The following is a 93,934-nucleotide window of genomic DNA, read 5'->3' as shown; positions in this document are numbered from 1 at the left end:
CGGTGCCGAAAGGGAGAAGCGACCAGCGAGGCACGAGCGCCGGAGCGCCGACCGTCGGCACCGGGTCCCAGCGCCCCGGAGGCGAGCGGGCGAGTCACCGTCACTCGGCGAAGTGGTCCCAGCCGCCGACCCGGTCCCAGGGCGCGCCGTCCACCGTCACCCGGCCGCTGCGCGAGCCCCGCGGACGACCGGTCACCTCGCCCACCACCCGCCAGCGGGCCGGGAGTTGGACCCCGCGCGGGAAAGTGGCCACGATCGCATGGTCCTCACCGCCGGACAGCACCCAGACCAGCGGGTCCACCCCGACCGCCTGGCCGATGTCGGCCATCTGCGCCGGGACGTCGAAGTCGGCGGCCTTGAGGTCGATGTCCACGTCGCTGGCCCGGGCCACGTGGCCGAGGTCGGCGACCAGTCCGTCGCTCACGTCGATCATCGAGGTGGCACCCAACTCGGCGGCGGCCGGGCCCGCGTGGTACGGCGGCTCGGGCCGGCGGTGCGCCTCGACGAAGGCGCGCGGGGAGCGGAAGCCGCGTTGCAGCACCGTCAGCCCGGCCGCCGACCAGCCGAGCCAGCCGGTCACCGCGACCACGTCGCCGACCTGGGCGCCGGAGCGCGTCACCGCCGCGCGCCCCTGGAGGTCACCGAGCGCCGTGATGGCCAGCGTGACCGTGTCACCGCGCACCACGTCGCCGCCGACCACCGCCGCCCCGGCCACCTGGCACTCGTCGCGCAGCCCGTCCATCAGCTCGGTGGCCCAGGTCGTCGGCAGGTCGGCGGGTGCGACCAGCCCGAGCAGTATCGCGGTCGGCACCGCACCCATCGCGGCCACGTCGGCGAGGTTCTGGGCGGCGGCCTTGCGGCCCACGTCGTAGGCGGTGGACCAGTCCCGGCGGAAGTGCCGGTTCTCGATCAGGACGTCCGTGGTGGCCACCACCCGGCCGTCCGGGGCCTTCACCACCGCGGCGTCGTCCCCGGGACCGAGGTCGACCGCGTCGGTGAGCGGTACCCGGGCCGTCAGCTCCTTGATGAGGCCGAACTCGCCCAGCTCGCCCACGGTCCCCTGCATCTGCCGTCCTCTCGCGTTTCCATCCGAATCCAGTCCCCGTCGCGCTCCCCCGCGCGCAGCGTACGCCCTTCGGGGGTGCAGAAGTCTCCCCTCCCCGGCCCACTGCGCGGTAGCGTGGTGATCAGTCTGCCGGTGAGCCCGCTCCCACCCCTGTGCCCGACCGGGCGAGCACGGCGGCGATCCCCGTTACCGACCGCCGGGAGGCCCACGTGGTACAGGCATACATCCTGATCCAGACCGAGGTCGGCAAGGCCAGCTCCGTGGCCGATACGATCGGCAAGATCCCCGGAGTGCTCACCGCCGAGGACGTGACCGGCCCGTACGACGTGATCGTCAAGGCCGAGGCCGAGACCGTGGACGATCTGGGCCGCATGGTGGTCGCCAACGTCCAGAAGGTCGAGGGCATCACCCGCACCCTGACCTGTCCGGTGGTCCACCTGTAAGCCCCGGCTACCATCGGCGGGTGGGCAGAGAACTCCGCATCCCCAAGGCGCTGACCGCGCTTCCGGCGCCGGTCCGCTGGCTCGCCGTGCCGGTCGCGCTGACCTGCACGGTCGTGGTGCTGATCGGCAGCTGGAGTTCGGCCGACCCGGACGTCGAGGTCCCACAGCCGAGCGGTAGGGCCGCGGAGTACTGCCGCGCGCTGGCCGACGCGCTGCCGCGCGAACTGCTCGGGCACGCCCGCAAGGACCCGTCGCCCGCGTCCCCGTACACGGCGGCCTGGGGCGGCTCGCCGCGGACGGTGCTGCGCTGTGGCATCGACCGGCCGGAGGAGTTGGACGGCGAGCACGCCAAGGACTGGTCCCCGACCGTGGACGACGTCACTTGGTGGTCGCAGCAGCTCGGCGACGGCGGCTACCGCTTCGTGACGACCATGCGCGCCGCCTACGTCGAGGTGACCGTCCCGGCGGGGGCCGCGCAGAACCCCTTCGACCCGGCGGCCGCCCTGAGCGACCTGGTGAAGGCCAAGATCCCGGGTTGAGCCGTCGGCGAGCGGGCTGAGCCCGACGGGACGTACCGAGCGGGACGACGTACCGAGCGGGACGCACCGAGGGCGGGCCGGGAGCTTCCCGGCCCGCCCTCTCACCGTCGGTACGACTACCGCAGCCCGGTCGAGCGGCGCAGCGCCGACTGCAGCAGCCGGTCGATCAGCTCCGCGTACGCGACCCCGCTGGCCTCCCACATCTTCGGGTAGGCGGAGATCGGGGTGAAGCCCGGCATGGTGTTGATCTCGTTGATCATCCAGCTGCCGTCCTCCAGGAGGAAGAAGTCCACCCGGGCCAGGCCCTCGCAGCCGAAGGCCTCGAACGCGGCCACCGCCTGGCGCTGGATCTCCGCGGTCTCCTCGGCGGTCAGCCGCGCCGGGATCTGCACCTCGGAGGAGTCGATGTACTTGGCCTCGAAGTCGTAGAAGTCGAAGCCCTCACCGACCAGCACCTCGGCCGGGACGCTGGCCCGCGGGCCGTCCTCGAACTCCAGCACGCCGCACTCGATCTCGCGGCCGGAGACCCCGGCCTCGATGATCAGCTTGGGGTCGTGCCGACGGGCCTCCTCGATCGCCGCGTCCAGGTCGGCCAGATCCTTGACCTTGGTGATGCCGATGCTGGAGCCGGCCCGGCAGGGCTTCACGAACAGCGGCAGGCCGAGCGCGGCGGCGCGCTCGCGCACGTCCGCGCGGCCCTGCTCGGTCTCCCAGTCGCGCGGCCGCACGATGGTGTAGTCGCCGACGCCCAGACCGTGCGAGGCCAGGATCCGCTTGGCGAACTCCTTGTCCATGCCGGCCGCGCTGGCCAGCACGCCGTTGCCGACGTACGGGACACCGGAGAGCTCCAGCAGGCCCTGCAGGGTGCCGTCCTCGCCCCACGGGCCGTGCAGCAGGGGGAACACCACGTCGACGTCGCCGAGGACCTTGGGGGCGCTTCCCGGCTCGCTGAAGACCACTTCCCGGTTGCCCGGGGAGGCGGGCAACGCGACCTGCCCGTCGACGGACTCGGCGATGTGCGCCACGTCCGGCAGCCTGCCGTCGGTGATGGCCATCCGGGCCGGCTCGTCACTGGTCAGCGCCCAGCGGCCCTCGTGCGTGATGCCGATCGGCAGCACGTCGTACTTGTCGCGGTCGATCGCCCTGAGCACACTGCCCGCGGTGGAGACCGAGATCGCGTGCTCGGAGCTGCGTCCGCCGAAGACCAGCGCGACGTGCGCCTTCCGGGCGGACGGGTTCGGGGAGGACTGTTCGATGCTCATATCAAGTTTGAGACTACCGTGCGACGCGTTTCCGGGAAGTCAACGCCCACCCGAGGCCCCGGAAGGCCAGCCCGGAGAGTCACCCGGCCCCGCCCCTCCCGGCCCCGTCGCACAGCCTCAGCGCCGTTCGGCCTTGGCCGAGCGCGACATCAGCGTCTGCAGCGCCTCCTGGGTCGGCCGCCCGTTGTGCACCACGTCCACCACGGCCTCGACGATCGGCATGTCGACCCCGCTGCGGCGGGCCAGGTCCAGCACCGACTCGCAGGACTTGACGCCCTCCGCGGTCTGCCGGGTGGCCGCGATGGTCTCGGCCAGCGACATGCCCCGGCCCAGGTTCATGCCGAAGGTGTTGTTGCGCGACAGCGGCGAGGAGCAGGTGGCGACCAGGTCCCCCATCCCGGCGAGCCCCGCGAAGGTGTGCGGGTCGGCTCCCAGCACCTCGCCGAGCCGGGTGGTCTCGGCCAGCCCGCGGGTGATCAGGGTCGCCTTGGTGTTGTCACCGAGCCCCATTCCCGCCGCCATGCCGACCGCCAGGCCGATCACGTTCTTGACCGCGCCGCCGAGTTCGCAGCCGACCACGTCGGTGTTGGTGTACGGCCGGAAGTACGGCGTGTGGCAGGCCGCCTGGAGCCGCTTGGCGACCGCCTCGTCGGTGCACGCGACCACACTCGCGGCGGGCTGCCGGTTGGCGATCTCCTTGGCCAGGTTGGGCCCGCTGACCACCGCGACGCGCTCCGGGCCGACCTTGGTGACCTCGTCGATCACCTCGCTCATCCGCTTGGCGGTGCCGAGTTCGATGCCCTTCATCAGGCTCACCAGCACGGTCTGCGGCTCGATCAGCGGCGCCCAGGCGGCCAGGTTGTCGCGCAGCGTCTGCGAGGGCACCACGAGCACCGCGAAGTCGGCGCCGGCCAACGCCTCGGCGGCGTCGGTGGTGGCCCGGACGGAGTCGGGCAGCCGGACGCCCGGCAGGTAATCCGGGTTCTCGTGGGTGCCGTTGACGGCGTCCACCAGCTCCTGGCGGCGGGCCCACAGCACCACCTCGCAGCCCGCGTCGGCCAGCACCATCGCGAAGGCGGTGCCCCAGGACCCCGTCCCCATCACTGCGCAGCGGGTCACCGGCCCGTCCCCTCACCGTCGTTGTCGTTCTCGGGGCCCTTGGCCCGGCGGCGCTCGGCCAGCGCGGCGGCGGCCCGCTCGCGGGCGGCCTTGCGCATGTCGTAGCGCTCGGCCGGCGGCTCCTCGCCGCGGATGTCGGCCAGCACGGCGGTGATCGCCGTCATGATGTCCTCGGTCGCGTCGGCGAGCACCTGGCCGGTGAGCTCCTGGCCCTGGTACTTGCTGAGGTCCACCGCGGGCCCGGCCGCGACGGTGACCCTGTGGCGCGGGAAGAGGTTGAACTTGCCCTTGCCGTAACCGGGCCGGCCGTACGGCGGGATGATCTCGTGGGCGCCCCAGTGCGCGACCGGGATGACCGGCGCACCGGTCATCAGCGCGACCCGGGCGACGCCGTTCTTGCCGGTCATCGGCCACAGGTCCGGGTCCCGGGTGAGCGTTCCCTCCGGGTAGAACTGCACGCACTGGCCGCTGTTGACGGCGTCGATCGCGGCCCGAAAGGCCTGCGCGGCGTCGGTGGACTCACGGAACACCGGAATCTGACCGGTCTTGCGGAGCATGAATCCGATGAAGGGAATCGAGAACAGCGAGGACTTACCGAGAATCCGCGGCGGCCGGCCGCTGTTGTACTGCCAGTGCGCGTAGACGACCGGGTCGATGATCGAATTGTGGTTCACCGCGGCGATGAAGCCGCCTTCCTTCGGAATGTGCTCCCAGCCCCGCCAGTCGGGCTTCACCAGGGCGGTCGTCACCGGCTTCACCAGCACGGCCGCGAAGCGGTACCAGATGCCGTAGTCGGCGTTGCCGAACTTGGCGTACGAGCGGCGGGCCACCCCAGCTCCTTCTCATCACGTGCGGCACCAGGGGTGCCGCGGTCGGTGCGTCCCGGTGGCGCGCACCGGCCTGCCCGGTGCCCGGTTCGCGGGCGCGGGCGCGGAACAGTGTCGCCCGGCCGCTCATCGGCTGTCGAGCGACCGCGCCAACCCGCCCTGCGGTCGTGATCAAACGCACGTCCGCACAGCTCGGACGGCCTGGCGGGGGCTCCGGCACCGGCGTCACAATGACGCCGATGACCCAGGACACCGTACGCCCCGGCAAGCCTGCCGCGCCCGCCGCACCCACCACCGACTGGTCGCTGGTGCTGCCGCTCAAGCCGCTCGCCCTGGCGAAGAGCAGACTGGCCCCGTACGCCGGGCCGCACCGGGCGGACCTGGCCCTCTCCTTCGCGCTCGACACCGTCACCGCCGCGCTGGCCACCCCCGGTGTGGCCCGGGTCCTGGTGGTCACCCGGGACATCGCCGCCGGCGCCCGGTTGGCGGCGCTGGGTGCCCTGGTCGTCGCCGACGAGCCTGGTGGCGGCCTCAACCGGGCGCTGGCGCACGGCGCCTCGGCCGCCCTGACGCTCGCCCCGCGGGCCCCGCTGGCCGCCCTCTCGGCGGACCTGCCGGCCCTGCGCCCGGCCGAACTCGCCCGGGTGCTGGGCGCGGTGCCGTCGGACGGCCGGGCCTTCCTGCCCGACTCCCCCGGCCTCGGCACCACCCTGCTCGCCAGCGCCCCCGGCCGCCCGCTCTCGCCCGCTTTCGGGGACGGCTCACGGGCCCGGCACGCGGCCGGCGGGGCACTCGAACTGCGTCTGGCGGACGTGGAGTCGGTGCGCCGGGACGTCGACACCGGCACCGACCTCGGCGAGGCGGCGACGCTCGGCCTCGGCCCGTACACCAGCGCCCTGTTCGCCCGCCTGAGCGGCTCCTGACCGGAGGCCTGACCGAGGGTCCTGGCCCGGAGGCCTGTCCGACCCGCTCGCTATGCTGCTGACATGCAGGCCACCGCGTTCACCTTCGACCCCGACACCAGAGCCGGCTCCGTGCTGCTCGACGACGGGACCCCGGTGCCGTTCGACGCGGCCGCCTTCGACGCCGGCGGCCTGCGGCTGCTGCGGCCCGGCCAGCGGGTGCGGATCCGCACCGAGGGCACCGGTGAGGCCCGTCGGGTGGTCTTCGTGACCCTGCAGACCTTCCCCGACCCCGCCGATCAGGGCTGACCGACCGGGGCTTTCCGCCACTGCGCCCGCGCTGTTCCTACGGTTTTCCCCGCCTTGGGCGCCGGTCGCCGTCGAATCCTGACTAAGCGCCCGGAAAACGAAGGAGCCGCGGCCACCCGGTCTCCGCGATCGGCGGAAGGGGTGCCGCGGCTCTGAGCCGGAGGCCGTCCGAGGACAGTCGCGCGGACTTACTTGGCAGTGGTCTTGCGCGCGGTGGTCTTGCGGGTGGCGGTCTTCTTCGCCGGAGCCGTCTTCTTGGCCGTGGCGGTCGCCTTCTTCGCGGCGGTGGCCGTGGTCTTCTTGGCGGCAGCCGTGGTGGTCGCCTTCTTGGCGGCGGCCGTCTTCTTGGTCGCGGCCGCCGTGGTCTTCTTGGCGGCGGCGGCGGTGGTGGTCTTCTTGGCGGCGGGCGCCTTCTTCGCGGCGGTGGCCGTGGTCTTCTTGGCGGCAGCCGTGGTGACCGTCTTCTTGGCGGCGGCCTTCTTGGCCGCGGCCGGAGCGGCGGCAGCGGCGGCGGTGGCGCGCTTGGTGGCGGCACGCTTGGCGGCCGGGGTGGCGGCGACGCCGGCCTTGCCCGGGGTGAGGGAGCCCTTGGGGGCCTTCTTCACCGAGGGGCCTTCCTTCGGCAGCTTCTTGCTGCCGCTGACCAGGTCCTTGAAGCCCTGGCCGGGACGGAAGCGGGGGACCGAGGTCTTCTTGACCTTGACCCGCTCGCCGGTCTGCGGGTTGCGGGCGAAGCGCGCGGAGCGCTCCACCTTCTCGAAGGTGCCGAAACCGGTGACCGAAACCCGGTCACCGGCCACAACGGCACGGACCATGGTGTCGAGCACTGCGTCGACGGCCTCTGCGGCAGCCTTGCGACCGCCCAGCTGCTCGGCCACCGCTTCGACAAGCTGAGCCTTGTTCACGTCTTCCCCTTCGGAAACGGGCGCCGGATGATTCCATCCGTTCTTTTCGCACGTTAGGTATGTATCTGCGGACTTTCAATTACCAAACGCGCGAATCACCCTAGTGTCGCAATGGATTTGCGCGTCCGCGACCTCAGCCGAGGGGCGGGCGCCCCTCGTCGAGGTCATGTACAAAGCGACTCAACCGCCTTGCCGCCTCCGGAAGATCGCGCTTGGCGGTCTCCGTGACGATGAGCAGTTGACGGGTGAGAGCGGTCTTTGCATCGGCAGACACGTTCAGCGCATGCACGCGGGCGTGAGCTTGCTTCAACCGCTCGGCCACAAGCGCGTAGAGCGCTGCGACTTCCTGGTCGTCCGGCGCCTCAGCTGGTGCGGAGGTGACGTCCGGCCGATCGTCAATTCGGCGTTCGGATCCCCGGCCCATGGACTCCTCGGACGCGGGTTCGCCGCCCGCGTACGGAGGTTCATGGTGCCGGTGCATGTACTGATTGTGCCATCTACCCGCAGTTGTACTTGCGCGGGGCCCTCTTCCGCAAAGCCAAATGGGCAATCCGGGGCGGGCCTCGGCGCTAACTCGCGCTCCGGAACGACGGATGGCCCGGCCCCCCCGAGGGGAGCGCGGGCCATCCGGTCGATCGCCAGAATGCTTGTTCTGAGGGGAACTCAGGAGACCGGCAGCGTACGGGGCTTGAACGCCGGGCGGGTCGCCTCGTAGGTCGCGATGTCGGCCTCGTTCTGCAGCGTGATGCTGATGTCGTCCAGCCCGTTGAGCAGCCTCCACCGCACGTTGTCGTCCAGTTCGAAGCCCGCGGTGACGCCTTCGGCGCGCACTTCGCGCTTCTCCAGGTCAACGGTGATCTCGGCCGAAGGGTCACTCTCGGTGAGCATCCAGAGGCGCTCCACGGTCTCCTGCGGCAGCACGACGGTCAGCAGGCCGTTCTTCAGCGAGTTGCCACGGAAGATGTCGGCGAAGCGCGAGGAGATGACCGCGTGGAAGCCGTAGTTCTGCAGTGCCCAGACCGCGTGCTCACGGGAGGAGCCGGTACCGAACTCGGGGCCGGCCACCAGGACCGTGGCGCCCCGGCGCTCGGGCCGGTTGAGGATGAACGACTCGTCCTTGCGCCAGGCCTCGAACAGTCCGTCCTCGAAACCGGATCGGGTGACCTTCTTGAGCCAATGGGCCGGGATGATCTGGTCGGTGTCCACGTTGCTGCGGCGCAGCGGGACGGCCCGGCCGGTGTGGGTGGTGAACTTCTCCATGGCTCAGGCCTCCACGGCGACGTTGGTGTCCGCCAGGTCGGCGGGGTTCAGATCGGAAGGAGACGCCAGGCGGCCCAGGACGGCGGTCGCGGCGGCGACCTGCGGGGAGACCAGGTGGGTGCGGCCGCCCTTGCCCTGCCGGCCCTCGAAGTTGCGGTTCGAGGTGGAGGCGCAGCGCTCCCCGGGGGCGAGCTGGTCGGGGTTCATGCCCAGGCACATCGAGCAGCCGGCGTGCCGCCATTCGGCCCCGGCGGCGGTGAACACCTTGTCCAGGCCCTCCTCGACGGCCTGCAGGGCGACCCGGACCGAGCCCGGGACGACCAGCATCCGTACGCCGTCGGCGACCTTGCGGCCCTCCAGCACCGCGGCGGCGGCGCGCAGGTCCTCGATCCGGCCGTTGGTGCAGGAGCCGACGAAGACGGCGTCCACGGCGACCTCGCGCAGCGGGGTACCGGCCTCAAGGCCCATGTACGCCAGGGCGTTCTCGGCCGCCATGCGCTCCTGCGGGTCGGCGAAGTCCTCGGGGTGCGGGACGTCGGAGCCCAGCGGGGCGCCCTGGCCGGGATTGGTGCCCCAGGTGACGAACGGGGTCAGCTCGCTCGCGTCGATGAGGATCTCGTGGTCGAAGACCGCGTCCTCGTCGGTGACCAGGGTCCTCCAGTACGCGACGGCGGCGTCCCAGTCCTCGCCCTGCGGGGCGTGCGGGCGGCCTTCGAGGTAGGCGAAGGTGGTCTCGTCCGGGGCGATCATGCCGGCCCGGGCACCGGCCTCGATCGACATGTTGCAGACGGTCATCCGGGCCTCCATGGACAGGCTCCGGATCGCCGGACCGCGGTACTCCAGGACGTAGCCCTGGCCACCGCCGGTGCCGATCTTCGCGATGACGGCCAGGATCAGGTCCTTGGCCGTGACGCCCTCGGGCAGTTCGCCCTCGACGGTGATCGCCATGGTCTTGAACGGCGCCAGCGGCAGGGTCTGGGTGGCCAGCACGTGCTCGACCTGGCTGGTGCCGATGCCGAACGCCAGCGCGCCGAAGGCGCCGTGGGTGGAGGTGTGGGAGTCCCCGCAGACCACGGTGGTGCCGGGCTGGGTCAGGCCGAGCTGCGGGCCGACCACGTGCACCACGCCCTGCTCGACGTCGCCGAGCGAGTGGATCCGGACGCCGAACTCGGCCGCGTTCCGGCGCAGGGTCTCCAGCTGGACCCGGGAGACCGGGTCGGCGATCGGCTTGTCGATGTCCAGGGTCGGGGTGTTGTGGTCCTCGGTGGCGATCGTCAGATCGGTGCGGCGGACCTTGCGGCCGGCCAGGCGCAGCCCGTCGAAGGCCTGCGGGCTGGTCACCTCGTGGAGCAGGTGCAGGTCGATGAACAGGAGGTCGGGCTCGCCCTCCGCGCGCCGCACGACGTGGTCGTCCCAGACCTTCTCTGCGAGTGTCCGTCCCATCGGATTCCCTCCAGCCGGCCGCGTTGCCGGCCTTCTCGTGTCGTCGGGTAAACGCTTGCGCGGCCCCGTGCGGGGCGCGTTCCCGCGACCCGCACGCCGGAGCGCTGTCCACGATGCGGACACTCTGGCGAGGTCCCATCCTGGATGTCTCCCGGGCTGCTGCATCCAGAGTGGCGCTTTTCCCGGAAGATTGAACTTGCGTCTCGCGGAATGAGACTGCAGTCTTAGGGCATGGACAACACTAGCGGCGTCGGCGTTCTCGACAAGGCCGCTCTGGTGCTGAGCGCACTGGAGTCGGGCCCCGCCACGTTGGCGGGGCTGGTCGCCGCCACCGGTCTGGCGCGCCCCACGGCCCACAGACTCGCCGTCGCACTCGAACACCACCGTCTGGTCACCAGAGACATGCAGGGGCGCTTCATCCTCGGCCCCCGACTGTCCGAACTCTCCGCCGCGGCGGGCGAGGACCGGCTGCTCGCCACCGCGGGCCCGGTCCTCACCCACCTGCGCGACGTCACCGGCGAGAGCGCACAGCTCTACCGCCGCCAGGGCGAGATGCGGATCTGCGTAGCCGCCGCCGAGCGGCTCTCCGGCCTGCGGGACACCGTCCCGGTCGGCAGCACCCTGCCGATGAAGGCCGGCTCGGCCGCCCAGGTCCTGCTGGCCTGGGAGGAGCCCGAGCGGCTCCACCGCGGCCTCCAGGGCGCGCGCTTCACCGCCACCGCGCTGAGCGGCGTCCGGCGGCGCGGCTGGGCCCAGTCGATCGGCGAGCGGGAGCCGGGCGTCGCGTCCGTCTCCGCTCCCGTCCGCGGCCCCTCCAACCGCGTGGTGGCCGCCGTCTCCGTCTCCGGCCCGATCGAGCGGCTGACCCGCCACCCGGGCCGCCTGCACGCCCAGGCCATCATCGAGGCCGCGAACCGGCTCACCGAGGCGCTGCGCCGCAGCTGACCCGGCCGACTCCCCCACCCACCCCTTTCCCCATCCCCCACCCCTCCCCCACGAAAGACGAAAAGGCCCCGCTCGGAGTCGAGCGGGGCCCTTCACATCATTTCCCGGCGCAAAGCAAAAAGACCCCGACAACCGGGGTCTTCCAATTTCTGGCTGGGGTACCAGGACTCGAACCTAGACTAAATGAACCAGAATCACTCGTGCTGCCAATTACACCATACCCCAACACAAAGCAAGGGCCGATGGGCGAGCCCATCGGCTTCCTGCTTTGAAGTACCCCCGACCGGATTCGAACCGGCGCTACTGCCGTGAGAGGGCAGCGTGCTAGGCCGCTACACAACGGGGGCTCCTGGCGATCCCTTGCGGGATCAGTACCCCCGACCGGATTCGAACCGGCGCTACTGCCGTGAGAGGGCAGCGTGCTAGGCCGCTACACAACGGGGGCTTTCCAGGTGATCCCTTGCGGGATCAGTACCCCCGACCGGATTCGAACCGGCGCTACTGCCGTGAGAGGGCAGCGTGCTAGGCCGCTACACAACGGGGGCTTGATCTTCATTTGTACTGCGGTGCCGACCACGTGGATCGTACTGCGCTGGGGTACCAGGACTCGAACCTAGACTAACTGAACCAGAATCAGTCGTGCTGCCAATTACACCATACCCCACCAGAGTTGAACCCCTGCGGGCCCTTCTCAGGCGTTGCGCCTCTCAGTCGGTCCCTTCCGAGGGGCTTTCGCTCCCTCGTCCGTTCCCTCCCGGGCGGCGCAGAAAGAACATTACCCGACGTCTGCCCTGGCTCCAAAATCGATAACCGCAGGCAGCGGCGGGGAGGCCGTCCGGTGACCTCCGGATGCGCCGCGGGCCCGGCGTGAAGCCGGGCCCGCAGCCTGCTCAGCGGCCCGTTCAGGCGGCGGGCAGGGCGTCCAGGGCGGAGCGCAGCCGGCGCAGCGTCTCGGGGCGGCCGAGCAGCTCCATGGACTCGAACAGCGGCGGGGAGACCCGGCGGCCGGTGACGGCCACCCGCAGCGGCGTGAAGGCGAACTTGGGCTTGATGCCCAGGCCGTCCACCAACGCCTCGCGCAGCGCGGCCTGGATCGGCTCCGGGGTGAAGTCCGCGAGCTCCTCCAGCGCCTTGATGCTGGCCTCCAGCACCGGGCGGGCGTCGGCGGTCAGCGCCTTGGCGGCGTCGTCCGGGTCGACCGCGAAGTCGGCCGGGTCGACGAACAGGAAGCCGGCCATGTTGACGATCTCGCTCAGCACGACCATCCGCTCCTGGGTGAGCGGCGCGACCTTGGCGAGCAGGTCCAGCTGCTCGGCGGTCGGCTCGGCCGGCAGCAGGCCGGGGGCCTGCAGGTACGGCACCAGGCGCTGGACGAAGTCCTCCGGGGCCAGCTTGCGGACGTGCTCGGCGTTGATCGCCTCGCACTTCTTCAGGTCGAAGCGGGCCGGGTTGGAGTTCACCTTGGCGATGTCGAAGGCCGCGACCAACTCGTCCGTGCTGAAGATGTCGCGGTCCTCGGCCAACGACCAGCCCAGCAGGGACAGGTAGTTGAGCAGGCCCTCGCGGATGAAGCCGCGCTCGCGGTACAGGTTGAGCGAGGCCTGGGGGTCGCGCTTGGAGAGCTTCTTGTTGCCCTCGCCCATCACGTACGGCAGGTGGCCGAAGCGCGGGGTGGTGCCGTTGCCGACGCCGATCTCGGCGAGCGCGGCGTACAGCGCGATCTGCCGCGGGGTGGAGGAGAGCAGGTCCTCGCCGCGCAGCACGTGGGTGATGCCCATCAGGGCGTCGTCCACCGGGTTGACCAGGGTGTACAGCGGGGCGCCGTTGGCCCGGACGATGCCGTAGTCCGGCACGTTCTCCGGCTCGAAGGTGAGCGTGCCGCGGACCAGGTCGTCGAAGGAGAGGGTCTTGTCGGGCATCCGGAAGCGCAGGATCGGCTCGCGCTTCTCCAGCTTGTAGACGGCGACCTGCTCGTCCGTCAGGTCGCGGCAGTGGCCGTCGTAGCCTGAGGGCTTGCCGGCCGCGCGGGCGGCCTCGCGGCGGGCGTCCAGCTCCTCGGTGCTGCAGTAGCAGGAGTAGGCGTGGCCGGCCTCGTGCAGGCGACGGGCGACGTCGGCGTAGATGTCCATCCGCTGCGACTGGCGGTACGGCTCGTGCGGACCGCCGACCTCCGGGCCCTCGTCCCAGTCGAAGCCGAGCCAGCGCATGGCGTCGAGCAGCTGGTTGTACGACTCCTCGGAGTCGCGGGCGGAGTCGGTGTCCTCGATCCGGAAGACCAGCGTGCCGCCGTTGTGGCGGGCGAAGGCCCAGTTGAAGAGGGCGGTGCGGACCAGGCCCACGTGGGGGTTGCCGGTCGGGGACGGACAGAAGCGAACCCGGACGGCCGGGTCAGTGTTAGCCACGCTTGATCACCTTGTTGGCGAGAGTGCCGATGCCTTCGATGGAGACGGCGACCTCGTCGCCGACGCTGAGGGGGCCCACCCCTGCGGGTGTGCCGGTGAGGATGACGTCGCCGGGCAGCAGCGTCATGGCCTCGGAGATGTGGACGATCAGCTCGGCGACCGAGCGGATCATCAGGGAGGTGCGGCCGGTCTGGCGGAGCTCGCCGTTGACCGTGCAGGTGATGGCGAGGTCGCCCGGGTCCAGGTCGGTCTCGATCCACGGGCCCAGCGGGCAGGCGGTGTCGAAGCCCTTGGCCCGGGCCCACTGGCCCTCGCGCTGCTGGACGTCCCGGGCGGTGACGTCGTTGGCGCAGGTGTAACCGAGGATCACCTCGGGCACCCGGTCCAGCGGCACCTCGCGGCACATCCGGCCGATCACCACGGCGAGTTCGGCCTCGTGGTGGACGTCCGAGGAGAACGGCGGGTACGCGATGCTCTCGGTCGGGCCGATCACCGAGGTGGAGGGCTTGAAGAAGGTGAGCGGGGTCTCCGGGACCTCGTTGCCGAGCTCGGCCGCGTGCGCCGCGTAGTTGCGGCCGACCGCCACGATCTTGTTGGGGAGCATCGGGCTGAGCAGCCGGACGTCCTGGAAGCGGTAGCTCTCGCCGGTGGGCTGGGGCTGGCCGAAAGGGTGGCCGGCCAGGGCGTGGACGACCAGCGAGTCGGGCTGGGAGGGGTCCCCCTCCACCACGCCGAAGGAGACGCTGCCGGCGGCAGGGCTCCCTTCCCGGACGGAAAACCTGGCAATGCGCACGGCTGGGCTACCCCTCGCTTCGTCGGCCGCCCGGGGCGCCCCCGGGCGCTGCTGGGCGCCTCGCCCTCCGTGGGCGCGGCCCCGTCAATCGTCGTCCAGGCTATCGCGTGGGGCCTCGCGTGACCGCTTTGTCCCTGTTCAGCGTTGTTGGGGCGGAAACGCCCCGAGCCGAAGGGCGCGCCGACCGTCGGCGTCGGGCCAGGAGCGCCCGGAGCCGAGCGGGCGGGCAAAGCGCGAGGGCGCCGGTGCCGCGGCCGCGGCGCCGGCGCCCTCGGTGGAGCGCTGGTCGAGTCAGTCCCGGAGGGCGACGACCGGGGCGACCATCAGCTGGACGCGGCGCGGGTTGGCCGTGCTGGCCGGCAGCTCGGTGCCGTACGTGACGACGTCCTCGGGCTGGCGGGCGCCCGGGATCTTGCTGAAGTCCTCGACCGAGGCCAGCGTGGTCCGGCGCGGGTTCGCCGTGGAGCGGCAGGACAGCGTGGACTTGGTGGCCTTCTTCGCCAGGGACATCGAGAGCACCTCGTGGTCGTGGCCGGGCGGATCCGCGCGGGATCGGCACCGGCCTGAGTGATTCCGATTGATTCGGAGGGGTTCTGGGCAGGCTGATCGGGGCCGCGCCCAGGAGACAGCCAGGTTACGAGATCTCATTCCACAGAGACCGTGACCAAAGCTACACATTGGCCTGTGATTTTGCTCACAAATTAATGAGCAAATCGCAGATATCCGACATATCGCCGCATCGGAATTACCCGACATTCCACCCGTAACGGGCATTCCAGCAGGTCTGCGACTCTTTTCGATCTAGGGCCTGGTTGGCATGTATCCGGCGAGTGTCCGAAAAAGGCGGTATTCCGGTCCAGTTACCGCACAGTCAGTGAAACGGCGCATGCGGTCGGTAGTACCGGGCGGCTGGTTCCAGCGGCCCTTGTTGGGATTCCCCGGCTGTGCTGGAATGCCACGGACCGTGGGTAGGGAGCAGTCCACCCCGGTGACCCGCTCTCCCGGACCGGCCGGGGTGCGGATGGAAACTCGACACCGTCCAGGCCGTGGCGACGCGGCGGGACGCCCGGTCCAGAGGTTGCGACGCCAGTGCAGGGACGTTTCAAAAGGGGTAGCGGCGCCGCGGGTAACCCGGAGTCGCGCGAGCCTGTGGCAGCCCCTCAACAGGCGGCGGCCCCCGGTGGCCCGACCGACCCAGTGACGACCGAGGTCCCCGGCCGCCCGGAGGATGACGGCCAGGACCGGAAGTCCACCAGGGACAAACTCCGAACCACGCTGACCAGGCGGCGCGCCACCGGTCTGAGCCGGTTCGCGATGCGCAACTGGCGCATCCGCACCCGTCTGATCGCGCTGCTCACGCTTCCCGTCCTGGTCTCGCTGGTCCTCGGTGGCCTGCGCATCCAGACCTCGATGGAGAACTCGCAGCAACTCGCCCAGATGGCCAACCTGTCCGACCTGGCCAAGAAGGCGACCAACCTCGCGGACGCCCTGCAGACCGAGCGCGACATCAGCGCCGGCTACATCACCAACCGTCCGAACGACCCGCTGGACGACGAGATCGTCACCGCCCGCAAGTCGACGGACGACCTCAGCCGCACCTTCACCGCCTCCTCCGACAAGTTCGAGAACCTCGAACTCTCCGGCGGTAAGGCCCTGCTGTTCCAGATCCGCAAGGACCTGAACTCGATCGCGGACGCCCGCAACACGCCGTACCAGAACAACCAGAACATCCAGGCGACGATCACCGCGTACGACGTGATCATCCGCGACCTGCTGTCCATCACCCAGGACATCGCGCTCGCCTCGAACAACACGGACCTGCTCGTCGCCACCCGCGCGCTGCAGCAGTTCTCGCTGGCCAAGGACGCCACCTCGCAGCAGCGCGCGCTGATCAGCGCCGGTCTCGCCAACCCCAAGGGCCCCGACCTCAGCCCGAGCGACGAGTCCTTCGGTATCCGCCTGCGCACCTCGTACGACAACTCGCTGCAGAGTTTCAACAACATCTACACCACGCACGACCTGGACAACCTGCGCGGACAGCTGAGCTACAACAACGTGGTCGCCGAGGCCGACCGCTACTCGCGCTCGATCCTCCAGCCCAGCGGCATCCACCAGACCGAGCCGGTCACGTACAAGGACTGGTACGAGAAGGCCAGCGCCAAGATCAGCGCCGAGCGCCGGATCGAGTCCAAGCTGATCGAGGACCTCGACGGAAAGGCCCAGGACCTGCAGTCCCAGGCCGACACCGAGGCCCTGATCATCGGTGCCGCCGTCGCCCTGGTGCTGCTCGTCGCCCTCGGTGGCGCCGGTCTGATCGCCCGCTCGATGGTGCGCTCGCTGACCCGCCTGCAGGCCGCGGCCGAGGACGTCGCCGAGCGCCGTCTGCCCGAGCTGGTCAAGACCCTCTCGGAGAGCGACCCGCACGACGTCGACACCACGGTCGAGCCGGTCGCCGTCGACTCGACCGACGAGATCGGCCACGTGGCGCACGCCTTCGACATGGTGCACAGCGAGGCCGTCCGCCTCGCCGCCGAGCAGGCCCTCCTGCGCGGCAACATCAACGCGATGTTCACCAACCTCTCGCGCCGCAGCCAGGGCCTCATCCAGCGCCAGCTGTCGCTGATCTCCGAGCTGGAGAGCCGCGAGGCCGACCCGGACCAGCTGGCCAACCTGTTCAAGCTGGACCACCTCGCGACCCGTATGCGCCGCAACGGTGAAAACCTCCTCGTCCTCGCCGGTGAGGACCCGGGCCGCCGTTGGACCAGGCCCGTTCCGCTCGTCGACGTGCTCCGCGCCGCCGCCTCCGAGGTGGAGCAGTACGAGCGCATCGAGCTCGCCGCCGTGCCGTCGGCCGAGGTCGCCGGCCGCGTCGTCAACGACCTCGTCCACCTGCTCGCCGAGCTGCTGGAGAACGCCACCTCGTTCTCCAGCCCGCAGACCCGCGTCCGGGTCACCGGCCACGCGCTGCCGGACGGCCGGGTGCTGGTCGAGATCCACGACACCGGCATCGGCCTGAGCCCGGACGACCTCGCCGACATCAACGAGCGCCTCGCCAACCCGCCGACGGTGGACGTCTCCGTCTCCCGCCGCATGGGCCTCTTCGTGGTCGGCCGCCTGTCCCTGCGACACGGCATCCGGATCCAGCTGCGTCCGAGCGACTCCGGCGGCACCACCGCGCTGGTCATGCTCCCGGTCGACGTCACCAACTCCGCCGACCGCCGCGGCTCCGGCCGCCCCGGCCCCGGCCAGGGCAAGCAGCAGCGCGGGGTCGCCCCGACGCCGCGCCAGCAGCGCCAGGTCCCGCCCGGTCGCCAGGGAAGCCCGGCCGCGCTCGGCCAGGGCCCGGCCGGCGGCGCCCCGCAGGGCGGCCGTCCGCAGCTCGGCCAGGGCACTCCGGCGGCTCCGGCCACGCCGACCGGCCCGGGTGCGCCCGATGGCCGCCCCGGTGGGCTGCCGACCCGTCAGGTCGGGCAGTCGCTGCGCGAGAACCCGGTCCCCCAGGGGCAGCAGGGCAAGCAGGGCCGGCAGGGCCAGGCACAGCAGGCTCCGGCCCAGCAGTCGCAGAACCAGCAGCCCCAGAACCAGCAGCCCCAGGGCCAGCCGCAGCAGTCGCCCCAGGGTGGTCTGCCGCAGCGCGCCCCCGGCCGTCAGGGCCCGCCGCAGGGCGGCCCTAAGGGCCTGAACGGCCTGCCGCGCCGCGGCCAGGGTCGACCCGCCCAGGAACGTCCGCGCACCGACGGCGCCCCGGCGCCGCGGACCGGCGAGCAGCCGCAGCACGGCCGCCCGGGCGGTCCCGGCGCGCCGCAGCAGGGTGCCCGTCCGGGCAACCGTCCGCAGGACGGCCTGCCGCAGCGTGGCCCCGGCCGTCCCGGCCCCGGCGCCCCGGGCCAGCAGGGCCCCCAGGGTCCGCAGGGCCAGCAGGGCCAGCAGGGCCAGCAGGGCCAGCAGGGCCAGCGCCGTCCGCAGCGCCCCGGCCCGGACGCGCCGCGCCGCGACCGCCAGCCGCAGCTGCCGGCGCAGCAGCAGGCCCAGCCGCTGCCGTCGGCCGAGCCGGCGCCGGTGGAGAGCACCCAGCAGTTCGCCCGGCCGCGCTTCGAGGCCAGCCAGATCGACCCGCGCGACCCGCTGGGCCTCGGCCTGGTGGAGCCGGTGCTGCCGAACGTGCCGAACCCGGCCCAGCCGCAGCCCCAGCCGCGCCAGGAGCAGGCCCCGGCCCCGCAGCAGCGGCCGGAGCCGATGGCGCTGCCGACCGGCCCGTCCGAGGCGGCCGGCGAGCAGCCCTGGTACCCGCAGCAGGGCGAGGCCCGGCCGCAGGGTCCGCAGCAGGCCCGCCAGCGGCCGTACCAGCCGCGTCGGCCCGGCACCTCCGCGCCGGGGCTCCAGCAGCAGGCCCCGCAGCAGGCCCAGGCTCCGCAGCCGCAGCAGGCACAGCAGGCCCAGCCCCAGCAGGGTCAGCCCCAGCAGCAGCCGCAGCCCCCGCAGCCGGGCGTCGGCGACGCACCCTGGCGCCCGTCCGCGAACGACGAGCGCTGGCGCCGGGCCGAGCAGGTCCGCGAGCCCTCGACCAGCGGTGTCACGATGTCCGGCCTCCCCCGGCGGACCCCGCAGGCCAACCTGGTCTCCGGCACCGCCGAGGCCTCGCCGCTGACCGGTCCGCAGGTCTCCCGGGCCCCCGAGGAGGTCCGCGGCCGACTGACCAACCTGCGCCGCGGCATCCAGCAGGGCCGCCGGGCCGGGGCCGAACAGGCCGCCAACCAGCCGGGCTTCCAGCATGGTGCCCAGCAGCCCGGATTCGATAGTTTCGGTGGCCGGAGCGACGGCAACGGCGCAGATCACCAGGAGCGTTGAGTTGAACCAGATGAGCCAGGCCGCACAGAACCTGAACTGGCTGATCACCAATTTCGTGGACAACACCCCCGGGGTGTCCCACACCGTGGTGGTCTCCGCGGACGGCCTCCTGCTGTGCATGTCCGAGGGCTTCCCGCGCGACCGTGCCGACCAGCTCGCCGCCGTCGCCTCCGGCCTCACCTCCCTCACCTCCGGCGCCAGCCGGATCTTCGAAGGCGGCGAGGTCAACCAGACCGTCGTCGAGATGGAGCGCGGCTTCCTGTTCCTCATGGCCATCAGCGACGGCTCCGCCCTCTCCGTCCTGGCCTCCCCCGACTCCGACATCGGCCTCGTCGGCTACGAAATGGCCCTGCTCGTCGACCGAGCCGGCGCCGTCCTCACCCCCGCACTTCGCGCGGAACTCCAGGGCAGTCTCCTGCACTGACCCGGCCCCCGCGCGGATCCACCCACCGTTCCGCCCTGTGCCGGGTCCGACCCGACCGGACCCGGCGCCTCACCCTCAGCTACCCTCAGGCAGCTGATCCCGCCTCAGCTGGCATCGCCCCAGCTGGAACCGGCTGCCCAAGGCTGCAGCACTAGGAGGACCCATGACCCCGCCCTCGACACCCGCCGGCCCGTACGGCAGCGGGTACGGCAGCGGCTACGGCGGGCAGCAGTCCGACGGCTACGAGCAGCAGCCGCTGGTCCGCCCGTACGCGATGACCGGCGGCCGGACCCGCCCGCGGTACCAGCTCGCCATCGAGGCCCTGATCTCGACCACGGGCTCGGCCGAGCGGACCGGTGGGCTGCTGCCCGAGCACGCCCGGATCGTCAACCTCTGCCGTGAGGTCAAATCCATCGCGGAGATCTCCGCACTGGCCGGTGTGCCGCTCGGTGTGGCCCGCATCCTCGTGGCCGACCTGGCCGAGGCCGGTCTCGTCGCCATCCACCAGCCCGCCGCCGCGGGCGAGTCGGGCGGAACGCCCGATGTCACGCTGCTCGAAAGGGTCCTCAGTGGACTTCGCAAGCTCTAACGGACCCGCCCGCGCCACCACCTCCGCGAAGATAGTCATCGCGGGGGGCTTCGGTGTCGGCAAGACCACGCTCGTCGGCGCCGTCTCCGAGATCAACCCCCTGCGCACCGAAGCCGTCATGACCTCGGCCTCCGCCGGCATCGACGACATCAGCCACGTCTCCGGCAAGACGACCACCACCGTCGCCATGGACTTCGGCCGCATCACCCTCGACGAGGACCTCATCCTCTACCTGTTCGGCACCCCCGGACAGGACCGCTTCTGGTTCATGTGGGACGACCTCGTCCGCGGCGCCATCGGCGCCGTCGTCCTCGTCGACACCCGTCGCCTCGCCGACTGCTTCCCCGCCCTCGACTACTTCGAGAACAGCGGACTGCCCTTCGTCGTCGCCCTCAACGGCTTCGACGGACACCAGCCCCACACCGGCGACGAAGTCCGCGAAGCACTCCAGCTCGGCGAGAACACCCCGGTCGTCACCCTGGACGCCCGCCGCCGCGACAGCGCCAAGAGCGCCCTCATCACCCTCGTCGAACACGCCCTGCTCGCCCGGCTCCGCTGACGCGGGACCGGCCCGAGAGGGAACCAACCGGCCCCGGCGGCCCGTCCCACTGACGGGCCGCCGGGGCGGTGACGCTTACCGGCCGGTGTCCTCCCGGGGGCCCGCGCAAGACCCGTGTATAAGCAGCCGATAACAGTTCGGTAGGCATTTTGTGATCAACAGTGACGCAGTGTGGCGAAACAGCGTCACTCAGCGCCAGATGACCACGGTTTTGCTCCGTCATGTCGCTGATTGTCCGGATTGTTCCGACGCGAGTGCCATGCCGGGGCTGTTTGTCCCCCATCCCTGCACGTGCTGAAATTCCAGCTACCCCTGGCCATCCCGCGCCGGCCGTCCGGTGACGGGACAGGGCCCCGGGGGTAGCGCTGGATTGATCCATGGCCGGCAAGTCGGCCGAGAGGTAGTTGTCGAGTGAGGCGTAAGCAGCAACCCGCCCCGCAGCGGCGCTCCGAGCCCCGCCAGAGCGAGCCGAACGGTACCGCCGCGGACCAGGCCGGATTCTCCGCGTTCACTCCCACCGAGGAGCGTGCCCCGGCCACTCCGGCCCTCAAGCCCCCGACATCGGCCAAGGAGCCGGGCGACGGCGCCGGTGCACCCGGCGACGGCGGCTCCAGTCGGTACGACTTCCTCCGCCCGCGCCACTGGCGCGTGCCGACCCGCCTGATCGCGATTCTGCTGATCCCCGTGATCATCAGTCTCGTCTTCGGCGGTCTTCGCGTTAACACCTCGGTCGACGGCTACATCAAGGCGTCCCGCGCCGAGAAGACGGCCGAGCTGGCCAAGGCGGCGACCGAACTCGCCGAGGCGCTGGAGAACGAGCGCGACAAGACCCTGATACCCCTGATCACCGGGCAGGACCCGAACAACGAGGTCACCAAGCGCCGCGCCGACACCGACGCCGCGCTGAAGGCCTACAACGCCGCGTACGACGCCTCCGACAAGTCCGGCGAGCTACCGCGCCGCCACGAGGCCTTCCAGATCCTCGTGGCCGACCTGCCGCACCTGCGCCAGGTCGCGTACGGCAAGGAGCTGTTCGCCAGCGCCACCGCGAGCGCCTACTCGACGATGTTCGCGCCGCTGCTGGCCTACGACAACTCTGTCGGCAACGGCTCCGCCAACGCCACCAGCAAGGGCCGCGCGATCTACGCGATGTCGCTGGCCAAGGCCTCCGCCTCGACCCAGCGCTCACTGATGCTGAGCGTGCTGGTCGGCATCGCGCAGGGCACGACCACGCGCTACGAGAACCAGGACATGACCCAGGCGATCCTGGTCTCGGAGAAGCTGGAACAGGTCTCCATCAGCGAGTTCACCACCGGTAGCGACCCCGCGGACGCCAAGAAGTACGCGGACGCCCAGGTCGCCCTGGCCACCGCCCAGGGCAACTCGGCGTTGAAGATGCCCAACGGCACCCTGCCCACCATGCAGGGCCTGCTGGCGCTCGCCGGCAACTACGCCGAGGCCGCCGCCCTGGGCCAGCTGAAGGGCAAGGCCTCCGCCGACGCCGCGTTCGCCGAGGCCAAGAACGCCGGCCTGACCCCGGAGAACTGGAACCAGGCCGCCGGTAACCACATCCAGGCCCTGCGGAACACCGAAGTCACGCTGCTGGACGACGTCCTCACCGACTCCCGCAACCTCAAGGACAACGCGCTCTACGACGCCATCCTCAACACGGTCATCGTCGTCGCCGCACTGATCCTGGCCGGCCTGCTGACCGGCTACGTCGCCCGCTCGATGATCCTCGGCATGCGCACCCTGCGCAGCGCCGCCCTGGAGATCGCCGACCATCGTCTGCCGGACCTGGTCGAGAAGCTCTCCAAGACCGACCCCGACCGGGTCGACACCTCGGTGGCCCCGATCCCGCTGCACGGCAAGGACGAGATCGGCGAAGTCGCCCGGGCCTTCGACCAGGTCCACCAGCAGGCCGTGGCGCTCGCCGCCGAGCAGGCCCTGCTCCGAGGGAACGTCAACGCGATCTTCACCAACCTGTCGCGTCGCAGCCAGGGCCTGATCCAGCGCCAGCTGGCGCTGATCACCGACCTGGAGAACAACGAGGCCGACCCGGACCAGCTGGAGAACCTCTTCAAGCTGGACCACCTGGCCACCCGTATGCGCCGCAACGGTGAGAACCTGCTCGTCCTCGCGGGCGAGGAGGCCGGCCGCCGCTGGAACACCCCGGTCCCGCTGGTCGACGTGCTGCGCGCCGCCGCGTCCGAGGTGGAGCAGTACGAGCGCGTCGAGCTGTCCGGCATCCCGGAGGTCGAGGTCGTCGGCGCCGCCGTGACCGACCTCGTCCACCTGCTCGCCGAGCTGCTGGAGAACGCCACCTCGTTCTCCAGCCCGCAGACCCGGGTGCTGGTCAACGCGACCCGTCTGCCGGACGGCCGCGTCCTGGTCGAGATCCACGACAAGGGCATCGGCCTCACCGCCGACGACTTCGCCGAGATCAACGAGAAGCTGGCCGAGCCGCCCACGGTCGACGCCACCATCTCCCGCCGCATGGGCCTCTTCGTGGTCGGCCGGCTCTCCCAGCGGCACGACATCCGCGTCCAGCTCCGCCCGTCCGGCGAGTCGGCCGGCACCACCTCGCTGGTCATGCTCCCGCCGTTCGTCACCCAGGGCGGCCCCGCGCCGGAGCCGGAGGAGCAGTTCACCGTCTCCCGGATCTTCGCCGACCAGGAGCCGACCTCCGAGTGGGCCGCCGAAGCCCGCTCCCGCAGCGCCGCCGAGCTGGGCTTCGACGACCACCTCACCGGCATCGGCAACGCCGGCTCTTCCGGCTTCAGCCCGGCCCTGGAGTCCGTCCAGCGCTCGCAGCGCCTCGACCAGGTCCGCCGCGCGGCCCTGGAGGGCGCCCCGCAGGGCCCGGTGGTGGACGCCGAGGTCGAGGAGGACTACCAGCAGGGCTACGACCAGTACGCCCCGCAGGGCTACGACCAGCCCGGCGCCTACGCCGACGACCAGTACGGCTACGACCAGGGCGGTTACCAGCAGGACGAGTACGCCCAGGACGGCTACGGCCAGTACCCGCAGCAGGGCTACGACCAGCCCGGCGCCTACGCGGACGACCAGTACGGCCAGTACGGCCACGACCAGGGCGGTTACCAGCAGGACGAGTACGCCCAGGACGGCTACGGCCGCCGGGCCGACGAGGCCCCGGTCGGCCACCCGTACACCCCGGAGCCGCCCGCCCTGCCCGCCGCCCCCGCCACCACCCTGCCGTCCGGGCTGCCCCAGCGCCGCCCCGGTCAGCAGCTGGCGGGTGGCAGCCTGGGCAACGCCCCGGCCGGCGGCAGCCCGTCCGGCGAGAGCCCGAACTGGTTCGCCGGCGCCAAGGACACCTCCTCCGCCCAGGAATCGCGCGGCCACGACGTGTCCGCACTCGGCGGTTACGGCCCGACCGGCCCGACCACCAGCTCCGCCTGGCAGTCGCCGAACGACGGCAACTGGCAGCGCGCCGAGCAGCTGCGCGAGCCCTCCTCCAGCGGCACCACCGGGGCCGGTCTGCCGCGGCGCGTGCCCAAGCAGAACCTGGTGCCCGGCAACGCCAAGCCCACCCCGCAGGAAGGGCCGCAGGTCTCCCGCAGCCCCGAGGAGGTCCGTGGCCGCCTCACCAACCTGCGTCGCGGTGTGGAGCAGGGCCGCAGCGCCGGCAACACCGGAAGCTTCCGGATCGACCCCGATCAGGTAGACCAGTCCGGCAACGGACAGAACCGGAGCACCGATCTCTTCGGCGGCTCGAACCACCAGGAGCGTTGAGTTGACTCAGATGAGCCAGGCCGCACAGAACCTGAACTGGCTGATCACCAATTTCGTGGACAACACCCCCGGGGTGTCCCACACCGTGGTGGTCTCCGCGGACGGCCTCCTGCTGTGCATGTCCGAGGGCTTCCCGCGCGACCGTGCCGACCAGCTCGCCGCCGTCGCCTCCGGCCTCACCTCCCTCACCTCCGGCGCCAGCCGGATCTTCGAAGGCGGCGAGGTCAACCAGACCGTCGTCGAGATGGAGCGCGGCTTCCTGTTCCTCATGGCCATCAGCGACGGCTCCGCCCTCGCCGTCCTGGCCTCCCCCGACTCCGACATCGGCCTCGTCGGCTACGAAATGGCCCTGCTCGTCGACCGAGCCGGCGCCGTCCTCACCCCCGCACTTCGCGCGGAACTCCAGGGCAGTCTCCTGCACTGACGGTTCGTCGGATACCGTCCAGGTATTCGAAGTACCTCCGCGTCCTTCCCGGGCCCGCTTCGGCGGGCTCGGGTTCGGACGTTGTACGGCCTTCGCACCACCGGCTCCGGACTCGTACCGAAGCTCGCACCGCACCGCCGCACCCTGTGAGGAGAGGAACCGTGACACCGCCCGACGACCGCAGCGGCCAGTACGGTGTTCCGTACCCTGGCACAGGCCATGACGCCTTCGGAGCACCCGGCGTCGGCCACGGTCAGCAGTACGGCCGGCACCAGTACGGGCAGCCCCAGCAGCACCCGCACCCCCGGCCCGAGGAGCAGTACGGCCAGTACGACCAGTACGCCCGGCAGCAGCCCGCCTTCGGCGCCCCGGCGCCCGGCTACCAGCCGGCCCAGGAGCCCGGGCACGTCGAGGAGTTCGAGGACGAACCCGACTCCGGCCCGCTGATCCGGCCGTTCGCGATGACCGGCGGTCGCACCCGGCCGCGCTACGAACTCGCGCTGGAGGCCCTGGTCTCCGCCGACGTCGATCCGCAGCGCCTGGCCACCCTGCTCCCCGAGCACCAGCGGATCTGCACGCTCTGCACCGAGGTCAAATCCGTCGCGGAGGTGTCGGCGCTGCTCTCCCTTCCGCTGGGAGTGGCCCGCATCCTCGTGGCCGACCTGGCCGAGGCCGGCCTGGTCGCCATCCACCAGCCCGCTTCCGGCGGCGAATCCGGAAACCAGCCCGACGTCACGCTGCTCGAAAGGGTCCTCAGTGGACTTCGCAAGCTCTAACGCGGCCGCCCCCACCCGCGCCACCACCTCCGCGAAGATCGTCATCGCGGGCGGCTTCGGTGTCGGCAAGACCACGCTCGTCGGCGCCGTCTCCGAGATCAACCCCCTGCGCACCGAAGCCGTCATGACCTCGGCCTCCGCCGGCATCGACGACATCAGCCACGTCTCCGGCAAGACGACCACCACCGTCGCCATGGACTTCGGCCGCATCACCCTCGACGAGGACCTCATCCTCTACCTGTTCGGCACCCCCGGACAGGACCGCTTCTGGTTCATGTGGGACGACCTCGTCCGCGGCGCCATCGGCGCCGTCGTCCTCGTCGACACCCGCCGCCTCGCCGACTGCTTCCCCGCCCTCGACTACTTCGAGAACAGCGGACTGCCCTTCGTCGTCGCCCTCAACGGCTTCGACGGACACCAGCCCCACACCGGCGACGAAGTCCGCGAAGCACTCCAGCTCGGCGAGAACACCCCGGTCATCACCCTGGACGCCCGCCGCCGCGACAGCGCCAAGAGCGCCCTCATCACCCTCGTCGAACACGCCCTGCTGGCTCGACTGCGGTAGCGCCCGCGCCGAGCGCCGGGTCCGCAGCGCCCCGGAGGCGAGCGCGCGAGTAGCGCCCACGGGACTTCGCGAAGTCCCGTGGGCCGTCCGCAGGTTCGGGGCGGCTACTCGGCCGGCTCCAGCCCGGCACGGATCAGGCCGTAGGTGTACGCGTCCTCAAGTGCCAGCCAGGAGGCGGCGATCACGTTGTCGGCGACACCGACGGTGGACCAGGTGGTGGTGCCGTCGGTGGACTCGATCAGCACCCGGGTCTTCGAGCCGGTGCCGTGCTGGCCCTCCAGGATGCGGACCTTGTAGTCCACCAACTCGAAGGCGGCCAGCGGCGGGTAGATGCCCTCCAAGGCCGTCCGCAGCGCCTGATCCAGCGCGTTGACCGGGCCGTTGCCCTCGCCGATGGCGATCCGGCGCTCGCCCTTGGCCCACAGCTTGACGGTCGCCTCGTTGCCCGAAACCCCGTTCGGACCCTGCTCGCTGATGGTCCGCCAGGACTCCAGGGTGTAGAAGCGCTCCCGGCTGCCGCGCACCTCGTCGCGCAGCAACAGCTCGAAGGAGGCGTCGGCGGACTCGTAGGTGTAGCCGAGGTTCTCCTGCTCCTTGACCCTGGCCACCACCCGGCCGGCCAGGTCGCGGTCGGTGGAGAGGTCGTAGCCGAGTTCCCTGCCCTTGAGCTCGACCGAGGCCCGGCCGGCCATGTCGGAGACCAGCATCCGCATGGTGTTGCCGACCAGCTCGGGGTCGATGTGCTGGTACAGGTCCGGGTCGACCTTGATCGCGGAGGCGTGCAGGCCCGCCTTGTGGGCGAAGGCCGAGAAGCCGACGTACGGCTGGTGGGTGGACGGGGCCAGGTTGACCAGTTCGGCGATCGCGTGCGAGATCCGGGTCATCTCGGTCAGCCGGCCCTCGGGCAGCACCCGCCGGTCGTACTTGAGCTCCAGCGCGCCGACCACCGGGAACAGGTTGGCGTTGCCGACCCGCTCGCCGTAGCCGTTGGCGGTGCACTGCACGTGGGTCGCGCCGGCGTCCACCGCGGCCAGGGTGTTGGCCACCGCGCAGCCGGTGTCGTCCTGGGCGTGCATGCCGATCCGGGCCCCGGTCGCGGCGATCACGTCGGCGACGGTCTCCCGGACGCCGGCCGGCAGCATCCCGCCATTGGTGTCGCACAGCACCACCACGTCCGCCCCGGCCTGGTGCGCGGCGCGGACCACCGCGAGGGCGTACTCGCGGTTGGCCCGGTAGCCGTCGAAGAAGTGCTCGCAGTCGATGAAGACCCGTCGGCCCTGGGCGCGCAGGAACTCGACGCTGTCCCGGATCATCTCCAGGTTCTCGTCCAGCGTGGTGCGCAGCGCCAGCTCCACGTGCCGGTCGTGCGCCTTGGCGACCAGGGTCACCACGGGCGCTCCGGAGGCGACCAGCGCAGCCAGCTGCGGGTCGTCGGCCGCCTTGCCGCCGGCCCGGCGGGTGGCGCCGAAGGCCACCAGCCGGGCGTTGCGCAGCTCCAGCTCGGCGGCGGCGCGGGCGAAGAACTCGGTGTCGCGCGGGTTGGCCCCGGGCCAGCCGCCCTCGATGAAGCCGACCCCGAACTCGTCCAGGTGCCGGGCGATGGCCAGCTTGTCCGCCACCGTCAGGTTGATGCCCTCGCGCTGCGCGCCGTCGCGCAGCGTGGTGTCGAACACGTGGAAACTGTCGTCGGTACGGCTGACCTCGGTCATGGCCCCTGGTTCTCCGTTCGGGGAGGTTCGTACTGCTCTGCCGGATTCTCGTCCCGGCTCCACTGTCCAGGATCCCGCGCGCGGCCCGGGTGTCCCCGAGCCCTTCGTGGGGGCTCTCGGCCGGTCCGGGTGCTGTGCTCGATGGGGCCGCGCCCACTGTGTCCGTGGGGCTGCGCCCGAAAAGCAAAAGACCCCTCGCGGGTGCGAGAGGTCTGCGCGCGGGTCTGGACGCTCATGGTCGCTCCGCGTCGGGTCCTGCGGAAGCGGTCACTGCGGACCGGCGCGCCTGCTGCTAATAATCAGCGAAAGCGAGGACACGCTCGCAGTCTGACACAGCTTCCGGGATCCGGCCCGCCCGTCTCGCGATGCGATACGTGGCGGGCCGGAGGCGGTGGGAGCGCTCCTCGGATCAGACGATCTTGTGCAGCCAGCCGTGGGTGTCGGGGGCCTGGCCGCCCTGGATGGCGAGCAGGGCCCGGCGCAGCTCCATGGTGATCGGGCCGGGCTCGCCGGTGCCGACGGTCCAGTCGGCGGCGGCGGACTTGACCGAGCCGACCGGGGTGATGACGGCGGCGGTGCCGCAGGCGAAGACCTCGGTGAGGGTGCCGTCGGCGTTGGCCTGCTGCCACTCGTCGGTGGAGATCTTCCGCTCCTCGACCGCGTAGCCGAGGTCGGAGGCCAGGCGCAGCAGCGAGTCACGGGTGATGCCGGGCAGCAGCGCGCCGGACAGCTCCGGGGTGACGATCCTGGCGTCCTCGCCCTCGCCGAAGACGAAGTAGAGGTTCATGCCGCCCATCTCCTCGACCCACCGGTGCTCGGCGGCGTCGAGCCAGACCACCTGGTCGCAGCCCTTCTCGGCGGCCTGGGCCTGGGCGACCAGCGAGGCCGCGTAGTTGCCCGCGCACTTGGCGGCGCCGGTGCCGCCGGGCGCGGCCCGGACGTACTCCTTGGACAGCCAGACCGAGACCGGCTTGATGCCGCCCTGGAAGTAGGCGCCGGCCGGGGAGGCGATGATCATGAACAGGTAGGAGTTCGCCGGGCGGACGCCCAGGCCGACCTCGGTGGCGAACATGAACGGACGCAGGTACAGGCTCTGCTCCGGCTCGTTCGGGACCCACTCCCGCTCCTGCTGGACCAGCAGCTCGACGGCCTCGACGAAGGCCTCGACCGGCAGCTCCGGCATCGCCAGGCGGCGCGCGGAGGCCTGGAAGCGCAGGGCGTTGGCCTCCGGGCGGAAGGTCGCGATCGAGCCGTCGGTCTGGCGGTAGGCCTTCAGGCCCTCGAAGATCGCCTGGCCGTAGTGCAGCGTCATGTTCGCCGGGTCCATCTCCACCGGCGCGTACGGGACCAGCTGGGCGTCGTGCCAGCCGCGGCCCTCGGTCCAGCGGATGGTGACCATGTGGTCGGTGAAGACGCGGCCGAAGCCGGGGTTGGTCAGCCGCGCCTCGCGCTCCGCTGCGGACAGCGGGTGGGCGGAGGGCTTGAGGTCGAACGTGATGGGCGCCTGGGTGGGCGTGCTCATGGCTGTTTCCTTCACCGTGGGGTTGGTTCGGACCGCCCCGCCGGAAGAACGTCACGGCGATCCAACGCCGGAACGAACGCACAACGGCACGGCCCACTGTCGATACTCGCATCCAGAGGGCCGTGCCGAACAGCCGTCGGCTCCTTGGGGAGCTGCAAGCTGCGGTTATGCGGTCCGGCCCACCTGGCCGAACCTCTTTGGGTCCGGCCCGTCAGCCGGATACTCGGGCGGCGAGCGCGTCGCCGACCTCGGACGTGGAACGGGTGCCGGCGCGCTCGGCGAGGTCCGCCGCGACGGCGGCCTCCACCTTGGCGGCCTCGGCCGCGTAGCCGAGGTGCTCCAGCAGCATGGCGACCGACAGCACGGTGGCGGTCGGGTCGGCCTTGCCCTGGCCGGCGATGTCCGGCGCCGAGCCGTGCACCGGCTCGAACATGGCCGGGTACTCGCCGCTCGGGTTGATGTTGCCGCTCGCGGCGAGGCCGATACCGCCGGTCACGGCGGCGGCCAGGTCGGTCAGGATGTCGCCGAACAGGTTGTCGGTGACGATGACGTCGAAGCGCTCCGGCTGGGTGACCAGGTGGATGGTGGCCGCGTCGACGTGCAGGTACTCGGTGGTGACCTCCGGGAACTCCGCGCCGACCTCGGCGAAGATCCGCGACCACAGGTGCCCGGCGTGCACCAGCACGTTGTTCTTGTGCACCAGGGTGAGCTTCTTGCGCGGCCGCGCCTGGGCCCGGCGGTAGGCGTCGCGCACCACGCGCTCGATGCCGAACGCGGTGTTCAGGCTGACCTCGGTGGCCACCTCGTGCGGGGTACCGGTGCGCAGCGAGCCGCCGTTGCCGACGTACGGGCCCTCGGTGCCCTCGCGGACGACCACGAAGTCGATCCGGGGGTCGCCCGCCAGCGCGGACTTCACGCCGGGGAACAGCCGGCCCGGCCGCAGGTTGATGTGGTGGTCGAAGGCGAACCGCAGCTTGAGCAGCAGACCCCGCTCCAGCACCCCGGACGGCACGCTCGGGTCGCCGATGGCGCCCAGCAGGATCGCGTCGAAGGCCTTCAGCTCGGTCAGCACGCTGTCCGGCAGCGTCTCCCCGGTCCGGTGGTAACGCCGGGCGCCGAGGTCGTACTCGATGGTCTCCAGCTTCACATCGGTGGGAAGCACGGCCCCCAGGACCTTCAGACCTTCGGCCACCACTTCCTGGCCGATGCCGTCACCCGGGACAACTGCGAGACGAATGGTGCGAGACATGCTCGGACCCTACTCCGCCGTCCCAGCCTCTGACACCTCACGTCCAGTATCCGGACACGTTCGGATGACGACCACCGCACCCGACGGTGCGTCACCCCTTCGACGGGGCGCGCGCGGCCGAGGGTGCGCCGGGGGCGCGCGAAGGGTCCGCCCTGCGGATCCCCGCCGGGCCCGCGGCGTGATCCGACAAGATCCACAAGGCAGGCCCTAGGGTGGCGTGATCCGGGGTTCCTGGCAGAAACGGGGCGCGTGCGTGAGGACCGAGCGGCGGCGGGAGGCGCTGGCCTGCGGGGGTGCGGCCGGGCTGGCGATGAGCGGGTACGCGCTCGCGGCCGGGCTGCGCGGGCGGTGGCCGACCGGGGCGGGCGAGGTCGCCGTGCCGTACCACGCGCACCTGTGGGACCTGCTGCACGGACGGGCCGCCGGGGACGTGCTGTTCAACTGGAACAGCGGCTACGGCGTCCCCTTCCTGGCGGACTTCTTCGCCTACCTGATGAACCCCTTCTCCTGGCTGACCGCCCTGCTCCCCCGCGACCAGGGGCGGCTCGCCGTCTTCCTGGTCGCGCTGGCCACCATCGGCCTCGGCACCGCCCTGATGGCCCATCTGCTCGGCCGACTGCACCCCGGCCCCCGCTGGCTGCGGGCGCTCGCCGCCGTCGGGTACGGGCTCTGCGCCTGGGTGCTGGACGTGGGCGGGGCCGCGCCGATGTGGCTCTGGGGGCTGGTCTCGCTGCCGCTGCTCGGCCTGGTCGGGGACTGGTGCCTGCGCGAGCGGCGCTGGGTGGCCGGCTCGCTGTGCGTGGCCTTCGCCTGGGCGGGCAACCTGTACACCGCCGCGCTGGCCACCCTGATGGCCGGACTCCTGTTCGCCGTCCGCCTGTTCGCCACCCCACGGCCGTTCCGGCACCGGGTCCGGGCCACCGGCCGGGCCATCACCGTGACCACCACCGGGGTGCTGCTGGCCTCCCCCGTGCTGTTCGTCGCGATCCGCGCCGCGCGCGGCGCCCAGCCCGAGTCCCCGGTGCAGCCGCTCGGCCCGTCCGGGCTCGGCAACCACCTCGCCCGGCTGCTGCCCACCACCCAGGGCGGGCGGCCGCTGCCGGACCTGGCGATCGGGGTGCTCGGGCTACTGCTGGTGTGCGGGCTGCCGTTCAACCGGCGGGTGCGGATCCGCGAACGGGCGGTCTGGTGCGTGGCCCTGGTGCTGGTCGTCCTCAGCTTCCTCTGGACCCCGACCGTGCTGGTCTGGCACGGCCTGGCGATCCCGGCCGGCGGGCCGTACCGGGTCGCCTTCGTGCTCAGCGGGCTCCTGGTACTGGCCGGCTGGGTGTCGCTGGCGCACCGGCCGGACGGACTCACCCTGCTGGGCGGCGCCGCCGTGGTCGCGGTGATCGCCGCACTGGCGGCGAGCCGGAACTCGGTCCGCACCGCCACCTGGGTGCTGCTGGGCACCGGCGGCGTCGTCCTGCTGGCCGCGCTCTGGGTGCTGGAGCGCCGGCACACCGACCGCCGGGCGAACACCGTCGCCACCTGGGTGCTCGGCGGCGCGGTGCTCGGCAACGCCGTCTGGTCCGGGTACGCGGCGTTCGGCGCGGCCACCGCCGACACCGCCTCCCCGGCCGCCGTCCGCGCCGGGTACGCGGCCGTCCGCGGGGGCGTCGACTGGCCCGCCGGACGCAGCGACCCCGGCCCGCACGCCTTCGGCACCAACGACCCGCTGCTGCTGGACGGCCAGGGCGGCGGCTACTTCAGCAGCTACCTGCCGACCGTCGCGGCCCTGCTGCTGCACGACCTCGGTGCCGGTTGGACGGCCGGCGGACGGCAGACCGCCAGCGTCACCGACCCGGTCGGGCAGGCGCTGTTCGCGGTCCGCGCCCACCTGGACGACGGCCCGCCCCCGGACGGCTTCACCCCCGGACGGGCCGCCGCGCCGCCGCTGGTCACCGTGCTGCCGCCGGGCGCCCGGCCGGACACCTCCTCGGTCTGGTCCCGGCAGGAGTCGCTGCTCGGCAGCCAGGTGTACGACGCCCCGCTGCCCGCCCCGGCCGGCGGCCCGCTACCCACCCTGCACGGCACCAGCGGCTGGTCGGTACCGCCCGGCGCCGAGGGCACGGTGTTCACCGCGAACTGCACCCCGGGCGGAACGGCCTACTTCCACGGGGTCTGGTACCGGGGCACGGTCAGCGGCCTGGGCACCAGCTACCGCAGCGACGGCGAGCAGCCCACCACGGCGGTGGCGATCCACCGGTTGGGGACCGTCCCGGCGGACGGGACGGTCCGGGTGACCCTGCGGTCGGACGTGGTCAGCCAGGTCCCTGCCCGCCCGATCGGCTGCCTGCGGGCCGGCGCCCTGGAGGCCGCCGTCGCCCGTCTCGCCGCCACCGGCGCCACCCGTGTCTCGACCGGCGGCCACACCCTCACCGCGACCCTCCCGGCCGGCTCGACCGGCACCGCCCTGCTCTCCGTCCCCGCCACCGAGGGCTGGAGCTGCGCCGTCGACGGCGGCCGCGTCGGCGCCCCGACCCCCGTCCTCGGCATGATCGGCGTCCCCCTCGGCGTCGGCGCCTCCCGCCTCACCTGCGCCTTCCGCCCGCCCGGCCTCACCGAGGGCCTCACCGTCGCCTCCGCCACCACCGCGGTGCTGGCCCTGGTCGCCGTCTTCGCCCGACTCACCCGCCGCCCCACCCGCACCCCCCGGCGCACCCGCCGCCTGGCCGCCAGGGCCTCCGACGGGACGTGACAAGGGGCGGCCCGCCGCGTCCGGCGGGCCGCCCCCTACCCACGGATCACGTCCTCACGGATCACGGCAGGGTGACCACCTGGGCCCTGCGGTCCGCGGGGTTGAGGTGGTACAGCAGCAGGAGCCGGGAGGTGTCGCCCTTCGTCCGGTGCACGTCGAGGACGGTGCCCGGGCCGGCCGGGGCCACCACGGCGGTGGGGCCGGTGAGGACGGCCTGGACGGCGAGGGCCGGGTGCAGGACGTCCAACGGGACGGTGGGGCGGGTGCCACGCAGGCCGATGGAGGAGTAGGAGTCGGCCGGGTCGGGCTTGCCCGCGGCGGCGACGCCGGTCCAGACCCCGTAGTGGACGGTGCTGTGGCCGGGCTTGACGCCCGGGAGGGCGCCCAGCCGGACCGGGAGGACCAGGACGTCGCTGTCCAGCAGCTCGGTGTCGGTGTCGCCCCAGTGGGCGTTGAGCGGCTGGACGTCCAGCTCGTCGCCGGTGCGGGCGTCCAGGGCGCGGGCGACCAGGACGTCACTGCCGCGCAGCCGGTCGGCCTTGAGGATCACGTCGGTGACGCCGTCCCCGTCGGTGTCCAGCGACACCCGCACCCCGTACAGCCCGACCGGCGTCGCCGCCGGGGCCCAGAGCCGCACGCCCACGTACAGCCGGTCGGCGTCGACGGCCGCCCCCGCCGCCCGCAGGTTGGCGGCCCGGTCGCCGGGGTGCTCGACACAGACGTCCTGCGGCTGCTCGGCCGACTCCGCGGCGCCCTCGGGCCGGATGCCCGAGCCGGGGCCGACCGCCTTGCCGCCGCCGGACGGGCAGTCGGGCCAGCGGGCGGCCTCGCCGCCGAGCGCGAGGGCGGTGACCAGTCCGGGCCGCCCGCCCGGCGCCGCGGTGCCGCCGAGTGTGACCAGGGTGCCGTGCCGGGCGGTCCGGACGGAGGCCGTCACCGCGAGGTCGCTCGCCGGGCGCGGGGCGGCGAACACCGGGACCCGCAGCTGCGGCAGTGCCGCGTCGCCGACCGGGCTGAACAGCACCCGTCCGGAGAGCTCGCCGCGGTAGCTGCGCGCCTTGCCGCCCTGCAGGGTGTCGATGGTCGGGTCGGGCGTACGGCCCAACTCCCCCGGTACGGACAGCGTGACCTTCACCCGCGCGGTACCGCCCGCCGGCACGTCCACCTTCGCGGGCGCCACCTGGTAGGAAGCGCCCGGGAGTTCGGTCGCGGCCGCATAGCCGGTGCGGTAACTGAGCGCCGAGGCCGAGTAGTTGCGCAGCTCGATCTCCCGGCCGAGCGCGGTCGGCCCGCCGATCCCGACCGGCCCGAAGGAGACCCCGACGCTGCCCGTCTTGGCACCCTCCCCCGCCGCATAGGCGACCACCGGCGTCCGGACCGCCCGGTCGACCTGGGCCCGGCCGGCTCCGGTGCGCTCGGGTCCGTAGACCGGCCCGGTGCGGTCGTCGCCGAGCCAGGTGTCGGTGCTGGTGTTCATCAGTGCGGCCTTGACCTGCTCGACCGGCCAGTCCCGGTGCGCGGCGCGGACCAGCGCCGCCAGTCCGGCGACGTGCGGGGTGGCCATCGAGGTGCCGTTCTCGCGCTGGCCGCCGCTGCCGCTGCCGACCAGGGCGGACCAGATGGTCTCGCCGGGGGCGGCGAGGTCGGGCTTGACCACCCCGGGCACGCCGATGCCCCGGGAGCTGAAGTCGGTGAGGGTGTCGGCCCGGGACGGCTGGCTCTGGGAGACCGAGCCGTGCAGCCGGTTGCCGGGCGCGGCGAGCCGGACCTGGACGTCCCCGGCGGCCGCGGCCTTCAGCAGCCTGTCGCCGTCGGCGTGGGCGAGCAGCACGGCCGGGATCCGGTCGTCGCCCGAGATCTCGGCCAGATGGTCGCTGTCAGCGGCGTAGAGCGCGCCGATCGCCCCGGCGTCGGCGGCGTGGTCGGCGCGCGGGCCGGAGTTGCAGGCCCGGTCGGCCTCGCCGGTGCGCCAGGTGAGCAGCGCGATCCTGCCCTTCAGCCGCTGCTTGTCCGCCTCGCTGAAGGCGGTGCAGCCGTCCGCCTGGTCGACGGGCAGGGCGAGCGCGCCGCTCACGTCGGCGGTGGACCAGCCCTGGTAGCGCTCGCTCCAGTGGCCGGGGACCACCCCGGCGAGCGCGGCGGGGGCGAGCACGGTGATGCCGTCCACGTCGGCGTGACCGTGCACGGAGGCGGCGACGGTGATGGCCCGGGCGGCGGTGCCGGGGCTGCCGCCGATGCCGTAGACGTCGCCCTCGTTGCCCGCGGCCACGACCACCGCGGTGCCGAGCGCGGCGAGCTTGTCGACGGCCAGCGCGTCGGCGTCGTCGGGGCTGCCGAAGCGACTGCCGAGCGAGAGGTTGACCACGTCGAGCCGGTCGCCGAGGTCGCCGTCTCCGTTGGGGTCGGCGGCCAGGTCGAGCGCCTGGGCGAGCCGGTCGGTGGCGCCGTCGCAGCCGAACACCCGGATGCCGTACAGCTGCGCGCCGGGGGCGGCGCCGGGGCCGATCCTGAACGAGGCCGGGTCGAGCCCGGGCCGGTACGGGCCGGTGTACGGACGGCCGGCGGCGGTGACGCCGTAACCGGCCGCCGTCCCGGCGACGTGGGTGCCGTGTCCGTTGCGCACGCAGTCGATCGGGTTGTCGCTGGGGTGCGGGACCGGCTGGTACTGCGGGGAGGCCGGGTCGGGGTTGTAGTCGTCGCCGACCAGGTCCTTGCCGCCGACCACCTTGGCGTTGGGGAACAGCGCGGCGGGCGCGGGCTTGCCGCGCTCGACCGAGCGGAACGCCTCCTCGGTGCCGGGGCCGCCGAAGTCGGCGTGGGTGTAGTCGATACCGCTGTCGATGATCCCGATCCGGACGCCCTGACCGGTGTTCCCGGCGAGGGCCCGGTCACCCTCCCAGACCTTCGGGGCGCCGGTCAGCGGCACGGAGTAGGCGTTGTCACGCTGCTTGTTCACGATCGGGTGGACGGCCTGGACGCCGGGCAGCGCCCGCAGCGCGGGCAGCCGATCGGCGGGCGCGCTGACCGCGAGGCCGGTGAACAGGGTGCGGGTGCGGTAGAGCTCGCGGGCGGCGGGCACGGCCCGGTGGACGGCGTCGGCGATCCGGTCGAGCGCGTCCCCGGCCCGGGCCCGCTGGGCGGCTCCGGCCCGGGCGGCCTCCCGGCGGACGGCCTCCGGCGAGCGCTGGGCCCGCCGGGCCGTCTCGGTGGCGCGCCGCCAGGCGGGGCCGGCCGCCCCGGTGGTGAGTTCGAGCAGGACGGAGGCGGTACGGCCCTCGCCCGGCGGTCCGGCGGTGGACGGGCCGCCGGCCGCCGGGGTGGCGGCGAGCGCGGCGCTGCTCGGAATGAACGCAGCTACCGACAGGACCAGGATGAGGCCGATCCGGGCGATCGGTCGGCGGACGGGTGGCAGACGCACTGGGCCCTCTCCCCCGGCAGGGGGACTGATCCGCACACCGTGTCGCTGACGCCCGCCCGCGCGGACGTCGATCACCCTTCCGGGGGTCCCAAATTAGGATGATCGCGCTGGCTGGGGCGAGCAACTTCCCCCGGACGGGCCTGAGTTGCACCCGACCGAGTGACCAGGTGTCAGCCCGACCGGCCCAGTAGGCCGATGAACGCCACCGGCGTCGACGATCAGCTGTGGCCGGTCACGCCGCCGTTGTCGCGGCGGTCGAGCGAGCGCTGCAGGGCGGCGGCGGCGAAGGGGTTCCGCTCGGCGGCCCGGCGACGGCGCGGGGCGCGGACGGGGGTGGCGGGGGCGGAAGTGGCGTGGCGGTCGGCGGCGGTGGGCATACCGGGCTCCTTGGAAGCGGCGCCGTGAAAGCGGGCGCGGAGGGGGAGATGGGTACACGCGGGAGCAGGGATCGCCTGCTCGTGATGGCGCACGCGCACACGGGCCGTACGCCCTGGCTACAGGGGCGGCACACCGTATGGCTCTTCTACGGTAAGGCCCCGCCCCGGCCGTGTCTGCACGAATACTTGGATTTCCTAGTATCTGAGACGGGAGCCGCCCGGGAGAACGCCGCAGGGCCCGGACCACCGTGCGAACGGCGGTCCGGGCCCTGCTCGGGCCGGTGGGATCAGCCCAGGTCGACCGAGCGCGCGAAGCGGGCGCCGATCTCGGCGGCGATCGCCGTCAGCACGTCCTGGGGGATCTCGCTGTCCACGGTGATGGAGGCGAGGGCGCTGCCGCCGTCCCGGGCGACCTGCATGCCCGCGATGTTGATGCCCGCGTCGCCCAGGTGGCGGCCGAGCACGCCGACCACGCCGGGGCGGTCCTCGTACTTGAAGAAGGCCATGTGGTCGGTGAGCGCCACGTCCACGTCGAAGGCGTCCACGCCGACGATCTTCTGGGTCTGCTTCGGGCCGGACAGCGTGCCGGAGATCGCGATCTCCTCGCCGTTCCCGAGGGTGCCGCGCACGGTGATCACGTTGCGGTGCTCGGGGCTCTCGCTGGAGGTGGTCAGGCGGACCTCGACGCCGCGCTCCTGGGCGAACAGCGGGGCGTTGACGTAGGACACCGTCTCCGCCACCACGTCCTCGAACACGCCCTTCAGCGCGGACAGTTCGAGCACCTTCACGTCGTGCTGGGTGATCTCGCCGCGGACCTCGACGTCCAGGCGGGCGGCCACCTCGCCGGCCAGTGCGGTGAAGATCCGGCCGAGCTTCTCGGCCAGCGGCAGACCCGGGCGCACGTCCTCGGCGATCACGCCGCCCTGGACGTTGACGGCGTCCGGTACCAGCTCGCCGGCCAGCGCGAGGCGCACCGACCTGGCGACCGCGATGCCGGCCTTCTCCTGCGCCTCGTCGGTGGAGGCGCCCAGGTGCGGGGTGGCGACCACGTTGTCGAAGGCGAACAGCGGGGAGTCGGTGCACGGCTCCTTGGCGTACACGTCCAGGCCCGCGCCGGCCACCCGGCCCTCGCTCAGGGCGCTGGCGAGCGCCTCCTCGTCCACGATGCCGCCGCGGGCGGCGTTGACGATGCGCACGGTCGGCTTGACCTTGTGCAGCGCCTCGTCGCCGATCAGGCCGATGGTCTCGGGGGTCTTGGGAAGGTGGACGGTGATGAAGTCCGAGACCTCCAGCAGCTCCTCCAGCGAGACCAGCTTGACGCCCATCTGCGCGGCGCGGGCGGCCTGGATGTAGGGGTCGTACGCGACGATCTTCATCCCGAACGCGGACATCCGCTGGGCGACCAGGACGCCGATCCGGCCGAGGCCGACCACACCGAGGACCTTCTCGCTCAGCTCGACGCCGGTGTACTTGTTGCGCTTCCACTCACCCTGCTTGAGTGCGGCGTTGGCCGGCGCGATGTTACGGGCGACGGAGATCAGCAGGCCACAGGCCAGCTCGGCGGCGGTGACGATGTTCGAGGTCGGCGCGTTGACGACCATCACGCCGGCCTTGGTGGCGGCGGCGACGTCCACGTTGTCCAGGCCGACGCCGGCCCGGGCGACCACCTTGAGCTTGCGGGCGGCGGCCAGCGCCTCGGCGTCGACCTTGGTGGCGGAGCGGATCAGGATCGCGTCCACGTCGGCGATCGCGGTGAGCAGTTCGGTGCGGTCGGCGCCGTTGCAGTGGCGGATCTCGAAGTCGGGACCGAGGGCGTCGACGGTGGCGGGCGAAAGCTCTTCGGCGATCAGGACGACGCCAGTTTTCACAGTGGTCGCAGTGCTCACGACAGTGTGTCCTTAACTGTCCGGTTCCCCGGGCGCACGTAGGTGGCGTGGAGGGCGGGGAAGGTGGCATGCCGCGTAGGTAGACGCACGACGCTGTGGGCCTGACGCGCACTCGGAAGTGTATCGACGGGCTGGGTACCAGGCTGCTCCCGTCCGGCGAAATCACCCGGACGGGAGCAGCCTACTTGTACAAGGGCCCTGCGGACTCAGGACTACGGGGCGAAGTGGCTCAGGCCTTCTCCTCGACCCAGCTCATCAGCGAGCGCAGCTTCTTGCCGGTGGTCTCCAGCAGGTGGTCCTCGTCGGCCTTCTTGTACTCGTTGTACTTGGGCAGGCCCGCCTTGTACTCGGCGATCCAGGTGTTGGCGAAGGTGCCGTCCTGGATCTCGGCGAGGACCTGCTTCATCGCGGCCTTGGTGTCGGCCGTGATGATGCGCGGGCCGGTGACGTAGTCGCCCCACTCGGCGGTCTCGGAGACCGACCAGCGCATCTTCTCCAGGCCGCCCTCGTACATCAGGTCGACGATGAGCTTCAGCTCGTGCAGGCACTCGAAGTAGGCGATCTCCGGCTGGTAGCCGGCCTCGACCAGGGTCTCGAACCCGGCCTTCACCAGGGCCGCGGTGCCACCGCAGAGGACGGCCTGCTCACCGAACAGGTCGGTCTCGGTCTCCTCGGTGAAGGTGGTCTTGATGACACCGGCCTTGGTGGCGCCCAGGCCCTTGGCGTACGACAGCGCCAGGGCGAACGCGTTGCCCGTGGCGTCCTGCTCGACGGCGACGATCGCCGGGACGCCGCGGCCCTCCTCGTACTGGCGGCGGACCAGGTGGCCCGGGCCCTTCGGGGCGACCATGCAGACGTCGACGTCCGCCGGGGGCTTGATGAAGCCGAAGCGGATGTTCAGGCCGTGGCCGAAGAACAGGGCGTCGCCGGCCTTCAGGTGCGGGGCGATGTCGGCCTCGTAGACGTCGGCCTGGATCGGGTCCGGCACCAGGATCATGATGACGTCGGCCTCGGCCGCCGCCTCGGCCGGGGTGACCACGCGCAGGCCGGCCTCCTCGGCCTTGGCACGGGACTTGGACTCGGGCTTCAGGCCGACCCGGACGTCGGCTCCGGAGTCGCGCAGGGACAGCGCGTGGGCGTGACCCTGGCTGCCGTAGCCGATGACCGCGACCTTGCGGCCCTGGATGATGGACAGGTCGGCGTCGTCTTCGTAGAACAGCTCGGCCACGGGGGCACATCTCCTTGCGTGATGGGTGCCGGGGGTTCCTACCGTAGGTGCACCCGGCGGGGGGTGGGTCGTTGCTTCGAAAGGTGAGACGGCGCTGTTTACGCGCTGCGGTCGAGGGCGCGCAGCGACCGGTCCGTGATGGAACGGGCGCCACGGCCGATGGCGACCAGGCCGGACTGGACCAACTCCTTGATGCCGTATGGCTCCAGCATCCGGAGCATGGCCTCCAGCTTGTCCGAGCTGCCGGTGGCCTCGATCGTCACCGCTTCGGGTGACACGTCGACCGTCTTGGCTCGGAACAGCTGGACGATCTCGACGATCTGCGACCGGGTCTCGTTGTCGGCGCGGACCTTCACCAGGACCAGTTCCCGCTGGATCGCAGCGGACTGGTCGAGTTCGACGATCTTTATCACGTTCACGAGCTTGTTGAGCTGCTTGGTGACCTGTTCCAGCGGGAGGTCCTCGACGTTGACCACGATCGTCATCCGGGACACGTCCGGGTGCTCGGTCGGGCCGACGGCGAGGGAGTCGATGTTGAAGCCCCGACGGGAGAACAGCGAGGCGATGCGGGCGAGCACGCCGGGCTTGTTCTCGACCAGGACGGAGAGGGTGTGCTTGGACATGGGATTCCTCAGTCGTTCTGGATAGGGGCTGTCAGTCGAGATCGTCGCCGAAGTCGGGGCGGACGCCCTTGGCGAACTGGATCTCGTCGTTGCTGGTGCCGGCCGCGACCATCGGCCAGACCATGGCGTCCTGGTGGACGATGAAGTCGATGACGACCGGGCGGTCGTTGATCTCCATCGCCTGCTTGATGACCGCGTCCAGGTCCTCGGGGCGCTCGCAGCGCAGGCCGACGCAGCCCATCGCCTCGGACAGCAGGACGAAGTCGGGGATCCGGGTGCCCTGGGCCGGCGGCTCGATGCCGTCGTGGTCGGGGCCGGAGTGCAGCACGGTGTTGGAGTAGCGCTGGTTGTAGAACAGCGTCTGCCACTGCCGGACCATGCCCAGCGAGCCGTTGTTGATGACCGCGACCTTGATCGGGATGCCGTTCAGGGCGCAGGTGACCAGTTCCTGGTTGGTCATCTGGAAGCAGCCGTCGCCGTCGATGGCCCAGACCGCGCTCTCCGGGCGGCCGGCCTTGGCGCCCATGGCCGCCGGGACGGCGTAGCCCATGGTGCCGGCGCCGCCGGAGTTGAGCCAGGTGCCGGGCTTCTCGAAGCGGATGTACTGCGAGCTCCACATCTGGTGCTGGCCCACGCCCGAGGCGTAGATGGCGTCCGGGCCGACGAGTCGGCCGATCCGCTCGATGACCTGCTGCGGGGAGAGCTGGCCGCTCGGGGCCGGCTCGTAGCCCAGCGGGTAGGTCTTCTTCCACCCGTTGAGCTTCTCCCACCACTCCGAGTAGTCGCCCTTGTGGCCGGCGTCGAACTCGGCCTGGACGGCGACGATCAGGTCGGCCAGCACCTCGCGGGCGTCGCCGACGATCGGCACGTCCGCCGGGCGGTTCTTGCCGATCTCGGCCGGGTCGATGTCGGCGTGCACGACCTTGGCGTACGGGGCGAAGCTGTCCAGCTTGCCGGTGACCCGGTCGTCGAAGCGGGCGCCGAGGGTGAACAGCAGGTCCGACTTCTGCAGCGCGGTGACCGCCGGGACGGAGCCGTGCATGCCGGGCATGCCCAGGTGCTGCGGGTGGCTGTCCGGGAAGGCGCCGAGCGCCATCAGGGTGGTGACGACCGGGGCGCCGGTCAGCTCGGCGAGGATCCGCAGCTCGGCGGTGGCCTGTGCCTTGATCACGCCGCCGCCGACGTAGAGCACCGGGCGCTTGGCGCTGACCAGCATCTTCGCGGCCTCGCGGATCTGCTTGGCGTGCGGCTTGGTGACCGGGCGGTAGCCGGGCAGCGAGGCCTCGACCGGCCACCGGAAGGTGGTGGTGGCCTGCAGGGCGTCCTTGGCGATGTCGACCAGGACCGGGCCGGGGCGGCCGGTCGCGGCGATGTGGAAGGCCTCGGCGATCACCCGGGGGATCTCGGCCGGGTCGGTGACCAGGTAGTTGTGCTTGGTGATCGGCATCGTGATGCCGCAGATGTCCGCCTCCTGGAAGGCGTCGGTGCCGATCGACTTGGAGGCGACCTGACCGGTGATCGCGACCATCGGCACGGAGTCCATGTACGCGTCGGCGATCGGGGTGACCAGGTTGGTCGCGCCGGGGCCGGAGGTGGCCATGCAGACCCCGACCCGGCCGGTGGCCTGGGCGTAGCCCGTGGCGGCGTGGCCGGCGCCCTGCTCGTGCCGGACCAGGATGTGGCGCACCTTGGCGGAGTCCATCAGCGGGTCGTACGCGGGAAGGATGGCCCCGCCCGGAATGCCGAAGACGGTGTCCGCGCCCACGGCCTCAAGCGAGCGGATGAGCGACTGGGCTCCGGTCATGGTCTCGGCGACGTGCTGGGGCGCGGGAGCGTGGGCGGCCGGGTTGTCCCCGCGGCGGGGGGATGCGGCGTGCTCAGTCATCTGCCTGTCTCTTCTCGGGTTTTGCCGGTCCGGTGCTGCGGGCCCCGGCACTGCGAGGGTGGGGTCCCGGTCCGGGCCGATCGCCGGCTCTGCCTCAATCGTCCCGCGCGAATCCGACGAATCGGACTTCTCAGGGCAATCAGGCCAGGGGTCTTGCGGGGGTGGAACAGCGTCAGTGCAACAAAAAACCCCTCGTGCCCAAGGGCATGCGAGGGGTGGCGCGTCGGTCTGTCACGAGCGGGGCGTGTGAGCCCACTCAGCCGACGCGCCCGCCAAGTACGAGAATTCGGGTGCGCATGGCAACGACCATCCTCCTGTCCGGGGTGGCGTGTCAAGCAGGTGGGATCACCGTCTCGCCATGCGGACCAGCCCCTGGACCGGCGACGGCGCGGCGTTCGGGCAGGTCGGAGGCCCCCTGGTGCGGCTGGGAGGTTCCTCGGTGATCTCCGACACGGCTTCCCTGGGCGTCCGTACGGCCACTCGTCCGGGTGTCCCCGGCCGGGTGGCCGCAACGGGCGGAGAGCGTACCGAGCGGCTTGGGCAGCGGGTAGCCGCGGCGGGCCAGCGCCCGGCGCAGCCGGGTCTCGTCCAGCGGCGGGGCGAAGGCCGAGCCCTCGGCCTGGCGGCAGCCCAGCTCCTGCAGCACGGCGACCTGGCGGGGCAGGTCCACCCCCTCGGCGGCGGTGGCCATCCCCAGGTCATGGCCGAGCCGCAGGGCGTGCCCGGCCAGGGTTCTGCTGAGCGCGGACTCACCGAGGTCCTGGACCAGCGTGCGGTCCAACTTGAGCCCGTCGAAGGGCAGCCGGGCGAGGGCTCCCAGCGAGCCGTTCCCGGCGCCGTAGCCGGCCAGCCAGGTGGAGACGCCGAGCCGACGCAGCGCGGCCAGTCGGCGACCGAGTTCGTCGGCGAGCGAGTCCGGGCCCATCCGGGCCACCTCGATCACCAGCTCGTCGGCCGGCAGTCCGCTGTCGCGCAGCGCCGCGGCCACCGTCTCGTACAGGCCGGGCGAGCAGAGCCGCTCGGCGGAGAGCCGTACCGCCACCGGGACGGGCGCCGGCCCGCCGCAGCCCCGGGCGGCCGGAGCGCGCCGGGCGGCGGCGGCCGCGACCGCCTCACGGAGCAGCCAGCGGGAGAACCGGGTGGCCGCGTCGCCGTGCTCGGCCGAACGCAGGAACTCGGCCGGGGTGAGCAGCAGGCCGCCCACCGAGCACCAGCGGGCCTGGGCCTCGACGCCGACCACCACGCCGCTGCCGAGGTCCACCAACGGCTGGTGGAGCAGGGTGAAGCCGCCCTCCCGGACGGCCACCCGCAGCCGCTCCTCCAGCTCGGTGCGGCGCTCCAGGTCGGCCCGCATCGCGGAGGTGTAGAGCACCACCCGGCCCTTGCCCTCGGACTTGGCCCGGTACATCGCGAGGTCGGCGTTGCGCATCAGCTCGTCGGCGGCGGTCCTGGGATCGGCGGCCGGGCCCCGCTCCGGGGTGCCGAAGGCGATGCCGATGCTGGCGGCGACGCTGAGTTCGGCGCCGCCGATCCAGTACGGCTCGGAGAGCGCGACCCGCAGCCGGTCGGCCAGCTCCTGGACCTGCAGTCGACCGAGCGGGCCGCAGACCAGCGCGGCGAACTCGTCGCCGCCGAACCGGGCGACGGTGTCCCCGCAGCGCACCGCGCCCTGCAGCCGGCGGGCGGCCTGCACCAGCAGTTCGTCACCGACCTGGTGACCGGCGGAGTCGTTGACCGCTTTGAAGCCGTCCAGGTCGAGGAAGAGCACCGCGATCCCGGCGCCCGTCCCACCCTGCTGGCCGCGGGTGCCGAGGGCGCCGCGCAGTCGCTGGGTGAACAGTGCCCGGTTGGGCAGGTCGGTGAGCGGGTCGTGGAAGGCGTTGTGCTGCAACTGGGCCTGGAGCATGACGCGTTCGGTGACGTCCCGACTGTTGAGCAGCAGGCCGTCGCGGTGCCGGCTGACCGTCGACTCGACGTGCAGCCACTCCCCTGCGCCGGAGCTGATCCGGCACTCCACCCGGGCCGAGAGCTCGGCGGTGCCCGGGGTGCGGTGGGCGGTGAGCCGCACCCGCGCGAGGTAGCGGCGGACCTCGGAGAGCACCCGGTCCACGTCCTCGGGGTGGACCAGGTCCAGCAGGTTGCCGCCCACCAGCTCCTCCGGGTCCCGCCCGTAGACGCCGAGCGCGGCCGGGGAGACGTACGAGAGCACGCCGTTGGCCCCGGCGATCATGATGACGTCGCTGGAGCCCTGCACCAGGGAGCGGAAGTGCGCCTCCTTGTGGCCGAGTTCCTGGGCCAGCGACAGGTTGTCGAGCAGCATGACGCCTTGCCTGAGGATCAGTGCCAGCCCGACGGTGCAGGCGGCCGCGGCCACCACCCGGTCCAACTGGCTTCCGCCGAGGGCGTTGTAGAGGATTCCGGCGGTGCACACGGCGGCGGCCGCGTACGGGGTGAGCGCACTGAAGGTGGTCGCCACCCGGCGGCGCGGCAGGCCCCCGGCCGAGGGGTGCTCGCGCAGCGGACGGCGCCAGCGCGAGGACCACGGCGCCCATGCCAGCAGCAGGCTTCCGGAGAACCAGCCGGCGTCCAGCAGTTCGCCGGAGTGGTAGTCGCTGCGCAGTTCCGGGGAGGTGAACAGGGCGTCGCACGACACGGTGATGGCGAGTGCCAGCATCGCGGTGTGCACGGCCGCCCGGTTGCCGTCCCGGCCGCCGAAGCGCAGCCCCACCACCAGGCTGACCAGCAGGATGTCCAGCACCGGGTAGGCCAGGTTGAGGGCGATGCACAGCGGGGAGCCGTCCTCGCCGGCCGCGATCCGGCCGAGCGCCAGGCTCCAGCTGAGGGTGAACAGCGAGCCGGCGATCAGCCAGCCGTCCAGCAGCAGGCAGAGCCAGCCGGCCGCCGAGCGGGGGCGCTGGGCGAGCACCAGGACGCCGGTGATGGCGAGCGGGGCGAACAGCAGGAAGGCGTACGCGGCGAGCGATTCCCGCGGCAGCGGGGTGCGCACGACCAGCTCGTACCAGCCCCAGGTGCCATTGCCGAAGGCGACCATGAGCGAGGAGAGGCCGAACAGCAGCCAGGCCGGGCGGGCGTGCCCGCCGACCGTGCAGCCGTACACCAGGCAGGACAGCGCGGCCGCGAGGGCAGCCGCAGCCAGGCCGAAGTCGCCCATGAAGATGGAGAGTTGACTCGACCCCCAGCCGACGGCGGCGCCCAGCGCATAGGCCAGGCAGAGCCCGCCCAGGGCGAGGCCGGGCAGCGCGCGGCTCTCCAGCAGCCGGCGCATCGGGCCGCGCCGGGCGGGTGCCGGCAGGTCGACGGCGGACGTGTCGGCGGGCGGTACGTCCGGCCGTCCGGCTCCGGGCAGCACCGTATCGGTGGAGCTCACTCGGCCTCTCCCCCTCCGGCCCGGAGCCTGGCGCCCCGGCCTCGGACCACCGGCCGCGCACCTCTCGGCCGTACGCGGTGGCCTGGCGCCCCGTCAGGACGGCGACCCAGGAGGTGGACGGCCTTCCGGTCGCCACACCGCACCGGTGCTCCCGATCGGGACCCTACACCAATTCCGTCACTCAATGACACGCACACTCAACTTAGAGTAATGGCGGAAGGGCGGGTGAATGCACCTGGTTCCGACGGATCGGCCCAGTTGGCGGCGGCGCGCGGGCAGGGGCTCACGCGGCGCGCACGGGAGCACGCGACGGCGCCCACCCGCCGCGCCCGGCCGGCGGGCCTGCCGCTCGGGTCCTTGCCGGGTCCGCCGGAACCCAGGGGACAGGCCCTGGTCACCGACCACCCGGGCATGTGCCGGGCATGGTCGGCGACCTGCGGTTTCAGTGGCTCGCGGGGGCCAGATCCTCGGGGAACAGCCGCAGTCGGTGGGCCAGCGCGGCGGCCTCGCCGCGACCGCCGACCCCGAGCTTGCCCAGGATGTTGGACACGTGCACGCTTGCGGTCTTCGGAGAGATGTACAGCTCCTCGGCGATCTGACGATTGGTCCAACCGCGCGCGAGCAACCGGAGCACGTCCCGCTCACGGGGGGTGAGGCCGAAGGAGTCCCCCGGGGCCCCGGTCGGCGCGGCCTCGGCGGCCGGGCGGCCGGCCGGGGCCAGGTTGAGCCCGGCCCGCTCGGCCAGGGCGCCGATCTGCGCCCCCAGCAGCCGGTCACCCCGGGCGGCCGCCAGTTCGGACGCCTCGCGCAGCAGTTCGGTCGCCGCCTCGCGCCGGCCGGCCTGCACCTCGGCTTCGCCGCCGCGCAGCAGGGCGAGCGCCAGCGGGTACGGCAGGCCGACCGCCCGCAGCGCGGTGACCGCTTCGGCCCACTGTCCGGGTGTGTCGGCGGCCCGGGCGCGGGCCAGTTCGGCCTCCAGCAGCCGGGCCCAGCCCAGGTGCAGCGGTGCCCGGGGGCGCAGTTCGGCGGCCGCCTCGGCGATCGCGGCCAGCGCCTCGGCCCGGCCCGCCTCGGCCTCCGGCAGCCCGCGGGTGTCCGCCTCCACCCCGGCGGCCTCCACCAGCAGCGGGTAGACGTCGGACTCGTGGCCGATCCGGCCGTCCTCGGCGAGCGCGGCGAGCAGTTCGGCCCGGGCCTCCAACGGCCGCCCGCCGCACGCGGCGACCCGCATCGCCAGTCGGCTGATCGGCACGCTGTGCTGGGCCTGGCCGATCCGGTTGGCCGCCCGGGCCTGCGCCAGCATGGTCGCAGCGGTGGGCAGGTCCCCCGCCAGCAGGGCGAGTTCGCCGCGCATCCGGTCCAGGAACTCGGCGTGGGTGCCGCTCAGGCTGGTCAGCTCGCAGGCGGCGAGCACCTCGTCGGCCTCCTGGATCCGCCCGAGGTCGAGCAGCGCCTCGACCAGGTTGCCGGTCAGGATGGTGCCGACGTTGCGCAGCAGGCCGTTGCCGTCGGCGAAGTCCAGGCCCTCCCGGGCCAGCCGGACGGCCTCCTCGGCCCGGCCCAGCCCGCGCTGCACGCTGGCCAGGTTGTTGATGCCGCGCAGCAGCAGGTCCGGCACGCCCAGCCGGCGGGCCGCGTCGACCGCCCCGATCAGCTCGGCCAGCCCGCCGTCGGCGTCGCCCTGCACGTCGTGGCGCAGGCCGCCGAGGGTCATCCGGGCGTGTACCTCGACCGAGTGCGCGCCGACCTGCTGGGCGATCCGGATCGCCCGCTCGGCCAGCTCGATGTGCTCGGGGCCGGCCTGCTTGAGCATCGCCGTCCCGGCGGCCAGCGCGAACACCTCGGCCTGCACCGCGGACGGCGACAGGTGGTCGACCAGCGCGTACGCGCGGGCGATCTCCTCGTCGTCCCCGGAGCGGCGCAGATTGCCCAGCATCCGGGCCCGGTTGATCCGGAACCAGGCCGAGCGCACCGGGTGCTCCGCCTCGTCGACCAGCCGGATGCCGCGCTTGGCCAGGCTCAGGCCGCGCTCGCGGTCGCCGCAGCGCCGGGCCGCGACCACCGCCTCGGCCAGCACGTCCTCCAGCTGGATCCGGTCGCAGTCCGCGTCGGCGGAGCTGTGGTCGCAGGCACCGGGCGGGTAGGTCTCGGCCCAGTCGTACGGGCGCAGGGTGTGCGCCAGCACCTCCTCGGAGACCATGTCCCACAGCTCCAGGGCCCGTTCCAGCAGGCCGAGCTGCTCGGCGAAGGCGTTGCGGCGGCGGGCGGCGCGGGCGGCGTCCAGGGCGGTCGGCAGGGCGCGGGCCGGGTCGTGCGCCTGGTACCAGTAGTTGGCCAGCCGGGCGGGCAGCGCGTCACCGGGGACGAGGTGCGGCTGGGCCTCCACGGCGAGCGCGAACTTGCGGTTGATCCGGTGCCGTTCGCCGGGCAGCAGGTCGTCCGAGACCGCCTCGCGGACCAGCGCGTGCCGGAAGCGGTAGCCCTCGCCCTCGGTGTCGGGGCGCAGGATGTTGGCGCCGACGGCCGCCCGCAGCGCCTCGATCAGCGCCTCCTCGTCGTCGCCCAGGACGGCGGCCAGCAGGGCGTGTTCGACGTGCGAGCCACCCTCGGCGGCGATCCGCACCACCCGCTGGGCCTCCTCGTCCAGGCTTTCGACGCGGACCAGCAACATGTCCCGCAGCGAGTCGGTCAGCCCCACGCCGCAGCCGTCGTGGAAGGCGGTGGCCAGCTCCTCGACGAAGAACGGGTTCCCCTCCGAGCGGCGGTGGATGCGGTCCACCAGCTGTCGGTCGGGGGCGGCGGTGCCGAGGATGCCGGCCAGCTGGGCGGCGACCTCCCGGCGGCCGAACCGGGCCAACTCCAGCCGCTGGACGGTGCGCAGCCGTTCGAGCTCGGCCAGGAAGGGGCGCAGCGGGTGGCGGCGGTGCAGGTCGTCGGTGCGGTAGGTGGCGACCAGCAGCACCCGGGAGCGGTGCAGGGTGCGCACCAGGAAGGCCAGCAGTTCGCGGGTGGAGCGGTCGGACCAGTGCAGGTCCTCGACGGCGAGGACGAGGGTACGCTCCGCGCCGAGCCGTTCGAACAGCCTCGCGGTGTGCTCGAACAGCCGGGCCCGGCCGTACTCGTCGTTGGGTTCGCCGTCCGCCTCGCCGAACTCGGAGAGCAGCCGGGCGAGGTGCCCCTCGCTGCCGGCCGCCGCGGCCTCCAGCTCGGCGCCCAGCGAGCGGTGCAGCCGGCGCAGCGCGGCGGCCAGCGGGGCGTACGGCAGGCCCTCGGCGCCGACTTCCAGACAGCTGCCGAGCGTGATGACCGCTCCCCGGTCGTCGGCCCGCTGCAGGAACTCCTCCAGCAGCCGGGTCTTGCCGACGCCGGCCTCGCCGCCGATCAGGACGGCCTGCGGGCTGCCGGTGCCCGCCCGGCGCAGCGCGTCGGTCAGTTCGGTGATCTCGCTGCCGCGGCCGACGAAGACGGGACTGACCGATATCTGCTGCATGGAGGCGAGCATGCCATAGCCGGTGGTGGCGGGAGGAGGGGTTATCTCCCCCGGCGAACGCCCGGCCGAACGCCCGGAGGGGGAGGCGCTCTCCTGCGGCGCCTCCCCCTCCGGAACTCCCTCGGCACCGTCGTGGTGCCGGACCGTCAGCATTCGGGCTGACGCACGGGGCGCCGCTGGAAGCGGGCGGCGACCGGACGGCGGCGCAGACGTCGCGCCTCCTTGGCCTCGCGTACCAGGCGCTCGTGCTCGGCGCGGGCTTCAAGCTCGTGGGCCTGCTGCTGGATGAGCTCGTACTCGATCACTTCGGGTTCCCCTTTTGGGTTTCACTGCGTTTCCCTGACGAGTAAGAGCTTCCTCTCCCAGATGGGGGTGCCACATCGGGAGCGTGCCCGATGTTTCGGGGCCCGGATGCCTTAGATCGGGCTCCGAAAATGGTTTAAGGCCCCGTCTCACCTAGATACACAGGCGAGACGGGGCCTTAGGCCTTACTTAGAGAGCCTTAGATGCCTTAGATGCCTTAGGAAGGTGGGGTTGACAGCCTGAGCGTCCAAGGCTTCTCAGGCGGAGACTCCAGGCTTCTCCGGGCTGGGCTCACTGTCCTTCCGCGGCGAGCCGCTCCAGGCTGGACTCACTGTCCTTCCGCGGCGAGCCGCTCCAGGATCAGGTCCTTCACGCGGGCGGCGTCCGCCTGGCCGCGGGTGGCCTTCATGACCGCGCCGACCAGCGCGCCCACGGCCTGGACCTTGCCGTCGCGGATCTTGGCGGCGATCGCCTCGTTCTCGGCGATGGCCTGGTCCACGGCGGCGCCCAGCGCGGAGTCGTCCGAGACCACGGCCAGGCCGCGCTTCTCGACGACCTCGTCCGGCTCACCCTCGCCGGCCAGCACGGCCTCGATGACCTGGCGGGCCAGCTTGTCGTTCAGCTTGCCCTCGGCGACCAGCGCGGCGACCCGGGCGACCTGCGCCGGGGTGATCGGCTGCTCGGTCAGCTCGGTGCCGGTCTCGTTGGCGCGGCGGGCCAGCTCGCCCATCCACCACTTGCGGGCCTGGTCGGCCGGGGCACCGGCCGCGATGGTCTCCTGGATCGGCTCCACCGCACCGGCGTTGAGCACCGACTGCATGTCCTTGTCGGACAGGCCCCACTCGGCCTGCAGCCGGGCACGGCGCACCCGCGGCAGCTCGGGCAGGGCGGCCCGCAGCTCCTCGACCCACTCGCGGGAGGGAGCCACCGGCACCAGGTCCGGCTCGGGGAAGTAGCGGTAGTCCTCGGCGTTGTCCTTGATCCGGCCCGAGGTGGTGGTGCCGTTCTCCTCGTGGAAGTGGCGGGTCTCCTGGATGATGGTGCCGCCGTCGGTCAGCACGGTCGCGTGCCGCTGGACCTCGAACCGGGCGGCCCGCTCCACGCTGCGCAGCGAGTTGACGTTCTTGGTCTCCGAGCGGGTGCCGAACGTCTCGGTGCCGTTCGGGCGCAGCGACAGGTTGACGTCGCAGCGCATCTGGCCCTTGTCCATCCGGGCCTCGGAGACGCCCAGGGAGCGGATGACCTCGCGCAGCTCGGCGACGTACGCCTTGGCGACCTCGGGGGCGCGCTCACCCGCGCCGGTGATCGGCTTGGTGACGATCTCGATCAGCGGGATGCCGGCGCGGTTGTAGTCGAGCAGCGAGTGGGTGGCGCCGTGGATGCGGCCGGTCGCGCCACCGACGTGGCTGGACTTGCCGGTGTCCTCCTCCATGTGGGCGCGCTCGATCTCCACGCGGAAGGTCGAACCGTCCTCCAGCTGCACGTCGAGGTAGCCGTTGAAGGCGATCGGCTCGTCGTACTGCGAGGTCTGGAAGTTCTTGGGCATGTCCGGGTAGAAGTAGTTCTTCCGCGCGAACCGGCACCACTCGGCGATCTCGCAGTTCAGCGCCAGGCCGATCTTGACGGCCGACTCCACGCCCACCGCGTTGACCACCGGCAGCGAGCCCGGCAGGCCCAGGCAGGTCGGGCAGGTCTGGCTGTTCGGCTCGGCGCCCAGTTCGGTCGAGCAACCGCAGAACATCTTGGTCTTGGTACCGAGCTCGACGTGGACCTCAAGGCCCATCACCGGGTCGTAGGACGCGAGAGCGTCCTCGTAGGAGACCAGGTTCATGACGCTCACAGCGTCCCTTCTCACTTGAAGCTTGGGAGGTACGGGCCCGGCCGCCGCGTGGCGCGGGGCCGGGCCGGGGCGCTCAGCTCAGCCCAGCAGCACGTCGTCGGAGCCCAGCTGACGCAGCTCGCGCACCAGCAGGGCGGTGCCGGTGATCAGTGCGGCGGCGCCGACCAGGGCGTTGACCAGCTTGAGGGTGTCGCTCTCCTCGCGGGCCTTGCGGACGTCCTTGACCACGGAGATCGCACCGAAGGCGCTGGTGCCGATGGACAGCCAGAGGCCGGGCTTCGAATGCTTCCACCCCTTCAAAGAAGCAGCCGGGGCCTTGGCCTTCTCGATCTTGCTCACAGTGCCGGTACCTCCTCCAGCAGGGTGTGCCCCCACTTGTCGTTGAGTGCGGCCTCGACGGCGCCGCCCACGCGGTACAGGCGGTCGTCCGCCATCGCAGGTGCGATGATCTGCAGGCCGACCGGGAGATTGTCCTCCGGGGCCAGGCCGACCGGCAGCGACATCGCCGCATTGCCCGCCAGGTTCGACGGAATCGTGCACAGGTCGGCCAGGTACATCGCCATCGGGTCGTCGGCGCGCTCGCCGATCGGGAAGGCGGTGGTCGGCGTGGTCGGCGAGACCAGCACGTCCACCCCGGCGAAGGCGGCGTCGAAGTCCCGCGAGATGAGCGTGCGGACCTTCTGGGCCGAGCCGTAGTAGGCGTCGTAGTAGCCCGAGGAGAGGGCGTAGGTGCCCAGGATGATGCGGCGCTTGACCTCGTCGCCGAAGCCGGCCTCGCGGGTCAGCGCGGTGACGTCCTCGGCCGAGCGGCTGCCGTCGTCGCCGACCCGCAGGCCGTAGCGCATCGCGTCGAAGCGGGCCAGGTTGGAGGAGCACTCCGACGGCGCGATCAGGTAGTAGGCCGGCAGCGCCAGGGTGAAAGACGGGCAGGAGACCTCGACGACCTCGGCGCCCAGCTCGCGCAGCAGCTCCACCGACTCGTTGAAGCGCTGCATCACGCCGGCCTGGTAGCCCTCGCCGGCGAACTCCTTGACCACGCCGATCCGCATGCCGCGGACGTCGCGCATCTTGGCGGCCTCGACCACGGCCGGGACCGGCGCGTCGATCGAGGTGGAGTCCAGCGGGTCGTGCCCGGCGATGGCCTCGTGCAGCAGGGCCGCGTCCAGCACGGTGCGGGCACAGGGACCGCCCTGGTCCAGGCTGCTGGAGAAGGCGACCAGGCCGTAGCGGGACACCGAGCCGTAGGTCGGCTTGACGCCGACGGTGCCGGTGACGGCCCCGGGCTGGCGGATCGAGCCGCCGGTGTCGGTGCCGATCGCCAGCGGGGCCTCGAAGGCGGCCAGCGCGGCGGCCGAACCGCCGCCGGAGCCACCGGGGATGCGGGTGAGGTCCCACGGGTTGCCGGTCGGGCCGTAGGCGGAGTTCTCGGTGGAGGAGCCCATCGCGAACTCGTCCATGTTCGTCTTGCCGAGGATGACGACGCCGGCGTCCTTGAGACGGCTGGTCAGGGTGGCGTCGTACGGCGGGATCCAGCCCTCGAGCATCTTCGAGCCGCAGGTGGTCGGGATGCCCTTGGTGGTGAAGACGTCCTTCAGCGCCAGCGGGACACCGGCCAGCGGGCCCAGCTCCTCGCCCTTGGCGCGCTTCTCGTCGACGGCCTTGGCGGCGTTCAGCGCGCCCTCGGTGTCGACGTGCAGGAAGGCGTTGACCTTCTTGTCGACGGCCTCGATGCGGTCCAGGTGCGCCTGGGCGACCTCGACGGCGGAGACCTCGCCCTTGGCGATGGCGGCCGCGGTCTCGGCGGCGCTCCACTTAATGATGGGAGTACGGATCAGGTCGGTCATCTCGGTCAGTCCTCCCCGAGGATCTGCGGCACACGGAAACGCTGCTCCTCGGCGGCGGGGGCGCCGGACAGCGCCTGCTCCGGGGTGAGCGACGGCCGCACCTCGTCCGCGCGCATGACGTTGGTCAGCGGCAGCGGGTGGGAGGTCGGCGGGACGTCCTGTCCGGCGACCTCGGAAACGCGGGCGACCGCGCCGATGATCACGTCGAGCTGCTCGGCGAAGTGGTCCAGCTCTTCGGGCTTCAGCTCAAGACGCGACAGCCGGGCGAGGTGGGCGACCTCCTCGCGCGTGATGCCAGGCATGCAGCGATCCTCAGGGTGAGTTCTGGTGAGACCCGGCGATGCCTGCGGCGGCGCCGGGCCCGGGCAGGAGCAGCCGGGTTCGGCGCTCCGTCCTCGTGGTCTTTGGACCCCATCCTATGGGGCCCGGCCCGGCCACCGGCCAACGAGTAAAGGTGTCCCCCCATTACTGCGGGCAGCGCGGCACCCCGGGGAAGCCCTACTGGGGCCTGGTGCGGGCCCAACTCTGGGTGCCGGACGCCTTGATCTCCAGCTGCGCGGCCTGCATCGGCTGGCTGCACGGCACGGCCCGGACGGCCGGGGGCAGCACGGACGGGGGCAGCACGGGCGGGAGCGTCGGCGGCAGCACCGGGGGGAGCGCGGTGGGCTGGGAGAGCGGCTGGGCGACCGGCTTGATGATCGACGGGAGCTGCGGCGGGGCGCCCAGCCGCTCCACCGTCGGGGCGGAGGTGGTGCGGTGCACCCGCAGCCAGGCGGTGGCCTGCTCGGCGGGCAGCGCGGCCGACACCAGCCAGCCCTGGACGGCGTCCACGCCCATGCAGTGCAGCCGCTCCCAGGTCTCGTCGTCCTCGACGCCCTCGGCCACCACGGTCAGCCCGAGCGAGTGGGCGAGCTCCACCGAGCAGCGCACCACCGCCGCGTCGTGGTCGTCGGCGACCATCCGGGAGACGAAGGAGCGGTCGATCTTCAGCTCGCCGACCGGCAGGCTGCGCAGCCTCACCAGCGAGGAGTGGCCGGTGCCGAAGTCGTCCAGGGACATCCCGACGCCGTAGCCGCGCAGCTCCGCCAGGGTTTCGGCGGCCCGCCGGGAGTCGTCCAGCAGCAGCCGCTCGGTGATCTCCAGCTGGAGCGCGTGGGCCGGCACCTGGTGGCGGACCAGGTGCCCGGCGACACGCTGGGCGAAGCCGGGGTTGAGCACGTCGCGCGGCGAGACGTTGACCGCGACCTGTACCTGCAGGCCCAGGTCGCGCCAGTAGGCGAGCTGGCCGACCGCCGCCTCCAGCACGTAGTCGGTGAGCCGGGGCATCAGGCCGCTGGACTCGGCGAGCCCGACGAACTCGTCCGGCGAGACCCTCCCCTGCCCGGGCCGCTCCCAGCGCAGCAACGCCTCCAGGCCGACCACCCGGCCGTCGAAGGCCACCTTCGGCTGGTAGTGCAGCTGCACTTCGCCGGCCTCCAGCGCCCGGCGCAGGTCCCCGAGCAGGCCGATCCGGTACGGGGTGTCGGCGTCCTGGGTCTCGTCGTACTGGGCGACGCCGCTGCACTCACGCTGGGCGTGGCCCATCGCCACGTCGGCGCGGCGCAGCAGCGACTCGGCGTCCTGGGCGTGCTGCGGGTAGACGCAGACGCCGGCGCTGGCCTCCAGCACCAGCAGCAGCCCGTCCAGCCGGATCGGCGCGGCGAGTTCGGCGATCAGCGCCTTGGCGACCCGCTCCAGGCTGTCCGGGCAGTTGATGCCGGGCAGCAGCACGGCGAACTCGTCGCCGCCCATCCGGGCCACCATCGGGCGGCCGCGCCGGTAGTGCCGGGGCAGGCCGACGAAGACGTCGTCGATGGACTCCCGGGTGGCGCTGCCGGCCGTGCCGCCGGAGCGCAGCGCCCGGTGGAGTCGGCGGGCGATGTGAACCAGCAGCCGGTCACCAGCCGTATGTCCTAGTGTGTCGTTGAGCGATCGGAACCGATCGAGATCGAGCAGGATGAGGCCGACGCTGTAGCCCTCCTCGCGTTCGGCGATCGCCTCCTGGGCGGCCAGCAGCAGGGCCTGACGGTTGGGCAGGTCCGTCAGCGGGTCGGTCAGCTGGTCGCGGGCGCGGTCCCGGGCGATCCGCCAGGCGGCCACCAGCACCGCCAGCGGCACCGCGAACAGCGGCAGCAGTTCGGGTTCGTACCGGTAGACCAGGACGGCCAGCGGGATGAGCGGCGCGGCTCCGGCCAGCAGCACGCCGAGCAGCAGGACCGCACCCGCCACCCCCTGCGGCGGGCGTGTGGGCGCGTCGCCGGTCGTACGATCCATAAGCCCTGTCCTCCGTCGGGCCCGCCCCGTCAGGCCGCCTTACGGTGAGGCACCGTGCCGGTACCGACAGCTGCCGGGCATGGAGCGACCCCGAGGAGCACCGGCTCAGCCGGTGCCCCCACCCCTGCTGACACTCTGTTGCGCTCCAGGGTATGCCGGGGCCCACCCGGTGGGCAGACTTTCGGACAACCGGAAACGCGCCACCGCGCCCGGGTGTCGCACAGTGACACAATGCCCGCTTTCACTGAACGACACCCGGTGACGCCGCATCAGGACGATAACAACACGGATCACGGCGCCGGCCGCTCGGGGCGGCCTCGAATCAGCCCTCGGAGGGCGCCTGCTGCGGCTCGGCGACCTCCTCCACCTCCGGAAGTCCCAGGTGGGCACGGGCGGCCGACGGACCGTCGGCGAGCAGCACGGCGAAGCCCGCGTCGTCCAGGACCGGCAGGCCGAGCTGAACGGCCTTGTCGTACTTGGAACCCGGGTTGTCACCGGCCACCACAAAATCGGTCTTCTTCGAAACCGAACCGGTCACCTTCGCTCCGCGCGAGGTCAGCGCCTCCTTGGCACCGTCCCGGGTGTGGCCGGAGAGCGTGCCGGTGACGACGACGGTCAGGCCCTCCAGCGGGCGCTCCGCCTCCTCCTCGTCCGCGAACTCCTCGACGAAGCGGACGCCGGCGTCCCGCCACTTCTCCAGGATCCCGCGGTGCCACTCCTCCTGGTACCACTCGACCACGGACCGGGCGATGATCGGCCCGACCCCCTCGACAGCGGCCAGCTCCTCCTCGGTGGCCGAGAAGATCCGGTCCAGGTCGCGGAACTCGCGGGCCAACTCCTGCGCCGCGACCGGGCCCACGTGCCGGATCGAGAGGCCGTTGAGGAACCGCCAGAGCGGGCGGTCCTTCACCTTCTCCAGGTTCTCCAGCAGCACGCTGGCGGTCTTCTTCGGATCGCCCTTCTGGTTGGCGAAGAAGGTGGCCTCCTTCTCCTTGCCGGTGCGGTCGTCCAGCTTGGGCATGCCCGTCTTCTGGTCGCGCACCAGCACCTTGATCGGCAGCAGCTGCTCCATCGTCAGCCCGAAGATGTCGCCCTCGTCCTTCACCGGCGCCTCGGTCGGCTCCAGCGGCTGGGTCAGCGCGGTGGCCGCGACGTAGCCGAGGCCGTCGATGTCCAGCGATGAGCGACCGCCCAGGAAGGCGATCCGCTCACGGATCTGCGCCGGGCAGAACTGGGCGTTGGGGCAGCGCAGGTCGATGTCGCCCTCGGACATCGGACGCAGCTCGGCACCGCACTCGTGGCAGTGCGAGGGCATCACGAACTCCTGCTCGGTGCCGTCCCGCAGGTCCTCCACCGGCCCGAGGATCTCCGGGATCACGTCACCGGCCTTGCGCAGCACGATGGTGTCACCGAGCAGCACGCCCTTCGCCTTGACGACCTCCTGGTTGTGCAGCGTCGCGTACTGGACCATCGAGCCGGCCACCTTCACCGGCTCGGCCAGCACCGCGTACGGGGTGGCCCGGCCGGTGCGGCCGATGCCGACCTTGATCTCGGCCAGCTTGCCGGTGACCTCCTCCGGCGGGTACTTCCAGGCGATCGCCCAGCGCGGGGACTTGGAGGTGGAGCCGAGCCGGCCCTGCAGGGCGATCTCGTCGACCTTGACGACCACGCCGTCGATCTCGTGCTCGACCGAGTGCCGCTGCTCCCCGAAGTGCTTGATGAACGCCCGCACGTCGTCGAGGGTCTTGACCACCTTGTTGTGCCGGGCGGTCGGCAGGCCCCACTCGCGCAGCAGGTCGTAGGCGTGCGACTGGCAGTCGATGTCGAAGCCGACCCGGGCGCCGATGCCGTGCACCACCATGTGCAGCGGGCGGGAGGCGGTGACGTGCGAGTCCTTCTGGCGCAGCGAACCGGCGGCGGCGTTACGGGGGTTGGCGAACAGCTTGACGAGGGCCTGCGGGCGCTTGCCCTCCTTGGCGCGTGCCTCGTTCTCCGTCTTGCGGCGCTCGTTCTCCGCCGCGAGCGAGGCGTTCAGCTCCTCGAAGGCCTCGGTCGGGAGGTACACCTCGCCGCGGATCTCGACCAGCTCGGGGACGTCGTCACCCTTGAGCCGGTGCGGGATCTCCTTGATGGTGCGGACGTTGGCGGTGATGTCCTCGCCGACCCGGCCGGTGCCGCGGGTCGCGGCGAGCACCAACTCGCCCTTCTCGTACGTGAGGTTGACGGCCAGGCCGTCCACCTTGAGTTCGCACAGGAAGTGGTAGTCGATGCCCGCCAGCTCACGGGCCACCCGCTCGGCCCAAGCGGCGAGCTCGTCGTCGTCCATCGCGTTGTCGAGGCTGAGCAGCCGCTCGCGGTGCTCGACCTTGGTGAAGCCCTCGGCGACGTCGCCACCGACCTTCTGCGTCGGCGAGTCCGGGGTGATCAGGGCCGGGTGCTCGGCCTCGATCGCCTCCAGCTCGCGCATCAGCCCGTCGAACTCGGCGTCGCTGACGATCGGCGCGTCCTGCTCGTAGTACCGGGCGCGGTGGTCGGTGATCTCCCCCGCCAGCTCGGCGTGCCGCCTGCGCACCTCCGCCGGGACGTCCTCCCAGCCCTCGACAGCCGTCACCGCAAGCCCTCCTACGTTCTCATTCCGGGTTGTCCACCAGGCTCCGCGCCGCCCGCTCGGCGAGCGACAGCGCCTTGCGCGCGTACCCCGGGGAGGCCCCGGCCAGCCCGCAGGTCGGCGTCACCAGCACGCGACGGCCCAGCAGCTCCGGGGCGAACCCGAGCCTGCGCCACAAGGTCCTGACACCCTGGACACTACCGGCCGGGTCCGACACCGCCTGGTCAGTGGAGGGGACGACACCCGCGAGGATCACCGTGCCCTCCTCGACGGCCTCGCCCAGGTCGTCGTCCGAGCGCTCGGTCAGCAGCGAGAAGTCCAGCGAGATGCCGGCGACTCCGGCGCGGCGCAGCAGCGGGATCGGGACGTCCGGGGCGCAGCTGTGCACGACCACGGGCGCGTCCAGGCCGCGGATCAGCTCCCGCAGCACCTCCTCGGCGATCTGCCGGTCGACGGCGCGCAGCCGCTGGAAGCCGCTGGCGGTCTTCACGTTGCCCGCGAGGACGGCGGGCAGCGAGGGCTCGTCGAGCTGGAGGACCGGTTGCGCACCGGGGACGCGCTTGCGGACCTCCGCGAGGTGGCGGCGCAGTCCCTCGGTGAGCGAGCCGGCGATGTCCCGGCAGGCGCCGTGGTCGGAGAGCGCCTTCTCGCCGTGCTTGAGCTCGATGCTCGCCGCCAGGGTCCACGGGCCGACGGCCTGGACCTTGAGCGCGCCCTGGTAGCCCTGGGTGAACTCCTCCAGCGCGTCCAGGTCCTCGCCGAGCCAGGAGTGGGCGCGCCGGGTGTCCCGGCCGGGGCGGTCGGAGAAGCGCCAGCCGCTGGGCTCGGTCTGCGCGAACAGCTCGACCAACAGGCCGGCGCTGCGGCCGATCATGTCGGCGCCCGGGCCGCGCGCGGGCAGCTCGGGCAGGAACGGCAGGTGCTCCAGCGCCCCGGTGGAGGTCTTGGCAGCCTCGCGGGCGTCGGTGCCGGGCAGCGAGCCGATGCCGGTGGCGGCGCCGCGCAGGTCGGGGAAGGCGTGTGGGGTGCTCACCCGTCCGAGCCTAGTGCGCGGCGCCGCTTCCGATTCAGCGCCCCGGACGAACGCTGATGTCGGTGATCTCGGCGTCCCGGGAGGCGTCCAGGGCGGCGAGGAGCGCCTTGGCGACGGATTCGGGCTCGATCCAGCGGCCGGCGTCGTAGTCCTTGCCCTCCTGCTGGTGCACCTTGGCCTGCATCGGGGTGGCGGTGCGGCCGGGGTAGACCGAGGTGACCCGGACGCCGCCCGCGTGCTCCTCCTGGCGCAGGGCGTCGGCGAGCGCCTTGAGGCCGTGCTTGCTGGCCGCGTACGCCGACCACTCGGCGTGGGCGTTGAGGCCCGCCCCGGAGTTGACGAAGACCACGTGGCCCTTGGCCTGCCGGAGCGAGGGCAGCATCAGTCGGGTCAGCTCGGCGGGGCCGACCAGGTTGACGTTGAGCGTCTCCTGCCAGGCCTTCACCGGCAGATCGCCGACCGGCCCGAGCTCGACCACACCCGCGACGTGCAGCAGCGAGTCCAGCGTGACGGGCAGTTGCTGGTGCCCGAAGGCCCAGGACAGCTTCGCCGGGTCACCCAGGTCGCCGACCAGGGTCCTCGCCCCGGGGAAGCGCTCCCGCAGCTCGGCGGCGCGACGGGCGTCGCGCGCCAGCAGCCAGAGCTCGTCGCCCCGCTCGGCGAGCTTCTCGGTCAGGACGGCGCCGATGCCGGAACCGGCGCCGGTGATCAGATGTGCAGCCATGCCCCCGATCCTCTCAGGCCTTGAGCTGCACAAACACCTCGGCGGGCGTGTCGGCGAAGCTGATCAGCTCGGAGAGCGGCCGCGGCAGGAAGCCCTCGGCGTCCATCCGCTCCAGCTGGGTGCGCAGGCCCGAGTAGAAGCCCTCGGTGTCCAGGACGACCACCGGCTTGTCGAAGATCCCGTGCTTCTTGAGCTCCAGCACCTCGGTGACCTCGTCCATGGTCCCCAACCCGCCGACCAGCACCACGACGGCGTCCGCGCGGGCGGCCAACTCCCGCTTCCGCTCGGCCAGATCGGCGGTCATGACGAGCTCGTCGGCCCCGACGTAGCCCTTGTGCTTCAGCATCTCGACCAGCACGCCGACCAGTCGGCCGCCCGCCGCCTTCACCTCGTCGGCCAGCAGACCCATCAGCCCGGCGTTCGAGCCGCCCCACACCAGGGTGTGCCCGCCCTCCCCGAGGAGTCGGGCGAACTCGGCGGCGGGGGCGGAGTAACGGTCGTCGAGCGAGTACGCGGAGCAGAAGACGCAGATATTCATAGTGCTCATTGGTCTATCACGGCCCACCGCCCTCACTCACCCGGTTTGGCCGCCACCCGTCGTACGTACTTGCGAAGTGCGGCATCCGGACCGCGCCGTCGCTCAATCCCCAGGTCAGACGTACCGGGCCGAGCTCCGGGAAGTCCTCCGGCCGGGTGAGCGGAGCGGCGAACGCTCGATGGCGGACTCCCCCGCGGCGGACTAGTCATGTCCTTGACGCCCTGTCGGTCACCGTGCGGAAACGGTGACACGGGGCTTCCCCTGTCGGCTTCACTGAAAGGACATGCACGATATGGCTGGCATCACGATGCGTCGACGGATTCCCGCTCTTCTCGCGGCAACCGGGTTGGCCGTGCTGGTCACCGCAGGCGCGGCTCAGGCGAGCGCTCCGGTGGACCATGCGGTATCCGGCGGAGCGCCCTGCACATGGATCGCGCAGGGCACCACGGCGCCCGCTCCGGCTGCCGACCCCTCCGGGCCGGACGGGAAGGAACACTGCAAGGTCGACGTCGGCGCGAAGATCGTCGCCACCAGCCCGCAGGTCATCCCGACGAACACCACCACCAAGATCACCTTCACCCAGGCCGAGTTCGACACGGACGCGATGTTCAACTCGGCGAACTCGACCCTCGTGGTCCACACGCCCGGGCGCTACTACCTCCAGGGGAAGCTCTTCTGGGGCTTCCTCCCGAACGCCGACGCCGTCCGTGATCTCGAAATCCTGGTCAACGGCGTTCTCGTCTCCGAGACCGAAAAGGGCGCCGATAACCCCAACGACACTACCGAGGACACCTCGACGATCGTCGACCTGAAGGTCGGTGACGTGATCGAGCTCGACGCCTTCCAGACCACCGGAAGCAACGCCAACTCGGTGCTCCTCACCAATGGCGCCGGGGGCAAGGTCTTCCCGCAGCTCATGGCCGAGCGGCTCAACCCGTAACCGCCCCGCCCCGAACCGCCCCGGGGGTGCCGGGCGAGGAACCCGGCACCCCTGGGGCGTCCACGGGGAACCGGCAGGCCCTAAGGTGCTGCGCGTGCGTCACCTTGAGATATCCGACCTGATCACGGCGGTGGATCCGCACGACGGCCGACGACTCCCGGTCCGGCGCGCCGACGTGGTCCGGCAGTTGCGCGAGGGCGGTGACGAACGCGCCGCCCGGATCGTCGCCGGGCTGCCGACCGACCGTGACGGCGTGCTCGACCCCCACGCCGTGGACGGCCTGCTCATCAGCGTGCACACCGAGCTCCAGCAGCTGAGCGAGGAACTGCGCATCGGCGAACGCCTGGTCCACGTGCTCAACCCGCTCTTCACCGCGATCCGGACGACCACCGGGCAGCCCGGGCCGTACCGCCTGGTCGACATCGGGTGCGGCCTCGGCTACCTGGTCCGCTGGCTCGCCGCCACCGACGCCCTCGGCCCCGACGTCGAACTGGTCGGGGTCGATCTCAACGCCGCACTGGTCGGCGAGGCCGATCGCCTCGCCCGGGCGGAGGGACTCAACTGCCGCTTCGTGCACGGAAACGCCTTCGAACTGCCGGAGTCCGCGACCGTCTACATCTCCACCGGTGTGCTGCACCACTTCCGCGCCGAGGCCCTGGCCGAGTTCTTCCAGGCCCAGGCCGCCTCACCGGCGCTCGCCTTCTGCCACTTCGACATCGCCGCGACGCGACTCGCGCCCGTCGGTGCCTGGATCTTCCACCTCGCCCGGATGCGCCATCCGCTCGGCCGCCACGACGGCTTCGTCTCCGCGCTGCGCGCGCACAGCGACGAGGTGCTCCTGCATGCCGCCGCCGCACCCGGGATGCGCGCGCTGGTGTACGAGCCGCGCGGTTTGTCGAACCCGTTCTGCACCACACTGCGCCCGGTCATCGGAGTGCGCCCACCGTTGGAGGCGCCACTGCGCCGGGCCCTCGGTCGGGCCGCCCGCCGCCTGGTCGGCCCGGAACACCTCGCCGGGGCCACCCGATGACGCCCGCCGTACCCCTCGCGTTCCTCGGCCTGGTCGACGCGACGTGCAGCGGCTTCCGCGCCTACGCCGGCCGCGACGCGCGCATCCGCAAACACCGGGCCGCCGTCCGAGCCGCCCTGCGCGGGCTGGCCGTCGGGGCCGTCCTGCTGCTCGCCCCAGCGCTGACCGCCGCCCTTCTGCTGCTGACGGCAACCGACCGGGCCCACGCCTACGCCACCCTGGCCGGCGGCGGGACCGGATACCTGCTCCCGCTCACCCCCTACGCCGCCGCCGTGCTGCTCTCACTCGCCGCCTACTTCGCCCTGCCGTTCCGGGCCAGCACGCTCGCGATGGTCATCGGCCTCGGCCCGCTCACCCTGCTGCGCCCGCTCGCCGTCGCCGTCGCCTGCCTCGGCGCGCTCCTGGGCGGCGGCGGCGCGTCCGGCCTGCTGGTCGGCGCGGTCGCGGGCGCCGCCATGCTGTGCGTCGAACCCCTGGTGCACCGCCGCTGGTACCGCCACGTGCAGTGAGGACCCGCTCGCCGGGCGGGCCGACCACACTTGGCCGCACGCCCCGGACAACCCCGTTCCACGGCCCTGCACGAGCCCGGCCGTCCGCATCGGACGGCCGGGCCGCGAGACGATCACGCGTGTTGGAAGAGCACCTCCGGGTTCGCCGCCGACGGGCCGTCGAGCAGGGGCTGGTGGATCCCCTTCAGGGTCCGGTCGAAGAAGGCCCCGACGTACTCCCGGGTCAGCTGCATCCCGCGCTCAGGCGAGGTGGTCGTCCCCGGGGGGAGCGGCAGGCCGGCCTCGGCGGCCAGGACCGGGACGTCCGTGAAGCTGGCGTGGTTGGTGCCGGCGACGGCCAGCCAGGGCTTGTAGCCCTCCCAACCGGCCCAGGTCTGCCCCCATGACGTGTCCCCGCCGCCGGCGGCGTGGTTGCTCTCCTTCCCGAGCAGGAGGAACGCGCGTCCCTTGAGCGTGTCCGTCGGAATCGGCGGCCAGAACGTTCCGTCCATGTTCACCCCGGCCAGGATGCGCCGGTCCTCGGCCATCGCCGTCAGCGCTGACGCGCCGCCGATCGAGTGCCCGGCCATGCCGATGCGGTCGCGGTCGATGAGGTGCGCCAGGCGCCAGGCCGGGTGGTGCCCGGTCAGCCGGTCCAGGACGAACGACACGTCCTTCGCCCGGCTGTCGGGGAGGCTGTCCGGTGCGCCGCTCGCGCACAGCGTGCATCCCGGGGTGCTGCCGTCGGCGAGCGTCTCGCCGGAGTCCTCGTAGGTGTGACCGACCAGGGCCACGACGTAGCCGTGGCCGGCCAGTTCGGTCGCCAGGCCGGTCAGCGTGGCGCGGGGGTTCTCGAAGCCCGGGGAGAGGACCACCAGCGGGAACTTCCCGCCTGCGGCCTTGGCATCGGTGTAGGCGTAGGTCCTGGTGTCCGCGAGGTCCTGCGGCTGGACTCCGGTACCCGGTGGGACCCGCGTCGCCACGAAACCCTGCGCTTCGCCGAGGCTCATGTACGGAGCGGGCTCGCCGGTGTCCTGCCGAGCCGGGTAGAACATCGACACCGCCAGCTGCCGCGGCCCGGCCGAGGGTACCCAGGGGTCGGTACGGCCCTCATCGGTCAGGTGCAGCACCTCCTCACCGGCCGCGTACTGCCCGGTCGGGCGGGGCAGCTCGCCGTGGAAGGCGGCCGGGGTCGAGGCATGGGCGACGGCTGCGGACACGGTGGCGGACGGCGACGACGAGGCCATCGCGGCCCCGGCCATCGGGAGGGGCAGGGCGAGAACGAGGGCGGCGATGGCCGCGATGCGGCGGGTTCGGGTCATGGCCTTGAGGCTAGGTTCGTGGCCCGGACCGCCGAATCAGCCCTACGGATGCACTGTCCGGCCGTGGTCATCCCCGCGATTCAGGGGTGTCATCCATCCGGATGACACCCCTGGCGCGGGCGGGCCCGGACTCGCTCAGGCGTGGACCGCCGGGCGCTCGGTGGTGGCGATGGTGGCGGAGCCGATGACGCGGGTGCCGTCGTACAGCACGACCGCCTGGCCGGGGGCGATGCCGCGGGCCGGGGTGTCGAGGCGGACGTGGAGGGTGTCGTCGACCACCGAGGCGGAGACGGGCACCTCCTCGCCGTGGGCGCGGAGCTGGGCGGTGTAGCGGCCCTCGGTCAGGGGCTCGGTGCCGCACCAGCGGGGGCGGATGGCGGTCAGCGCCGTGACGTCGAGGCCCTCGACCGGGCCGACGGTGACGGTGTTGTTCACCGGCGAGATGTCCAGCACGTACCGCGGCTTGCCGTCGGCGGCCGGACGGCCGATGCGCAGGCCCTTGCGCTGGCCGATGGTGAAGCCGTAGGCGCCGTCGTGCTCGCCGAGTTTGGTGCCGTCGACGTCGAGGATGTCGCCGGTGGCGGTGCCGAGGTGCTTGGCCAGGAAACCCTGGGTGTCGCCGTCGGCGATGAAGCAGATGTCGTGGCTGTCGGGCTTCTTGGCCACGGCCAGGCCCCGGCGCTCGGCCTCCGCCCGGATCTCCTCCTTGGTGGTGTCACCGAGCGGGAAGAGCGAGTGGGCCAGCTGGTCGGCATCGAGCACGCCCAGCACGTACGACTGGTCCTTGGCGCCGTCCACCGCCCGGTGCAGCTCGCGCGAACCGTCCGGCAGGTCGACGATGCGGGCGTAGTGGCCGGTGCAGACGGCGTCGAAGCCCAGCGCGATCGCCTTGTCCAGCAGCGCGGCGAACTTGATCTTCTCGTTGCAGCGCAGGCACGGATTCGGCGTCCGCCCGGCCGCGTACTCGGCGACGAAGTCGTCGATCACGTCCTCGCGGAAGCGCTCGGCGAGGTCCCAGACGTAGAAGGGGATGCCGATCACATCGGCGGCCCGCCAGGCGTCCCGGGAGTCCTCGATGGTGCAGCAGCCGCGCGCGCCCGTACGGAAGGACTGCGGGTTCGCGGACAGCGCCAGGTGGACGCCGGTCACCTCGTGGCCCGCTTCGACGGCGCGGGCGGCGGCGACGGCGGAGTCGACTCCGCCGGACATCGCCGCGAGTACGCGCAGGCGGCCGGTGGACGGAGCGGTCGGGGCACCCGGGAAGTCAGTCATGGTGGATACAAGAGTACGGGGCCGTCGAACATGCCCGGCCCCGCACAGGACCTACCGCCGGACCGACGCCAGGCCCGCGTTCCGCGCCCGCTGGACGGCCGGGGCGAGCGCCTCGATCAGCGCCGTGACGTCCTCGCGCACCGAGGTGTGGCCGAGCGAGAACCGCAGCGAGGCGCGCGCCAGCAGTGGGTCCACGCCCATCGCCAGCAGCACGTGGCTGGGCTGCGGCACCCCGGCCGAGCAGGCCGAGCCGGTGGAGCACTCGATGCCCTGGGCGTCCAGCAGCATCAGCAGCGCGTCGCCCTCGCACCCGGGGAAGGAGAAGTGGGCGTTGGCGGGCAGTCGGCCCTCGGCGGACGGGTCGCCGTTGAGCACCGCGTCCGACACGGCGGCCAGCACCCCTGCCACCAGCTCGTCGCGCAGCGCGCCCAGGGTGACCGCGTGCTCGGCCCGGTGCTCGACGGCCCAGGCCGCGGCGGCCGCGAAGCCGGCGGAGGCGGGGGCGTCCAGGGTGCCGGAGCGCACGTCGCGCTCCTGCCCGCCGCCGTGCAGCAGCGGGACGGGCGTGGCGCCGCGGGAGAGCAGCAGCGCGCCGATGCCGAACGGGCCGCCGATCTTGTGCCCGGTGACGGTGAGCGCGGTGAGCCCCGACTCGGCGAAGGAGATCGGGACCTGACCGAGCGCCTGCACCGCGTCGGCGTGCATCGGGATGCCGTACTCGGCGGCCACCGCGGCGAGTTCGCGCACCGGCTGGACGGTGCCGACCTCGTTGTTGGCCCACATCACGGTGACCAGCGCGACCGAGGCCGGATCCCGCTCGATCACCGCGCGCAGGGCCTCGGGGTGCACCCGGCCCAGCGGGTCGACCGGCAGGTACTCGACGTCGGCGCCCTCGTGCTCGGAGAGCCAGTGCACCGCGTCCAGCACCGCATGGTGCTCGACCGGGCTGCACAGCACCCGGGTGCGGGCCGGATCGGTGTCCCGGCGGGCCCAGTACAGGCCCTTGACGGCCAGGTTGTCGGACTCGGTGCCGCCGCCGGTGAGCACGATCTCACTCGGGCGGGCACCCAGCGACTCGGCCAGCGATTCGCGGGCCTCCTCGACCACCCGGCGGGCCCGGCGGCCGGCCGCGTGCAGGGACGAGGCGTTGCCGACCACCCCCAGGTGCGCCGACATCGCGGCGATCGCCTCGGGCAGCATCGGCGTGGTCGCCGCATGGTCCAGGTATGGCATAACCATCCGATTGTAGAGGGCGCCCCGGTGCCGTGATCCAGGCCTGCGCACCGATCCGGCCACCGGAGGGCGTGTCGGCCGAACCGCGGTGTCCAGGACTGGTTTGTACCACTGCGCCGCCCAGCGGTTAGCCTGACGGACACTTCGCAAGCGAGTTCCAGGGGGCGTCATGTCGCAGTCGGTCGACCGCGCACTGACCCTGCTCGGCTCGCTCGGCGACGGACCGCTCTCACTGGAGCAGGCCGCGAGCAGCCTCGGGGTGCACAAGTCCACCGCGCTGCGGCTGCTGCGCACCCTGGAGGAGCACGGTTTCGTCCGGCGCCAGCCCGACCGGCGCTACCGGATCGGCGGCCGGGTGCTCTCGCTGGCCCACCGCGCGCTGGAGGACTTCGACGTCCGGCAGGTGGCCGCGCCCTACCTGGCCGCGCTCAACGCGCGCTGCGGCTACACCGTCCAACTGGCCGTGCTGCACGACGGCGAGGTGCTCTACCTGGACGAGGTGGCCGGGCCCTGGGCGGCCCGCCCGCCCCGGATCGGACGCCGGGCACCGGTCACCGGGACGGCGGTCGGCCGGGTGCTGCTCGCCGGGCTGCCGGAGGACGGCGCCCGCGAGGAGGAGCTGCCGCCCGAGCTGGCGGCGGTGCGCCTGCGCGGCTGGGCGGCCGAATCGGCCGAGCACCGGGAGCCGGTGACCTGCGTGGCCGCGCCGGTCGCGGGCAGCGGCGGCCGGACGGTCGCGGCCTGCGCGCTGAGCGCCCCGGCTAGCCGGGTACCGCCCGCCGAACTGGCCCGGATGCTGCCGGAGTTGCTCTGCACGGCCGAGGCGATCTCGCTCGCGTACGGCGGCTCGCCTACTCCTCGCTGGTGCGAGAACCGTTGCGGTGCCAGGCCCGCGGGGCGCGCCAGCCGTACTTCAGGGCGAGCATCCGCAGCCCGAAGGCGGTGAGCGCGGCGGCGGTGCCGGTGACTCCGGTGAGCCGGTTCGCGCCGATCAGCACGGCCACCAGGGCGGCGCCGACCAGGGCCGGGACGGCGTAGATCTCCCGGTCCCAGCGCAGCAGCGAGGGGATCTCCCCGGCCAGCACGTCGCGGATCACCCCACCGCCGGCCGCGGTCACCATGCCGAGCGCGATCGCCGCGACCGCGCCCAGGCCGTAGTCGTGCGCCTTGGCGGTGCCGGTGACGCAGAACAGCCCGAGGCCGAGGGCGTCCAGGGTCTGCACCGCCCGGTTGATCCGCTCGACCTCCGGGTGCAGGAAGAACACCACCAGACCGGCGGCCAGCGGGGTGAGGAAGTAGCCGAGGTTGGTGAAGGCGGCCACCGGCGTCGCGCCGATCACCAGGTCGCGCATCACCCCGCCGCCGAGGGCCGTGACCTCGGCCAGCACACAGATCCCGAAGATGTCCATGTTCTTGCGGACGGCGAGCAGCGCTCCGGAGAGCGCGAAGACGAATATGCCGACGAGGTCCAGCGACTGCTGCACGTCGGAGGGGAAGATCTGCGAACTCACCGTCCATGTGTACCCGATGAGCCCCACACACCCGGAATATGGTCACAATTCGGACAAGAATGTCTCGCGGACGGGCTTCCGCGGTGCTTCACGCACACCCGCCGGACGCGCACGACGTCGCCTCCGATCGCCCTCCTGGCGCCCGCCCCGGACCCGTGCCCGCGCGTTCCGCTAGCCTCCTGCCTGTGAAGCTCATCGAACGTGCAACCAAGCGCAGCTCGGGCGCCCCAGGAGCCGGAACCAAGGCCGCTGCCGCCTCGTCGAGGCTCGGCTGGCTCGACGCCCTGCGCGGCATAGCCGCCCTCTCGGTGGCGATCTACCACCTCGCGCTGCCGTTCTACTGGCTCCACATCGACAAGGAGCCCCGAAACCTGGGGGACCCGGGCATCTTCGGGGTCATGCTGTTCTTCCTGGTCAGCGGGTACATCATCCCGGCCTCGCTGGAGCGGCGCGGGGACGTGCGCTCGTTCTGGGCGGGCCGGTACTTCCGGATCTACCCGGTGGTGATCGCCACCGTGGTGCTGAGCCTGGTGCTCCTGCCCCGCAACCACTCGGTGATCCAGGGCTTCGCGTTCGACCACCCGCTGCTCTCGCTGGCGGGCAACGGCCTGATGTTCCAGGACCTGATGGGCGTCCCGAACGTCATCGGGGTCATGTGGACGCTCTCCTACGAGATGATCTTCTACTTCTTCGTGACGGCCCTGTTCGTCACCGGCCGGCACAAGCAGAGCGCCCCGATCGCGATGGGCTTCGGGGCCGCCGCGCTGGTGCTGGGCGCTTGGCTGCCGCTCGGCACGCTCACGGCCGGCGGTCTGCCGGCCAACCGGCACCTGGTGCTGGCCGCCGCGATCATCGTGGTCACCGCGATGGTGTGCATCTTCACCGGCAGGGCGGATCTCGCCCGTCGGGGCGGTGTGATGCTGGGTGGCCTCGGCCTGGTGCTGATCCTGCTGAACAGCCGGTCCACCGCCTTCGAGACCCTGATGATCTTCGCCACGATGTTCGCCGGCACCGTGCTGTACCGACTGGAGCACGGACAGATCGAGCGACTCCCAGCGCTCCTGTGCTGCGCCTTCGTGCTCACGGCGGGTGTCGCGTCCGGCTACATGTACAACCGCGACCAGGCCCTGTGGCGGACCTGGACCGAGACCTGGAAGTCGTTCTCCTACGCCTACCTGGCCGCCTGGGTCGTCTTCGCGATCGGCATGCTGCTGCGCCACCGCCGCTTCCCGCGCTGGCTGTCCTGGCTGGGATCGATCAGCTACTCGGTGTACCTGCTGCACAACCCGATCATCCACTTCATGAACTGGAAGCTGGAGGGCCACCCGCCCCTCACCTCCTGGCAGGACCGCAGCGTGTACTTCTTCGTCTTCATGGCCGCCCTGCTGGTGATCAGCTACCTCAGCTACCGCCTGATCGAGATCCCGTTCCAGAACCTCGGCCGCAAGGCGATCAAGGCGCTGAACCGCCGCTTCCCGGCCGACCTGGTCACGCACCAGCCGCAGCCGGCCGCCCCTGCCCGGGAGGCGGAGCCCGTCCCGACCGGCCGCAGCTGACGTAGGGGACTCACCCCCTGGCAATCGCCCGCGCTGGGCGCCACGACGAAAAGGCCGCCCGCCCCGGAACGGGGCGGGCGGCCTTTTCAAGCTCGGGGCTGTGCCTAGTCGTTCCCCTCGCCCTGCTCGGGGCTGTGCCTAATCGTTCCCCTCGCCCTGCTCGGGGAAGTGGCACGCCACCTGGTGCCCGGTCTTCAGCGCCGTCAGCGTCGGCTCCTGGGTGGCGCACACCTCCTGCGCCTTCCAGCAGCGGGTCCGGAACCGGCAGCCGCTGGGCGGGTTGATCGGCGAGGGCACGTCGCCCTTGAGCAGGATCCGCTCACGCCCGGCCCGCTGGCGCCGGCGCGGGTCCGGCACCGGAACCGCCGACATCAGGGCGTTGGTGTACGGGTGCATCGGGCTGCGGTAGAGCGAGTCCCGGTCGGCGATCTCGACGATCTTGCCGAGGTACATCACCGCCACCCGGTCCGAGACGTGCCGGACCACCGAGAGGTCGTGCGCGATGATCAGATAGGTCAGGCCGAGCTCCTGCTGCAGGTCGTCCAGCAGGTTGACCACCTGCGCCTGGATCGACACGTCCAGCGCCGAGACCGGCTCGTCCGCGATGATCATCTTCGGCTTGAGCGCGAGCGCCCGGGCGATGCCGATGCGCTGGCGCTGGCCGCCGGAGAACTCGTGCGGGTAGCGGTTGTAGTGCTCGGGGCTGAGCCCGCAGAGCTCCAGCAGGTCCTGGACGGCCTTCTTGACCCCGCCCTCGGGCTGCACGCCCTGGAGCTTGAACGGCGCGCTGACGATGGTGCCGACAGTGTGCCGCGGGTTCAGCGAGGAGTACGGGTCCTGGAAGATCATCTGGATGTCGCGGCGCATCGGCCGCATCGCGCCGACGCCCAGGTGGGTGATGTCGGTGCCCTCGAACTCGATCGTCCCGCCGGTGGGTTCGTCGAGCCGGGTGACCAACCGCCCCATGGTCGACTTGCCGCAGCCGGACTCGCCGACGACGCCCAGCGTCTCACCGGCGTTGACCGTGAAGTCGATGCCGTCGACGGCCCGCACCGCGCCGGTCTGGCGCCGCAGCAGTCCGCCGCGGATCGGGAAGTGCCGGGTCAGGCCGGTCACCTTCAGCAGCGGCTCGCGGTCGGAGGCGGGCGCGGGAGACGGGATCGCCGCCGCCTCAGTCGCCTGAGTGTCCGTCATCGGTTCTCTCCAGAAAGGTGGTACGAGGCCGGGCTCACAGCCGGGGCGCGATCTCTTCGGCGAAGATGCGGTGCCGCTCGTCGGCCGGCAGGTGGCAGGCCGCGTAGTGGCCGGGCGCGGCCTCGGTCAGCACCGGGAGCTCGCTCGTGGAGCGCCCGCCGGTCAGGGCGGCGTACGGGCAGCGCGGGTGGAAGGCGCAGCCCGAGGGCACGTTGATCAGGCTCGGCGGGGTGCCCTTGACCGGGACGAGCCGCTCCTGCAGCTCCCGGTCCAGGCGCGGCATCGATCCCAACAGGCCCCAGGTGTAGGGGTGTTCGGGCGCGTCGAAGAGGGTCTCGGCGGGGCCGCGCTCGATGCACTTGCCGCCGTACATGACCAGGATGTCGTCGGCGAGCTCGGCGACCACCCCGAGGTCGTGGGTGATGATGATGACGGCGGAGCCGAACTCCTCCTGGAGGTCACGGATGAGGTCCAGGATCTGCGCCTGGACGGTGACGTCCAGGGCGGTGGTGGGCTCGTCGGCGATCAGCAGCGAGGGGTCGTTGACCAGGGCCATGGCGATCATCGCGCGCTGGCGCATGCCGCCGGAGAACTGGTGCGGGTAGTCGTCCACCCGGCGGTCCGGCTGCGGGATGCCGACCCGGTCGAGCATCTCGATCGCGCGGGCCCGGGCCTGCTTCTTGGTGGCCTGCGGGTGGTGCACCCGGTACGCCTCGACGATCTGCGCCCCGACCGTGTAGTAGGGGTGCATCGCGGTCAGCGGGTCCTGGAAGATCATCGCCAGTTCGCGGCCGCGCAGTTGGCGCACCCGCTCCGGGCCGGCCGCGATCAGGTCCTCGCCGTTGAGGCGGATCTCGCCGCTGATCCGGGCCCGCTTGGAGCGGTGCAGGCCCATGATGCCCAGCGAGGTGACGGACTTCCCGGAGCCGGACTCGCCGACGATGCCCAGGGTGCGGCCCTTGTGCAGGTCGAAGCTGACCCCGTCCACCGAGCGGACCAGGCCGTCGTCGGTGTCGAAGTGGATCCGCAGGTCGCGGACGGAGAGGAACGGGTCGCCGGACGGGGTCTGTGCGGCGGGTTCCGTGGTCTTCTGGAGCTCGGTCACGAGAGCCTCACGCGGGGGTCGACGAGGGCGTACAGGAGGTCGACCACGAGGTTGCAGGCGACGACGAAGAAGGCGGCGAGCAGGGTGACGCCGAGGATCTTGGGCAGGTCGTTGTCGGAGATCGCCTGGACGGCGAACTGGCCGACGCCCTGGAGCGAGAAGACCTGTTCGGTGATCAGCGCACCGCCGAGCAGCAGACCGAGGTCCATGCCGAAGATGGTGACGATGGGGGTGAGCGCGGAGCGCAGCCCGTGCCTGACGACCACCTTGCGCTCGACCAGGCCCTTGGCCCGGGCGGTGCGGATGTAGTCCTCGCTCATCGTCTCCAGCATCCCGGCGCGGGTGAGCCGGGCGTAGAGCGCGGAGTAGAGGAAGGCCAGCGAGATCCACGGCAGCATCAGGTTGCGGGCCCACATCAGCGGGTCGGCGGTGAAGTCGACGTACTCCAGGTTGTCCAGGATCGGCCACTCGTAGCTGAACAGCGTGAGCAGCAGGGCGCCGGTGAAGAACACCGGCAGGGAGACGCCGGCCAGCGCGATGCCCATGGAGAGCCGGTCGAAGATCGACCGCGGTTTGAGGGCCGAGACGACGCCGGTGGCGACACCGGAGACCAGCCAGATCACGGCCGCGCCGATGGCGAGCGAGATGGTGACCGGGACCCGCTTGGTGAGCTCGGGCCAGACCTCAAGGTGGTTCTTGAAGGAGTAGCCGAAGCACGGTACGTGGCAGGTGACCGGGTCGGGGCCGAACTTGTACTCGGCGCCGCCGACCAGGCCCTTCAGGAAGTTCCAGTACTGGGTGTACAGCGGTTGGTCGAAGCCGAGGTTCTGCTTGACCGCCGCGATCGCCTCGGGCGACGGGTTCTTCCCGATGTACTGCGCGGCCAGCTGGTCGGCTGTCTCGCCGGCGATGCGCGGGAGCAGGAAGAAGATCGCGAAGGTGACCGCGCTGACCACCAGTAGCAGCACTACGGCCGCGAAGATCCTGCGGATGATGTAGGCAAACACAGTTGGGCGGCTCCGGCGGCCCGCCGCCGTCCGGGGTCTTCCGGACGGCGGCGGGCGCCGCTGCCTTCACCTGCCTTCAGGGATTGCGGAGCCAGGCTCTTACTTGGTGGTGCCGATGTTCAGGTAGTCGTACTCACCCGACCAGGCCGGGTTGGACGCCAGGTTGGTGGCGCTGTCCGGGCGGTACAGGAAGACCTTGAAGTCGGTCAGCGGGACGTAGACGGCCTGCTCCATGACCTTCTTGTCGATCTGGGCGTAGATCTTCTCGCGGGCCGCCTTGTCCGGGTTGACCGCGGCGTCGTCGATCAGCTTGTTGACCTCGGGGTCGTTCAGCGAGGCGAGGTTGCTGTTGCCGGAGGGCTTGATCGCGCGACCGTCGACGATCTGCTGCAGGAAGCCGTAGCCGGTCGGCCAGTCGGCGCCCCACTGCATCATCATCAGGCCGATGTTGTGGTCCTTGGTGAACTGCGGGGCACCGGCGCTGTCGGTCAGGTACTTGCCCTGCGGGAACTGCTGGATCTCGGCGTTGATGCCGACCTTCTTCAGCGCGGCCTGGATCGAGGTCGCCGCGGCGATCTCGGTGGCGCGCTCGGTGCGGGCGGTCAGCACCGTGCTGAAGCCGCCGTCCTTGCCGCAGGCCTTCAGGGCGTCCTTGGCCTTGGCCTCGTCACCCTTGTTGTCCTTGGTCTCGTACAGGTTGAAGTCCTGGTGGCCCGGGATGTCGGGCGGCAGGACGGTGTTGGCGATCTGGCCGCGGATCGGGCCGCCCTCGGCGGTCTGCACCGAGACCTTGTCGATCGCGAACTGGACGGCCTTGCGGCAGTCCAGGTTGTCGAACGGCGCGACCTGGGTGTTGATCGCCATGTAGACCAGGCGGCCGCCGTAGGCGTTGTCGGTCTTGGCCTTGAGCTTCGGGTCGCGAAGGATCTGCGCCTGGGTCTGCGGGTCGACGCCGCCGCCCACCAGGTCGACCTGGGCGTTGCCGGCCAGCAGGTCCTTGTCGATGGTGGCCTGGTCGATGTTCATCTTGAGCACGATCTTGTCCGCGAGCTGCTTGCGGATCGGGTCGGTGCTCTTGTCCCAGTTGGTGTTCGGCACCAGGACGGCCTGCTTGCCATCCTCGTAGGACTCGAACTTGTAGGCACCCGAGGCCACGATGTGCTTGACGTAGTCGGCGCCGGTGTCCTTGGCCTGCGGGACCGGCACGGTCTGCGGGGCGCTGACCAGGTAGTCGAAGTCCGCGAAGGGGTGCTGGAGGTGGAAGACGATGGTGAGGTCGTCCGGAGTCTCGATCGACTTCAGGTCGCCGGTCTTGTCCTTGTACGGACCCTGGTACGGCGTCGGGTTGTCGACCAGCAGGTCGTGGAAGTACGTCGGGCCGTTGGAGTTCACGTCCGGCGCGAAGTTGGAGCGCTCGACGGCGTACTTGACGTCCTTGGAGGTGATCGGGGTGCCGTCGTCGTACTTCAGGCCCGCGCGCAGCTTGTACGTCCAGGTCAGACCGTCCGCACTGGGCTGGCCCATGGACTCGGCGAGGTCTGGGACGAGCTTGTTGCCGTCCTCGCCCGGGGCCGGGTTGAAGGTGGTCAGCGGACGCCCGTACAGGCGCGAGAAGTTGTAGATGTACGCGTAGTACGTGTTCCCCGGGTCGAGGGAGTCGGGGGTGCCCTTCATCTCGTAGGTGACCGTCCCGCCCTTCTTGTCCGAGGCGTTGACGATGCTCTTGGTGGCCGCGTCCGCGCCGCCGGCCGTGGAGCCGGAGGCCGAGGAGGACGTGTCGCTGCTCTTCGAGCTGGAGGAGCAGCCGGTGACGACCAGGACCGCTGCTGCGGCCGCGGCGGTCAGCGCGACGGTACGGGACCTACGCATGGGTGAGATCAACCCCTTGAGGATGTGGAGGAGGAAGGGTCCTGACGCAGGGTCAGTCGATCAGGGTCAGTTGCTCTTGGGATCGAGGGCATCACGGAGCCCGTCGCCGAGCAGGTTGAAGGCGAGCACGGTCAGGAAGATCGCCATACCGGGGACCACCATGTACTGGGGGTCGACCTGGTAGTACCTGATCGCGTCGTTGAGCATCCCGCCCCAGGAGGCCTGCGGGGGCTGGATTCCGACGCCGAGGAAGCTGAGCCCGGCCTCGAAGAGGATGTTGGTCGGGATCAGCAGGGTCGAGTAGACCAGGATCGGACCGACCAGGTTGGGCAGCAGTTCCTTGAACAGGATGAACGGGCCGCGGGCGCCCAGACTGCGGGCCGCGTGGACGAACTCCCGCTCGCGCAGCGACAGCGTCTGTCCGCGCACGATCCGGCCCATGTAGGGCCAGTTGAAGAAGCCGATCACGAAGATCAGCACCATGATGTGCAGCGGGAGGCCGTGCAGGCCGAACGCGCCGCCCTGGAGCGAGGCGGAGATCGCGATGGCGAACAGCAGCAGCGGGAAGGCCAGGAAGATGTCCATCACCCGGCTGATCAGGGTGTCCACCCAGCCGCCGTAGTAGCCGGCCATCACGCCGAGCACGGTGCCGATGGTGTTGGACAGCAGGGTCGCGCCGAAGGCGACCAGCAGGGAGACCCAGGAGCCCTCGATGACCCGGGAGAGCAGGTCACGGCCCTGCAGGGGGTCGACACCGAGTGGGTGGTCCCCGCTCATCCCGCCCCAGTCCCCGATCGGCAGACCGCCGAGGTTGGCGTCCAGGATGTCCGGATCCTGGTGGAGCGCGTCGGGGTCGAGCCCGAACATCGCCTCGATCGGCTTGGCCAGCACGGCGAGCAGGATCAGCAGGATCACCACGACGCCGCCGGCGACGGCGGCCTTGTCCCGCTTGAAGCGGGTCCAGGCGATCCGACCGAGGGAACGGCCCTCGATCGTCTTGGCCGGGGTCGGGGAGGCCGGTGCCTCCGGTTCGTTCCCGGCGGTTGTCACGGATGCGGTCATGGTCAGTTGGGTCCCCTCGCCGACGGTGGCCGGCCCACGGGTGCCGGGCGCCGGCTTCGGCGGTGCGGCTGCGGACGTGCGGAGGTGCTTAGGAGGAGCGGGTGTTCGCGGCAGTACGGGCGTGCACAGGTACTGCCACCACGCGGGATGGGCGTCGCATGGATCGAGCGGTCGGCGTGCGCGTTCACCTTCGTGGGGCTTCCAGTACGCGCGGTGCGTTGCGCAGAACTCTCCGACATGCGAACAGCCTTGCGCCAGCCCTGACAACCGACAGATGCCCAACTGTGATCTGCGTACATGCACCTCTCCGGTCCTCGGCATATCCCTCTTCACACGGCTGTAACAGCCATGCCAAGATGTCCGGACTCCGGAATGGGAAATTCGTCCGGAAAGCACCGAAGCCGACCTGACGGAGAATCAAGTCGGCTTCTTGGTAAAGGCTTTGGCAAGAAAGGGTTTTGAGATCAGCGGCCCGGGTATCCGGGCCACGCCTGCGGCGGCTGCTGACCCCAGCCCGGCGCGGGCGGCTGGGTGCCGTAGTACCCGGCCTGCGAGTGGTAGCCGGGCGCCGCCACCGACGGGTACGGACCGGTCGGCGGGCGGCCCGCCTCGCGGTCGAAGAACGGCCGCGCGTTGGCGCGCATCCACAGCGCCACCGGGTCGTACTCGTCCGCCATCGCCACCGTGGACACCGCGAGCCCCTCCGGGGCCACCGCGATCGCCCGCTGCATCAGCGCCCGCACCGCCTCCACGGCCGGCGGCGAACTCTCGTACAGGTCCAGCCCGATCGCCAGGTACGGCTCCCCCACCGCCGGCTGCACCCAGGCACGGCGCAGCGCCCGGACCGCACGCACCTCACCGGCCTGCCGCTCCAGCAGCGCGAAGAACTGCTGGGCGTTCACCTGCGGCTCACTCAGCTTCAACGGACCGGCCGGCAGCCGGTCCAGGCCCGCGGCGATCCGCCGCAGGTCCGCCCAGGGCACGCCGACCCCGCCGCCGGGGGCGTGCGGGTTGAGCCACAGGCCCCAGCGGGTGCGGTACAGCGAGGCGGCGATCTCCCGTCCGGAGATGACCTCGTGGGCGCGGGCCCAGCCGGAGGCCGTCAGCTGCTCGGGCGAGGTCACGGCCGGCGCGTAGCCGTGGCCGCTGATCTCCATGTTCCCGTACTGCGCGTCCGGACTGCCCGGCGTGCCGTGCCAGAGCAGCATCCAGACCTGACCGTCGGCCAGCGCGTGCAGCAGCCGCTCGTACGCGTCGAAGCGCTCCGGCGCGACCTCGCGCAGGGCGCGCTCCAACGCGCCCGGATCCGCCGCCGGGCGCCCGGCCGGCGCCTGGCCCCAGGGCCCCGGCACACCGCCCGTTCCCGCTCCCGCACTCATGCGCCCACCTCGCCGCGCCTCTTTCCTCGAACCAGCCGGCCCGTCGGCCGTCTGCACGCACCCTATGGCGCGGCACCGGCCGCCGCCACGGCGACGTGCCTGTTGGACGTGCCTGTCAGCGGACCCCACTCACACCCGCGTGTAGAAAGGCAGTACCCGGGTGAGCAGCCACTCGACCACCGGGTCCTCAGCGAGGTCGAGAAGTACCAGGTGGACGCCGCCGGGCAGCGGCGCGGTTCCCAGCGCCCGGCCGAGCGCCTCGTTCACCGCGCCCGGGTCGGCCGGGGCGGCCGGGTCCAGCTGGACGCCCACGAACATCACGGTCGGTTCGCCCTCGATGCTGGCCAGCGCCCGGCGCGCGGTCAACACCCCGGGCAAGGCCGACAGTTCCGCCCGACAGGCGGCCAGGAAGTGCTCCGGGTCCTCGCCCGGTACCGGCTCGCGCAGCGCCACCCGGCCGCCGGTCGGCGCCTGCGGGTGCTGCTCCCAACGGTCGTCACGCGGCCCGCGGCGCAGCTCGGCCACGCCCTGCGGCGGCACCGGGATGCCCACCGCCGCCTCGGGGTTGACCGCGATGCCCACGCCCAACGGCAGTCCGCGGGCGAACTCCCAGGCGGGCGCGATCGCGAATGCCATCCCCGGCGCCTGCTGGAGGAACAGCTCCTGCGAGGAGAACACCGGCACGTACGGGTCGCCGGCCAGCTCGATGGTCGGCAGGTCCAGCGCCTGCCCGGCCGGGTCTCCCCCGGCCGGCAGCGGGATCCACACCTGACTGCGGGCCAGCACCTCGATCACCCGCGGCGTCGCGCCCGGGTCGCCCAGCGCGGCCGTCAGCACCTGCTCCAGCTCGTTGGCCGGCCAGGCACCGCCCGACGGCGCCGACTCCGGCCCGCCCCATCCCTGCTGCTGCCCCACCGGGTACTCCATGCGCGCCTGAACCGCCCTCTGCCGGTCGGCTGCCCACTGCTGTGCCGACGCGGAAGAGTTTAGGGCTCGTGTTCGCCTCTATGTCGTGTGACCGGGTCCGCCCCGTGCCGCGTGACCGGGTCCCCCCTCCCCTCCTCCGCGCGGACGTGCCATGATGTGCGCGTCCGTCGGCATGCGCCGCGGGCCCCCACAACTCCACACCGGCCGCTCGAACCCGCGCGGGAGAGCCCGGAGTGCCGCTCAGGCGGTACAGCCGGCGCCGAAGGAGCAAGTCCTCCCCGGAATCTCTCAGGCCCCCCTACCGCGCGGGTTAGGCACATCTGGAAAGCGGCGCGCGGCCCTGTCGCGCGCCCACCCACGGTGCAAGCCGCCATGCTGTCCTCCAAGCTGGAAACAGCTGCGGGCAGGTGAGCGGTGAAGCTCTCAGGTTCGACGACAGATGGGGAGACCCACGCCGCCGCATGCCCGCGCGCAGGGTCGGTCCCCGAGCGGGTCCGGTTCCGGCGCGTGCACCCCTGAGTGCCCCGACCGAGGAGTTCCTGGCCATGTCGTCCCTCCGCCTGACCGCGCTCGACGCGCTGCACCGCGCCCTCGGCGCGACCATGACCGACTTCGCCGGCTGGGACATGCCGCTGCGTTACGGCAGCGAGCGCGAGGAGCACCTCGCGGTCCGCACCAAGGCCGGTCTGTTCGACCTCTCGCACATGGGCGAGATCACCGTCACCGGCCCGCAGGCCGGCGAGATGCTGGACCACGCGCTGGTCGGCTTCGTCTCCGCGCTCGGTGAGCTGCGCGCCCGCTACACCATGATCTGCGCCGAGGACGGCGGCATCCTGGACGACCTGATCGTCTACCGCCTGCGCGCGGACGCCTTCCTGGTCGTCGCCAACGCCTCCAACGCCCAGCTGGTCCTGGACGAACTGATCGCCCGCGCCAAGGGCTTCGACGCCGTCGTCACCGACGACCGCGACACCTACGCGCTGATCGCCGTCCAGGGTCCGGAGTCCACGGAGATCCTGGCCAGGACCACCGAGGCCGACCTGCCCGGCCTGAAGTACTACGCCGTCCTCCCGGCCCAGGTGGCCGGCCGCGAGGTGCTGCTGGCCCGCACCGGCTACACCGGCGAGGACGGCTTCGAGATCTTCTGCCACCCGGTCGACGCCGAGGCGATCTGGCAGGCGCTGACCGTCGCCGGCGAGGGCCACGGCCTGGTCCCGTGCGGCCTGTCCTGCCGCGACACCCTGCGCCTGGAGGCGGGCATGCCGCTGTACGGGCACGAGCTGTCCACCGACCTCACCCCGTTCGACGCGGGCCTGGGCCGGGTCGTCCGCTTCGACAAGACCACCAACGAGGGCGCCTTCGTCGGCCGCAAGGCGCTGGAGCAGGCCGCCGCCGCGGCCGAGACCAACCCGCCGAAGGTGCTGGTCGGCTTGGTCTCCGAGGGCAAGCGGGTGCCGCGCGCCGAGTACACCGTGGTCTCCACCGAGGGCACCCCGATCGGCCGGATCACCTCGGGCGCGCCGTCCCCGACCCTGGGCCAGCCGATCGCGATGGCCTACGTGGACGCGGCCCACGCGGCCCCCGGCACCACCGTCGCGGTGGACGTGCGCGGCAAGCACGAGCCGGTCCAGGTCGTGGCGCTGCCGTTCTACAAGCGCGCCCGCTGATCCACCGGCGCGCCCGCTGATCCACCGGCGCGCCCGCTGATCCACCAGCGCGCCCGCTGAGGCCGTCCGGACGAGGCCTTCCAGGCCGTGTCGAGGCCGGTTCAAGGCCCCCCGTTATCCCATACCCGCACGTCGAAAGCCGTCCGCGCGGCGGCCCGCTTCGCCGTACCCGCTTCCCATCCTGGAGAATGACGCCATGAGCAACCCCCAGCACCTGCAGTACACCAAGGAGCACGAGTGGCTGACGGCCGCCGAGGGCGGTGTCTCCACGGTCGGTATCACCAAGCACGCCGCCGACGCGCTCGGTGACATCGTCTACGTGCAGCTGCCCGAGGTCGGCGACACCGTGACCGCCGGCGAGACCTGCGGCGAGCTGGAGTCCACCAAGTCGGTCAGCGACCTGTACTCCCCGGTGACCGGCGAGGTCACCGAGGTCAACCAGGACGTCCTGGACGACAACGCCCTGGTCAACAGCGCCCCCTTCGAGGGCGGCTGGCTGTTCAAGGTCCGCGTGGAGTCCACGGACGAGCTGCTCAGCGCCGACGAGTACGACGCGCTCACCCACGCCGGCTGACCCGCTCGGCACCGGGCGGGCCGCGCGCACACCGGCCCGCCCCCACCGTCCCTCCGCCCACCCGTCGCCCGCCACCACCCTGCCAAGGGCGCGCGTCGCACGGCACCCCTGATCCTCCTCCCGGGAAGACCACACCATGACGGTTCTCAACCAGTCCCTGCACGCCCTCGACCCGGAGATCGCCGCCGCGGTCGACGCCGAGCTGCACCGCCAGCAGACCACCCTGGAGATGATCGCCTCCGAGAACTTCGCCCCGGTGGCGGTCATGGAGGCCCAGGGCTCGGTGCTCACCAACAAGTACGCCGAGGGCTACCCCGGCCGCCGCTACTACGGGGGCTGCGAGCACGTCGACGTCGTCGAGCAGATCGCGATCGACCGCATCAAGGCCCTGTTCGGCGCCGAGCACGCCAACGTCCAGCCGCACTCCGGCGCGCAGGCCAACGCCGCCGCGATGTTCGCGCTGATCCAGCCGGGCGACACCATCCTGGGCCTGAGCCTGGCCCACGGTGGTCACCTGACCCACGGCATGAAGATCAACTTCTCCGGCAAGCTCTACAACGTGGCCGCGTACCACGTGGACGAGAAGACCGGCCAGGTCGACATGGCCGAGGTCGAGCGCCTGGCCAAGGAGCACCAGCCGAAGCTGATCATCGCCGGCTGGTCCGCCTACCCGCGCCAGCTGGACTTCGCCGAGTTCCGCCGGATCGCCGACGAGGTCGGCGCCCTGCTCATGGTGGACATGGCGCACTTCGCCGGCCTGGTGGCCGCCGGCCTGCACCCGAACCCGGTGCCCTACGCGGACGTGGTCACCACCACCACCCACAAGACCCTGGGCGGCCCGCGCGGCGGCGTCATCCTGTGCAAGGCCGAGTACGCCAAGAAGATCAACTCCGCGGTCTTCCCCGGCCAGCAGGGCGGCCCGCTGGAGCACGTGATCGCGGGCAAGGCCGTCGCCTTCAAGGTCGCCGCCTCGGAGGAGTTCAAGGAGCGCCAGCAGCGCACCCTGGATGGCGCCCGCATCCTCGCCGAGCGTCTGCTGCAGGACGACGTCGCCGAGGCCGGTGCCACCGTGCTGTCCGGCGGCACCGACGTCCACCTGGTCCTGGTCGACCTGCGCAACAGCCAGCTCGACGGCCAGCAGGCCGAGGACCGCCTGCACGAGGTCGGCATCACGGTCAACCGCAACGCCATCCCGAACGACCCGCGCCCGCCGATGGTCACCTCGGGCCTGCGCATCGGCACCCCGGCCCTGGCCACCCGCGGCTTCCAGGCCGAGGACTTCCGCGAGGTCGCCGACATCATCGCCGAGGCGCTCAAGCCCGCCTTCGACGAGACCGTCGCCGCCGCGCTGAAGGCCCGCGTCACCGCGCTGGCCGACAAGTACCCGCTGTACCCCACCCTGGGCGGCCAGGCGTAGGTACCGGCGAGTAGGTGACCTACCGACGGGCAACCCGCCGGTAGCGTGACCGGCCTCACCCCCCATTCGTACCAGGGGCTCCGGGGCACCCCGCACACTGGACAGTGAGCGGGGTGCCCCGTCCCATGTCAGCCCTGCCTGCAAGTCCCTCCACGAGACAGACAAGGACGTCCCCGTGGCCATCAGTGTCTTCGACCTCTTCTCCATCGGCATCGGCCCGTCGAGCTCCCACACCGTCGGCCCGATGCGCGCCGCCCGGATGTTCGCCCGCCGGCTGCGGTCCGAAGGCCTGCTGCCCCAGGTGACGGCCGTGCGCGCCGAGCTGTACGGCTCGCTCGGCGCCACCGGCCACGGCCACGGCACGCCGAAGGCCGTCCTACTCGGCCTGGAGAACAACTCGCCCCGCACCGTCGACGTCGACCAGGCCGACAAGGACGTGGAGCGGATCACCGCCGAGAAGCGGATCAACCTGCTCGGCGAGCACCCCATCGACTTCGACCCGGACAGCCAGCTGGTCCTGCACCGGCGCCGCTCGCTGCCCTACCACGCCAACGGCATGACCCTCTGGGCGTACGCGGCGGACGGCTCCACGCTGCTGGAGAAGACCTACTACTCGGTCGGCGGCGGCTTCGTCGTGGACGAGGACGCGATCGGCGCGGACCGGGTCAAGCCCGACGACACAGCGCTGCGCTACCCCTTCCGCACCGGCGAGGAGCTGCTGCGGCTCACCCGGGAGACCGGGCTGTCGATCTCCGGCCTGATGCTGGAGAACGAGAAGGCCTGGCGCAGCGAGGAGGAGATCCGCACCGGGCTGCTGGAGATCTGGTCCGTGATGCAGGAGTGCGTGCGGGCCGGTATGTCCCGCGAGGGCATCCTGCCGGGCGGCCTGAAGGTCCGCCGCCGGGCCGCGTCCGGCGCCCGCGCGCTGCGCGCCGAGGGCATCGGCCCGGCCAACGCGATGGAGTGGGTGACCCTCTACGCGATGGCGGTCAACGAGGAGAACGCCTCCGGCCGCCGGGTGGTCACCGCGCCGACGAACGGCGCGGCGGGCATCATCCCGGCCGTCCTGCACTACTACCTGAACTTCATCCCGGGCGCGGATGAGGAGGGCATCGTCCGCTTCCTGCTCGCGGCCGGCGCCATCGGCATGCTCTTCAAGGAGAACGCCTCCATCTCCGGCGCCGAGGTCGGTTGCCAGGGCGAGGTCGGCTCCGCCTGCTCGATGGCCGCGGGCGGCCTCGCCGAGGTCCTCGGCGGCACCCCCGAGCAGGTCGAGAACGCCGCCGAGATCGGCATCGAGCACAACCTCGGCCTCACCTGCGACCCGGTCGGCGGCCTGGTCCAGATCCCCTGCATCGAGCGCAACGGCATGGCCTCGGTCAAGGCCGTCACCGCGGCCCGGATGGCCCTGCGCGGCGACGGGCGGCACCACGTCTCGCTGGACAAGGCGATCAAGACGATGAAGGAGACCGGCGCCGACATGAAGATCAAGTACAAGGAGACCTCGCGCGGCGGCCTCGCCGTGAACGTCATCGAGTGCTGAGCCTCCCACAGCATGAGGGTCTCCTACCGACCTCCGGAGGTCCCGCCCCGCAGCACCCGATGGAAGCGGGCACTGCGGGGCGGGAAGCATGACGAGTAGGCCCTGCCCGGCCACCCGCGATGGCATCCAGACGGGGAGTGTCAGGGCTTCCGATGCTTGCCGATGCGGTTCTTACGTGGCGGGGCTGGAGGCAAGGGGATCACTCCGTCGCCCTCGATGCCGTGAAGGATGCGCTGGGCGGCGGCGTAGTTGTCGGCGATGGCCTCCGGCACCCACTGGTAGCCGTCCCAACGGGAGACCAGGCGGGGAAGATGCTGGTGGAGGTGGGATGGGGCGTCCTCGTGGCCGATGATCGCGGCCTTGAGCCGTCCGACCGGCCGCAGGCGTTCCTCCCGGCGTGCTGCCCACGTCTCCAGCGGTTCGTCCTCGTCCACCTGGCCCTCCTCCGCGACTGGTCACCCACCCTAGCGGCGGCCTACACGGGCAGCAGCCAACTCGGGCCGCCAGGGGCGCCGATCCACACCCGCTGTTCGTCGCCATTCACCGTCAGACCGAACTGGTCCTGCTCCGGGGCGCCGGCCTTCTCCCAGCGCTCGAAGGTGCGCTCCACCGCGTCCCAGAGCGGCAGCGGCCCGCGCTGGTGAACCGTCCAGCCCGCCCTGGCCGGCTCGGTCCAGGCCTGTGAGCCGGTCGCGGTGTCGAGCAGGATCGCCTGGGCCCCGGCGCCCAGGAGCTCGGCCGAGGGCGCGGCGAGCTGGGCGAGAAACCGGCCGGTCCAGGACCACAGCCGCGACGGGTCGAGGCCGGTCTGCCGGGCGACGCCCGCGTGCATGGTGAACGTCGGGCGCGGCGGCGGCTGGTGCGGCCGGGCGAGCATGAACGCCGTCTGCTCGCCGGTGAACCGGCCGCTCGCGGTGCCGTCATCCTGGAGCGTGAGGTGCACCAGCCCGGACGCTTGCATCCACCCGCTGAGGCACGTCGTGATGGTGCCGCCGGGTCGGAGCTGCCAGAGCCACGGGTACGGGATGCTGCGTACCGAGCAGGTCGCCACGATCCGATCGAAGTCCGTACCGGGTTGCCGCTCGTCCAGGCCGTCGCCGACGATCAGGGTCGGGGTGTAGCCGAGGCCATGCAGGGCCTTCCGCGCGCGGGCTCCGGCCGCCCGGTCGATCTCGACCGAAGTGACCAGGTCGTCGCCGAGGCGGTGGCACAGGACCGCGGTGGAGTAGCCGGTGCCGGTGCCGATCTCACGGACCCGGTCACCGTCGGCGATGCCGGCGGCCTCCAGCATCCGAACGACGAGCGAGGGCAGCGTGGACGACGAGGTCGGCAGCCCGTGCACCGGGCCGGTCGCGTCGGCGGCGTCGACCCCGCCGACCTGTGTCACCCACGTCTCGTTCCTGTATGCCATCACCAGCCACTCCTCCTCAGGGACCTGATGGCGGCGCAGCGGCTCGTAGACCGTCAGGCCCTGCGGGTCCCGGCCCTGGCGGAACACTGCTTCGGAGAGGAACACCTCGCGCGGCACGTCCTCGACGGCCTTGCGCCAGGCCGGCTCGGTCAGCCCCTGGTCGGTGATCCCGTTGGCGAGCTGCCGCCGGAGCTGTGCGGTGTCGGTCATGCTGCTCCTCTCTGGAGAAGGTCCGCCAGAGCGGCGGTCATCGGCAGCCCGGTCGGGGGCTCCATCCAAGCCCATTGCCCGGAGGGGTTGCACTCGATCCACACCCAGCTGTCCGCGGCGCGCTCCGGGCCGGTGAGCGCGAAGTCGAAGGCGCCGAAGACCAGCCCGAAGTGCCCCAGGTAAGCGAACAGGGCGTGCTCGACGTGCTCCGGGACGGGGATCGCCGTGTAGGTGTGGGTGGAGTAGTCGACTCGCCAGTCCAGCAGGTCGCAGTCGATCCGAACGGCGAACACTCGGTCGCCGATCACGGTGATCCGCACGTCGGCTATTTTGTCGATGCGCTGCTGGAACAGGTGCATGGTGCCGGCCACCGAGTCGCCGATCTCCTCGGCGGCGACCTCGGTAACGGGCACGGTCTGGGCGATGCCGTCGACCAGGTACGTCGGCATGCTGATGGGTTTGTGGATCACCCGTCCGTGGGCCTTGATGAACTGGCGGGCCGCGTCGGGCTCGTTGGTGAGCAGCGTCGACGGGACCTGGAAGCCGCAGGCCGCGGCGGCGGCCAGGCCGGACGGCTTGTACTCGGCATCACCGATGCGGTTCGGGTGGTTGACGTACAGGCACCGGGGGAGGGAGACGAGGACACCGCCGAGGCCGTAGCGGGCCTGAGCAGCGGCGACCCGGGCGTCCTGCGGGTCAAGGTGGGGGAAGGCGAAGGCGGCCGGCCGCCGGTAGTACAGCGACCGAATCGCACCCAGCCCGGCGAGCCGGGTGGGCGTTCGCACGCTTCCCTCCCACTCCTGTGCGCTGCCGCCGATCCGGGCGGTGCACGAGAGGGTGGCGGGGAAGTCACCGGCGTCGAACCGCACGACCGGGACGTCCCGGTCGTGCAGTTCGGCGATCACCAGGTCGGCGGTCGGGTCTTGCAGGTTGGTGACGACCGCGACCGGTCCATCGGTAGGGAACGTCACTGGTCGGTGTCGTTCCCCGTGTCGCTGTCCGCGGCGTCCCCGCCCTGGGTGTCACCCTGGCCGGTGGTACCGGTCGGCGGGTTCGTCCCGGACGACGTGCCGTGACCCGGCATCATCATCGGGACACCGTCCGGACCGAAGTACCGCGCGGTCTGGCTCGCCGGGTCCAGCTCGATCCGGCCGACGGTGCCACCGCCCTCGAACGGCGGGTACGGGGCGATCTGCCCCACGACGAACGGGGCCGGGGTCATGTGCCCCTGCGGGAGCGGGCTCCCGGTCGGAAACCGGTCCGTGTAGTTGAACATCGCGCTACCTCCATGTTGTCGGTGCTGATGGTCGTGCTGGTGGTGCTCGGCCTCCCGGGCCTGGTGTCGTCGTCAGGCCCGGGAGGAGACAAAGGGCGACCAGGCTCGACCTGATCGCGTTGATGCGGGTTCGGCTGGCAGTACCGCACCAGGGCGATGTGGGCGGTGAGATCCGCAACCCAGGGCCCCCAGCCCCATCCCCGGCACGTCACGCACTGCCCGTACTCAACCGGGGCGGTCAACGTGCCGCCGACGACGCTCAGTCGCCGGCCTTCAGGCACTCCGGGTGAGCGACAGCAGGCCAGCTGTAGTGCACGCTTCCGGGAGGGGCGTCGGTGTAGAGGGTGCCGACGTAGGCCAGGCGCGTCCCGCTGCAGTCCGTGCTGAGGATGCAGGCCTGGCCGCGCAGCTGTTCGCTGGTCACCCGGGGCTGTCGGATGGACCCTCGAACGGGCGGAACTCCACCATGATTGTGTCCGCAGTCATGGCGCGCTGCTCGGTCACTATTCCCCCGTCGGGGTGGTCTGGCATCCGGAAGCGCAGGCCACCACGGCCCAGCCGAGCGGCGCGGCCTTGGAGCCGATCGACGTGTAGACGTGGCCAGCCGCAACCATCGGCGGCTCAGGCGAGCCACAGCTGATGCACGCCTCCCCGTGGAGCCGCACGGGGCTTATCGACCCCGGGTCGGCAACCTGCAGGCTCGGTGTTGCTGTCACGCCCTAAGTGTCCCCGGCGGCTATCCCCGAAAGTGCCACATCCTGTGGCACCCCTTCAGACTGCCTTGGCCCACCGCGCGAACTGGAGTAGCTGCTCGTCCCGCCCGCGCGACAGCCGGACCATCGTGGCCAGCTCCGCCCGCACCTGCCGGTGCTCGCGCACGTGCTGCGGCGCGATCCGTCGAGCCACCAGCAGCGACTCCTTCGCGTGCTGCGGCTGTCCCAGAAGCATCTGAGCCCGGCCGAGGTCGATGTAGTAGTGGCTCCGGCGCTCGGCGGGCAGACCCCGGGAAGGCGCCCACCTGGCAGCCGCGTCTACCGCCTCCCGCAGATCCTCCGGCTCACCCAGCTCGACCGCCACGGCCAGCCGGTGAATCTCCAGGCTGTCTGGGCCGACGGCAGTGCCGTCGTACAGCCGCTCCCGCACCCGGCAGGCGAGCGCCTCGGCGTCCCGCAGGTGCCCGCGGGCCTCGTCCGGACGTCGCATCCGGCCGGCCGCAACCGCCGCCCGCATGTGCAGGGCAGCAGCAGCCGCGGCAAGCGGCTCCGTCGTCGGCGCCGGCACCCGGTCGACGGCGGCCCGCAGCGACCGCATGCCCGGGCCCAGCTGGCCAGTGGCGAAGAACGTCTCCATGCGGACGTATGCAGCGGCAGCCTCCAACGCTGGGTCAGCGGCGAGCGATGCCGCCCACCGCATCAGCTCGACCAGGCGTGCGCTGAGGTCGCGGTAGTCGAATTTGTACGCCGCTGCGTCCGCCGACCTGATCGCCAGCGCCAGGAGCCGGGCGGCTCGCTCACGGTCAACGCCGTGCGCCTGGTCGACGGCGCGGAACAACTCCTACAGCAGCGGCGGCATCTGCTCGGCGAGGCGCACGTACTGGGACTGCACCCGGTCATCGACAGCCCGATTGACGTCGGCCGCGATCGCGGACAGCGGCCGCACAGGGCCGTCGTCCGGCAGGTCGAAGGCGGCGATGACGCGCTGCAGCTCGGGGATGGCCTGGTGCACCCTGCTGTCCGTACGCCGCGGACCATCGGCCAGCTCCTCCGGGGTGGTTCCCATCGCCTTGGCCAGCGCGTCGAGGACCGAATCGCTTGGCCGCCGCTCGCCGCCCTCGACCTTGCGGATCATGCTGACGCTCACGCCGGACAGCCCCCAGGCCTGACGTCGCGACAACCCGGCAGCACGGCGGGCAGTTTCGATTCGCTGACCGAGTGCAGCAGCAGTCGTTCCGGGCATGGTGTGACTCCGTTCCGTGGTCGCGCTCGGAACGGTACCGGCGCCCGTGCGGGCGCCGGGCAGATTCGCTCCGGCGGCGTGACCGCCGGGGCGGTCCTGCTACAGGTCGACCAGCAGCGCGGGCAGCTCTGTCAGCGAGTTCACGATCCAGTCCGCATCCGGCGCGTTGGTCGTGAGGCCGATCGGGCCACGGCGAAGGTGCGCGGTTCGCAGGCCTGCCGCCCGGGCTGGCGTGATGTCGTTCGCCGGGTGATCGCCGACGTACACGATCTCGTGAGGCTCGCCGGGCGCCCACGCCGTCACCCGCTCGAAGAATGCCTTGCTCGGCTTGGACACCCCCCACTCACCGGACGTGGCGATCGCGTCGGCCGGCAGGGTGAGCTCGCGCAGCAGTTCGGACACTATGGCGTTCTGGTTGCCTGCGATCCCCACCCACAGCCCGGCATCCTGGATCCGGGCCAGAGCCGGGCGGACGTCTGGGTAGAGGTCGGATTCGGCCAGGACGTCGCCCTGGCCGGCAGCCTGCCGCGCCCGCCACTCCGCGGCCACGTCCACGCCCGGCCGGACGATCCGGATCGCGTCCGCGTTGTCACGGCCCTGAGCAAGTACGGCCCCGACCAGGGCCGACATCGTGTGTGTGGGAACGCCGAGCCACCGGGCCCAGTCGCCCCAGTAACGGGTGTCGCTGGTCAGGGTCTCGCCGATGTCGAACACCACGGAGCGCATGGAGTTGAGCTTAGGAGACATGACGAAGCGCCCCCGCCCTCCCGGAGGAGAGCGGGGGCGTGGTGGTTCAACGGATGAGGGGTACGACGGCCGCGACGCCGGCCGGTCAGGGCGACCTCGACCCCGCTGTCACGACCGCCATGGGCATCCCGGGTGGGCTTGCCGAGCACCCGCGTGTTGCAGGGATGCCGGGGCGATTCGGAACGGACCTGAACGGGGTGGCGGCGCGCAGCAGAGCCGTACGAACGTGGCAGGACTACACCAGCGACACCAGGAGGACCAGAGCGTGATCGACGTAGAGCTGCGGCACTACCGTGAGCTGACCGAGGAGGCTCGTACGGCGCTAATCGACGTGTACGCAGATGTGCGGGCCCCACTCCTCCACTTGCCGAACTACGCGCTGGACACGTTCACGGATCGTCTTGACAGGCACGGCAGCGAGCCCGGCTTTGAGGCCGTCATCGGGTACGACCACGGGGAGCCCGTCGGATATGCCTACGGCAACACCATCCAAGATGGCGACCGCTGGTGGACACGCATGAACCGCCCCATGGCCGCCGAGGTCACTTCCCTGCCGACGCTCGCGCTCAAGGAGATCGGGGTCCGCGCGCCGTGGCGGGGCACCGGCGTGGCCAGGCGCATCCACGAGGAGCTGCTGTCCGACCGCACCGAGCCTCAGGTCACCCTTATGGTCAATCCTGCCGCCGGGAACGGCAAGGTCGTTTCCCTCTACGAGACGTGGGGATACAAGGCCGTCAACGAGGTCCAGCCCTCCCCTGAGGCACCGCCGCTCGTCGCGATGGTCCGACCGCGCCTTGAATCCCCACAGCCCTGAAGATGGCGAAGCCCCCCGGGCGGATTTCCCTCCGCCCGGGGGCTTTTCGCTTTTCGCGCTGGCCGACGACGTGTCGGCGACGCCATAATCGCGGCGGGTCGCTTCACGTCAGAGGGGGGAGACGGATGACCTTCCAGCCGTCGGAGCCGTACCGGCCACCGGTGGACGGACCGTCGGGGGGTGCGGTACCGCCGCAGACCCCGCCGCCGGTGGATCCGCTCGCGCCGCAGGGGACGAATCCGTTCGCGCCGCCGCCCGTGCTGCCTCCGCAGGCGCCGCCGCCGTTGGCGTCGCCGCTGTTCAACCCGCCGCGTCCGCCCCGGCCGCAGGCCCCGCCCTCGACGGGGCGCTCGCGCCGCTGGGTGCTGGCGGCGGCGCTCGCCGGGGCGCTCTTCGGTGTGCTCGCGGGCGGCGGCGGCTGGTACCTGCTGAACCGGCACGACGGCGGCAAGGCGATCACCGCCGCCACCGGCACGGCCGCGCCGACGGCCACCACGGCGCCCTCTCCCACCCTGACGACCGGCTTCCCGTCCCCGACACCGACACTCACGCCGGCATCCACGCCGACACCGACGCCGACCGCGACAGCGACCGGGGCGCGGCTGAGCCTCGTCCAGGACCCGGCGGGCTTCGGCCTCCTGGTGCCGGACGGCTGGCGGCGCCGCCCGGACGGCCCGCCGGTGTTCTACGACTCCCCCGACGGCGAGAGCCTGATCCAGGTGTTCTCGATGGGCGGCGGCGCCCCGTACGACCAGGCCGTCGCCACCGACGCCAGCCTGGCCTCGAACCCGGCCAGGTTCCCCGGCTACCACCGGATCCGCCTGGAGCAGACCCCCGGCGGCGGCGCCGAGTTGGAGTACGCCTACGACCTGGCCGGCCACGGGGTGCGCCGGGTGGTCGACCACATCCTGGTCGCCCCGGACGGCCAGGCCTGGGCCGTCCTGGTGGCCGGCCCCGAAGCGAGCTGGCCCACCCCGTCCGGGGACCTGCTGCACTCCGCGGTCGGCTCCTTCTGCCTCGCCGGGCGCTGCCCGACGGGCTGACCGGGCACGCGGACCGGGTCGTCCCGCTACGCGTCCGCCGCGCGCAGCTGCCCGAAGAAGGCCCTGATGTCGGCGGTCAGCAGGTCCGGCTCCTCCATCGCGGCGAAGTGGCCGCCCCGGTCCAGCTCCGTCCAGCGGACGATGTTGTCGGACCGCTCCGCGATGTGCCGCAGGACCAGGAAGTTCTCCGCCGGGAACAGCGCCACCGCGGTGGGGGCGGTCGACGGCTCGGCCGGCCGGCCCCAGTAGTCGGCGTGGGTGCGCTCGTAGTAGAGCCGGGCCGAGGAGCCGGCCGTCCCGGTGAGCCAGTAGAGCATCACGTTGGTGAGCAGCTGGTCGCGGCCGACGGCGTCCTCGGGGCGGTCCACGGAGTCCGTCCACTCCTTGAACTTCTCGGCGATCCAGGCCAGTTGCCCGACCGGTGAGTCGGTCAGGCCGTACGCCAGGGTCTGCGGCCGGGTGGTCTGGATGTCCGCGTAGCCCTTGCGCTCCCGGTTCCACTCACGCATCCGCTCCCAGGAGGCCAGCGCCCGCACCCGCTCCGGCGCGGAGAGCCCGGCGAGCTCCTCCTCGGTGGGCTCGCTCTCCGCCGCGCCCCCGGGGATCAGGTTCAGGTGCACCCCGATCACCCGGTCGGGGTGCACCCGGCCGAGCTCCCGCGAGATCGCCGAACCCCAGTCGCCGCCCTGCACGCCGTACGAGTCGTAGCCCAGCCGCCGCATCAGTTCGGCGAAGGCCGCCGCCACCCGCCGGTACTCCCAGCCGGTCTCCCGGGTCGGGCCGGAGAAGCCGAAGCCGGGCAGGCTCGGGATCACCAGGTGGAAGGCGGGCGCCCCGTCCGCCCCGTGCGCCCGGGGGTCGGTGAGCGGCCCGATCAGCTCGGCGAACTCGACGATCGACCCGGGCCAGCCGTGCGACAGCAGCAGCGGCACCGCGTCCGGCTCCGGCGAACGGACGTGCAGGAAGTGGATGTTCGCGCCGTCGATCGTCGTGGTGAACTGCGGCCACTGGTTGAGCCGCGCCTCGGCGGCCCGCCAGTCGTACTCGTGCCGCCAGTACCGCGTCAGCTCCATCAGGTAGTCGCGCGGGATCCCGTAGGCCCAGCCGACCCCCGGCAGCTCGTCCGGCCAGCGCGTCCGGTCGAGGCGCCGGCGCAGGTCCTCCAGGTCGCTCTCCGGAACGGCGATGCGGAACGGGTGGATGCCTTCATCGGGCGGCGTCGTCATGTCGGCTCATCGTAGTCGCCCGAACACGGTCAAAATCATGGAACGGCGGCATCCACCCGGCCGTCGGCCCCGCCCCTCCAGCCGGGCCGACGTCCCGTGCGACAGCGGGCGGTTACCGGCGGCCCGGGAGGGCCAGGAAGGCCAGCCCTGCGGCGAGGACGGCCAGGCCGCACCAGGACACCACCGGCAGGCGCTCACCCAGGGCGGCGACGCCGAGGACGGCGGCGACGGCGGGTTCGGCGAGGGTGAGGGTGGTGGCGGTCTGGGCGGAGGTGTGGCGCAGGCCGTGGCCGAAGAGCCGGTACGCGAGGAAGGTGGTGATCACCGCGAGGTGCAGGACGACGCCCGCCCCGCGCGCCGAGAGCAGCCAGCCGGTCGGGCCGGCGAGCAGCACGGGCAGCACCAGCAGTGCCGCGCCGCCGAACATCGCGCCCATCACCCCGCCGGACGGGTGCCCGGCCCCGATCAGCCGGCCGCCGATCAGCGAGTACACCGCGTACGAGAGCCCCGAGAGCGCCGCCAACAGCACCCCGAGGAGGTCCACCGCCGCGCCGCCACCGGCGAGTTCGGGCCCGAGCACCAGCACTGCACAGCCCAGCACGGCCAGCGCCGTGGCCCCGGCCCAGCGTCCGCCCGGGCGGCCTTGCCGGGCGAGCCAGACGACCAGCCCGGTGAAGACCGGAGCGCTTCCCAGGGCGATCACGGTGGCCACCGCCACCCCGGTACGGGTCACCGCCGGGTAGAAGGTGAGCGGGTACCCCGTCACCGCCACGGCCCCAAGCGCGAGAAGCCACCGTTCCCGACCACCGCAGGAGCGCGCCAGCGTCCGGGCGGAGCGGTCGGTGAGGAACAGCAGCAGCCCGCCGAGCACCAGCGCGGCGGAGCCGATCCCGGTCGCCGGGGCGCCTGCGGGCGCCAGCGAACTGGCGGTCCCGGTGGTGCCCCACAGCAGGGCGGTGGCGAGGATCGGCAGCGGCCCGTCGATCGGGCGGGTGCGGCGGGGGGCGGGGGTCAGACGAGCGCGCGCGGGCGCGGATGAACGATTCGGCACAGTGGTGAACTTCCGTCGTCGAAGACCGTCGAAGGGACTGGTTCCGAGAACGGGCGCACGCCACAGAGCCCCTGGACGGGGCTGTGGGGATCAAGTCACCGGAGCGGGCGCCCGATCAGGCGCGGAGCGGTGGCCCACCGACATCGTCTCGGTCGAGACCGTGCACCTGGAGCCGCTGGGCCTCTACTCCAAGAAGGTCAAGGCGATCACCGACCTGCCGGACGGCTCCA

Annotated in this window: 79 protein-coding genes, 5 tRNA genes and 1 riboswitch; of the genes, 26 read left to right on the top strand and 58 right to left on the bottom strand. The window is 71.9% G+C overall.

Annotated elements, in window-relative coordinates:
• Positions 1–100: 100 nt before the first annotated feature.
• On the bottom strand, positions 101–1,066 hold the full coding sequence (locus ABZW30_RS27740) for a thiamine-phosphate kinase (protein WP_355673918.1): 966 nt from the start codon (positions 1,064–1,066) through the stop codon (positions 101–103).
• Between the two features lie 209 nt (positions 1,067–1,275).
• Here ABZW30_RS27740 and ABZW30_RS27735 point away from each other — a divergent pair, with 209 nt between their 5' ends.
• Together ABZW30_RS27735 and ABZW30_RS27730 are read left to right on the top strand one after the other, a co-directional pair.
• Positions 1,276–1,509: an Lrp/AsnC ligand binding domain-containing protein gene (locus tag ABZW30_RS27735; protein WP_355673917.1), complete on the top strand. Its 234-nt coding sequence runs from the start codon at positions 1,276–1,278 to the stop codon at positions 1,507–1,509.
• 20 nt (positions 1,510–1,529) lie between these two features.
• Positions 1,530–2,048: a DUF3515 domain-containing protein gene (locus tag ABZW30_RS27730; protein WP_355673916.1), complete on the top strand. Its 519-nt coding sequence runs from the start codon at positions 1,530–1,532 to the stop codon at positions 2,046–2,048.
• 116 nt (positions 2,049–2,164) lie between these two features.
• Here the strand turns inward: ABZW30_RS27730 and ABZW30_RS27725 are convergent, their stop codons facing one another.
• The 3 genes from ABZW30_RS27725 to ABZW30_RS27715 form a co-directional block, all read right to left on the bottom strand.
• Positions 2,165–3,310, bottom strand: a complete 1,146-nt coding sequence (locus tag ABZW30_RS27725; RefSeq protein WP_355673915.1) for a D-alanine--D-alanine ligase family protein — start codon at positions 3,308–3,310, stop codon at positions 2,165–2,167.
• Positions 3,311–3,427: 117 nt separating this feature from the next.
• Positions 3,428–4,411: an NAD(P)H-dependent glycerol-3-phosphate dehydrogenase gene (locus tag ABZW30_RS27720; protein ID WP_355673922.1), complete on the bottom strand. Its 984-nt coding sequence runs from the start codon at positions 4,409–4,411 to the stop codon at positions 3,428–3,430.
• A 14-nt stretch (positions 4,412–4,425) separates the two neighbouring features.
• On the bottom strand, positions 4,426–5,259 hold the full coding sequence (locus ABZW30_RS27715; protein WP_355673914.1) for a lysophospholipid acyltransferase family protein: 834 nt from the start codon (positions 5,257–5,259) through the stop codon (positions 4,426–4,428).
• A gap of 236 nt (positions 5,260–5,495) precedes the next feature.
• Between ABZW30_RS27715 and cofC the strand changes: the two genes are divergently transcribed.
• Both cofC and ABZW30_RS27705 read left to right on the top strand, forming a co-directional pair.
• Positions 5,496–6,179 (top strand): 2-phospho-L-lactate guanylyltransferase, encoded by a 684-nt coding sequence (gene cofC, locus ABZW30_RS27710; RefSeq protein WP_355673913.1) that lies wholly within the window; start codon positions 5,496–5,498, stop codon positions 6,177–6,179.
• Between the two features lie 63 nt (positions 6,180–6,242).
• A complete protein-coding gene (locus ABZW30_RS27705; protein WP_355673912.1) occupies positions 6,243–6,467 on the top strand; it encodes a hypothetical protein in 225 nt (74 codons plus the stop codon).
• 188 nt (positions 6,468–6,655) lie between these two features.
• On the opposite strand, the gene ABZW30_RS27700 is transcribed toward ABZW30_RS27705, so the two are convergent.
• The 4 genes from ABZW30_RS27700 to leuC all read right to left on the bottom strand — a co-directional run bounded on the left by ABZW30_RS27700 (position 6,656) and on the right by leuC (position 10,075).
• Complete coding sequence (locus ABZW30_RS27700; protein ID WP_355673911.1) at positions 6,656–7,372, bottom strand: HU family DNA-binding protein; 717 nt, start codon at positions 7,370–7,372, stop codon at positions 6,656–6,658.
• 133 nt (positions 7,373–7,505) lie between these two features.
• The gene (locus tag ABZW30_RS27695; protein ID WP_051830052.1) at positions 7,506–7,694 is read right to left on the bottom strand and encodes a hypothetical protein; all 189 of its coding nucleotides are present in this window, start codon (positions 7,692–7,694) and stop codon (positions 7,506–7,508) included.
• A gap of 341 nt (positions 7,695–8,035) precedes the next feature.
• Complete coding sequence (gene leuD, locus ABZW30_RS27690) at positions 8,036–8,632, bottom strand: 3-isopropylmalate dehydratase small subunit (protein WP_355673910.1); 597 nt, start codon at positions 8,630–8,632, stop codon at positions 8,036–8,038.
• 3 nt (positions 8,633–8,635) lie between these two features.
• A complete protein-coding gene (gene leuC / locus ABZW30_RS27685) occupies positions 8,636–10,075 on the bottom strand; it encodes a 3-isopropylmalate dehydratase large subunit (protein WP_355673909.1) in 1,440 nt (479 codons plus the stop codon).
• Positions 10,076–10,306: 231 nt separating this feature from the next.
• On the opposite strand from leuC, the gene ABZW30_RS27680 reads away from it, so the two are divergent.
• A complete protein-coding gene (locus tag ABZW30_RS27680) occupies positions 10,307–11,020 on the top strand; it encodes an IclR family transcriptional regulator (RefSeq protein WP_030246527.1) in 714 nt (237 codons plus the stop codon).
• A gap of 150 nt (positions 11,021–11,170) precedes the next feature.
• Here the strand turns inward: ABZW30_RS27680 and ABZW30_RS27675 are convergent.
• The 8 genes from ABZW30_RS27675 to ABZW30_RS27640 all read right to left on the bottom strand — a co-directional run bounded on the left by ABZW30_RS27675 (position 11,171) and on the right by ABZW30_RS27640 (position 14,725).
• Positions 11,171–11,245, bottom strand: a tRNA-Gln gene (locus tag ABZW30_RS27675).
• 49 nt (positions 11,246–11,294) lie between these two features.
• Positions 11,295–11,367: transfer RNA gene (locus ABZW30_RS27670), tRNA-Glu, on the bottom strand.
• A 25-nt stretch (positions 11,368–11,392) separates the two neighbouring features.
• Positions 11,393–11,465 (bottom strand) — tRNA-Glu (locus ABZW30_RS27665).
• 27 nt (positions 11,466–11,492) lie between these two features.
• A tRNA-Glu gene (locus ABZW30_RS27660) sits at positions 11,493–11,565 on the bottom strand.
• Between the two features lie 47 nt (positions 11,566–11,612).
• Positions 11,613–11,684 (bottom strand) — tRNA-Gln (locus tag ABZW30_RS27655).
• Between the two features lie 238 nt (positions 11,685–11,922).
• The gene (gltX, locus tag ABZW30_RS27650) at positions 11,923–13,422 is read right to left on the bottom strand and encodes a glutamate--tRNA ligase (RefSeq protein ID WP_355673908.1); all 1,500 of its coding nucleotides are present in this window, start codon (positions 13,420–13,422) and stop codon (positions 11,923–11,925) included.
• Positions 13,415–14,215, bottom strand: coding sequence for a fumarylacetoacetate hydrolase family protein (locus ABZW30_RS27645; RefSeq protein WP_355673907.1), 801 nt, complete (start codon positions 14,213–14,215; stop codon positions 13,415–13,417). The genes gltX and ABZW30_RS27645 overlap by 8 nt, the downstream gene beginning before the upstream one ends.
• Before the next feature lie 291 nt (positions 14,216–14,506).
• Positions 14,507–14,725, bottom strand: coding sequence for a hypothetical protein (locus tag ABZW30_RS27640; RefSeq protein ID WP_355673906.1), 219 nt, complete (start codon positions 14,723–14,725; stop codon positions 14,507–14,509).
• A 687-nt stretch (positions 14,726–15,412) separates the two neighbouring features.
• On the opposite strand from ABZW30_RS27640, the gene ABZW30_RS27635 reads away from it, so the two are divergent.
• The 8 genes from ABZW30_RS27635 (at position 15,413) to ABZW30_RS27600 (ending at position 26,156) form a co-directional block, all read left to right on the top strand.
• Positions 15,413–19,063, top strand: coding sequence for a nitrate- and nitrite sensing domain-containing protein (locus ABZW30_RS27635; RefSeq protein ID WP_355673905.1), 3,651 nt, complete (start codon positions 15,413–15,415; stop codon positions 19,061–19,063).
• Between the two features lie 10 nt (positions 19,064–19,073).
• Entirely contained in the window at positions 19,074–19,487 is a 414-nt protein-coding gene (locus ABZW30_RS27630; RefSeq protein WP_355673921.1) for a roadblock/LC7 domain-containing protein, read from the top strand.
• Between the two features lie 163 nt (positions 19,488–19,650).
• A complete protein-coding gene (locus tag ABZW30_RS27625) occupies positions 19,651–20,076 on the top strand; it encodes a DUF742 domain-containing protein (RefSeq protein WP_030248215.1) in 426 nt (141 codons plus the stop codon).
• On the top strand, positions 20,057–20,635 hold the full coding sequence (locus tag ABZW30_RS27620; RefSeq protein WP_355673904.1) for an ATP/GTP-binding protein: 579 nt from the start codon (positions 20,057–20,059) through the stop codon (positions 20,633–20,635). The genes ABZW30_RS27625 and ABZW30_RS27620 overlap by 20 nt, the downstream gene beginning before the upstream one ends.
• 411 nt (positions 20,636–21,046) lie before the next feature.
• The gene (locus ABZW30_RS27615) at positions 21,047–24,391 is read left to right on the top strand and encodes a nitrate- and nitrite sensing domain-containing protein (RefSeq protein WP_355673903.1); all 3,345 of its coding nucleotides are present in this window, start codon (positions 21,047–21,049) and stop codon (positions 24,389–24,391) included.
• Positions 24,392–24,401: 10 nt separating this feature from the next.
• Positions 24,402–24,815 carry a roadblock/LC7 domain-containing protein gene (locus ABZW30_RS27610; RefSeq protein ID WP_097236138.1) on the top strand — a complete coding sequence of 138 codons (414 nt, stop codon included), beginning with the start codon at positions 24,402–24,404 and terminating at the stop codon, positions 24,813–24,815.
• Positions 24,816–24,976: 161 nt separating this feature from the next.
• Positions 24,977–25,591, top strand: a complete 615-nt coding sequence (locus tag ABZW30_RS27605) for a DUF742 domain-containing protein (RefSeq protein WP_355673902.1) — start codon at positions 24,977–24,979, stop codon at positions 25,589–25,591.
• A complete protein-coding gene (locus ABZW30_RS27600; protein WP_355673901.1) occupies positions 25,572–26,156 on the top strand; it encodes an ATP/GTP-binding protein in 585 nt (194 codons plus the stop codon). Before ABZW30_RS27605 ends, ABZW30_RS27600 begins: the two co-directional genes overlap by 20 nt.
• 104 nt (positions 26,157–26,260) lie before the next feature.
• On the opposite strand, the gene cimA is transcribed toward ABZW30_RS27600, so the two are convergent.
• The 3 genes from cimA to ABZW30_RS27585 all read right to left on the bottom strand — a co-directional run bounded on the left by cimA (position 26,261) and on the right by ABZW30_RS27585 (position 30,636).
• Entirely contained in the window at positions 26,261–27,865 is a 1,605-nt protein-coding gene (gene cimA, locus ABZW30_RS27595; RefSeq protein ID WP_355673900.1) for a citramalate synthase, read from the bottom strand.
• A 409-nt stretch (positions 27,866–28,274) separates the two neighbouring features.
• The gene (locus ABZW30_RS27590) at positions 28,275–29,387 is read right to left on the bottom strand and encodes a branched-chain amino acid aminotransferase (protein WP_355673899.1); all 1,113 of its coding nucleotides are present in this window, start codon (positions 29,385–29,387) and stop codon (positions 28,275–28,277) included.
• 211 nt (positions 29,388–29,598) lie between these two features.
• A complete protein-coding gene (locus ABZW30_RS27585; RefSeq protein ID WP_355673898.1) occupies positions 29,599–30,636 on the bottom strand; it encodes a 3-isopropylmalate dehydrogenase in 1,038 nt (345 codons plus the stop codon).
• Positions 30,637–30,889: 253 nt separating this feature from the next.
• Here ABZW30_RS27585 and ABZW30_RS27580 point away from each other — a divergent pair, with 253 nt between their 5' ends.
• On the top strand, positions 30,890–33,376 hold the full coding sequence (locus ABZW30_RS27580) for a YfhO family protein (protein WP_355673897.1): 2,487 nt from the start codon (positions 30,890–30,892) through the stop codon (positions 33,374–33,376).
• A gap of 61 nt (positions 33,377–33,437) precedes the next feature.
• Here the strand turns inward: ABZW30_RS27580 and ABZW30_RS27575 are convergent, their stop codons facing one another.
• From ABZW30_RS27575 to ABZW30_RS27490, 18 genes are all read right to left on the bottom strand, one after another.
• Positions 33,438–36,794 carry a S8 family serine peptidase gene (locus ABZW30_RS27575; protein WP_355673896.1) on the bottom strand — a complete coding sequence of 1,119 codons (3,357 nt, stop codon included), beginning with the start codon at positions 36,792–36,794 and terminating at the stop codon, positions 33,438–33,440.
• Between the two features lie 218 nt (positions 36,795–37,012).
• Positions 37,013–37,171 carry a hypothetical protein gene (locus ABZW30_RS27570; protein WP_355673895.1) on the bottom strand — a complete coding sequence of 53 codons (159 nt, stop codon included), beginning with the start codon at positions 37,169–37,171 and terminating at the stop codon, positions 37,013–37,015.
• Positions 37,172–37,458: 287 nt separating this feature from the next.
• On the bottom strand, positions 37,459–39,057 hold the full coding sequence (serA, locus tag ABZW30_RS27565; RefSeq protein WP_355673894.1) for a phosphoglycerate dehydrogenase: 1,599 nt from the start codon (positions 39,055–39,057) through the stop codon (positions 37,459–37,461).
• Positions 39,058–39,286: 229 nt separating this feature from the next.
• Complete coding sequence (gene ilvC, locus ABZW30_RS27560) at positions 39,287–40,285, bottom strand: ketol-acid reductoisomerase (protein WP_355673893.1); 999 nt, start codon at positions 40,283–40,285, stop codon at positions 39,287–39,289.
• A 98-nt stretch (positions 40,286–40,383) separates the two neighbouring features.
• A complete protein-coding gene (gene ilvN / locus ABZW30_RS27555) occupies positions 40,384–40,908 on the bottom strand; it encodes an acetolactate synthase small subunit (RefSeq protein WP_350744929.1) in 525 nt (174 codons plus the stop codon).
• Between the two features lie 31 nt (positions 40,909–40,939).
• Positions 40,940–42,793 carry an acetolactate synthase large subunit gene (locus ABZW30_RS27550; RefSeq protein ID WP_355673892.1) on the bottom strand — a complete coding sequence of 618 codons (1,854 nt, stop codon included), beginning with the start codon at positions 42,791–42,793 and terminating at the stop codon, positions 40,940–40,942.
• A 331-nt stretch (positions 42,794–43,124) separates the two neighbouring features.
• Positions 43,125–46,079 carry an EAL domain-containing protein gene (locus tag ABZW30_RS27545; RefSeq protein WP_355673920.1) on the bottom strand — a complete coding sequence of 985 codons (2,955 nt, stop codon included), beginning with the start codon at positions 46,077–46,079 and terminating at the stop codon, positions 43,125–43,127.
• Positions 46,080–46,623: 544 nt separating this feature from the next.
• A complete protein-coding gene (locus ABZW30_RS27540) occupies positions 46,624–49,671 on the bottom strand; it encodes an AAA family ATPase (RefSeq protein ID WP_355673891.1) in 3,048 nt (1,015 codons plus the stop codon).
• Between the two features lie 146 nt (positions 49,672–49,817).
• Positions 49,818–49,976, bottom strand: a complete 159-nt coding sequence (locus tag ABZW30_RS27535; protein WP_355673890.1) for a hypothetical protein — start codon at positions 49,974–49,976, stop codon at positions 49,818–49,820.
• A 326-nt stretch (positions 49,977–50,302) separates the two neighbouring features.
• On the bottom strand, positions 50,303–51,814 hold the full coding sequence (gene gatB / locus ABZW30_RS27530; protein WP_355673889.1) for an Asp-tRNA(Asn)/Glu-tRNA(Gln) amidotransferase subunit GatB: 1,512 nt from the start codon (positions 51,812–51,814) through the stop codon (positions 50,303–50,305).
• Between the two features lie 78 nt (positions 51,815–51,892).
• Positions 51,893–52,153 (bottom strand): hypothetical protein, encoded by a 261-nt coding sequence (locus tag ABZW30_RS27525; RefSeq protein ID WP_355673888.1) that lies wholly within the window; start codon positions 52,151–52,153, stop codon positions 51,893–51,895.
• Positions 52,150–53,658, bottom strand: a complete 1,509-nt coding sequence (gatA, locus tag ABZW30_RS27520) for an Asp-tRNA(Asn)/Glu-tRNA(Gln) amidotransferase subunit GatA (RefSeq protein ID WP_355673887.1) — start codon at positions 53,656–53,658, stop codon at positions 52,150–52,152. Before gatA ends, ABZW30_RS27525 begins: the two co-directional genes overlap by 4 nt.
• A gap of 5 nt (positions 53,659–53,663) precedes the next feature.
• Entirely contained in the window at positions 53,664–53,960 is a 297-nt protein-coding gene (gene gatC / locus ABZW30_RS27515; protein WP_030057414.1) for an Asp-tRNA(Asn)/Glu-tRNA(Gln) amidotransferase subunit GatC, read from the bottom strand.
• Between the two features lie 196 nt (positions 53,961–54,156).
• On the bottom strand, positions 54,157–55,971 hold the full coding sequence (locus tag ABZW30_RS27510) for a bifunctional diguanylate cyclase/phosphodiesterase (protein ID WP_355673886.1): 1,815 nt from the start codon (positions 55,969–55,971) through the stop codon (positions 54,157–54,159).
• A gap of 322 nt (positions 55,972–56,293) precedes the next feature.
• Positions 56,294–58,582, bottom strand: coding sequence for an NAD-dependent DNA ligase LigA (gene ligA, locus ABZW30_RS27505; RefSeq protein WP_355673885.1), 2,289 nt, complete (start codon positions 58,580–58,582; stop codon positions 56,294–56,296).
• Positions 58,583–58,601: 19 nt separating this feature from the next.
• Positions 58,602–59,612 (bottom strand): methionine synthase, encoded by a 1,011-nt coding sequence (locus ABZW30_RS27500; protein WP_355673884.1) that lies wholly within the window; start codon positions 59,610–59,612, stop codon positions 58,602–58,604.
• A 34-nt stretch (positions 59,613–59,646) separates the two neighbouring features.
• Positions 59,647–60,336 (bottom strand): SDR family oxidoreductase, encoded by a 690-nt coding sequence (locus ABZW30_RS27495; RefSeq protein WP_355673883.1) that lies wholly within the window; start codon positions 60,334–60,336, stop codon positions 59,647–59,649.
• A 13-nt stretch (positions 60,337–60,349) separates the two neighbouring features.
• The gene (locus ABZW30_RS27490) at positions 60,350–60,874 is read right to left on the bottom strand and encodes a TIGR00730 family Rossman fold protein (protein ID WP_355673919.1); all 525 of its coding nucleotides are present in this window, start codon (positions 60,872–60,874) and stop codon (positions 60,350–60,352) included.
• Between the two features lie 292 nt (positions 60,875–61,166).
• On the opposite strand from ABZW30_RS27490, the gene ABZW30_RS27485 reads away from it, so the two are divergent.
• The 3 genes from ABZW30_RS27485 (at position 61,167) to ABZW30_RS27475 (ending at position 63,353) form a co-directional block, all read left to right on the top strand.
• Positions 61,167–61,814 carry a hypothetical protein gene (locus ABZW30_RS27485; RefSeq protein WP_355673882.1) on the top strand — a complete coding sequence of 216 codons (648 nt, stop codon included), beginning with the start codon at positions 61,167–61,169 and terminating at the stop codon, positions 61,812–61,814.
• Positions 61,815–61,908: 94 nt separating this feature from the next.
• Positions 61,909–62,844 carry a class I SAM-dependent methyltransferase gene (locus ABZW30_RS27480; RefSeq protein WP_355673881.1) on the top strand — a complete coding sequence of 312 codons (936 nt, stop codon included), beginning with the start codon at positions 61,909–61,911 and terminating at the stop codon, positions 62,842–62,844.
• A complete protein-coding gene (locus ABZW30_RS27475; protein WP_355673880.1) occupies positions 62,841–63,353 on the top strand; it encodes a hypothetical protein in 513 nt (170 codons plus the stop codon). The genes ABZW30_RS27480 and ABZW30_RS27475 overlap by 4 nt, the downstream gene beginning before the upstream one ends.
• A 113-nt stretch (positions 63,354–63,466) precedes the next feature.
• On the opposite strand, the gene ABZW30_RS27470 is transcribed toward ABZW30_RS27475, so the two are convergent.
• From ABZW30_RS27470 to ABZW30_RS27460, 3 genes are all read right to left on the bottom strand, one after another.
• Positions 63,467–64,654 carry an alpha/beta hydrolase gene (locus ABZW30_RS27470; RefSeq protein WP_355673879.1) on the bottom strand — a complete coding sequence of 396 codons (1,188 nt, stop codon included), beginning with the start codon at positions 64,652–64,654 and terminating at the stop codon, positions 63,467–63,469.
• 135 nt (positions 64,655–64,789) lie between these two features.
• Positions 64,790–65,926 (bottom strand): tRNA 2-thiouridine(34) synthase MnmA, encoded by a 1,137-nt coding sequence (mnmA, locus tag ABZW30_RS27465; RefSeq protein ID WP_355673878.1) that lies wholly within the window; start codon positions 65,924–65,926, stop codon positions 64,790–64,792.
• Positions 65,927–65,977: 51 nt separating this feature from the next.
• Positions 65,978–67,159, bottom strand: a complete 1,182-nt coding sequence (locus tag ABZW30_RS27460; protein ID WP_355673877.1) for a cysteine desulfurase family protein — start codon at positions 67,157–67,159, stop codon at positions 65,978–65,980.
• Positions 67,160–67,328: 169 nt separating this feature from the next.
• Here ABZW30_RS27460 and ABZW30_RS27455 point away from each other — a divergent pair, with 169 nt between their 5' ends.
• Positions 67,329–68,105 (top strand): IclR family transcriptional regulator, encoded by a 777-nt coding sequence (locus tag ABZW30_RS27455; protein WP_355673876.1) that lies wholly within the window; start codon positions 67,329–67,331, stop codon positions 68,103–68,105.
• Here the strand turns inward: ABZW30_RS27455 and ABZW30_RS27450 are convergent.
• Entirely contained in the window at positions 68,011–68,670 is a 660-nt protein-coding gene (locus ABZW30_RS27450; RefSeq protein ID WP_355673875.1) for a trimeric intracellular cation channel family protein, read from the bottom strand. The two genes, ABZW30_RS27455 and ABZW30_RS27450, sit on opposite strands and share 95 nt — an antisense overlap.
• Before the next feature lie 185 nt (positions 68,671–68,855).
• Between ABZW30_RS27450 and ABZW30_RS27445 the strand changes: the two genes are divergently transcribed.
• Positions 68,856–70,226 carry an acyltransferase gene (locus tag ABZW30_RS27445; protein ID WP_355673874.1) on the top strand — a complete coding sequence of 457 codons (1,371 nt, stop codon included), beginning with the start codon at positions 68,856–68,858 and terminating at the stop codon, positions 70,224–70,226.
• Between the two features lie 138 nt (positions 70,227–70,364).
• Here ABZW30_RS27445 and ABZW30_RS27440 read toward each other — a convergent pair whose 3' ends face one another.
• The 7 genes from ABZW30_RS27440 to ABZW30_RS27410 form a co-directional block, all read right to left on the bottom strand.
• Positions 70,365–71,420 (bottom strand): dipeptide ABC transporter ATP-binding protein, encoded by a 1,056-nt coding sequence (locus ABZW30_RS27440; RefSeq protein WP_355673873.1) that lies wholly within the window; start codon positions 71,418–71,420, stop codon positions 70,365–70,367.
• A 34-nt stretch (positions 71,421–71,454) separates the two neighbouring features.
• Positions 71,455–72,525: an ABC transporter ATP-binding protein gene (locus ABZW30_RS27435; RefSeq protein ID WP_355673872.1), complete on the bottom strand. Its 1,071-nt coding sequence runs from the start codon at positions 72,523–72,525 to the stop codon at positions 71,455–71,457.
• Positions 72,522–73,532: an ABC transporter permease gene (locus tag ABZW30_RS27430; RefSeq protein ID WP_355673871.1), complete on the bottom strand. Its 1,011-nt coding sequence runs from the start codon at positions 73,530–73,532 to the stop codon at positions 72,522–72,524. The genes ABZW30_RS27435 and ABZW30_RS27430 overlap by 4 nt, the downstream gene beginning before the upstream one ends.
• A 99-nt stretch (positions 73,533–73,631) precedes the next feature.
• Entirely contained in the window at positions 73,632–75,401 is a 1,770-nt protein-coding gene (locus ABZW30_RS27425; RefSeq protein WP_355673870.1) for an ABC transporter substrate-binding protein, read from the bottom strand.
• A 66-nt stretch (positions 75,402–75,467) separates the two neighbouring features.
• The gene (locus tag ABZW30_RS27420) at positions 75,468–76,463 is read right to left on the bottom strand and encodes an ABC transporter permease (protein WP_355673869.1); all 996 of its coding nucleotides are present in this window, start codon (positions 76,461–76,463) and stop codon (positions 75,468–75,470) included.
• A gap of 464 nt (positions 76,464–76,927) precedes the next feature.
• Positions 76,928–77,842 carry an enhanced serine sensitivity protein SseB C-terminal domain-containing protein gene (locus ABZW30_RS27415; protein WP_355673868.1) on the bottom strand — a complete coding sequence of 305 codons (915 nt, stop codon included), beginning with the start codon at positions 77,840–77,842 and terminating at the stop codon, positions 76,928–76,930.
• A gap of 129 nt (positions 77,843–77,971) precedes the next feature.
• Positions 77,972–78,757, bottom strand: a complete 786-nt coding sequence (locus tag ABZW30_RS27410) for an enhanced serine sensitivity protein SseB C-terminal domain-containing protein (protein WP_355673867.1) — start codon at positions 78,755–78,757, stop codon at positions 77,972–77,974.
• Between the two features lie 221 nt (positions 78,758–78,978).
• A riboswitch (glycine riboswitch) is annotated at positions 78,979–79,083 on the top strand.
• 231 nt (positions 79,084–79,314) lie between these two features.
• Here ABZW30_RS27410 and gcvT point away from each other — a divergent pair.
• The 4 genes from gcvT to ABZW30_RS27390 all read left to right on the top strand — a co-directional run bounded on the left by gcvT (position 79,315) and on the right by ABZW30_RS27390 (position 83,970).
• A complete protein-coding gene (gene gcvT, locus ABZW30_RS27405; protein ID WP_355673866.1) occupies positions 79,315–80,436 on the top strand; it encodes a glycine cleavage system aminomethyltransferase GcvT in 1,122 nt (373 codons plus the stop codon).
• 196 nt (positions 80,437–80,632) lie between these two features.
• The gene (gene gcvH / locus ABZW30_RS27400) at positions 80,633–81,010 is read left to right on the top strand and encodes a glycine cleavage system protein GcvH (RefSeq protein WP_355673865.1); all 378 of its coding nucleotides are present in this window, start codon (positions 80,633–80,635) and stop codon (positions 81,008–81,010) included.
• Between the two features lie 136 nt (positions 81,011–81,146).
• A complete protein-coding gene (gene glyA / locus ABZW30_RS27395) occupies positions 81,147–82,427 on the top strand; it encodes a serine hydroxymethyltransferase (RefSeq protein ID WP_355673864.1) in 1,281 nt (426 codons plus the stop codon).
• Between the two features lie 175 nt (positions 82,428–82,602).
• Positions 82,603–83,970 (top strand): L-serine ammonia-lyase, encoded by a 1,368-nt coding sequence (locus ABZW30_RS27390; RefSeq protein ID WP_355673863.1) that lies wholly within the window; start codon positions 82,603–82,605, stop codon positions 83,968–83,970.
• A gap of 140 nt (positions 83,971–84,110) precedes the next feature.
• On the opposite strand, the gene ABZW30_RS27385 is transcribed toward ABZW30_RS27390, so the two are convergent.
• The 8 genes from ABZW30_RS27385 to ABZW30_RS27350 form a co-directional block, all read right to left on the bottom strand.
• Positions 84,111–84,404: a DUF6087 family protein gene (locus ABZW30_RS27385; RefSeq protein WP_355673862.1), complete on the bottom strand. Its 294-nt coding sequence runs from the start codon at positions 84,402–84,404 to the stop codon at positions 84,111–84,113.
• Between the two features lie 41 nt (positions 84,405–84,445).
• Positions 84,446–85,591: an ATP-grasp peptide maturase system methyltransferase gene (tgmC, locus tag ABZW30_RS27380; RefSeq protein ID WP_355673861.1), complete on the bottom strand. Its 1,146-nt coding sequence runs from the start codon at positions 85,589–85,591 to the stop codon at positions 84,446–84,448.
• A complete protein-coding gene (gene tgmB, locus ABZW30_RS27375) occupies positions 85,588–86,562 on the bottom strand; it encodes an ATP-grasp ribosomal peptide maturase (protein WP_355673860.1) in 975 nt (324 codons plus the stop codon). The genes tgmC and tgmB overlap by 4 nt, the downstream gene beginning before the upstream one ends.
• Positions 86,559–86,867: a putative ATP-grasp-modified RiPP gene (gene tgmA, locus ABZW30_RS27370; RefSeq protein ID WP_355673859.1), complete on the bottom strand. Its 309-nt coding sequence runs from the start codon at positions 86,865–86,867 to the stop codon at positions 86,559–86,561. The genes tgmB and tgmA overlap by 4 nt, the downstream gene beginning before the upstream one ends.
• Before the next feature lie 259 nt (positions 86,868–87,126).
• Complete coding sequence (locus ABZW30_RS27365; RefSeq protein WP_355673858.1) at positions 87,127–87,291, bottom strand: hypothetical protein; 165 nt, start codon at positions 87,289–87,291, stop codon at positions 87,127–87,129.
• Between the two features lie 347 nt (positions 87,292–87,638).
• Positions 87,639–88,418, bottom strand: a complete 780-nt coding sequence (locus ABZW30_RS27360) for a transcriptional regulator (protein WP_355673857.1) — start codon at positions 88,416–88,418, stop codon at positions 87,639–87,641.
• A 3-nt stretch (positions 88,419–88,421) separates the two neighbouring features.
• On the bottom strand, positions 88,422–88,823 hold the full coding sequence (locus ABZW30_RS27355; protein WP_355673856.1) for a helix-turn-helix transcriptional regulator: 402 nt from the start codon (positions 88,821–88,823) through the stop codon (positions 88,422–88,424).
• Between the two features lie 99 nt (positions 88,824–88,922).
• Positions 88,923–89,549 carry an HAD family hydrolase gene (locus ABZW30_RS27350; RefSeq protein WP_355673855.1) on the bottom strand — a complete coding sequence of 209 codons (627 nt, stop codon included), beginning with the start codon at positions 89,547–89,549 and terminating at the stop codon, positions 88,923–88,925.
• A gap of 286 nt (positions 89,550–89,835) precedes the next feature.
• Here ABZW30_RS27350 and ABZW30_RS27345 point away from each other — a divergent pair, with 286 nt between their 5' ends.
• Both ABZW30_RS27345 and ABZW30_RS27340 read left to right on the top strand, forming a co-directional pair.
• The gene (locus ABZW30_RS27345) at positions 89,836–90,384 is read left to right on the top strand and encodes a GNAT family N-acetyltransferase (RefSeq protein ID WP_355673854.1); all 549 of its coding nucleotides are present in this window, start codon (positions 89,836–89,838) and stop codon (positions 90,382–90,384) included.
• Between the two features lie 125 nt (positions 90,385–90,509).
• Positions 90,510–91,427: a hypothetical protein gene (locus ABZW30_RS27340; RefSeq protein ID WP_355673853.1), complete on the top strand. Its 918-nt coding sequence runs from the start codon at positions 90,510–90,512 to the stop codon at positions 91,425–91,427.
• 26 nt (positions 91,428–91,453) lie between these two features.
• Here the strand turns inward: ABZW30_RS27340 and ABZW30_RS27335 are convergent, their stop codons facing one another.
• Positions 91,454–92,653, bottom strand: a complete 1,200-nt coding sequence (locus ABZW30_RS27335; protein WP_355673852.1) for an epoxide hydrolase family protein — start codon at positions 92,651–92,653, stop codon at positions 91,454–91,456.
• Between the two features lie 112 nt (positions 92,654–92,765).
• A complete protein-coding gene (locus ABZW30_RS27330) occupies positions 92,766–93,704 on the bottom strand; it encodes an EamA family transporter (protein WP_355673851.1) in 939 nt (312 codons plus the stop codon).
• A 1-nt stretch (position 93,705) separates the two neighbouring features.
• On the opposite strand from ABZW30_RS27330, the gene ABZW30_RS27325 reads away from it, so the two are divergent.
• On the top strand, positions 93,706–93,934 hold a 229-nt coding region (locus tag ABZW30_RS27325), incomplete at its 3' end, for a MetQ/NlpA family ABC transporter substrate-binding protein (protein WP_355673850.1).

It is taken from the genome of Kitasatospora sp. NPDC004669, from assembly GCF_040609455.1.
Taxonomy (GTDB): domain Bacteria; phylum Actinomycetota; class Actinomycetes; order Streptomycetales; family Streptomycetaceae; genus Kitasatospora.
This window is presented reverse-complemented; position numbering and strand designations above follow the sequence as displayed.

Coding starts and splice junctions, on each gene's coding strand:
- ABZW30_RS27740 (WP_355673918.1), bottom strand. CDS start 1,066: ATGCAGGGGACCGTGGGCGAGCTGGGCGAGTTCGGCCTCATCAAGGAG.
- ABZW30_RS27725 (WP_355673915.1), bottom strand. CDS start 3,310: ATGAGCATCGAACAGTCCTCCCCGAACCCGTCCGCCCGGAAGGCGCAC.
- ABZW30_RS27720 (WP_355673922.1), bottom strand. CDS start 4,411: ATGGGGACGGGGTCCTGGGGCACCGCCTTCGCGATGGTGCTGGCCGAC.
- cofC (WP_355673913.1), top strand. CDS start 5,496: ATGACCCAGGACACCGTACGCCCCGGCAAGCCTGCCGCGCCCGCCGCA.
- ABZW30_RS27705 (WP_355673912.1), top strand. CDS start 6,243: ATGCAGGCCACCGCGTTCACCTTCGACCCCGACACCAGAGCCGGCTCC.
- leuD (WP_355673910.1), bottom strand. CDS start 8,632: ATGGAGAAGTTCACCACCCACACCGGCCGGGCCGTCCCGCTGCGCCGC.
- leuC (WP_355673909.1), bottom strand. CDS start 10,075: ATGGGACGGACACTCGCAGAGAAGGTCTGGGACGACCACGTCGTGCGG.
- ABZW30_RS27680 (WP_030246527.1), top strand. CDS start 10,307: ATGGACAACACTAGCGGCGTCGGCGTTCTCGACAAGGCCGCTCTGGTG.
- ABZW30_RS27640 (WP_355673906.1), bottom strand. CDS start 14,725: ATGTCCCTGGCGAAGAAGGCCACCAAGTCCACGCTGTCCTGCCGCTCC.
- ABZW30_RS27630 (WP_355673921.1), top strand. CDS start 19,074: ATGAGCCAGGCCGCACAGAACCTGAACTGGCTGATCACCAATTTCGTG.
- ABZW30_RS27625 (WP_030248215.1), top strand. CDS start 19,651: ATGACCCCGCCCTCGACACCCGCCGGCCCGTACGGCAGCGGGTACGGC.
- ABZW30_RS27610 (WP_097236138.1), top strand. CDS start 24,402: ATGAGCCAGGCCGCACAGAACCTGAACTGGCTGATCACCAATTTCGTG.
- cimA (WP_355673900.1), bottom strand. CDS start 27,865: ATGACCGAGGTCAGCCGTACCGACGACAGTTTCCACGTGTTCGACACC.
- ABZW30_RS27590 (WP_355673899.1), bottom strand. CDS start 29,387: ATGAGCACGCCCACCCAGGCGCCCATCACGTTCGACCTCAAGCCCTCC.
- ABZW30_RS27585 (WP_355673898.1), bottom strand. CDS start 30,636: ATGTCTCGCACCATTCGTCTCGCAGTTGTCCCGGGTGACGGCATCGGC.
- ABZW30_RS27570 (WP_355673895.1), bottom strand. CDS start 37,171: ATGCCCACCGCCGCCGACCGCCACGCCACTTCCGCCCCCGCCACCCCC.
- ilvN (WP_350744929.1), bottom strand. CDS start 40,908: ATGTCCAAGCACACCCTCTCCGTCCTGGTCGAGAACAAGCCCGGCGTG.
- ABZW30_RS27550 (WP_355673892.1), bottom strand. CDS start 42,793: ATGACTGAGCACGCCGCATCCCCCCGCCGCGGGGACAACCCGGCCGCC.
- ABZW30_RS27545 (WP_355673920.1), bottom strand. CDS start 46,079: ATGCGCCGGCTGCTGGAGAGCCGCGCGCTGCCCGGCCTCGCCCTGGGC.
- ABZW30_RS27540 (WP_355673891.1), bottom strand. CDS start 49,671: ATGCAGCAGATATCGGTCAGTCCCGTCTTCGTCGGCCGCGGCAGCGAG.
- gatA (WP_355673887.1), bottom strand. CDS start 53,658: ATGACCGACCTGATCCGTACTCCCATCATTAAGTGGAGCGCCGCCGAG.
- gatC (WP_030057414.1), bottom strand. CDS start 53,960: ATGCCTGGCATCACGCGCGAGGAGGTCGCCCACCTCGCCCGGCTGTCG.
- ABZW30_RS27510 (WP_355673886.1), bottom strand. CDS start 55,971: ATGGATCGTACGACCGGCGACGCGCCCACACGCCCGCCGCAGGGGGTG.
- ABZW30_RS27495 (WP_355673883.1), bottom strand. CDS start 60,336: ATGGCTGCACATCTGATCACCGGCGCCGGTTCCGGCATCGGCGCCGTC.
- ABZW30_RS27490 (WP_355673919.1), bottom strand. CDS start 60,874: ATGAATATCTGCGTCTTCTGCTCCGCGTACTCGCTCGACGACCGTTAC.
- ABZW30_RS27485 (WP_355673882.1), top strand. CDS start 61,167: ATGGCTGGCATCACGATGCGTCGACGGATTCCCGCTCTTCTCGCGGCA.
- ABZW30_RS27475 (WP_355673880.1), top strand. CDS start 62,841: ATGACGCCCGCCGTACCCCTCGCGTTCCTCGGCCTGGTCGACGCGACG.
- ABZW30_RS27470 (WP_355673879.1), bottom strand. CDS start 64,654: ATGACCCGAACCCGCCGCATCGCGGCCATCGCCGCCCTCGTTCTCGCC.
- mnmA (WP_355673878.1), bottom strand. CDS start 65,926: ATGACTGACTTCCCGGGTGCCCCGACCGCTCCGTCCACCGGCCGCCTG.
- ABZW30_RS27460 (WP_355673877.1), bottom strand. CDS start 67,159: ATGCCATACCTGGACCATGCGGCGACCACGCCGATGCTGCCCGAGGCG.
- ABZW30_RS27455 (WP_355673876.1), top strand. CDS start 67,329: ATGTCGCAGTCGGTCGACCGCGCACTGACCCTGCTCGGCTCGCTCGGC.
- ABZW30_RS27440 (WP_355673873.1), bottom strand. CDS start 71,420: ATGACGGACACTCAGGCGACTGAGGCGGCGGCGATCCCGTCTCCCGCG.
- ABZW30_RS27425 (WP_355673870.1), bottom strand. CDS start 75,401: ATGCGTAGGTCCCGTACCGTCGCGCTGACCGCCGCGGCCGCAGCAGCG.
- ABZW30_RS27420 (WP_355673869.1), bottom strand. CDS start 76,463: ATGACCGCATCCGTGACAACCGCCGGGAACGAACCGGAGGCACCGGCC.
- ABZW30_RS27415 (WP_355673868.1), bottom strand. CDS start 77,842: ATGAGTGCGGGAGCGGGAACGGGCGGTGTGCCGGGGCCCTGGGGCCAG.
- gcvT (WP_355673866.1), top strand. CDS start 79,315: ATGTCGTCCCTCCGCCTGACCGCGCTCGACGCGCTGCACCGCGCCCTC.
- gcvH (WP_355673865.1), top strand. CDS start 80,633: ATGAGCAACCCCCAGCACCTGCAGTACACCAAGGAGCACGAGTGGCTG.
- glyA (WP_355673864.1), top strand. CDS start 81,147: ATGACGGTTCTCAACCAGTCCCTGCACGCCCTCGACCCGGAGATCGCC.
- tgmC (WP_355673861.1), bottom strand. CDS start 85,591: ATGACCGACACCGCACAGCTCCGGCGGCAGCTCGCCAACGGGATCACC.
- tgmA (WP_355673859.1), bottom strand. CDS start 86,867: ATGTTCAACTACACGGACCGGTTTCCGACCGGGAGCCCGCTCCCGCAG.
- ABZW30_RS27355 (WP_355673856.1), bottom strand. CDS start 88,823: ATGCCCGGAACGACTGCTGCTGCACTCGGTCAGCGAATCGAAACTGCC.
- ABZW30_RS27350 (WP_355673855.1), bottom strand. CDS start 89,549: ATGCGCTCCGTGGTGTTCGACATCGGCGAGACCCTGACCAGCGACACC.
- ABZW30_RS27340 (WP_355673853.1), top strand. CDS start 90,510: ATGACCTTCCAGCCGTCGGAGCCGTACCGGCCACCGGTGGACGGACCG.
- ABZW30_RS27335 (WP_355673852.1), bottom strand. CDS start 92,653: ATGACGACGCCGCCCGATGAAGGCATCCACCCGTTCCGCATCGCCGTT.